Genomic DNA, 115,343 nt, shown 5'->3' on the forward strand with positions numbered 1-115,343 from the left:
GCTGGGCTGCGTGCAGTTCGGATTCGCCCTGGACCGCGTCACCCTGAACGACGGGCGCGTCATCGAGGGCGAGATCGCCCGCGAGCTGAACGGCTCGGTATGGGTGAAGACGGCCGACGGGCTGACGCAGTTCTATGCCGCGTCGGACGTCCTGAAGATTGAGCGCGACGTGGACGCCGAGGAGGCCGGGGCCCCCTCGTCCCCCACCGTGACCGATCCGGCCCCGGCCGTTGACTCGGCCAAGCCCAAGAAGGAGCGCGAGCGTCGGGCCGTTTCGCCCGGAGCGCCGCGCGCCGCGGTCCTGAGCTACGGCGACGCCGACAAGGGCCAGGGCATGGTGGGCACGTACATCACCGCTCAGTCGCTGCGGGAGATCATCCCGCTGCTCGAGGAAGAGAACATCGACATCGTCGTGTTCCGCATCAACTCCGGCGGCGGCGCCGTCCTCGAGATGGAGCCGCTCAGCGACGTGCTGCACAACGAGTACAAGCCCCGCTTCCGCACGGTGGCATGGATCGACTACGCCATCTCGGCCGCGTCGCTCACGCCGCACACGCTGTCGGAGCACTACTTCATGAAGCGCGGCGCTTACGGCGGCAACACCGCATGGTTCGGCGCGCTGCAGGCCGTTCAGGGCCGCGGGCTCGAAGACATCCTCTACTTCGCCGAGCTCATCAGCGAGCGTGGCGGACATGATCCGCGCATCATCCGTGCGATGCAGATCATGGACCCGCTGTCGGTCGACCTCGATGAGAATGGTCGCGTGACGGCCATGTACCAGAATGAGGACGGCGAGGTCGTCATCAACAAGCCGAACCGCGTGCTGGCGCTCACGAGCGATACGGCCCAGCAGATCGGCTTTGCCGACGGCATCGCCGACACGCTCGAAGAGCTCGGCAAGGCCATGGGCCTCACCGAGGTCGAGTGGGTGGGCGACGACGTCGAAGGCGTGGCCTGGCCCGTGAGCAAGGCCGAGAAGTACCTGCGAAGCTTCCGCGAGCAGACCGCCCGCGACGAGCAGAGCATCAACCAGTACTTCGACGGCTATAACGTGGCGGTCGGCCTCGCACGGGGCGTGCCCGTCGATGACCGCGGCAAGTTCATCGGCTTCGCCCGCCGTAGCCTGAACTCGATCATCCGCATGGTCGACAACAACCCGCGGCTGGCGCTGTTCATCCTGAACATGTCCGAGGAGCAGTTCCGCGAGTGGGCTCGCGAGCAGGAGCAGATGCTCCGCGACCTGTCGAAGTAATCGACAAGCCAGTTTGATATCGCGGGACCACCCTCTGGCGAGGGTGGTCCTTTTCGTTTGCGGGCGTTCGCTCCGATCCAAATCCACACCGGTCTATCATGCACTTCCGCTCTCGGGTCGGATCCCGGGCGAACCTTCGCGACACCGCATTGGAGGCCTCCGCATGACCACCGCCGCCGCACCGACGGGCCTGGTGCCCGAAGACATCGACGCCACCAACTGGGACAACGTCCGGCCGCTCTTCGACGAGCTTGCCGAGCGCCCGGTGCAGAGCAAGGACGAGCTCGAACGCTGGCTGGTCGATCGCAGCGAGCTCGAGGCGGCGTGCAGCGAAACGCAGGCGAACCTCTACATCGCGATGACCTGCGACACCGCAAGTGAAGCCAAGCGGACCGCGTACACGAGCTTCCTTGAGAACGTCGCGCCCAAGCTCAAGCCCGCGGGCTTCAAGCTCGATCAGCGGCAGGTCGAGCTCGCCGACAAGCTCGGTCTTGGTGGCGAGCGGTACGAGGTGCTCGCGCGCGACGTGAAGGCAGACGTGGAGCTCTACCGCGACGAGAACGTGCCGCTGCAGACCGAGATCGACAAGGTCGAGCAGACGTACACCGAGACGGTGGGCGCGATGACGGTCGAATTCGACGGCGAGGAGAAGACGCTGCCGCAGATGGCCGTATACCTGCAGCAGACCGACCGCGGCGTGCGCGAGAAGGCGTGGCGGGGTATCGCCGAGCGCCGGCTGCAAGACGCGACCAAGATCAACGGCATCTACGACCGCCTTCTCGAGCTGCGGCACCAGGTCGCGCGGAACGCGGGCCACGACGACTACGTGGGCTATGCATTCGCGTCGATGCACCGTTTTGACTACACGCCGGCGGATTGCAAGGACTTCCACGATGCGGTGGCGAAGGTGATCGTGCCGTTCAAGCGTTCGCTCGACGCGAAGCGGCGCGAGAAGATGGGCATCGATCCGCTCCGGCCCTGGGACCTGGCCGTAGATCCGCTGGGGCGCGAGCCGCTCAAGCCCTTCAAGGGCGGCGTCGAGCTCGTGAGCAAGTCGAAGGCGGCGTTCGACGCCATCGACCCGCGGCTTGCGACCATGTTCGCGACGCTGGGTGACGGCAGCAACAGCAACGGGCCCGCCGACGGCGCCCAGCTCGACCTGGACAGCCGCAAGGGCAAGGGCCCGGGCGGGTACCAGTACATGCGCGACCGCGTGCGCGAGCCATTCATCTTCATGAACGCGGCCGGCCTGCATCGCGACGTCGAGACCATGGTGCACGAGGCGGGGCACGCCTTCCACAGCATGATGTGCAAGGACGAGCCGCTGCTGCACTACCGGCACAGCCCGATCGAGTTCGCCGAGGTGGCGAGCATGTCGATGGAGCTCCTGAGCATGCCGCACTGGGGCGGGGCCAACGGCTTTTACGGCGACGAGGCCAAGCACGCCCGGGCGATTCGCGAGCAGCTGGAGGGCAGCGTCTCGACGCTGGCGTGGATCGCGACCATCGACGCGTTCCAGCACTTCATCTATAGCAACCCCGAGCACACGCATGAGGAACGGACCGCGGCGTGGCTCGAGCTCGACGAGCGGTTTGGCAACGACGTGTCGTGGGACGGCCTGCAGCGCGAGCGCGAGACGCAGTGGCAGCGGCAGCTCCATCTGTTCAGCCACCCGTTCTATTACATCGAGTATGGCATCGCCCAGCTCGGCGCGCTGCAGCTCTGGATGCGCTCGCTCGACGAGGGCGAGTCGACCGCCATCGACGCGTACCTGCACGCGCTCTCGCTGGGTGGCTCGCGTCCGCTGCCCGAACTGTTCGAGGCGGCGGGCATCAAGCTGGACTTCTCGGTCGGCACGATCTCGCGGCTGGTCGAGCGTGTCGAGGCCGAACTGTCCAAGCTGCCCGAGTAATCACGAACCTTCAGAATTCCTTCGGAGAACACCGCATGTCGAAGTACGCCGAGTTGTGCGCCTACGCGCGTCAGGGGGCCACGCTTCGGTCCATCGCCGCCCTGCTGGGGTGGGACCAGGAAACCTACATGCCCAAGGGCGGCGGCGAGGCCCGGGCCGAGCAGATGGCGTTGCTCGCCGGCATGATGCACGAGCGCGGCACGTCGACGGAGATGGGCGACCTGATCTCGGCGGCCGAGGGCGAGGGCCTGAACGACCAGCAGCGGGCGTGCGTGCGCGAGTTCCGGCGGGACTACGACAAGCGGACGAAGCTGCCCAAGTCGCTCGTCGAAGAGCTTGCGCGCACGGGAAGCAAGGCCCAGGACGTGTGGAAGCACGCGCGCAAGAACAACGACTTCAAGACCTTCGAGCCCTGGCTGAGCAAGATGGTCGACCTGTCTCGGCAGAAGGCCGAAGCCTACGGCTATGCGGGCGAGCTCTACGACGCGCTGCTCGACGAGTACGAGCCCAACGCGACGGCCAAGGAGGTCGAGGACGTCTTCACGCCGCTGGGCGAGCAGCTCTCGGCGCTCGTCAAGGAGCTAACCGAGAGCGGAACCGCGCCAGACGACGCACCGACGAAGGTTCATGCGCCCGAGGAACGCCAGCACGCGCTGGGCATGCACGTGCTCCGGGCCATCGGCTTCGACCTCGACGCCGGCCGGCTGGACATCACCACGCACCCCTTCTGCGAGGGACTTGCGCCCGGCGACACGCGGCTGACGACGCGCTACGACGAGGAGTACTTCCCCGGCGCGCTCTACGGCACGATGCACGAGGCCGGCCACGGCATGTACGAGCAGGGTCTGCCCAAGGGCGGCACGCATGAAGGACCGGGCGGCGCGCAGGTCAACAGCTTCGGCACGCCGCTGGCCGACGACATCTCGCTGGGCATCCACGAGAGCCAGAGCCGGATGTGGGAGAACATGGTCGGCCGCAGCCGACCGTTCTGGACCTGGATCTACAAGGAAGCGTGCGACCAGTTCGCCGAACTTGGCAAGTTCGAGCAGGAAGAGGTCTACCGCGCCGTCAACATCGTGCGGCCGACGTTCATCCGCGTCGAGGCCGACGAGGGCACGTACAACCTGCACGTGATGCTGCGCTTCGGTATCGAGCGGGCGATGCTTTCGGGCGACCTGTCGGTCGCCGATCTGCCAGGCGCCTGGAACGCCCGTTTCAAGGAACTGCTGGGGCTCGACGTGCCCGACGACACCAACGGCTGCCTGCAGGACGTGCACTGGAGCTTCGGGCTGTTCGGCTACTTCCCGACGTACACGCTGGGCAACCTCTATGCCGCCCAGTTCTGGCAGACGATCAACAACGACCTGCCGGGGCTCGAGGACGAGTTCGCCAAGGGCGACTTCGGCCGGCTCAAGCAATGGCTGAACACCAACATCCACTCGCACGGCCGGCGGTACGGCGCGGGCGAGCTGTGCGAGAAGGTCACCGGGCGGCCGCTCGAGAGCCAGCCGCTGATGGACTACCTGGGCGGTAAGCTCCGTGAGGTGTACAAGCTCTGATCGAGCTCAGGCGTCGTCGCTCTTGCGGAGGCGGACCTCGTCGACGGTGGTCGTCGTCCGACGGAGGATGACTTCGTCGTTGTCGCCGATCTCGCGCGGGGGCTTGTCGACCGTGGGATCGGTCTTCACGGCCTTGACGATCTCGCCGACGAAGGCGCCCAGGGAGCGCATCAGGCCCGGCTTGTTCTGGGACTGGTTTTGGTCTTCGCTCATGCCTTGGCCTTGGCGGGAGTGGCACGGTTGATCGTGGGCGTCGGGAGCGTGCCGCGGAGGCGTTCGAAGTCCGGGCGTTTGAGCAGTTCGGTGCCGGGCGTGATGGCGGCGGCGGCGCCGGCGGCGACGCCGTCGCGAAGGATGTCCTCGGGCGAGCAGCCGCGCTCGATGGCCAGCACGGCCGCGGCGACCATGCTGTCGCCCGCGCCGGTGGCGCTCCTGACGTCGATCCTGGGCGCCGGGCAGTGGGCGTAACCGTCCTTGACGGCCAGGACGGCGCCGTCGCCGCCCATGCTGACGAGCACGTACGTGATGTTGTGCTTCTGGGCGAGCTCGATCGCCGCAGCGCCGACGACGGCGTGGTCCGACTCGTCGGGATTCATGCCCCCCACCGCATCGGCGAGTTCGCGCCGGTTGGGCTTGACCATGCATACGCCCATTCCCAGTGCTTCGCGGAGCGCCGGTCCAGAGCTGTCGACGACGACGCGGCCACCAACGGCACGGACGCGCTCGATGATGGTGCGCACGAACGGTGGCTCGACGCCGGGGGGCAGGCTGCCGCTGATGACGGCAAGGCCGCCGCCCTCCATGTTGCCAACGCCGTCGACGAGCGCCTCGAGGCAGGCCTGCGCCTCGTCGTCGTTGAGCTCGGCGCCGGGCATGTTGAAGCGGAACTGGTTGCCGGTGCTGGTCTCGGTGACGATAACGTTCTCTCGGGTGGGCGCATGGACGGGCACGCCGCGCTGGTCGCAGGCCTTGCCCGTGCAGTAGAAGCCGACCAGGAACTTGAGCAGGTCGCCCGTCTTGCCGCCGGCGGGGAAGACCGCGGTCGATTTGCCGCCGATCTCGGCGATGGCCCGGGTGACGTTGAGCCCCCCACCGCCCGGCTCGCGCCGCGGCGTGCCGCAGCGCAGCTTGTGCTCGGGCTCGACCTTCTCGACCTCGACGCCCATGTCGATGCACGGGTTGAGGGTGAGGGTGAAGATGCGTGCGGGGGCGTCGGGGTTGGCGTCGGAGGGTGCCATGATCCATGGTATCGGCGTTTCCTGCGATCAAGAAGAGCGCAGGAAGTCCGCAACAAGGCGATTGAACACCTCCGGCCGCTCCATGTTCAGCATGTGTGCTACGCCGGAGATGATCTCCACGCGGGCGTCAGGAAGTTTGTCGCCGAGCTGTCTCGCCGTCTCGATCTTCTCGGGCAGGTCGAGGTCTCCGCACAGCACGAGAGTCGGCATCGTCAGCTCGGCCAGCCGGGTGATCGCGGGCGGGTCTGGCTCGATCTCGTCGACCTCGGGGCCCTCGGGCTCGGGTACCTCGAAGGCAGCCATTTGCATGGTGCGCACCGACTCGCGGACGGCGGGGTCGACTTCGTTCGGCTGGCGGTGTGGTCCGTCGACCCACAGCCGGAGGTTCAGCTCGGTTGCGGCCTCGAGATCGCGCGCGTCGAGCAGGGACTCTTCTTCGACCCAGGAGGACCGGATGCGCTCGCTGGGCGTCTCGCCGCGGATGCTCGGGGCGCCGAGCACCAGGCGGCCGACGCGATCGGGGTGGGCCAGGGCCAGCTCAATGGCTACGACGCCACCGAACGAGACGCCGACGACGTGCGCACGCTCGATGCCCAGTTCGTCGAGCAGGCCGACGGCATCTTGGTGGTTGCTGAACTCGCCGGGCGGCAGCGACGAATCACCGAAGCCCCGCATGTCGTAGCGGATCGTTCGAAAGTGCTCGGCGATCGTCGCGACGTTGGCATCCCACATGCGGCGATCGGCGACGCCGGCGTGGATGAACAGCACCGGATCGCCGTCGCCCTGGACGTCGTAGGCGATACGGGCGTCGTTGGTGGTTGCGTGCCGCGTGCGCATGCCGGGAGGCTACGGGCAGCCAACGGTGAAGGCATTCTGGAAGGCCAGGAAGTCGAAGATGGTCAGGGCGCGGTCGCAGTCGAAGTCGGCCGCGAGACTGCCAGCATCGAACAGGTTCTGGAACGCGAGGAAGTCGAACACGGTGAGCGCACCATCGGCGTCGAGGTCGGCCTCGCATCCCGGATCGATTCGGATCGAGACGCCGCCGAGGTTGTCGCCGCACGCGGCCGCGGGCCCGTCAGGGATGAAGAAGCGAACCGTGCCCTCTTCGCACAGACGCACCATGACGCGGTGGCGGTTGACCAGCCCGCCGGGCTCGGTGCTGGCGATGACGGCGCCGCCCAGCGAGGTCACGTCGGCACCGCCGCCCGAGGCAGAGAAGAGCGTCCACCACCCGGTCGCGCAAAAGAAGCCGTCTGGATCGCAGCCCGAGACCGCGCCGCCCCACGCGTTCCACGACAGGAAGCTGCCGCCCTCGGCCGGCCCGATGGCCGTGGCGACGTAGGTGCCCGCCGGCAGCACGACGAACTGACCTCCGCCCGCGCCGCTGCAATCGTCTACCCCGTCGAGGTTCACGATGGTCTGGCCGAAGGCGGACTGATTGCACGTGAACGCGGCCGTCCCCAGGACGGCCACCACGATCGAGATGCAACGCTGCATGGGACGTCTCCTGTGTGCATCCCCGCTCCTGGCAGTCTACCCGATCCTGATGTGATGCCAGTCAGGGAATGTGCCCATCGTCAGGGGTGGATCGGCCCGTAGAGCCGCCCTGAGGCCGTCTGGCACGAACCTACCATGACGTATGCACGCCTACGACAGCATCCTCGACGCCATCGGCAACACCCCGCTCGTCCGCCTGAACAAGGTCGTCCCGCCCGGGGCGGCCACGGTCTACGCCAAGTGCGAGTTCATGAATCCGGCCGGGTCCATCAAGGATCGCATGGCCTGGCACATCATCCGCCGGGCCGAGGAGGAGGGCCTGCTGAAGCCCGGCGGGACCATCGTCGAGAACACCAGCGGCAACACCGGGGCGGGGGCGGCGATGGCGGCGGCGGCGCTCGGATATCGGGCGGTCTTCACCATGCCCGACAAGATGAGCCAGGAGAAGATCGACGCGCTTCGGGCCTTCGGGTCCGAGGTCATCATCACGCCTACGGATGTGCCCGGCGATAGCCCCGAGCACTACGTGAACCGGGCCAAGGCCGTTGCGGCCGAGACGCCCAACGCCTTCTACATGGACCAGTACCACAACCAGTGGAACATCGAGGCCCACGAGCAATCGACAGGCCCCGAGTTGTTCGAGCAGACCGATGGGGGCAAGGTCGACGCGATCGTCGTGGGCACGGGCACCGGCGGCACGATCTCGGGCATCGGACGATACTTCAAGAGGATGCAGAAGGACTCGGACCACACCACGCTCATCGTCGGCGTCGACCCGCTGGGCAGCGTGCACTACAGCATCTTCAACACCGGCGAGCCCAGCACGCCCTACGTCTACAAGGTGGAGGGGCTCGGCGAAGACATCGTGTGCCAGGCTTTCGACCCGAGCGTGGTCGACGAGATGCACCAGGTCAGCGACTACGAGTGCTTCAGCATGGCGCGTCGGCTGATCAGAGAAGAAGGCCTGTACTGCGGCGGCTCCTCGGGCGGCATGGCGTACGTCGCCATCGAGGTGGCCAAGCGGCTCGGTGAAGGCAAGAGCGTCATCGCCATCTGCCCAGACTCGGCCGGCCGCTACATCACCAAGTACCTCAGGGACGACTGGATGAAGATGCACGGCTTCCTCGAGAAGCCGCGCGGGCTCGGCGTCGTCGGCGACCTCATCCAGAACGAAGCCGCCGTCGTCACCGTGCACGAGGACAAGCCCCTGCGCGACGTCATCGACCTCATGCGCCGCCACGGCATCAGCCAGGTGCCCGTCACCGACGACCAGGGCAAGCCGCTGGGCATGGTGCACGAGATCGACATCCTCCGCGGCCTGCAGAAGGACGCCGTGACGACCGACTCGCCCGTGCGCGACATCGAGACGCAGATCGGCGGCATCCTGAGCCCGTCGGCGCGCGTCGAGGAGCTCTACGGCGTGTTCGGCGAGCAGCAGGCCGCCATCGTCGTCAACGAAGGACGCATCATCGGCGTGTTGAGCGAGATCGACCTGATCGAGCACCTGGCAAGGGTCGGCGGCGCGGGCAGCAACGGCGTGGCCAGCGGGATGCAGCAGGCGGGCGTCTGACGCGCTCGCCGACGCCACGTCCGCGTCGATACCATCCCCGCGATGACGACCGGCTACACCAAGATGCGGCTCAGCCCGCAGCAGATCCAGCGGCGCCGCAAGGTCGTCGATCCCGTGCAGCACGCGTTCGAGGCCGGTCGGCTGGCCGAGGCGCACGAGCTCGCGATGGCCGGGCTCAAGAAGCTGCCCGGCGATGCCCAATTGCACCTGTTCCTGGCCGCTATCGCCGAGCGGACGGGCGACGTGGAGATGGTGCGCCACCACGGCCGCAAGGCGCTCGGCCAGGGGCCCAACGCCGGGGCGTTCGCCGTGCTCAGCCGGCTCGAACGCCGGGCGGCCAACACCGAGCTTGCCCTCGAGCTCTGCGACAAGGCGCTCGAGCTCATCCCCGGCGACGTGCCGCTGCGGATCCACCGGGCCGGCTGCCTGGAAGAGGCGGGCCGCACGGACGAGGCACGGGCCGTCGTCGACGCCATGGTCGAAGAGCTGACCGCACGCAACCAGCCGCTGCCCCCGCACCTGCGCTACGAGCAGGCCAAGCTGCGCATGCAGGACAAGGACTACGACGGCGCCATCGAGATCATCGACGCCCTGAGCGGCGCGGTCGACACCCCCCACGAGCTTCGCAGCGCCGCCTGGCACCTGCGGGCCAAGACGCTCGATCGGGCGGGCCGGTACGCCGAGGCCTTCGACGCGGCGACCACCGGCAACGAGCTGGACGCCAAGCCGTTCGACCCCGAGCAGTACGAGCGCGAGACGACGGCCATCATCGAGACGTGGTCCAAGGACAACATGGCGTCGTTCCCCGAGAGCTCGTGCACCAGCGAGGTTCCGGTCTTCGTCGCCGGCATGCCGCGCTCGGGCACCAGCCTGCTCGACCAGATCATCCACGCCCACCCCAAGGGCGCGGGCGTGGGCGAGCTCGACACGCTGGAACGCTTCTATGCGCAGGCGATGGCGGCCTACAAGCCCGATGCGCCCGAGGGCAAGCGGTTCGGCAGCCTGAACAAGTTCAAGTGGACGCGGGCCGCCGAAGACTACGTGCGCGAGGTCTCCAAGGCGTCGCCCGGCGCCGAGCGCATCGTCAACAAGGCCATCGGCAACACGCGCATCGCCGGCTTGCTCGCTCGGCTGTTCCCCAACACCCGCATCATCCACATCCGGCGGGACCCGCGCGACGTCGCCATCTCGTGCTACATGGGCGCCTTCAACAACCTGGCCATGCCGTGGACCACGCGGCTGGAGTGGGTCGCGCGGGCCTACGAGCAGAGCGAGCGACTGATGGACCACTGGAAGGCGACGCTCGACGTCCCCATCCTCGACGTGCGCTACGAGGACCTCGTGGCCGATCCGGGGACGCAATTGCCGCGGGTCATCGAGTTCTTAGGGCTCGAATGGGACGAGGCCTGCCGCGACTTCTACAAGACCAAGCGGACCCTGCGGACGCTCAGCTACGACCAGGTCAACCGGCCGCTCTATACGTCGTCGGCCGGCCGGCACGCGAACTACGCCGAGCAGGTCCGGGGCGTCGACTTCCCGGCCTATCCCTGAGGACGCGGTTTCCCGGCCAAAAAGCCCTTGCAATCCCTCGTCGTTTCGGCGACAATGGGGCCGGATTGCGGCCCGGCTCGTCTCCTGCGAGAAGCCCGCCCGGGAAGGGGCCGCCACGAGGAGACCACGATGCATCCCGCGACCCCGATTTCCGTCCTCGCCTGCGCCATGTTCACCGCCTCGGCCGTGGCCCTCGAGCCGATCGACCCCATCTCGGTGCCGGTCGGCCTCTCGAGCGGGCCGGTGGCCCCCGACGACCCGAGCGCACCGATCGCCGACGAGCTCGGCCGCGTCTCCGTGTTCGAGACGACGGTCAGGGTCGGGGGCGCGGGCTGGATGCGGATCGACTTCGGCCCGGTCGAGCTGGCCGAGGCCCCCGCCGGCGCGGCGCCGACGATCATCCGCCTGACGTCGCTCAAGGACGATGCCGAGCAGCGGCTCGGGTCGGTCCACGTCGATCAGTGGCAGCACATGTCGGCCTTCTTCAACGGCAGCGCGGTCCGGGTCGAGGTCCTGAGCGATCCCACGAGCGGGGCGAGCGAGATCACGATCGACAGCACGCTCGTGCAGCTCGACTTCACGCAGTCGTTTGCCCCCCCTGCAGATCCGCTCGACAGCATCTGCGGCCCCACCGACGACCGCGAACTCTCCGATGATCCCAGGGTGGCGCGCGGCTGGTCGAGCGGCGGCAGCGCCAACTGCACGGCGTGGCTCATCAGCGACTGCATGAAGTGCGTGCTCTCGGCCGGCCACTGCGGCTTCGTGCAGGTGCACTTCAACAACCCGCTGTCGACCCCCGGCGGCACGCCCGTGATGCCCCACCCCGACGACCAGTACGCCATCGACTCGAGCAGCCGGCAGCGCGACGCCAGCGGCGTGGGACGCGACTGGTACTACGCGGGCGCGTTCGCCAACCCCAACACGGGCCTGCGGCCGCACGAGGCCCAGGGCGACGCGTTCGACCTGGCAACCAGCATCCCGGCGGTCACCGGCCAGCCCATCCGCGTCACCGGCCACGGCACGACGAGCGCCCCGGTCGACCCGACCTACCACCGGGCCCAGAAGACGCACACCGGCCCCTTCGTCGAGTTCACCGGCTCGCGGCTGCGCTACGCCATGGACACGACCGGCGGCAACAGCGGCTCGCCGGTCATCGACGACACCACCGGCCTGGCCATCGGCGTGCACACCCACGGCGGCTGCTCGAGCTCGGGCGGCGCCAACAGCGGCACGGCGATCACCTACGGCGACCTGCAGGACGCGCTGAGCAATCCCCGCGGCATCTGCGTCAACCCGTGCCCGGCCGACCTCGACTGCGACGGCTCGCTCGACCTGTTCGACTTCCTCGAGTTCAGCAACCGCTTCGACCTTGGCGACCCGCGTGCCGATCTCGACGGCGACGGCCGCCTGACGATCCTGGACTTCCTGGAGTACCAGAACCAGTTCGCCGTCGGCTGCCCGTAAGCGGCACGTTCGACGGGCGCGGCGTCGCAATGATCGTCCATGCCGCCCGCCGACTCGGACAGACAGGGACCGCTCGCGCCCGGCGAGGCACTCGTGGACCACCGAGCGAAGAAGTGCGGCACGATCCGGGAGCTCCGGTCGCCGCCGCACTTCCTCTGGTTCATGCGGCCCGACGTGCCGCTGGCCCGCGAGACGCTCGTGCGCGTGCGGATCACCTTCGCGCTCTGGTGCGGCTCCTTCGCGATCCTCGTGTTCCTGCTGGCCTCGGCCACGCGGCCCTTCACGTCGTGGATCGGCCGAACGCCGCACTGGCTGGACGTCGCGCTGCTCATCGCGGTGGGCGTGAGCGTCATCGGCTTCTTCATCGCCCGCGGCGTCGCGAGCCGGCACTGGAGGACGCACGGACGGCACGGCGCCGCGATGCTGCTGGCCGCCCGCGGCCAGTGCCCCGCGTGCGCCGCGTGGCTCTTGACGACCCGGCCGGACGACGACGGCCGGACGACGTGCCCATCGTGCAGCGCCGGGTGGAAGGTCGGCAACGAGGGCGGCTGCCCCGGCTGCGGCTACGACATGCGCCGCGTGCCCGCGACGGCGGGTCCGCTGGCCATCTGCCCCGAGTGCGCGACGCTGAGCGCCGCCCGGCTCGTCGGAGCGTCCGGGGCATCGCGCGTCGAGGCGTCTCCGCAAGCCGAGGCGTCGCCATAGCCGACGATCGGCCGCTCGTTCGCCCGCGGCCGCTGCGGTCCGGACGATGCGCGGATCTTCCTCGGGGCCATGATCAACACGCCCACGCCCGCGTACGGCCCCGATAACGGCCGGATCGACGCCTCGGGGCCCGTGGCGAGCACGCTTTTGGTGGGACCGCGGGCGGCGTCTTCGGGTACCATGGGGCGTCCCGCCGCCTTCGCTCTCACGGATCCGCAGCGTGCGCGATCGGCGCCGGCCGATGGGATGAGGAGACACGACATGAGACTGATGATGTGTGCAACGGGCGTTGCCGCCGTGGCGGCTTCAGCAAGCGCCCAGCAGTATTACCAGGCCTCGGACGGGACGATCAGCTTCGCGAAGGCCGCGTTCGCCGACCCGACCGACCCGGCCAACCAGGACATGATCACCGACACCGTCGCGATCACCCGCGGCGACCGCCAGGGCATCTTCAACATCCTGGTGGAGGACGACTACGAGGACTTCTTCTCGCCGGCGGGCACGCTGTGGTTCTTCGGCGGCACGGTCCAGGACGTCATCGACGGGGCCATCGGGTTCGACGATTTCGACAACTGGGAGGATGCGCACGGCAGCTCGCCGCCGAGCACGGTGGGCATCGAGGCGGTGCTCTACCTCGAGGACGACGACGCCTACGTGGACATCACGTTCACCGACTGGGGCCAGGGCGGCACCGGCGGCGCCTTCGCCTACGACCGCGCGATCATCCCCGCCCCCGCCACGCTGGCGCTCCTCGGCCTTGGCGGCCTGGCCGCCACGCGCCGCCGCCGCTAGGGCGTCGAAGACGCGATCTTCTGAAGACTCGCCGCCCCGTCTGTTCTGCAGGCGGGGCGGTGCTTCTTCGTGGCCACGATGGAACGCACGGCCACCATGCCGGGAACAGCCATGGCCACGACGGGATCCATGGCCACCACGGTGGAACGAATGGCCGTCATGATGGACACGATAGCAATCATGACGGACTCCATGGCCACCATGATGGAAAGGACGGCCACCATGATGGAACGAATAGCCATCATGATGGAATGAATGGCCATCATGACGGCATGCACGGTCACCATGATGGACACGATCGCGACCATGATGGCACGCGCGGCCCCCGCGACGCCCGCCGCCGCGTCCGGATATCGGGCGGAGCACGCGGCATGACGCCGCACGGGGCCGATCGAGCTCGCCACGAGGCCGCGACACCCGAATGAGGGGGGCCGGCCCGACGCCGCCTCAACGAGCCCCCGCCGTGAGGCGGGGGGCAAGGGATGGCAACCGACAGACAGGCAACATGCAGGCATAACCGACAGGCGTCTGTGCACGAGCATGGTAGAGTTTGTCCTGATGGCTGAACACAAGCAGAACGGCGAGAACGGCGATGTGTTCGCTGATTCGTCCGGGGGCACCGGGCTGCCTCAGCCCAGGATGGACGATCGCGAGTTGGCGGTCTGCTCGTGGCTTGGCAGATCAGCCGAGGCCCTCGCGGGAAACTACCAGACGGTGCTGGCACTCCTGCACTTTCCAGCATTTCCCGGTTGGACCAATGCCGTGTGCTACCTCGCACGAGACGTGTTGGACCAGACGTACGACATCGCCACCCACGACCCCGACCCCGGCGTGAAGCGCACGAAGCGAAAGGAAGCGCTCGAAAGGTACAAGCAACTGGTGGGCGCACTGGCGAGCGTGTGGCCCAAGGAACAAGAGCTGCACGTGATCGATCTGGACAATCGCGACGCGATACTGGTTCCCAAGGACGCAAAGACTGCACTCAACGCATTGCTGGAGTTTCAACGCGAACTTGACGCCGCGGAAGGCAGGTCGCTTTCCTTTGCGAAGTGGATCTACACGGACTTCGGCGGCGCAGACGAAGCGCGGGCGGCCGTGCTCGCCAAGGAGTTGAACGGCCTGCGGCAGTGGTTCGCCAGCAAGGGCCACGGCTACGAACCGAAAACCAAGACGCCATCCCGACAAGACGTCCGTGCCAAGGTGGATGCCATGACGGAGTTGCTGCACCCCTTCGCGGCACGCCGGGCTGAAGTGGTGCGCCGATTGCGCACCGATCTGGACGACGCCAATGCCAAGCCGTTTTCACCGCCAGATGCCTCTCATGTCGCGGAGATCGCTTCCCTCTGCCTAGCGCCGGACTTCGAAGCCGAGTTATTCGCGGCGCTCGAGAACCCACTGTGGTTGGAACCGCTCGATGATCGAGGTGTGTTCGCCATCCCCAACTGGGTCACCGGCCAATACCTCGTCCGAGTCGCACGCGATGAACCGCGACGCGTCACCGCCATCTTGAAACGATGGACGACGAACCACCAAGGCGTGGTCGGCCAGATGTTCGAAGCTGCCCTTGCCATGCCCGCAGACGACGCCGCATCGATTGCAGATCACCTGGCCAATCTACTCATGAGCAATCAATTTGATTGGTTGCTCGAAGACGCGGGCAAGCTCGTGAAGCACCTGTTGTCAGGTGGCCGGGACAAACGGGCACGCACGATGCTGCGCTGCGTGTGGTCGAGGGCGTGGGTCGCCAAAAGCGCGAATCGTGCGCATGAGACGATGTACTACTACACCACGTCTATGCGTGAGCACGTCATTCCGGTATTTCTGGAACACGATCCACGCTTTCTCCTGTACCGGCTGTGCGAGTTCGTCGATCAGGAAAGAGACGCCCACGGCCTGAGGGATCGGGACGACCCCTCATTGATTGACATCGTGCGCGAACGCATCTGGGAACGACCCGAGTATCACGCGTACGAGGCCTTCCAGGATGTTGTAGACCTATTGGTAGAGGCCGCGAACCTCGCTATCCGGCAAGAGTTGATCACCTTGGCCGATGTGGTCGGCCTGCTCCGCACCTACGCACGGGGGTTGCATGGTAAAGGCGCTGTCTTGTACGAACGCCTGTGTCTCTGGCTTGCGGCCTTCGATGGAGCCGCCGACTCGGACCTCGCCGCGGGCTTCCTAAAGCACCCCAGATATCTGATCCGTGCCGCGTACCTCCCCGAGTACGGCCAACTCGTCGAGATGCGATTCCATCTCTTGACCGAGGCCGAGCAAACTCGATGGATCCGACGGGTCGTATCAGGCCCGAAGCGATTACCGCCGCATCTGGACACCACTGAACGGCGTGAGCGAGCCCGAGCGCGTTGGACCCTAGAACGCCTCTACTTCGCTCGCCAGTACCTCGATGACGGGGCAAGTGCGCACTATGAGCGCCTCCAACGCGAACACGACATCGACCCTGCCCCTCGGCCGCTCCACTTCGAAGGCCACGACCTTCACGTGCGTGGCCCATACACAACAGTACAACTCATCGAGATGGGCTGGCCCGCCGCCGTGCACGCGACGCGCCACTGGGAGCCCGCCGAATCTGCGGATATCTTCCACGAACCCTCCTACGACGGGCTTGATGAGGCTTTCCGGGAGTTTGTCCAGGCCGATCCACAAGAAGCCGCCGCGCATGCGGAGGACCTCGTCGGCGCGCCGCCATGGATGCTGGCGGCGTACTTCTCCGCGCTCCAGGATGCCCGCCGTCGCGGTGCTTCGATCGACCTAGAAGGTCCGCTCACACTCGCTAGCCACGCGGCCGCGCAGGCGGCAGAGCGCGTCTCACTCGAGTCTGTGCGAATCAGCCGCGAACTCAACAGCTGGGAGTGGGCCGCGCGGGCAACGGCGTGGTTCGTCGAGCGGGCGCCGCGAAGCAAGGTGGGCGATCGCATCGAAGAACTGGGCTTCGAGCTCCGCAAGGTCTTGTGGCGTGCCATCGAGGCGCTCGCGGGCGTACGGGCCGTCTCGAGTTTGTCCGAGGATCCGAAGCGTTCGGACCGACGTCGGAGCGACTACCTGACGCTCATGTTCAACGACACGGCGGGAATCACGCTGCGGTCGGCCAGGGCGTACGCCGAGTGGGCCTTGACCGGCATCGGGGTCGATCTCTCCAAGGGACCGGCCCCATCCGAAGGGCTCGATGCACTGCCTGAAGTCCGATCACTCCTTGCCGCATGCCTCAGCACCGAACCGCGCGTAGCGGCGAGCCACGCCGCGATCGGTGAGGCGGTACGGCTGCTCGCATGGCTCGACGCAAACTGGACAAAAGCCAACGTGCCAGCAATCTTCCCGATAGCTTCCACGATTGAAAGCGACTCGGACGCCGCCGGCTGGGCGGCATGGAGCGTCTTCGTCTTCATGAATCGTGGCGATCCGGTATTCTGGTCGCTCTTTGAGGGCACGTACCGCGCGGCGATGAAGGTCGCCGTAACCTTCGAGGAACCCGCTCGTGGGCGCGAGGATTGGGCACCGCGCCTTGGCCTCCACCTGATCGACCTCGTGGGCAGCGGCACGATCGGGTTGGACGCCGACTCGCCAGCACTGGCGTTTCTTCGAAACGCCAGGCCTTGGCTACGCATTGCCGTCATGAGCCATCTCGCTGAGATCATGGGCAATACGAAGGAGCGGATCAGACCGGCGTACCTTGCTCGATACCAGGGGCTCTGGGAAGCGTATTGGTCGGAGCATGGCAAGGCCGACGCGCAGAAAGCGGACGCTTCATCACTTTTCGGCCCGTGGTTCGTGTCGGATCAGGGCGATCCGGACTGGGCACTCGCACAGCTTCGATCACTGGTTGAAGCGAGCGTCTATCCGCGTCTGGATCGACGCATCGCTGAAAAGCTTGCCCGACTTGCCGACGAACGTTGCGAGGCCGTTGCGCAGATTGCGATCGCGATGGTGCGCAACACCAGCCACGCGTACGAGATTCTTGGATGGCGCGAGCACGCCGAACACATCGTCGAGAAGGGGCTCGTGGGCAATGACGCCGCGAAAGCTGCCGCAAGCGATCTACGTGAGTTGCTGATTAGGCGCGGATTCGGTGGCTGGTTTGATCTTGGGTCTGTTGACTCTCCCCCGGCGTAGCCGGACCAGCCCCCCTCCGCCTCGGCGGACCTCGGCACCTCCCTCGCTGGGAGCAGGGGAGGGGGTGAAGGCAGCGTCTCTCCCTATACGAACGACGCCGCGATCGTCATGGACGCGTGCGTGCCCGCCGCGGACACCTGCGCCAGCGGAATCAACCCGAGAACTTTCGCGCCCTCGCCGATAAGAACCGCCCCCACGACGCCACACGCCCGATCGATCACAAAAACTTCGAAGTTGCCATGCTCCGACGAAAGTCGGAAACGCTGCCCGTCGATGACGGAACCAGCGGCACGCGGGGCAGCGTTGCACCGGGCCGCACGCCAGCCCGCCGAACGGCGAGCGCACCGATTGGAGTCCGTCATGTCAGTGATCCCTCCCTCCAAAGAGGACATGATCGCGTTCTTCGCCAGCCACGTGCCCGTGTGGACCGCCAAGGCGGCCGAGATCGGGGTGTCTCCGGAATCCATGGCGGAACTGAGTGCGCTTCTCTCAGCAGCCCAGGACGCCGCCGCGACCCAGGCCGCCAAGGACGACGAGAAGAAGGCCGCGACCCAGGCCGCCAACCAGGCGGCCGCCGCCCTGCGAGAGGCCGGCGCCGGCGACCTGGCGACCATCAAGGCCTTCGCCAAGAGCACGAACGACCCGAGCGTCTATACCAAGGCCCAGATCCCCGCGCCGGCCGACCGCACGCCCGCGCCCCCGCCCAGCATGCCCTACGACCTCGACGCCGACCTGGACAACAACGGCAACGTCGTCCTGACCTTCAAGAGCGACAACGCCCAGAGCCACACCGGCGTCTTCTTCGAGGTACGCCGCAAGCTGAGCGGCGAGTCGAGCTTCGCGCTCGTCGGCTCGACGGGCACCAAGAGCTTCACCGACACGGGCATCCAGGCGGGCACCGCCAGCGCCGTCTACAACGTGACGGCCAAGCGGGGCGAGCTGAGCAGCCCGACCAGCGAGAACATCTACGTGCCCTTCGCCGGCGGCGGCAACGGGCCGGTCTCGATCGAGTCGGCCAGCACCAAGGCCGCGACGAGCACCACCAAGACGGAGTCGGACGCCGCCTGAGCCGGCATCGCGTCTGCGCGAATGGTTGGTTTCGATCGGCCCGCCCACGCTGGATTCCGGCGTGGGCGGGTTTTCAATCGGATCGTCGGCGTCGAGGGCGTGAGCCCGAGCTGGGTGTCCGCACCCACTCAGACAACATCGTCCCGCCACCGCGTCCGGTCCGTCGCCACGTGGTAGTGCGGGTCCTCGCTGATGTTGACCTCGACCAGGTCCCCGGCCTTGTCCAGCAGCCGGCGGCAGTCCTCGCTCAGGTGCCGCAGGTGCAGCCGCTTGCCGAGCGCCGTGTACCGCTCGGCCAGCGTGTTGATGGCCTCCAGGCCCGACTGGTCGTAGACGCGGCTGAAGTAGAAGTCGATGACCACGTCCTCGGGGTCGGCCTCGGGCGTGAAGAGCTCGCGGAAGCGGGCCACGCTCCCGAAGAAGACGCCCCCGTGCAGCTGGTAGATCTTGCTGCCGTGCTCGTTGAACTGAACGTCGGCGTAGAGGTGCTTGCTCTTGTTCCACGCGAAGATGAGGGCCGACATGATCACGCCGATGAGGACGGCCGTCGCCAGGTCGTGCATCAGCACCGTGTAGCCCGCGACGACGAGCATGACCAGGACCTCGGCCTTGGGGATCTTGCGCCAGGTCTGCAGGGTGGTCCACTCGAACGTCCCGATGACGACCATCAGCATGACGCCCACCAGCGCGGCGATGGGGATCGACTCGATCAGCGGGGCCAGGAAGAGGATGAAGAGCAGCAGCGAGGCCGCGGCGGTGATGCCCGAGAGCCGGCCGCGGCCGCCGGACTTCACGTTGATCAGGCTCTGGCCGATCATCGCGCAGCCGCCCATGCCGCCGAAGAAGCCGCAGGTGATGTTCGCCGCGCCCTGGCCCAGGCACTCGCGGTTGCCGTTGCCGCGGGTCTGGGTCAGCTCGTCGACGAGCGTCATGGTCATCAGGCTCTCGATCAATCCCACGCCGGCTAAGACTACGGAAAAGGGCAAGATGATCAGCAGCGTCTCGAGCGTGAAGGGCGGGAGGTCGAAGTCGAGCCATGCCGGCCTGGGCAGGCCGCCCGAGATGCCGACCTGCGATTCGTCGACCGAGGCGATCGCGGCGTCGATCTCGGCGGCCGTCAAGGGCGCCACGGGCGTGGACGCGTGCGGGTCGAGCTCGACCGCGCCGCGCACGGCCTCCGGGATGGACGAAGCGGCGGCGGCGAGCACGGCCTGGTCCTTGGCGCGCTGGGCATCGGTCACGGCGGCGGCCCTGGTGTTGTCGACCAGCAGATCGCCCACGGTGCGGACCGGGGCGTCGCTTTCCGTTCCCGGCATCGCCGCGTTGATGGCGATGGCCGCGAGGCTGATGGCGATGATGGCCACCAGCGACGAGGGCACCGCGCGGGTCAGCCTGGGGAGCAGCGCGATGATGGCCACCGTGCCGCCCACCAGGGCGAGCATGATCCACAGGCGCGTGCCCGAGAGGAACGCCATGGCGCCCGACTCGGTCAGCGACTTGAAGCTGTCGGCCTGGGCCAGCAGGATCACGATGGCCAGGCCGTTGACGAAGCCAAGCATGACCGGGTGCGGCACGATGCGGATGAACTTGCCGAGCCGCAGGAGCCCCGCGGCGACCTGGATCAAGCCGCACAGGACGACGGCCGGGAAGAGGTAGCCGATGCCGTAGTTGGCCACCAGCGCGACGACGACGACCGCCATGGCGCCGGTGGCGCCCGAGATCATGCCCGGCCGCCCGCCGAAGATGGACGTGAGCAGGCACACGATGAACGCGGCGTACAGGCCGACCAGCGGCGGAACACCGGCGACGAACGCGAAGGCGACCGACTCTGGAACCAAAGCCAGGGCGACGGTGAGGCCCGCCAGCACGTCGGCCTTGGGAGACCCGCTCATGGCGGTGCGGAGATCGAACACGCGGGGCTTGGCCTTGACGAACGCGGGCAGGCGGATGGTGACGTCGGGCATGAATCCTCGGGGCAAGAAGCGATACCCGCCCGGCGGCGACGTCGCAGCCGGCAGAACACATCGGAGCGTGGCGGTTGGATCCCGCGGGCGAGCGGCCCGGAGGGAAGCGGCAATGATAGGCGGCGCCGCCTTGGGGCCCCGGCCCCTACCCTGCGGCTCGCTCCCTCCGACTCCTCAAAAGCAAGCAAAGCACAGGGCCACGCGCATGAAGATCGACGAGAACGCACGCTTCGGGACCCGGGCCATCCACGCCGGCCAGAGCCCCGACCCCTCCACCGGGGCCATCTGCACGCCCATCTACCAGACCTCGACGTACGTCCAGAAGTCGCCCGGCGAGATCATCGGCGAGTACGACTACAGCCGGGCGGCCAACCCGACGCGCACGGCCCTGGAGGCCAACCTCGCCTCGCTCGAGGGCGGAAAGCACGGGCTGGCGTTCTCCAGCGGCGTGGCGGCGACGGGCGCGGTCATTCACTTGCTCAAGGCCGGCGACCACGTCGTGCTCTGCGACGACGTGTACGGCGGAACCAACCGCATCTTCCACAAGGTCTTCCAGCAGCTGGGCATCGAGATCAGCCTGGTCGACATGACCGACCACGACGCGGTCAAGGGCGCCATCAAGGGCAACACGAAGCTGCTGTGGATCGAGACGCCGACGAACCCAACGCTGAAGATCATCGACATCGCCGTGATGGCCGAGATGGGCAAGAAGGCGGGCGCGATGGTCGCCGTCGACAACACGTTCTCCAGCCCCTACCTCCAGAACCCCCTCAAGCTCGGCGCCGACATCGTGTGCCACTCGCTCACGAAGTACCTCGGCGGGCACAGCGACGCGATCGGCGGGGCGCTGATCGTCAACGACGATGAGATCCACAGGGGCCTCAAGTTCCTGCAGCTGAGCGAGGGCGCGGTGCCGGGCATCCAGGAGTGCTTCCTGTTCCTGCGGTCGACCAAGACCCTGCACGTGCGCATGGACCGCCATTGCGAGAACGCGGCCAAGGTCGCGCGGTATCTCGAGGCGCACGCGAAGGTCGACAAGGTCGTGTACCCGGGCCTGGAGAGCCACCCGCAGCACGCCATCGCCGCCAAGCAGATGCGCGGCTTCGGCGGCATGGTGACGATCTACCTGAAGGGCGGATTGGACGAGAGCCGCAAGATGCTCGAGACCGTCAAGATCTTCGCGCTCGCCGAGAGCCTGGGCGGGGTCGAGAGCCTCATCGAGCACCCGGCCATCATGACGCACGCCAGCGTGCCGGCCGACCAACGCAAGAAGCTGGGCATCGCCGACAATCTCGTTCGGCTCAGCGTGGGCATCGAGGACGTGGACGACCTGATCGCAGACCTGGAGCGAGCGATCGGCTAGCCGTCGTTCTGCTCGCCGGCCTCGCCGCGGGCCTTCCACATCGCCAGCAGCTCGGCCTCTTGCTCACGCGTGATGCCCGGGCGGTTGCCGCCGAAGCCGAACGTGGCGTCGGTCTCACCGCGGTCGGCCATCGCCTGGGTCCACATGGGCATGTACTCCTCGTCGAACCACGTGAGCGTGTCGGCGATGGTCGCCTCCAGCGGCCGCGTCGTCAGCCCGGCGGCCGCCGCCTTCGACAGGTCGCGCGTGTGGAAGCCGATCATCTCTGGGCCCGGCGGGATCCACACGGGCATCTGCGCCCACGGGTTCACGCCCTGGCCCGCGAGCCAGTCACCCTCGGCATAGGTGTACGTCGCGTCACTGCCGGTGGCCTTCTTGCAGGTGTCGAGCAGCTTGCCGATCGTCATGCCGCCGCCGACCGGGCCGTTGACGTTGAAGGTGCCCGTCGTTCCCTGCTCGATGCCCAGCACCATGAACGCGGCGAGGTCTCGCACGTCGATGAACTGCAGGCCGTGATCGGGCTCGCCGGGCGCCAGCACCTCGCCGCCCTCGCGCACGCGGTAGGGCCAGTACGTGAAGCGATGCGTGAAGTCTCGCGGGCCGACCAAGAGGCCGGGGCGATGGACGAGCGCCTTGCCGGGGAAGTGGCGTCGAGCCGCGTCCTCGCTGCGCGCCTTGACAGCGCCGTAGTACGTCATGTCGTAGGGCAGGGCGGTGATGCCGTCGGCGACGTCATCGGGCATGGTCGCCACGGCGTCTTCTTCATCGAGGCCGACCCGGCTGTTGTCGGCGTAGACGCTCAGCGACGAGATGTAGGTGTAGTGGTCGGCGCTGTCCTTCAGAAGCTTCGCGCTGTTCTCGACCCACGCGTGCACGCTGGCGGTATCGATGACCGCGTCCCACCGGCGTCCCTTGTCAACCTCGTCTTGCAGGGGCTTGAGCCCGGGCTCGACGTCGACGATGCGGTTGCCCTGGATGAACTCGAGGTCGGGGAACATCTCGTCGCGGTTGCCGCGGTTGAAGAGCGTGACCTCGTGTCCGCGGTCGAGCAGGATCTTGATCACGTGCGGCCCGAGCATGCCCGTGCCGCCGAGGAACAGAATCTTGAGCTGCTTGGCGACCTTGCCGGTGGCGAACGCGTGCTGCGTCCACGGGCCGAGCCCGAGCAGGGCGGCGGCGCTGGCGGCCGAGGCGGTCACGAGAAACTCTCGACGGGTCTGGTGCATGGCGTGATCCTCATCCGGGGGTTATACGTGGGTGTTCGCGGGGCTGGCGAGCGATGCGGGCGCGGTACCCGGCACGTCGGGCACCGGCAACTCGACTGGCTCGGCGTCGTGCGAGCGCCGGCCGAGCCAGACGCCCACAAAGAGTGAACCGATGCCCAGCGGCACCGCCAGCCACGCGGCCGCGAGGCCAACAGCAGCAAGCGCCGCGTCGGCGACGGTGCCCGCCGTGTCGCCGCCGCGATAGACGAAGGTGTCGATGATGCCCTTGGCCTTGTACTTGTCGGCCCTGGGCACGGTCGTAAAGAGCGCCTCGCGCGCCGGCTTGCTCAAGGCATAGTGACTCGCGCGGCGGGCGACCTCGAAGATCGCCAGCACCAGCAGCACCGGCGCCGCGGCGAGGCCGACGAACCCGATGATCGTGACCATCGGAACAACGGCCAGCAGCGCCCCCACGCCCAGGCGCCGCATGAGCCGCCCGGTGATGAACAGCTGCAGGAGCACCGTCAGCGTCTGGCCACCAAGCTCGATCCACGCGAGCACCTGAGCGCGAGACTCGGTCGTCTCGGCGAAGCCTTCGATGATCCGCATCTTCTCGAAGTACAGCAGCGTCGAGCCGATGGTGAAGGCCGCGACGTAGCACGCGATGCCAAGCAGGTACGGAGAGCGCAGCACGTCGACCACGCCCTGCCAGCTCGTGCCGCCGAGGGCGCCGCCAGCATCGAGCGTGTGGTCGGCCGAGCCCATGCGCCGGCGTTCGGCGACGCGGTCCAAGACGATCGCCAACGCACCCGCGCACAAGATCAGGAACGACGCGCCGGCAAACAGACCGACCGCGCCGATTACCTCCGACAACAGGCCAGTCCACGCCGAGCCGCAGATGGCTCCGGCCGTCCCCCCCACCGCGATGAATCCGAAGAGCCTGGCGGCCTGTGGCTTCCGGAAGATGTCGGCCATGAAGCCCCAGAAGACCGCCGTCGCCATGAGGTTGAAGACGCTCAGCCAGACGTAGAACACCTTTCCGACGGCTTCGGACCGCTGATCTCCCAGCATAAGGAACGCGAGCAGGAAGCCCACGAGGCACGCGACGCCGAAGCCGTAGACGAGCGGCACGAACACCCGCCGCGGCACGCGTGAGGCAACCGCGGCGAAGACCAGGTTCGCGACCACCATGACGCCCAGCGTGCCCAGGAACAGCAGCCGCAGCGAGTCGACCCCGCCGGCGAGGCCCATGGCATCTCGCAGCGGCCGCAGCATGAAGTAGCCAAACAGCAGGCAGAAGAAGTACGCTGCCGACAGCACCGCCGGCGCGAGCTCGCCCTCCTCAAACGCGACCACACGCTCGACCAGCCGTCGGACCATCGTGGCTCCCGAAGATGCGCCGCTGGCCTCGAACCGTCAGGGAATTCGATCGGAACGCGCGGGGCCTCAGCAACCAGCCTGGAAGGCGTTCTGGAACGCCACGAAGTCGTAGACGGTCAGCGAACCATCACCATCGAAGTCTCCGCGGACGTCGCCCGCCGAGAAGAGTCGCTGGAACTCGAGGAAGTCGAAGAGGTCGAGCACGCCGCTGCGGTCGATGTCGGGCAGGCAGGGGAGGCATCCAGCATAGTCGATGACGTATACGTCTCGCTGAGTAGCGACGAATGCCACCCCTTTTCGAATCGCGACTTCAACGGGCTCGGTCGGCAGACCAAGACTGCCGACGAGCCTCAGTGCACGAGGATTGCTTACGTCGACGACCGAGACTTCCGAACCGGCGAGAACAGCCACACCGTCGGCAACGTCGAGATCTACGGCGGCGAGATCCATTTGGTCCAGGATCTGTGGGCCTGCCAACACTCGAACGTCCACGGTCGCGAATGGCCCATCCGCGGTCGCGACGTGGAGCACCGAGCCCTCGGGATGGCTTGCGCCGCGCCAATCGCCGAGTACAATCGGGTCATACCGCCGAGGCCCCGCAGGATCGGCAAAATCGATCGGCACCACGCCTTCGAGGGTCGTCGCGTACATCATCAAGTCCTGAGCCGAGATTCGGTAAGCCGATTCTCGGAGGCGAGGACCGGACTCACCGATGTCGAATGCTCCCGAACCGATCTCGTAGTAACCGGTCGACCGGCCGTAGGTCACGAACAAACGATCGCCCGCGACCCCGATCTCGCAACAGAAGTGGGTGAGGTGATCAACGTACGAGATTGACCGCGGATTCTCGACATCGAGCATCGAGAGCTGGGCCCACTGGAATCCGTCATCGTGAAAAGCGAATAGGTATCGACCGGCCAGTTCGAGCTGGTAGTAGGGTTGATACAACCACCCAAAACCCCCCACGGCGACAGGATCGCTGGGGTCTCGAATGTCGAAGGCCACGAGCCCCCGGCCCTCATCGAGCACGAACAAGTAGCCGCGTTCATCGAGAGCGATGCCGCCGACATCGCCGATGGTCTGGACCTCCGCCACAATCTCGGGTGCGCACTGTCCCAGCGCGGCACTAGCGATACTGACCGATAGCCCCACAGCCGTCGCACGCATGTCAACATCCTCCGGGTGACGCAGGCTTCGCCTTCACCCAGAGTTTAGACGGGGCACAGACTTTGGATTCGCAGCCCCTACGCCGTCACTTTCCCCACCTTCGCCGCGACCTCGGCCACCGCCTTGCCCACGCCCTCGGCCATCTCGCGCTGCTTGTCGTCCTTCAGGTTGCCGGCGTCGTCGAAGGCCTCGTGAGCCTGCGAGAGCGCATATTGGTCGGGCAGCACGATGGCCTTGATGTGGCCAAAGAGCATCCGCTCGATGGGCAACCCACGGATGCCGCCAAGCCCACCGGGCGAGGCCGCGGTCAGCCCGATGACCTTGCGGTCGAAGCACTCGAGCGGCGCTTCGCCGTCGCGCGGGCGGCTGACCCAGTCGACGGTGTTCTTCAGCACGCCGCTGATCGAGCTGTTGTACTCCGGGCAGCCGACCAGGAAGCCGTGGTGTGCCTTGAAGAGCTCCTTCAGCTTCAGGCAGTTCTCTGGCAGCCCGCTGGCATCCTCGATCTCCTGGTCGTACAGCGGCATCTGGAAGTCGCGCAGGCGGATCACCGTCACGTGCGCCCCGGCCTTCTCGGCCCCCTTCGACGCGGCCACGACGAGCTTGTGGTTGAGCGATTCGCTGCGCAGGCTGCCGGCAAAGACGAGGATCTTGGGGTTGGTGTCGGCCATGGGTTGACTCCTGGAGCGTCGATCGGGTAAACGAACCGAGGATAGCCGGCACGATTTCTGGGCATCCATGATCCGTTGTCGATCAGGGGCACCCCGAATCCGGCGTGCACGTGGGTCACGCTCGGTTTGCGTCAAAGTCGCATCCGACGAAAAACCATCGAATCTGCGTGAGTAATTGCTCCCAGCTGCGCTTCACGCGGTAGCCCCCTCAGGGCAGAGGAAACAAGGAGATACCAAGATGCACCTCGGATCGACCTCGTCGTTCGTCGCTACCGCCGCCATCATGCTCGCCGCCGGGCACGCGATCGCCGTTCCGCTTTCACCGGGCGGCTCGGTCACGCTGCCCGGAGGCTCGGGCCCTCCCGGCACGGTCATTCGCGACAGCATCATCCCGTTCGAGGTGCGCAACTCCTTTGGCATCGTGACGCTCCGCGGCGAGGTGCAGGATCGCGTCATCCGAACATCAACGGGCGCGCTGAGCTTCCAGCCGCGCATCCGCAACGTCAGCGGGGCCAGCGCCTTCGGAATCAGCCGTGTGATCCGCGAGGGCATGGACGACTTTACGACCGACGTCGACTGGCACACGCCGGGCCTTGGAACGTCGGCGCCGACGTCTTGCACTCGCAGCGGCGACGGCGACATCCTCGACTACAGCTTCTCGTTCGCGCCCATCTTCCCGGGCGGCGATTCGAGGTTCTTCAGGTCCCTCACCAATGCCGACCAATTCAACCTGAGCGGGCAAATGACGATCCAACTCGAGAATGGGCTGAGCACGACCATCACCGTCTCCGCTCCCATCATCGATACCACGCCCCCGCAGGTTCGCATCACCAGCCCCAGCCCCGAGTCTTGCGTATGCCCCTCGACCATCGGCCTGGTCAGCATCGACGGCATCGCCTGCGACCCCGACAGCGACATGAGCTACCAGGTGCGCGTCCGCCGCTCGAGCGGCGCCGACGGCACGGGCTGGACCGAGTTGATCCCCACCACCGACGAGGTTTGCTCGACCGGCCGGCTGGCGCTGTGGAACGCGGCGGGCCAGCCCGACGGCGAGTACATCGTCGAGGTGGAAGCGACCAACGAGGTCGGGCTCGTCTCGACCGCCGCCCTCGAGTTCCGTCTGAACACCGTCGCGAGTCCGGCGAGCATCCGCACGCCCGTCGACGGGGAGATCATCGGCGGCAACGCCTGCCTCGACGGCACCGTGGGTGAAGACTGCTTCGCCAACTACCGCGTCGACTACCGACCCGCCGGTGGCGGCTCCTACCTGCCCGTCGATGGATCGTCACCGATCTACACCGGCCGCGTGATCAACGACCCGATCGCGTTCTGGAACACACGCACCGTGCTGGACGGCAACTACCAGGTCCGCGTGCGCGTCAGCGACATCTGCGACAACACCGCCGACGTCGTGCGCACGTACGAAGTGGACAACACCGCTCCGATCGGTCGCATCACCTCGCTCGTGCCCTGCGAGTGGGTGAACGGCAAGGTCGAGATCAAGGGCGAGGTCTTCGACAAGAACATCGCCTCCTGGGTCCTCGAGTACACCGGCGGAGACAGCCGCGGCTGGACCCGCATCGACAGCGGCAACGACAACATCCCCGCCGGCGGCGTCATCGCCGAGTGGGATACCAAGGACCTGCAGCGTTGCGCCTACACCGTCCGCCTCCGCGTCGCCGACAAGGCCCGCGTCGGCTGCTTCGCCCCCAGCGGGAACAGCGGCGGCGACCAGGTCTCGATCAACGTCGGTTGCGAAGCCGACCTCGACGGCAACGGCGTTCTGGACATCTTCGACTTCCTGGCATTCTCCAACCTCTTCTCGGCCGGCTGCCCGTAAGCACGCCGCTCAGAGCCCAAACCCATACCCACGCCCGGGTCGATCGCTCCGACGATCGTCCCGGGCGTGTCTTTGCGCCCGAAACCGGGCATGCCCGCGTACGAACACTACAGTCCCGGACGCGGAGGTCCCTCCTCACCACCCTCCGCCCGAGCAGGAGAAGCCGATGAACCGCACGCTCGCCACGATCCTCGTCGCCGCCGCGATCGCCCCCGCCAGCCTGGCCGACACCATCTTCGAGACCACCGACCCGTTCGGCAGCCCCTTCGGCCTGATCGGCTTCGACGTGTTTACGAACCAATCGGTCGCCGTCCGCTTCGTGCCCGACCAGGACTACCGGCTCACGAGCGTCTCGGCCTACTTCATGAGCAACGCCGCCGTGCCGCTCGACCGCCCCGTGCGGCTGAGCGTGCAGACCGACCTGGCCGTCGGCGACGCGTTCATTCCCTCGGGCGACGAGCTCGAGGTCATGGACCTCTTCGTCACCGCGATCGGCTGGGACCCGCAGCTCGACACCGCCGTCGCCAGCGGCGACACGCTGCTCGAGGCCGGGCAGGCGTACTGGATCGTCGCCGAGAGCGACTACCCGGGCGCCGAGAACCCGGTGTGGAACTGGGCCACCGGCGTCACGGGCTACACCTCGACCACGCGCTTCGACACGGGCGAGTGGCAGCCCGGCGGCACCGGCGCCACGGTCAGCGTGTTCGTCGAGGGCGAGCCCGACGCGGGCTGCCGGGCCGACCTCGACGGCGACGGCGAGCTCACGATCTTCGACTTCCTCGCCTTCCAGAACCTGTTCGACGCGGGCGACCCGCTGGCCGACTTCGATGGCGACGGCGAATTGACGCTGTTCGACTTCCTGGCCTTCCAGAACGAGTTCGACGCCGGCTGCAGCTGAGCGGGCCGCCGAAGCCGTCGACGAAGTTCACCCATCTTGACGCCCGAGAACCCACGCAGAATCCGGGCGATTTCACGAACTTCTAGCGCAGCCGACAGCCGGCGGCTCGCTTCTCATATCTACCATGGCGGACAGCAATCCGACACCGAGCGTGGCCGCGACGACCCGGGGGCGCCGGGGCGCGTGCTCGGATCACATTACCGGCACGATTCAGGGAGAACACCGCCATGACCAAGACGATCATCGCACTCTGCGGCATCGCCATTGCCTCGACCGCCACGGCCCAGGAGACCCTCTCCGCCGTGGCCAACCCCACCGGCACCATCCGCGTCGACGGCCCCCGCGGCGGGAGCGGCGGTGACCGCTTCTTCAACGTGCAGGGCACCGTCAGCGGCGGCGGCACCTTCGACTCCTACGGCGTGGCCCGATGGGACCTTTCGGGCGTCCGCGCCGAATTCGATACCTTGTTCCCGGGTGGATGGGAGGTCACCGGCCTCGCCCTCGAGCTCACCCAGGACAACGCCGCGTTCAGCAACGACGGCTTCCTGGCCGTCTATTACTCGGTCGACGACACCGCAGACATCAAGACGGCCCTGAGCGACCTGTTCTTCCCGTTCTTCGACATGGGCGATCCGCAGCTCGAACTCGGCGATCCTGACCCCATCCTGAGCTTCCTGTACTTCGAGACCGCGACCGGCGACATCGACCGCTACGACCAGGCCGGCGGCCCGGGCGGCGCGAGCGAGGCACTCGAGCTCATCGACGCGCTCAAGGCCGACATCGAGTCCGACGACTTCCTGACCCTCGTCTTCGTCGACGACATGGACGACAACGTCTCGGCCACCTATCGCGGCCAGGACGCCTTCGAGGGCCGCGAGGGTCCCAAGCTCTTCATCACGGCCGAGGGTGATGGCGGCACCGGCTGCCGGGCCGACCTGGACGGCGACGGCGACCTGACCATCTTCGACTTCCTGCAGTTCCAGAACCTGTTCGACGCCGGCGACCTGACGGCCGACTTCGACGGCGACGGCGAACTGACGATCTTCGACTTCCTGGCCTTCCAGAACGAATTCGACGCCGGCTGCTGAAGTCAGGTTCTTGCTCAATCGATCGAGGTGCTCGTTTTCTCAGGGGAGAACGAGTGCCTTGTTGTCAATAACCCGCGAGCAAGAACACCCAATCTCGATGAACACGCGATGATTTTGTGTTATCGGCCGTCGTTTTCTCAGGAAACTCTCCACATTCCCTTTCATTCTGCCTAGTTTTGGAGTACATTGTGTAGAGCGCTCGCATTCCGCGGGCCGTTTTGCAGAGGCACCGCGCCTCAGTTCTGTCAGGACTTTGCTAGTGTTATCCCTGGGGAGGAATACCATGCAGAAGAAGTTTGCTTTCGCTTCGATCGCCGTCGCTGGTCTCGCTACCGCCGCGAGCGCCCAAGACGTCCGCCTGGACCACAACACCGAGGACTTCCTCGTGACGGCCGGCTCGGGCATCGCGTGCGCCACCGACGGCTCGACCGGCCCGCAGACCACCACGGACAACTTCTGGTCGCGTAGCTTCGACCTGGCCGCCTTCGGCGGCGTGGACGGCTTCACGGCCGAGACCGTCGAGTTCGGCATCGAGAGCCTCCGTCTTCCGACGCTGATCGAGACCGAGATCACCGTCAACCTGTACCAGATCCCGGAGGGCAGCCCGCCCATCGCCGGTGGTACGCTCATCGGTAGCGCCAGCATGACCAGCGGCGATCGCGCCCTCGAGGTCATCACCATGGACATCTCCGGCAGCGCCGACGCCGGCACGGCCGTGATGGTCGAGGTCGAGTCCGAGGATCTGCTGACCCTCGCCGGCGCCGCCCTCGGCGACGTGTTCTTCATCGGTGGCAACAGCTTCGGCCAGACCGCGCCGAGCTACGTGGCGTCGCCCATCGGTTGCGGCCTGCCCGACCCGGCCGACGTTGCCGGCTTCGGCTTCCCGGACGCCCACTTCATCATCATCGCCAACGGCCAGAACGGCGGCGGCACCGGCTGCCGCGTCGACCTCGACGGCGATGGCGAGCTGACGCTGTTCGACTTCCTCACCTTCTCGAACCTGTTCGACGCCGGCGATCTGACCGCCGACTTCGACGGCGACGGCGTCCTGACGCTGTTCGACTTCCTGACCTTCTCGAACGAGTTCGACGCCGGCTGCTAAGAGCCTGTCCGAAGACTCGTCAAGGTTGAAAGACCATCAAGCCCCCGCGACGCGAGTCGCGGGGGCTTGTCTTTTCGTCGCCCGGCCATCCAATTGTCGAGACACGCGACGGTCAGCGGATCGTCAGAGACGGCGTGCCCTTCGCGTGACGGACCGAGGCCAGGGCGAGCTGGCTCTCGAGGTTGTTCAGTAGCTCGTTGAACCGCTTCTGCCACTGCCGCTGTGCGTCGCCCTCGCCCTCGAAGTTGGAGGTCGGATCGCCCGCATCGCTGTTGGCGCGAAGGTCCATCGTGATGGGAAGGGCCCCGAGGAAGGGCAAGCCGAGACGCTGGGCCATCTGCTGAGCGCCCCCACGTCCGAAGATGTCGTACTCCTTCCCATCAGGCGCCACGAAGACGCTCATGTTCTCGACGACACCCAGCACGTCGACGCCGAGCTGCTCGAACATCTTGACGGCTCGCACGGCGTCGTCCTGCGCAACGCGTTGCGGCGTACAGACGATGACGGCGCCCGTGAGCTCGAGGTTCTGGGCCATCGTCAGCGGCACGTCGCCCGTGCCCGGCGGCAGGTCGATGATGAGGTGGTCGAGCTCGCCCCACTGCGTCTTCTCGGTGAGCTGCTTGAACGCACCGTGGGCCATCGGGCCGCGCCAGATCAGGGGCTTGTCCGCCTCGACGAGCTTGCCGACCGTCATCGACTTCACGCCGTGCGTCAGGAACGGCTGGAACCGGCCGTCGAGCACGTTGGGCTCCATGCCGCCCAGGCCCATGAGCGTGGGCAGGCTCGGGCCGTAGATGTCGCCGTCGAGCAGGCCCGTGGCATGCCCTCGGCGCGCGAGGCCGACCGCGATGTTGGCTGCGATCGTGCTCTTGCCCACGCCGCCCTTGCCCGCGCCGACGGCGATCGTGTGTGCGACGCCCGGGATCGCGGGCCCCGCCTCGGCTTTCGCCGTCGGAGGCGACTTGGCTTCGGCGGGAGCGCCGCCTGCGGGTCGAAGAGCGCCCTTGGGCGACGCCTCGAACGAGCTCTCGCGCACCACGCCCCCGTCGCGATCGACGAACCGCACCCGAAGCGATCGAACGCGCTCTCCTGCACGCACGGCTCCTTGGCGGGTGGCCTCGAGGCACGCCGCGGCGATAGCCTCCATGGCGCGCGCATCGTCGGCTATCTCGGGGATGTGCAGCTTCACCGCCACCGCATCCTCGAGCACGGAGACCCACTCGAGCCGATTGGCCGCCACGAGATCTGCCTGGTCGTTCGAAGCCTTGACGGCCTTGAGCCACCGTCGTATTTGTTCCTCGGATATCGCCATCGTGCCTCGCGGTTCCTGGACCCTGGGCCGGGTGAGATTCGATTCTGGATCGTATGACCGAGGCGATGCAATGGACCGCACGGGGGCGGCGTTCTGCCGGAGTTCCGCATGCCAATGGAGGTACAACGATGCTCGATCAATCTCGCAAGACGCTCCTGGGACTGACCGCGTGCGTGGGGCTGGCGATCGCCGCCGGCACGACGCAAGCGCAGCAGGCCGACCGCCGCGCACCCGAGGCGCGGCCGGACCGTCCGATCCTGACCGGCCCCGAGGTCCGCGAACGCCGGATGCCGGGGGTCGAGACCGGCTTCTCGGACGGAGCTCAGCAGGGCCGCCAGGCGATGGGGTCGATGCTCCCGCCGCAGGTGTTCCGCCGGGTCATGGGCGAGTTGATGTCGGAGGAAGCCCCGGTCGAGATCCGCGTGTCGGCCGAGCAACGCGAGCGGATCTCCGCCCACGTGCGCGCTTTCGAGCAGGCCGTCCGACGTGGCGACCGATCGAACGACCGCGCGGGCCAGCGCAGCGGCAAGGAACAAGATCGACGGCGCCCGAGCGACCGTGCAGACCGCGCTGCCCGCGACGAACGCCGGGCCACCCCGCAGCGGCGCGTTCGCGACCAGGATGCTCCCATGACCGACCGAGCGCGGCCGGATCAACGCGAGGGCGCAGCTTCCGACCGACGGCCCAGCCGCAACAACCGCACGATGCGTGCGATGGCCCAGTTGCAGAATCGCGTGTGGGCCGAGTTGAGCGTCGCCCAGCAGCAACACGTCCACAAGGCCATGGAGGCGTGGCGTGCCACCCAATCCAAGGAGCAACTCGATCGCATGCGCGAGCGTTATCGCAAGGACATCGGCGCGCGGTTCGATGAGATGGAAGGCCAGCGGCGCCCGACCGATGCACGCGGTCCTGCCCGCGATGGAGCCGTCGATGCACCGGGCCTCGAGCAATGGATCGCGACGCTCCCGGATGGCGCGCAACGGCGAGTCCGCGAGCGGTTGTCGAACGTTCCACAGGAGCGGCTCGACGCTCTCAAGGAGCGCTGGGCCGGCATGAGCCCGGAATCGCGCCAACGCCTTCGCGATCGGCTGCTGCAGGCGCCGCAGCAGGATGCGCCCCGACAGCCACGCTGAGAGGCGAAAAAAAATTCTGCTTTCTAGGTAGAAGGCCCTCCCCGAAACGGGTGGGCCTTCTTCGTGCGCCGGGGGCTGGTATCCCGGTCAAAAAACGTCGGTAAACGCTATGGAATCTGAATGCGTCGGGCGGACGCCAGCAACATCGAGCCATTGAAACGGATCCGGAACACCCAGATGGTCAGTGCCTGTTTACCCTATCAAACCGACAAGAACCAACGATCAAACGACGAATCTGGCCGATGAAAGGGTTATTATCCCAGATCTCTCTCTCTCCTCCAGCGGGGCGCCGTTCAACGATGGTGCCCCGCTTTTGCGTTCTCCGGGCAATCGTCGCGGCCCATCACGCAGCCGCCATCAGGATCGGGGGCTGCCACCTGAGCTGCCGTTGATCGCTCGATCGGCATTGACGCCCGCCGGCTTCAACTGGTTCTCCCAGATGTCGCGCCAGAGGTCGAGCCTGGCCTGATCTTGGACGGCGTGCCAGACGATGACGCCGGACGCTCCGTTCTCGGCAAGCACGCGATAGACCTCTTCGTGCTGGTACTGGCTCACAGGCTCGTTGTCGAACGGTTGGGTCGTGTAGAAGATGGGCGAGTGATACGGATACACGGGCTTGCCGTTAGCCAGGCGGACGCTCTCACGCACCATCGAACTCAGCCACGCCTCGTGGACCGACTTGCTGATCTCGCCCGGCTGGCGTTCGGCAGGATTCCAAACCTCGGGAACTCTTCGCGACGGATAGACGCGAGGTGTCACGAAGTCGACGACTTCGTAGAACCAAGCCATCTCGTCGTTCAATTGGCTGGCTCGGTGCGTCAGGTCGCCGTAGCCCTGAACGCCGTATGGCGTCAGGTCGCTGTGGATGAGGACCTGCGGGTAGTTGTAGAAGCTCCACTGGGCGCGCGGACGGAGCGACTTGCACTTGTAGTAGGTCGCCAGCAGGAAGGTGCGAACGAAGGACTCGTAGGTGAGCTGAAAGATGTCCTCCTGCTCATCCGGGCTGAGACCATCGAGCAGGTACGTGCGATGCTCCCGGATGTAATCGCGCCAGTCGTCCTTGTAGTCGCCGTCACGAACGTCCAAGGCGGCGCTGGATGGCGAGTTGGGCGTGCGCTCCCATAGCGCCCACCAGGGTTCGTAGTCGATCACGACCAGGCCCGTAAAATCGACCGGAACGTACTTCGGCACATGCTGGCTGAGCTCCTGCATGTGCTTGGACAGATTGCTGTTCTGCAACGCGATCAGGTGCGGCCCCTGCCGTCGGTACCGTCCGAGCTTCCAGCCAGCGATGTCGATGATGTCCTTGCGATAGGGACTGCCGCGCAGATCGGTGGTTCGTACCGGATCGATGCCCCCGTACTGATCGATGAGCGGGTCGTTGGCGGTCGCGGTCAGGTAGAACTCGAAGTTTCGTTCGCCGGCGGGCTTGGGCTCGAGGCGTGGAGCCCGGCCCTTCCAGGTCGAGACCGGGTCGGCAGCTCCGGCAATCAAGAGCACCGATAACACGCAGCCGACCGCCGAAGTTCTCAGAGCCAGCTTCGGGCCGGCAAGTGCCTTCCGTATCCCAAACAACATAGAGATGGGCCCTCCAATGGGCGAGGTTTCGGCGTCCGCCCACGCGCACGTGCACCGGCACGATACGATGGACGCACGTCGAGGATCGGTCCGTTGACCCGGCGTCGAAAGACCGGGCAAGTCTTCGGGCCTTCGAGCCGAATGATGGTACGGGCTAGACCATTCGTGACGCCGCCGAACCCCCGGTCGCTCCGCGTCGTTTGGGGATTGCCGGGGCCCTATCCAAGCCCCCCGGGAGCGCCCGCCGTTGTTCAGCTTCGACCAATACACCGACGTCGTGCCACTGCCGGTGCTGATGCTGGCGCCGCTCGTGGCTGGGTTGGTGTTTCTCCTCTGCCCGACGCGTCTGAGGCTGCCGATCGCGTTGATCGTGCTCCCGCCCTTCCTCATCGTGGGCCGGCTTCCGCTGCTCGGACCCATCGCCCTGGGCGCCAAGGCCCTGGGATTCGCGATGATCCTCGCCGTTGGCGTTGCGGCCTTTCTGGCGCCGGGCGACAAGCGCCGGCTCCACCCGATCTGCTACGCGTACGTGCCGCTTGCGCTGGTCGGGCCGATCTTCGTGGTGACGACGGAGGAGCCGCTCTTCCCGATCATCTACGCGGTGCAGTGGTTCTGCATGGTGTTCTCTGCGATCATGCTCGTCCGGACGATCACGAGCGCCGAGGACCTCGTACGGATCATCAAGTTCCTTGCGTGGGGCTTCCTCATCGCCACGCCCATCCTGCTCAGCGCACTCGTCACGGGCAACTGGTCGTTCACGGGTCACTCCCGGTTCGAGCCCTACGGCGCCTCGGCCGTGCAGACCGGCGTCGTGTTCACCGTATCCGGTGGCCTCGGGCTCTACATGGCCTTCCGCGATCGGAACATCGTCATGCGCCCGGTGTGGCTGGGCATGGTCGCCGCAGCGGCGGGCATGGGCCTGCTTTCGGGCACGCGATCGGTCATGATCACGCTCGTGGGCGTGTGCGCGCCGGTCGCGTTCTACGCGATTCGCCGCCCGGCGCTCGCCGTCCCGATGGTTGGCATCATGCTGATCGGAATCGCCGTGGTGCTCAGCCGCGTGGATTCGAACCCATTCGCTCGGTACCGCTCGCTCGAGACCGCCCGCGGCCAGCAGGCCATCGAGTACATCCGTGAATCGATCGCGCAGCGGCCGATGACGGGCCTGCTCGGCACGCGTGGGCTCAATGCCGCCGTCGATGAGACGCTGGGCTTCCATGCCCATAACGCCTATCTCAAGCTTGCCTATACCGGCGGGCTCTTGCTGCTGACACCCTACCTGATCCTCGCGGCAATCAGCCTGGTATCGGCCTTGTATGTCTGGTGGAACCGGCGATTGCTGGACGTGGATCCGCTGCTGACGTCGGTTCTTGCGGCGTTCATGGTGATGATCTACGCGCACGGCATGGTCAACCACATGATCTACCAGGCAACGCATACGTGGGCCTTCCTCCACCTCGTGCTCTCGATGCTGTTCATCACGATGGCGGCGGAAGTCGTGAAGTTCAAGCAGCGCGATCCTGCCGGCGCCTGGATGCTGCGAAATCGCCGGCTGGCCGTCTGAAGCCCCGAGCAATCCTCAGGCAGATGCGGCGGCGGATCGCAGTCGCTCGTACTTCTCCCGGACCGACTTGGGATCCCAGATCGGGTATGGGCGGCCCAGTAGTGTGGCCATCTCGCGCTGGTCGGCCTCCAGCGATTCCAGGATGGCGTCGACCGTCTCTGCAGAGGGCGGCGGAGGGGGCGGCGGCGACTTTGGCGCAAACCAACGTCGCAGCGTGTCTCGGGTGGCTGGCGTCATGAGCGGCCGGAGTCGGCCGTAGAGCTTCGATCGCTGGACGCGCATCACCAGGCCGCGATCGCTCGACCGATCGGCGGCGGCGTTGAATTTCGACTCTGGATTGACCAGGTCGGGCGTCGGCGTGAAGCCGAGGAAGGGCGCGAGTTCTTCGATGACCTCGCGACGCCGCTTGGTGTACTCCTCGAAGATCAAGACGCGCACGCTGCTCATTGGGTAGTGGTCCAGCCACAGCCCGAGTTGCATCGCGTAGCGGGTGAACTCGACGCAGTGGTGCTCGTTGAGGCGGAAGAACTCGTCGACCGTCGCGGAACACTCGACGTTCGTCGCGAAGTGGTGGTGCTGGCTGACGATGCGGCTCACGGGTTCGCGGATGATGTAGACGAGCTTGATGTCCGGGCCGAGCACACGCATGGCGCGGTCGGGCACGCCTTGGAACCTGGGATGCCGCGCATAGCCGGTCGAAGCATCGCCGCGAACATCGGACTCGTTCGATGGCTTGTACAGATCGGCGTACTCGGCCAGGCCCTCGGGCGTCAGGACGCGATCGTCGCCGAGGCACGTTGGTTCCTTGATGTACGGGAAGAACACGCCGGGCTGGGTCAACAGGTCGCGGTACAGGGTGGTCGTGCCCGACTTCTGCGCGCCGATGATGAGAAAGGAAGGCAGCTTCACGGGGCCACTCGCATGAGGCCGTCTTTGTAGGCCTCGAGCGTCTGGCGGGCCACTTCGGGCCACGTAAAGCGCTCGCGCACCAGCGTTGCACCGGCATCGCCCATCTCGCTGGCCCGGCCGGAGTCGCCCAGCACGCGACGGAGTGCGTCGGCTACGTCGTCCGCGTCGAGCTCGGTCTCGATGCCCGCGCCCACCTCGGAGACTTCTGGGAAGTGGCACGCGCGCGTCACGACGACCGGCACGCCCAGCGCGAGCGCCTCGGTAATGGCGATCGAGAAGCCCTCCTGGCGGCTGGGCAGACAGAACACCGCCGCGTCGCGCATGGCCGCGTACTTGCTCGCGCCGTAGATGGGACCGACGACGTGCACCCTGTCGGCGATGCCGGCGGCCCGGACTTCGGCCTCGAACGGAGCACGCATCCCGTCGTCGGGGCCGGCGACCACGAGCCGCACGTCGGCCATGCTCGCGGCGACCTTGGCGAACGCCGGGGCCAGGATGTCCAGCCCCTTTTTGTGCGTGAGCCGCCCCAGGAACAAGACGTAGGGCGACTGGCCCAGCTCGGGACGCTCCTTGCGGAACTCGCCCACGGGCGGCGCGGCGTCGACCTCGTCGAGGAAGATGCCGTTGGGAATCACTCGAACGTCTTGCTCGCCGATGATCGGGCGGGCGAGCTCGGCCTCGTCGGCGTTGAGCATGTGGTAGAGCATGGGCTTGCGGACGTAGGCGCGGTGCGTCGTCGCCATGGCCAGCTGCTTCTTGCGCTTGCTGATCGAGAGCGTATAGGGATCGAGCATGCCGTGCGGCATCACGACGAACGGGATGCCGCGCTGCATGGCTTGGGCGGCGGTCGCGGGCAAGACCGGCTCCCACATCCCGTGGCAGTGCAGGACGTCGGTGCCGGCGTCGAACTCCGCGCCAAGCTGCTTCGCCGCGGCCCGCCCAGTCAGACGCTCGACGCGCGAGGGCTCGGGCATCCACACGACGTCGACCAGGTGGCCGTTGGGCGTTTCCTTGAGCAGGCCCTCGGCCCGCTCCATGCCGGCCGCGTCCCCGCGGTATGCGGCGATCTTGACGGTGTTGCCCAGGCTGGCCTGGGCCGCCGCAAGCCGCGCCGCGACCACGGGCGGGCCACCGGCCGCGGGGTCGAGCGTACCGGCCAGATGCATGATCCGCAGGGCACTCAAGGCCGAGCCCTTTCCTTCACCTTCTCCGCCGGGTTTCCGGCGTAGATGGTCCAGGGCTTCAGGTCCTTCATCGCGCAACCCCGGGCCCCGAGGATCGCGCCCTCACCCACACGGACGGCCGGACCGACGAAGGCGTCGGCAGCGATCCATGCGTCGTCCTCGATGTCGATCGGCGGCCGGAGCAGGGGCATGCCCGGCTTCGTGTAGTCGTGCGACCCGGCGCACAGGTGGGCATGCTGGCTGATAGCAACCGACCGGCCGATCGTGACCGGCCCGAGGCAATAGAGGATCGCATGGTCGCCCACGGAGCTCTCGGCCCCGATCGACAGGTTCCAGGGGATCTCGATGCGCACGGTGCGGCGGACGCGGGCGGTCGGATGCACGTCGGCGCCGAAGAGCCTCAGGATGGACCGGCGGAGCCCGTACCAGTTGTGGAAGGTCAGGCGGAAGACCAGGGCCTGCACCACCGCCCAGAGCACGCGCCCGATCTTCTCCCTGGTGCTGTAGGGACTCTGGTGGCGGTGCAGCTCGTCGGCGCCTTCGGCCACGAAGTCGTGGGCGCGCGCCGGGGCCCGCCGGTCCGCGTTGGTCTCGGTCGACTCGAGCTCAGCCACCGCCGTCCACCTCTCGGCGTCGAGCGTCGATGCGTTCCTGGATCTGCATCTCCCGGCTCTTGGCGTTGGACATGAATTCGTACCACGCCATGTTGATCGCCATGACGAAGCCGGGATATCCGTCGAGCGCGCCGCGGCGGATGACGTAGTCGAAGAGGAATCGTATGACAGACCTGAACGGCAGCTTCCGTCCGTGCTTCTTCAGCCAACGGCGACGCTCGATGGAGCCGCCGAACAGCCGCGGCTTGACGCCGCCCTCGTCCTTGGCCCGCAGGGCGTGGGCCTCCCACGTCGTGTAGCGGTTGTGCTTCTCGATCCAGACCGAGAGATCGGGATAGGCGTAGTGCTCCATGTCGTGCTCCAGGTAGCCGGCTTCGCCGGTGAGGAGCACGGGGTGCTCGTGCACCTCGTTGTCTCCCGAGCCAGTATCGCCCAGGTTGCCGATCCGCTCGTAGCGACCGACCGGGTGGCGGAAGAGACGGAGGTTCCAGCTCGGGTACCAGCCGCCGTACTTGAGCCACCGGCCGAGGAACATGAACCGGCGATTGATCCAGTACCCATCCCCGCAGCCCGGTCGATCGGGCGTGCGATCGCCGCGCACGACGGCGGCGATCTCTTGTGCGAGTTCGGGCGTGATGTGCTCGTCGGCATCGACGATGAGGATCCACTCGTGCTTCCACGGGACGTTCTCGAGGGCCCAGTTCTTCTTCTTGGGCCAGCCCGTGGTGCGGTCGTAGTGGAACTGGTAGACCTCGGCGTCCATCGCCTGGGAGAGCGCGATGGTGTCGTCGGTCGACTGGCTATCGATGACCGTGACCTGCTCGCACCATTGCAGGCGACGCAGGCACTCGACGACGTTGGCCTGCTCGTTCTTGACGGGCACGAGCGCGCAGACGGGCGCCGAGCCCCGGGCGGGGTAGCCGGGCAGCGCAGCGAGACCTTCGACCTTTGCGCGTGCCGCGTCGACGTCGGGATGGGGCGCATCGACGATCGCCGCTCCCGACCAGGCATGGGTCTTGCCCGGCGCCGTTTCGCTCTTGACGGCCGGCGGAGCACTGGTCATAGGGTTGCCTCCTGCGCTCCGCGCGAATTGCTGGGCTGAGACGGATCCGGTCGTTCGAAGAAGTCCGCGAGCGCGTCGACGCAAGGCATCCACTCATACCGGTCGAGCAATCGCTCGAGCTTCGTCGTGGTGGAAGACAGCCCGACGTAGCACTTGAACTTCCTGGCCGGAGGCATCGACACGCGAGGACAGTCTGGTGCGAAGTCGCGCGGATGCAGGTACACGACCGTGCCACGGCCCTGCGCGGCCTCGTGCTCGATGCCTTGATGGATCATCGAGGAAGGGAGAAGCCGGAGGTACCCCCCACCGCTGTAACACATGCGGTGGCGGAGGGGACCGAGGCCGACCGGCGCGACGCTCATCGGCAGCTCGACGAGCCGAGCGCCCTTGGGCGTCTCGACAACGTGCGGGCCGCGTGGGCAGTCGTACCCCCCGTGGCCTCGCGGCCCGGGGAAGAGCGAGGCGTCGTACGCAAGGCCTGCCCGGAGGATCGTATCGAACGCCCACTCGGAGCCCGGCGTGATCGAGAACGACGGAGCGCGGAAGCCCCGAACGCTCGCGCCCGGCGCCGCCGCGGTGATGGCGTCGATCGACCTGCGGAGGTCCTCGAGAAATTCTTGGGCGGTGAGCGTGTACACGCGTCGGTGCCAGAACGAGTGGGTCGCCAGCTCGTGCCCTTCTGCCGCGACCCGCGCGACGAGTTCCGGATGGCGATCGGCGATCCACCCCAGCACGAAGAAGGTGGCGCGCGTTTGGTGCTTGCGGCAGAGGTCCAGGATCAGGTCGGTGTATCGCTCGACGATCGACGAACGTCGGCTGAGCTCGAGCCACTGGGCCGGATCATCGACGGCTGGGACGTCGACGATGTGGAACCAGTCCTCGATGTCGAAGGACAGCACGTGCCGTACGCCGCTCGGGCGAGCGCTGCCTGGAAGGCCGGATTGTTCGCTGGTCGTGACCATCGGATCTAGGACAACCGGTGCCCGTGGGCCTTCAGCCGCTTCACGTCGGCGCGGGTGGGCATCGAGAAGTGCGACATCTCGGACTCCGGATTCGGCAGGAGCTCTCGCGGCCCGAATTCCACCGCGCGGACGGCCTCGAGGATCGCCTCGGCGGCCAGGTCCTTGCCACGGGCCATGATGTCCTCGAGCGTGTCGTGCGGGTGGATCGTGTACCGCTTCTGGGTGATGATGGGTCCGTTGTCGAGCTTGGCATCGACGTAGTGCACGCTGACGCCGCCCTGCTTCTCGCCGTTGGCGAGCGTCCAGAAGCTGGGCATCAGGCCGCGATACTTGGGCAGGAGTGCGCCGTGGCAGTTCACGATGCCGTAGGTTGTCTGCGTGCGGAGCGCCTTGCGGTAGAGCTGGGTCCCGCTGATGGACACGATGAACTCGACGCCCTCGTCGCGGAGCATTGCTCGGAATTGCTCGCTGTTGACATCGCCCGAGCCACGGACCGCAACGCCGTACTTGCGCGCGACCGAGGCCACGCTGAGCTGGCCCGAGCCCCCGGGCAGCTTGGCCCTCAGCTTGCGCCACGCGTAGTTGCGGAGCTTCCACTGGAAGTAACGGAAGCCATAGAGCTTGTAGAGATCGAGGGCCGTCTGGAACACCGTGCGCTTGCCCTGCTGGACGCTCTGGACGTTGACGCCGGCGGTGGTGTCGGCGTGCTCTCGGAGGTACTTGTCGAGCACCTTGGGCAGGTAGAACGGATCGTCCTGGATGAAGACGTACTTGCGCAGGGGGCGGCCGGGAACGGGCAGTTCCCAGGGCTCGGCCTGCGAGGACTGCGGCTTGGCCGCGGGCGTCGTCTGGGCTGGGGCACTCACGGGCTGGTCTCCTCGACGGCGCGGGCGGGCACCGGCTGCGGGGTCGGCGAATTCAGGCCGCCCATGACCACGTCGCAGAAGTCGCCGCACAGCCGCTCCTTGCCGTAGCGGCTCTCGACGAGCGACATCGCTCGTCGCCCCATCTCTTGAAGCGTGTCGCGGGGAACGGCGGCCATCTGGTTGATGGTCTCGACGGCGCCATCGACGTCGCCGTGCGAGATCTGCCACCCGATCTCGTGCTCGCGCAAGAGCTCGGATACGTGGCACGGATCGGGACCCAGCAAGAGGATGGGCCGTCCGACCGCCATGGCGCCGTAAACCTTGCACGGGTGCACGACGCCGACGACGGCGTCACCGACGCTGACCAGGTGGACGTCGGCGGCCGAGAGCGAGTACCGCAGCCGCTCCATCGGCTGATAGGGAAGGGAAACGACGTTGGGCGGCTGGTGCTCGGCGATGGCCGCATCAACCTCGCGCTTGCCGACGCCCCCGCCGATGAACATGAACACGACGTCGTCGCGATCCTGCATCCGCAGCGCGGCCTGGAGCACCGTCGAGATGGGCGTCGAGAACCCGTGATTGCCCGAGTACATGACGACGAACTTGCCCTGCAGGCCGTGCTCGTCGCGGAACGGATTGTCCGCGTGCTCGACCGACTCGAGCGAATCCTCGTGGGGCCACGGCGGCATCACGTGGAGCTTGTGCGAGACGTCGACCTTCTTCTGGAGGCGTTCGGCCATGAACCGGTCGAGCGCCACGACGCCCTTGGCCCTCTTCAAGATCCGCCGATTGAACGCGTCGTACATCCGCACGGGCACACTACCCGGTCGCAGCTTCCCGAGTTCGATCATCTGGTCGGGGTTGAGATCCATCACCCAATACGTGATCGGCACCCGACGGAGGGAGGCAATGACGAGCGCGGCCATGGCGGCCATGGGCGGAGACGTGCTCACCAAGATGCCGCTGAGACGCCGGACCGTGAGCCCGTGCCATACGCACTGGAGCATGAAGAGCGCCGCGGCCAGCAGCCGGATGGGGATCGATGCCTTGCCGAAGCTCGACAGCGGCAGCCGCCGGATGTTGACGCCATCGCGGACTTCTCGGACGTCATACTTCTTCGACGGATCGTCGTAGCCACGGCTGGAGGCCAGCACGCGGACGTCGAGCCCCCTCGAGGCCAGCTCCGCAGCCGCATCGTGCATGTGCTGGCCCACGCTTGCCGGGTCTGGCACGTAGACCTGGCTGAGGACCAATAACGTCGGCTTTTCGTGCTGGTCGGGCCCTGCCATCGCGGATCGTATATCGGTCAGCGGACGGCCCGGATATAGGTCGACGCCGGAAAGTGCCCCTCGCCGGCGCGCAAGCCATCGTTCATGGGCATGGGCTCATAGCCGGTCAGCGACTTGCTCAGGGCGTCCTGCCCGCCGTGGTGGAGCATGGACATGCTGGCCTCGAGGCGCCACTTGGCGTTGTCGACGAGGTAGCCGTACAGCAGCGTGTTCTCGCGGAATTGGAAGACGCCCTCGTCGATCAACGCGGGGCCGTAGTCGTAGGGAAAGTAGATGTCGTGGAAGTGTGCCCACGTGCCGCCGGCCAGGCGCGTGAGGATCTCGCTGATGAGCACGATGACCTCGCTGCCCGGGCGGAGCGTGTGCGACGAATCGACGAACAGGAATCCGCCGTTGGCCATCGCGGCGAGCTCATCGTGCGGGACGTCCTGAGCCTTTGCGCTGTGCAGCGTCAGCCTGCCTTGCGATGCAAAGCCCTGCAACATGGGCGTCGGGTAGGGCTCGACGCACGTGAGCTGGGGCTGGTAGCCGGCGTCTCGGGCTGCTTCGAGGATGATCGCCGTCGACACGCCGCAGCCGACCTGGGCGATCTTGGCAGGCTTTTCGTGCGCAATGAACGCGTAGAGGGCCTGGGCCTCCATCGGGCCGAAGCCGCCCTCGCCGTTGGCCTCGCATGCCCGGTCGTGGACCCCGGCGACGTCGCCTGCCGCCGCACCCGACCGCATCCAGCCATCGAGGGTCGCGGCCTGGTCTTCCAGCGACGCGGCGTTGATCCCCGACATGGACATCGGCCGACGCCAGCCGGTCGCCCGTCGCAGCTCGTTGAAGTCGGGAATTTCCGAGTAGAAATGGTTCGGCAGCACCGTCGCGCCGAACCGCTGAGACACCCGATTGGTCTTGACAAGAAGGGCGGGCAAGGCCGCCTTGATGCGTCCGATCATGCCCGTCCCCTCTTCCGCGACCGATCACGCCCGGAGCTTACTTGACCTTCTTGAGTTCCTGGATGATGTACTGCATCGTCAGCTTGTCGTCGCCCTCGGGGAAGCTCGACAGCATCTGCTCCATGCCGGGGAGCCTGCGATCGATGGCTTCCTTGCCCCGCGCCTTCAGGTCGTCGATCATCAGCCGCGCCCGCTCCTGGTAGACCGCCGGGAGGTCTTCGAGCTTGATCTCGCCGCCCGCATTGCCCGAGTCACCCTCGGTGTTGCCGGCCTCGCCCTCGCTTGCGGCGAGCTGCTTCACGGGCTCGGGCAGCTCGAAGGCATCCTCGCCCAGGGCGTTGACCTCGAGCTTCGTCACGTTCATCTCGACCGAACCGCCGGGGATGCTGGGCGACTCGATCGTCATCTTGTGGAAGAACTGCACGCCCTCGATGGTCTTCCAGTCGCCCAGCGTGATGGTCGTGGTCTGGCTGCCCATCGGCGACTCGCTCGTCTGGGTCATGCCCAGCGGGCGCCCATCGCGGACGTCGAAGTACATGAAGCCGCCGTCCTCGCCGTCCTTGGGCTCGAACAGGACCTTGTAGGCCTCGGTCTCGCCGAAGCGCTCGCGGGCGACGACCTCGAGCTTCTCCATCTCCGGGCGCATGCGCTTCGGATCGAGTAGGTTGATGTGCCTGGAGGCCTGCTCATCGAGCTCCCGGGCCTGGCCTTCTTCGAGGATCACGTAGCGATCCTCGTCCATCTTCATCCACGCGACCTTGCCGTCCGTGCCCATCTCGGAGTTGCCGAAGGGGCTCTCGTTCGAGTTGAAGCGGCCGCCCTCGTGCGACCACTTGCTGACGGCGGTGATGGTCGTGCCCATGACCGACATGCTGATGACGGTGTGAAGGCTCTTGATCTGGTCGATCTTGTCGCGGCCGCCGACCGACTCGACGGCGTCGGCAAACACCTTGTCGATGCTCGGAAGGTCACCGTCCTGCTGGGCAGCCGCCGTGGCCCGCCCCTCGGCGTTGCCGCTGTTCTGGGCGAGGGTCGGAGCGCCGGCAACGAGGAGTACGCAGAGGGCGAGGGACGTGGGGTTGTGGCGTTTCATGGGATTCTCCCTTTCAGATCGTATTGGTCGCGGGCCGGGCTTGAAACGGTGCACGCAGCACAGGCTGGCTCGCGCAAGCGGGGTGCCGTCAGCGCGGCCCGTCGCCGGCCTCCAGCATGGCCTTCAGTTCCTGGATGGCGTAGCGGATCATCAAGCGTTCCTCGGCATCGTCGACCTGCCCGAGCATCGATTCGCCCTCTCGGAGGGCTCCACGCTTGGCGTCCGCATCGAGCGAACGGAATTGTTCGAGCAACGCCTCGGCCTGCTCGCGTGACGAAGCGCTCAGGTCATCGAGGGCGATGGGATCATCGCTTTCTGAATCGGCCGCCTCGGCGATGCGGCGGGCCTGCTCCTTCAGGGCGGCGGGCGGTTCGAACTCGGCGGCCGTTAGCTCATTGACCTCCAGCGTCTCGACCACCGTCACCGGCGACTCCATGCCGAACATGTCCGATTGGGTCGTCCACTTGCGTAGGAACTGCACGCCCTCGGTCGGCTCCCAGTCGTGAAAGATCTCGAGCATCGTGTGGCGGCCGCCGCCCTGCTTCGGCCAGAAGCGCTGCCACCCCTCGGGCATCATCGTTTCGGCATTGACGTAGATGACGCCAGAGTTCGTACCGCTCTTCTCTTGGTACTGCAGCACAACAACGCGGGCGTTGTTGAAGTCCGTCGGCTCGCCCACGGTGAACTCAGAAAAGTGCTCGCGGGCGTAAGCCGGCAGCGTTGCCAGCCGCATGTGGAAGTCGACGGAGCGACGCGACGGCACGGCCTGTTCTTCGCTAATGAGGAACGGCTCGTCGTCGAATGCGTTCTGACGCCACGCCAGGCCGCCCGATGTCGCCGTGACCTGCGGCGGATACTCCTCTTGGTGTACCTTTAGGATCCGGCCGCCGTCGCGAGACCAGTGATGCTCGTACTTCATGCCTGATCGGCCTCGTGCGTCACGACCCGAAGCGTCTGGATCGCAGCAATGCGTTCGCGTCCGCCCAATGCGTCGACGATTCGTTCGGCGATGGCGATTGCGTCGGGATGGAGTTCCTGGGCCTGGGTCGCGGTCGACTGCTCGACGGCGGTCTGTGCAATGACGGTCGGCACGCCACCGACCGTGGCGGCCGTCAATGCCGCGAGTATGGACATGGTTCGCTTGCTCACGCCGATCCCCCTCGACCCTGCCCGCACTCAGCCGGCCGCGCCGGCCTTCTGCTTGTCTACGTGGGCGCCCTTCGGAGCGGCCTCTCGCTGGGGCACCTTGCCTTGGTACTTCTTCATGTGCTCGTCGTAGATCCACTTGTACGTGCGCTCCATGCCGTCTCGCAGGCGGATGGAGGGCGACCAGCCGATCTCACGTTCGATCAGGTCGTTATCGCTATTGCGTCCGTTGACGCCCTTGGGCGCATCGAGATTGTACTTTCTGTCGAGCTTGATGCCGGCGATGTCCTCGACGATGTCGACCAGGCCGTTGATCGTCACCAGCTCGTTGCTGCCGAGGTTCAGCGGCTCGATGCTGTCGCTATGCATGATCTTCTGGCTGCCCTGGACGCAGTCATCGATGTACATGAACGAGCGGGTCTGCTTGCCGTCGCCCCAGATCTCGATCGAGTGGTCGCCGCTGAGCTTGGCCTCGATGACCTTGCGACACATGGCAGCGGGCGCCTTTTCGCGGCCGCCCTCCCACGTACCGAACGGACCGTACACGTTGTGGTAGCGGGCCACGCGGGTGTACATATCGAAGTCTTCGCGGAAGTGGCGGCACATGCGCTCGCTGAACAGCTTCTCCCAGCCGTAGCCGTCTTCGGGCATGGCGGGGTAGGCGTCCTCTTCCTTGAGCGCCACGACGTCTTCGTTGGTCTGCTTGTCGGCGTTGTACACGCAGGCCGAAGAGCTGTAGAAGAACTTCTGGACGCCGGCGTCCCGGGCGGCCATGAGCATGTGCGTGTTGATGAGCACGCTGAGCATGCACTCGGCCTTGTGGGTCTCGATGAAGCCCATGCCGCCCATGTCGGCGGCGAGCTGGTAGACCTGGGCCGCACCCTGGCAGGCCTTCCGGCACGCGTCGATGCCGTTGAGGTCGGCGACGAGGTTCTCGGCGTCGTTGTGGACCTGGTACCACTCGTCGAGCGGCTTGCGGTCCACCGAACGCACGCGGAAGCCCTGACGCATGAGGTCGGCCGCCAGGTGACCGCCGATGAATCCTCCACCGCCCGCAACAACAACCAGATCACCCGCCATGTCCGCTCCTCGATGGGCCTGGAGTCCGTTCCAAAGTCAAGAAACCCGCGGTCTCAGGCCTGCCCGCGGGTGAACGAGATGCTAGAACGCCCGCCGCGCCGAACACAGCCCGGCGTCGCGGCCGCCGGTCCGTCATTCGTCGCCGGGAGCGCTCGTGTTCAGCGTTTCGGCGTGCTCCAGTCATCGCCCGAGATGTACCCGAGCCGGCGCATGGTGTCGCCGGCGTGGGCCTCCAAGAACCCGAGGTCGGCATCGGTGTATGCCGTCCGCCAGTCCTCGATGGCGATGGTGAATTTGCGTCCTATAACATTCGTACTGTTCGGAATCCCAGTGAGCCGCGCGAGCCAGAGCTGCTGGCGGTGCTTGAGCTTGGGCGGCAGGAAGGGCTGACGTCGCCGAGGTTCGTGCCCCAGCAACTCGGCGAGCTCGTCCAGCATCGACGACGGGTCGCCGACCATCTGCTCGTAGTGCACGACGTGGGCGGCGGGCTGCAAGTCCAGCCAGGCCCGGACGTGGTCGGCCCAAAGCCGCACCCGGTTGCCCCCTGCGTTCTCCTCGCGGACGAAGTCCGATAAACTACCGGCCTTCGTGGCGCCGGTCGTTCGCTCGAACGCGTGCAAGCTCGCCAACACGGCCCGGACGTCTCGCACGCAGTACAGCACCACGCCCTCGCGGAGCGCCGCTTCGCTGAACGCTCGGCCGGCCTCGATAAAGCCAGAAAAGTCGGGCGTGCTGTGGGTCTTCAGCGGGGGCACGTCCATGCTCCGCACGACCCGCGCGCATGTGTCGACGCCCACGTGGAATCTGTGGTCGGTGCTGAAGCGGTCGAGCACGAAGTAGAGGTAGCGGTGCGGGTTGACGCCGAAGCGGAACGCGGGCCGGCACGCGTCGAACTGACGCCGGAGGAAGTCGAGCATCAGGTGCGTGCCCGAGCGCCGGTGCGACGCGACCACGACCGGCCGCACGCCCGGCGGCAGCGGCGAGCGTGGTGCGTCTGCGGTGTCTCCGGCGTCGGCCATCGCCGCAGGCTAGCGCCGGGCGGGGCTCAGAACGGAAACAGGAGCGGAGTGAGGATGACCGTCGTGATGCCGATAATGACGTTCATCGGAATGCCGATGCGCAGGAAGTCGCTGAAGCGATACCCGCCGGGGCCATACACCATCAGGTTGGTCTGGTAGCCCAGCGGCGTCGCGAAGCTGGCCGAACCGCCGACCATGATCGCGATGACGTACGGCATGAGGCTGACGTCGAGGCGCGAGGCTGCGTCGACGGCGATCGGAAAGACGAGCACGACGGCCGCATTGTTGGTGATGGCCTCGGTCGCGAGGCTGGTGATGACGTAGATCGCCAGCAGCACCATCCAGGGGTGCTGGCCGACGAGTCCGAGGATGCCGTTGGCGATGCCCGAGGAGGCGCCCGAAACGCGCAACGCCTCGCCGATGCCCAGAGCCGCGCCGATGACGATGAGCAGCGACCAGTCGATGCTGCGCCGCGCCTCGGTCACCGTGCAGCAGCGTGTCAGGACCATGAGCCCGGCGGCCAGGAGCGCGGCGCTGAGCATCTCGAGCACGCCGATCGCCGCGAGCATGACCATGCCCGCGAGGAAGACGACCGCGAGCGGCGCGCGGGCATGGCGGCGCGGCGCCGAGTCTTCGAGCGCGCTGACGAGCAGGAAGTCGCGAGAGTTGCGGTGCCGCTCGGCGAAGCCGGGGTCGGCCTCGAGCAGGAGCGTGTCGCCCGGCTTGAGCTCGATGTCGCCCAGCTTGCCCTTGAGCCGCTCACCCTCTCGGGCGACGGCGATGACGACCGCGTCGTAGGTGTTGCGGAACCGACCCTCCCGGATGGTGCGTCCCGCGGCCGGGCTGGTGCGAGAAACGACCGCCTCGAAGAGTCGGCGCCGGAACCGGGGAGAATCGAGCTTGAAGACCTGGTCGGTCGCGGGCGTCAGGCCTCGCAGGGTCTGCAGGTCCTTGATGGCTTCCACGACGCCCGCGAAGACCAGGCGGTCCCCCTCGCGGAGCACCGTGTGCGGCCCCATACCGGCCATCACACCGCCCTCGCGCTCGACCTCGACCAGGAAGCAGCCGGGAAGGTTCCGCAGGCCCGCGTCCTCGACCGTCTTGCCCGCCAGCGTGCTGCCCTCGGGCACGATCATCTCGAGCGTGTACTCGCGTGGGTCGGACATCACGCTCGCGGGTGAGCCCCGGTTGGGCAGCAGCTTCGGCCCGACCAAGAACAGGAACGCGAGGCCGACCAGCACGCACGGCACGCCGATCCAGGTAATATCGAAGATGCCGAGCGGTTCGAGCTTGGTATTCTGATCGATCACCATGCCGGCGACGACGAGGTTCGTGCTCGTGCCGATGAGCGAGCAGGTGCCGCCCAGGATGGCCGCGTAGCTCAGGGGCAGCATGACCTTCGACGGCGCCAGCCCGGTGCGCTTGCACCAGTCGGCGACGGCGGGGATCATCAGCGCCACCACCGGCGTGTTATTGAGGAACGCGCTCATGCCGGCGACCGGGAAGGTCATGCGCACCATGCCCGCACGAAGTGTTTTCGGTCTGCCGAGGACGCGGGTCGAGATCCAGTCGATGCCGCCCGTCTCGCGCAGGCCCGAGACCACGACGAACAGCACCGCGACGGTGGCCAGCCCCGTGCTGGCGAAGCCGCCGATGGCCTGCCCCGGATCGAGCACGCCCAGCTTCCAGCCCGGGTTGGCGGGCACGGGCACGACCAGCAGCAGCGTCAGCGCGGCCACGAGGATCGCATCGGCGGCGATGCGCGTGAGCATGAGGGCAAGCAGCACGGCCGCCACGACGCCCAGCACGATGACGGCTTCGATTCCCATGAACCCGCGGCGCTCCCCTGCACGCTCCCCTCGGACGGCCCGGCCCTGGGGCTACATCGGCTATCGACGGGCGGGAGGATATATCGCCGTGCAGGCGTCTGGGTTCACTGGCACTGGTCGATGGCGGTCAGCAGCACCAGGAAGTCGAAGATCAGGAATTGTCCGTCGCCGTCGAGGTCGGCCCGCGGGTCGCCCGCCTCCCAGTCGGACTGGAACACGAGCAGGTCGAAGACGTCGACGACGGCATCCTGGTTGTAGTCGGCCACGTCGCACGGGCCGCCCGTCAGGTCGCGGAGCTGGTCGAGCCACACCTCGGCGATGACCCGGCTGCCATAACTGGAATAGTGCGCGTCATCGGTACGCATGCCGCTGGCCGCCTGCTCGAAGTACGTCCCGGTGCGAGGATGCCCGGCGGCAAACACGGCGGATACGCCGGCATCCTCGGCGTTTTCATGGAGGAACCGGTGCCACGTCTCGTGGTCCTCGTGGGCGTGAACGGCGTCGCCCGCCCAGACCACTTCGGCATCGGCGCCGAGCCCGGCCCGGAGCTCGTCGAGATACCGCAGCATGACGGATGGCTGGGACCGCTGCTGGGCGAGCCCCTGGATCCAGACGTCGGCTTCGGACGCTACCGCCCAGGCCGCGAGCGAGCCGGGGAACGACGAATCGAGCTGCGGGGTGTAGCCCTGTCCGCTCTGGCCCGCCGATCCGAAGACGAATCCGTCGACGTCCGGACGCCACGCGCTGGTGGCATACAGCATCACGCCGAGCTCGTCATCGTCGGCCGCGCGAAGGACCTGGCCGCGCCAGGCACGGTCGTCGCCGGCTGGCACTGGATCGAACCGGTGGTCCACCGACACGAACCGCCACGGGCCGATGCGCAGTTCGCTGTCTGATTCTGGGCGCTCTCCGAAGGGATGCGAGAGCGTGACGACGGTAGTGCCACCCGCGATTTCGACGTCTGTCACGACCGACACGGCGCCACGCGCCGAACCGCTCGCCACCACGATGGCGTCGGCGACACGAACGTCAACGATGCGGTCGAGGACGAGGCGCGTGTCGTCGACGAACGTGTCGCCGTCAACGAGCGTGATCGACGTGCGCGTGGTATCGAGGGGTAGGTCGACGTCCGGGCCCGTAGGCTCGCCCGTGCCGTGCTGCATGACGCCACGCTCGGGCGACCACCGCAGCGTGCTCGCCCCCGGGAAGGCCAGCACGGTCGATCGCACGACGAGTGGCGCGTCGGCACGCAGCAGGCTGCCGGCGACCGGACCGCACCGGAGCCGATACACGCCTCCCGGCGAAATGCTCGTCGCCGGACCGGGGCCGCGGCTCCCAGCCGGGAGCGTGCCGCTGCCGAATCGAGTCCAGTCGGCCCACTGGTCCGCCCGCGTGTGCAGGGGCCGAACGAGCGTGACGTCGGGCGTCGACTCGGACGTATCCAGTCCAAACCACCCGCCGCGTGCATCGAGCAGCGTGGCCGGACGCATCATGACGCCAGCGACCCGCGGCAACAACGCTTGGACGAATCCGTGCGCAAAGCCCTCGGGCCAGGGCTGGGGCGCAAGCCTGCCGCGCACGCCCCGGCTGTTGGCACTGACCATGACGCGGATCAGACCCGTGGGCTGCGTGGCCAGCATGCGGGCCTTGTCGCCAAGGGGGCCGATGGCCCCGGTGGGCGCCTCGAACGACACGAGCTCGGGCGCGAAGAATCCATCCATGCCCTGTTCGAGGCGGCTCGCATGCACGAATCCGTGCGCCTGCTCGATCGGAACGACCCGAAGAAAGGCGTGGCTCAGCCCGGCCGTGCGCTCGCGTGCGCGGTCGAGGATGATGACGTTGGACGTCCGCACGGGCCCGCCGACCCACGATGCCTTGTCATCGATCGTGCCCGGACCGTTCGCGCCCGGGCTAACGGCATGGAACGCGAGGAACGAGCACCCGAGCCAGCCGTTCATCCAGCCGCCGGCGTCGCCCGTGTCGAGACCGTGCGGGGCGTAGTAGTCCCGGCTTTGCCAAATAGCGCCAACATCGACGTCCTTCAGTGCGTGGTCGCGGATCGCGAGCGCGTCATACGTAAGCATGGCTGCTGGGAGGCCGAGGGGCGACGAACCGATGGTCAGCCCGCTGACGTCTGGCAAGAGCATGGCTCGCGGCCCGGGCGTCTTCGCATGTGACAACGCCAGCGACTGCAGCCCCGCACGGGGGCCGAGTACGGGGTCGCCGGTCTGCTGGCGGTCGGCGGCGAACCGCGAGGCACCGGCATCCCTCCGAAGGCGGGCCGTCGCGCTGGCGATGTCGGTCTCGCTGGCCGAGCCCTGATCGATCGCAAGCCACGCGCGGGCGCGCCGGGCCTGGTGCTCCATCGAGACGGCAAGCAGGTGCCAGCGGCCCGATTGCAAGGGCGTGTCGAGCCGGACGGTGGCGGCATAGGCGTCGTGGGCAAGCGTGGCGTCAAGGCCGTCCGGCCGAGCGACGACCGTGAGCCGGCCGCCGATCGAGAGCACCGAGCTGGTTTCCGTCACGCCCTGCTCGGCATAGATCCACACCAAGAGCGACCACTGGCCCGACTCGAGCGAATCGGGGAGGATCTGCGTAGGAATGACCATGCGGGCGTCGGGCGAAGCAACGCGGACGCCGGCGGCGGCCTGGGGCACCAACCCGAATACGAACACCATGCCCAGCATGGCGAGCAAACAACGCCCGATTCGCATCTCGTGCACCCCTCCGGACCCCTCCAGGCCGCGCCCCTCGAACCCAGGAACATTTTCTTTCAAGAATGGCTGGCGTGCCAGAAAAACGGGCGCATATTTCAAATGTCTTGTCTCTCTCCTCCTAAACACGGCGCCCGGTTGCTGTCGGACGTCGTGTTTTCTTTTGCGCACGCAGAACTCATGGCCCACGCTGGAAGGCGTGGGTTTGTTTTTTGTTTGGATCTGTCCGATTCAGCGCGCGTGCTTGGGATCAAAGGCGTCCTGCAGGGCGTCGCTGAAGACGTTGAACGCCAGGACGAGCCCGAACATGAACGCCGTGGCGGTGCCGATCTGCCAGAAGAACTGGTTGAGCACCTCGCTGCGCGACTCGCTGATCATCACGCCCCAGCTCGGCTGGCCCTGCACGCCGATGCCCAGGAAGCTGAGGATGACCTCGCTCTTGATGGCGCCGATGAAGATGAGCGAGAAGTTGATGAAGACCAGGAACAGCACGTTCGGGATGATGTGCTTGCGGAGGATGTAGAAGCGCCCGGCCCCGAGCGCGGTGGCGCTCTGCACGTAGTCGAGCGAGCGGATCTTGAGCGCCTCGCCGCGGATCTGACGGCACGGCGCAATCCAGAACGTCACGCCGAAGGCGACGTACATCGGGATGAGCGTCTGATGAACCTTCACGCCGTCGGTGAACGGCACGGTCAGCTCCATCGAGCCAAACACGAACGCCACGACGGTGAGCAGCACGATGTAGGGCACGCTCGAGAGCGTCGAGTACAGCCAGACGATCGAATGGTCCACCCAGCCGCCGAAGAAACCCGCCGTTGCGCCAAGGAACGCGCCGACGATGACGGCGATGATCGCCGACACCAGTCCCACTTGCGTCGCCACGCGGATCGAGTACACCGCCCGCCACAAGATCGATCGCCCCTGGCTGTCGGTGCCGAGCACCAGGCGCATGTCGTACATCAACCCGGCAAAGCCCGTCGGATCGGGGAACACGGCATCGACGCGTTCGTCGAGCGTCGCGATCTCGGCGAGCAGCGCGTCGTAGGCCGCGTCGGCGTCGGCCCGGAGGGCCTCGGCCCGCTGACGGGCGGCCTCGCGGTCGGCCTCGGTCGTGGCCTCGCGCGCATCGGCCCGTGCATCGGCAAGGTCGTCGAGTAGGAGCTCGTAGTCTTCGTAGACGACGTCGACCTCGTCGAGCTGGACGTACGCCACATCCAGTCGCTCCTCGATCTCCTCGATCGGGGCGTCAACCACGCCGAGCTCGGCAAACTGCACGGCCTCGAGCGCCGCCACCGGATCGTCGCGTTCGAGCTCGCGCTCGACCTGGGCAAGCATGTAATCCGCGTGCTCGAGCCGCTTGTCGGGGTCGGCGCGCTCGAAGAAGCCCGGCAGGCTGTCGGGCCCCACGCGCTCGGTCGCCCGCTCGAGCGAGAACTCCTTGACGATGAACGTGTCCGACAGCCGCCCGCCCGAGACCTTGTTGGCGATGTGGGCGCCGACGATGATCAGCGCTATCGAGATATAGATGGCGATGACGCACAGCGCCACCACCGCCGCCTTGTCTCGCATGAAGGTGCGGTACGACCGCGAGCGGCGCAGCGACTTGAACCAGCCGACCTTGCCCTCGGCCAGTTCTCCCTCGATCTTGCGATCCAGCAGCGATCCGCTCAACGCCCGGCCCCTCTCACTTCAGCGTGACCCGCGGGTCGACCACGGCGTAGAGCACGTCGGTCAGGATGTTGGTGATGATGAACAGCGCCGCCAGCAGCGCGGTGATCGCCTCGACCACCGGGAAGTCCTTGTTCGTAATGGCGGTAAAGAGCTGCTGGCCCATGCCGGGGATGCCGAAGTAGATCTCTACGAGCAAGGAACCCATGATGATGAACGGCAGCGAGATCATCACGCGGGTGATGATCGGGATCAGCGCGTTGCGCAGCATGTGGCGATACATCACGCGGCGGTTGCTGGCGCCCTTGGCCCGGGCCGTGCGGATGTAGTCCTTGTTGCACTCCTCGACCATCACGGCGCGATAGAACCGCGTGTCGTAGCCCATCGCGACGATGACGCCGATCAAGACGGGCAGCAGGCAGTAGTAGGGCCATCGGCTGAGCGAGCCCGGAACCGACGCGAACCACGACATCAGTATGCGAAGCCCGCCGGGCTCCTCGACGCCCTTGTCGATCAGCTCCTGCTCGACCTGCGACCAGATCGGCAGCACCGGTTCGTACCCGAACGTCGAGAAGATCTCGATGTCGAAGGCAAGTCGAGGCCACTGCGCCCCGAAGTACTGCCCCACGATGACGTACACCAGGTAACTGATGCTCATGCCCAGCACGGCCAGGAACATCACGCCGCGATCCAGCGGCTTGCCGCGATTGAACGACGCGAGTAGTCCGAGGCTCGTGGAGATGAGCGTCGTCAAGATGAGCACGGGCAGCGTGACCGACAGGCTCGGCACGATCGAGGTCGCGATGATCTGGCCCACGCTCTGGCTCTCGACCGACCAACTCCGCTGGTCGAACCGCAGCGTCACGATCCGGCCGAGAGCCGCGAGGTACTGATTGTCCCACAGGCTGCGGCCCCAGCCGCCGACGGTCCAGGGGTCATCGACGATTTCAACGTTCGCGGCGTCGGTATCGGCAACGAGCGGCTCGGGTAACTCGCCCTCGGCCACACGCACGGGCTCGATGCGCACGGCGTCGATTACCACGCCCGTGCTCGAGTCATCGAGCACGCGGACGACGAGCGGCTCGCCCGTCGACAGGTCGACGTTGCCCAGGTCGGCCCAGCCCATGCCGTCGATCTCGATGGATCTCGGCGGACGCGTCTGGTCCATCGAGACGGTCCGCAGCGCGATGTCGTCCTCGATGAGCCGCACCCAGACCAGGCCCGACTCGCCGACGGAACGAGCGATCTCACCGTCCTGCACGGTGGGCCAGGTCGCCTGCACCTTGTAGGTGCCGGCGGGGAGGTCGAAAGTCCATTGCACGTAGGCCTTGCCCGTGCCGCGACCCTTGGCGAGGTACTCGCCACCAAGGCCACCCTCGCGCGATTCCCACGTGCGGCCGCCGATCTGCCAGTCTCCCAGCAGCGGCCGGTCGAGGCCGAAGTCCGACCGTTTGGTGTTGTACTGGTCGTAGGTTGGGAACTTGCCCAGGTACGCCGTCACCGGGTCGGTGAGGCGCAGCAGGATCATGAGAAAGAGGATCACCCCCATGTACACGGGGATGTTGTACAGGATGCGTCGAAGGACGTACGCCCACATGCCGGCCTTGCCGCCTTTCGTGCTCGACCGGTCTTAGCGGGTCTGCTCGGTATCGAGGTACTTGAACCACGACCAGAAGCGCTGCGTGGGCTTGGCGTTGTCCACGTGGTCGTTGACCAGGAAGTATCGGTTGCGCGCGAGCGAGCCGACGTAGGGCGAGTCGCTGAGGATCATGTCACGCATCTGCTCGTACAAGGCCGTCCGCTCGGGGCTGGGCTCCATCAGCCGGGCACGCTCGTACATGGCGTCGTACTCGGGCCGGTTGTAGTTGGAGTGGTTGCTGCCCGGCGAGGCGTTGGGCGAGTAGAACAGCGCGAGGTTGTTCTCGCCGTCGGGATAGTCGCTGGCCCATGCGAAGCCGAAGAACGGGACTTCGCGGCGGTTGACCTGCGAGATGAGGTCGGGGAAGTCGAGCAACACCTCTTCGATGCGGATGCCGACCTCGGCGAGCTGACGCTTGAGCATCGCGGTCTGCCGGGCGTTCGTCCCGCTCCGGCTCGTCGCAAAGCGGATGGGCGGAAGTCCCTCGCCGTTGGGATAGCCGGCCTTGACGAGATACTCGCGGGCGAGCTCGAGGTTGGGGCCGCGATAGGCTCCCTCGACGCGGCTTCCCTCGGGGTGGCCGTCCAGCCCGGGAGGAATGGGACCGTCGTACACGGTGCACAAGCCGGCGTAGAACGACTCGTTGATCTCGTTCAGGTCGACGGCAAGGCTGATCGCGCGGCGGAGGGCGACCTTCTCAGGGGTGTACCCGCCGACGAGCTCGTCTTCCATGTTGAACGAGCGGAAGATGAAGTCGAGCTGCGGCTCGACGACGTAGGTCACGCCCTTGCGGCGGAGGCCGCGGTCCATGCGCTTCGTACGCGGGTTGAAGGCGTTCTGGAAGAAGTCATACGGGAGCTCGATGTAGCCCAGCTTCTCGTTCTCGAAGTCGAGCCACAGCGGGTTGTCCTCGACGTACATCGAGAACTCGAGGCGATCGACCATCGGGATGCGCTGCCCGCCGGCGTCGGCCAGGCCGCGCTCGACGTCGTCGGACGACCAGCCCTCGCTGGGGTAGTAGGCCTCGCGGTACTCGGGGTTCCGCACGACCACGAACGACTGCTTGGGGCGCCACTCGCGGAACACGAACGGGCCCGTGCCGACGGGGTTGGCCGAGAACCCGTTGCGACCCTCGGCGTTGTAGTACTCCACGGCCTCGCGCGGCACGATGGAGGTCTGGAACATCTGCAGCACCCAGATGAAGCGGTAGACGGGCTGCTGGAGCACGACCTCGAACTCGGTATCGCTCAGCTTGCGCAGGCCCTCGACGGGCGCGTCGTAGTCGAACTCGGCGGCCTGGTCCTGCCGGGCCTTGTACTCGTTGAAGCCGACGATGGTGTCCTTCAGCAGCCACCAGTTCTTGCCCTCGCTGGCGCGCTGGTCGGCCAGCCGCTTCCACGAGTAGAACACGTCGTCGGTGGTGACCTGCCGTCCCTCGCCTCCCGGGAAGCACTCGCTGTCGTGGAACTTGGCGTCTTCCCGCAGCTTGAACTGCCAGACCTTGCGGCCCTGCTCGTCGGTGTAGCTGGTGGGCATCTCGGCCAGCAGCAGCGGCTCGAGTTCGTTGGGGTTGGTGTACTTGGGCTGGAGCAGCGTCTCGTAGACCTGCGAGCAGGCCATGTTCTCGTACGTGGTCGAGCCCTGGGCAGGGTCCAGCGTGTTGGGTCCGGCCGTCCGCATCGGCAGGCGGAGGATGGTGTCCTGGGCCATCGCCAGCGGCGTCGCCATCAGCACGGCAAGCAAGACGAGGAGCGCTTGGATTCTGTTTGTACTCACCGCTGGCCTCCAGTCCGGAAGGGGAGTCGGTCGGACCCACGCGGGCGTGGTCCAGTTCTCTGGGATGCAGGGTACGGGCCAGGCCCGTCTGCGCCAACTTCATGCTCACGCACGGGCTTGTGCTTCCACCCGACCAACAATACCACCGAGACGCCGCCGCGTTGGCTGGGGATGTCCCCCGAAAACCGGACGCGAGTCGCCGAGGTCGATGGTCGATAACGACTCGGAGTGAGCCGCAGGAGGTGGGCAGTGAAGGGCGTGATCTTGGCGGGCGGGCTCGGGACGAGGCTTCGGCCGCTAACGCTTGTGACGAACAAGCACCTGCTGCCGGTCTACGACCGGCCGATGATCTACTACCCGATCCAGTGCCTGCTCAACGCTGGCATCAGCGAGATCCTCATCGTCACCGGCGGAGAGCACGCCGGCGACTTCCTGAAGCTGCTCAAGAACGGCCACGACCTGGGCGTGAAGCGCCTTGCCTACGCCTACCAGGAGGGTGAGGGCGGCATCGCCGACGCGTTGCGCCTGGCCAAGGACTTCGCCGATGGCGAGAAGATCTGCGTCGTGCTTGGCGACAACATCATCGAGGGCAACATCAAAAAGGCCGCCGGCGACTTCTTCACCCAGAAGAGCGGGGCCAAGCTGCTGCTCAAGACCGTCGACGACCCCGAGCGCTTCGGCGTGGTCCGCTTCGAGGGCGAGGGCGACGACCAGAAGGTCGCCGAGATCATCGAGAAGCCCACCGACCCGCCGAGCAACAGCGCCGTGACCGGCATCTACTTCTACGACGCCGACGTCTTCGAGATGTGCGAGAGCCTCGAGCCCAGTGCCCGCGGCGAGCTCGAGATCACCGACGTGAATAACTTCTACCTCAAGCGCGGCGACCTGACCTACGAGACCCTCGACGGCTGGTGGACCGACGCCGGCACGTTCGAGAGCCTCCACCGCGCGTCGACCATGGTGCGCGAAGGCGGCGCCAACCACGTGCGATTGCCCGCGGGAGCGAACGCATGAGCACGGCCACCACCACGAAAAACACGGACATGCCCACCGCCGCCGAAGCGCGCAAGCCCGAGCCCATCCGCAGCGTCCAGCTCTCACCAGCCGAGGCCTTCGAGATGGCAAGGGAAGAGCTCGAGCCCCTGCTCATCCCCGCATCGATCTTCGCCGACGACCGCGGCTGGTCGGTGATGAACCTGATGCAGGGCGTGCTCGGGCCGGCCGGCCAGATCAACTACTCGGTGATGTACCCCAGCGTCATCAAGGCCTGGCACCGGCACACCAAGCAGACCGACTTCTGGCTGTGCATCAACGGGCACGTCAAGACCGGCGTGTTCCGGGAGAGTGACGGCCGCCGCTGGATAGCCGTCGTCGGCGAGCGTCGGCCGGGCGTGGTGATCATCCCTCCACCGCTCTGGCACGGCTGCGCAACGGTCGGCCACGAACCCGCAGGCCTCTTGTACTACGTCACGCACCAGTACGACCCGGGCACGCCTGACGAGTTCCGCATGGGCCACGACGCGGTCGAGGCGTTTCCATGGGGCGTCCAGCACGGATGAGCGAGCTCGACGGCAGGTCGATTGGCGTGCTCGGAGGCACCGGCATGCTCGGGCGCGCCGTGCTGGCCCGCCTCGCCGGCCGCGGCCTTCGGGTGACGTCGCTGTCGCGTGCAGACGTCGACCTGTCGCTGCCAGAGACCATCGCGAACATGCCGCCGTGCGAGGTGCTGTTCAATTGCGCTGCGTGGACCGACGTCGACGGCGCCGAGGCCCACGAAGCGGAAGCGACGCAGGCCAACGGCCACGCGATCGGTCAGATGCTGAATAGCGGCAAGATCGGCTTGCTCGTCACCTTTGGCACCGACTATGTCTTCGATGGCCAAGGCCAGTCGCCCTACACGATCGACCACGAACGCGCGCCGTTGAACGCGTACGGTCGCTCGAAGGCGGTCGGCGAAGAGTCGATGGAAGATTGCGACGTCGGCCGTTGGCTGCACCTTCGGACGAGCTGGCTGTACGCGCCGTGGGGCAAGAACTTCGTGCTCACGATGCGCAAGCTGTTGGCCGAGAAGCCCTCGCTCTCGGTCGTCGACGATCAGCGTGGGCGTCCGACCTCCGCGGATCATCTGGCAGGGTGTGCCATCGAACTCGCCAGCCGCGGAAAGCGCGGCCACTGGCAAGCCACCGACGGTGGCGAGTGCACCTGGTACGAATTCGCCCAAGAGATCAAGCGCTTCACCGGCGCCCCTGCCGTCATCGAGCCCTGCACGAACGACCAGTTCCCACGACCCGCCAAACGGCCAGCCTATAGCGTGCTCGATATCGGCCAGACCGAGGCCGAACTGGGCCCCATGCCCCACTGGAAGGACAACCTGGCCGACGTGCTGCGTCGCGTGCCGGAAGGGATCACCAATGCCTGACAAGCGTGCGTTCCAGCATCTTCTCGTCACCGGCGGCTGCGGCTTCATCGGCTCGAACTTCGTGCGCTCGGTGCTCGAATGGCGCCCCGGCGTGCGCATCACGAACCTCGACGCGCTGACGTACTCGGGCAACCTCGAGAATCTCGCCGACATCGAGGGGCACGAGCGCTATACGTTCGTCAAGGGTGACATCACCGACGGACCGCTCGTGCAGTCGCTCCTCGCCGAGTGCGACGCGGTGGTGAACTTCGCCGCCGAGAGCCACGTCGATCGGTCGATCCAGGACGCCTCGCCGTTCATCACGAGCAACGTGCTCGGCACGCAGGTGCTCTTGCAGGCCTGCCGCAACACCTGGGGCGACGACGGCAAGGCCGGACGCTTCCTGCAAGTGGGCACCGACGAGGTCTACGGCTCGCTCCCGATCGACGAGCCCGACGAGCTCTTCACCGAAACGACGCCGCTCGATCCTTCGAGCCCCTACTCGGCTTCCAAGGCCGCCGCCGACATGCTGGCGATGGCATTCCACCGGACCTTCGGCATGGACGTGCTCGTCACGCGGTGCAGCAACAACTACGGGCCCTACCAGTTCCCCGAGAAGGTCATCCCACTCTTCGTCACCAATCTGATGCAGGGCGAGCAAGTGCCGCTGTACGGCGACGGCAAGAACGTGCGAGACTGGCTGCACGTCGTCGATCACTGCGAGGCCATCCTGGCCGTCCTCGAGGGCGGGCGTGCGGGCGAGGTCTACAACATCGGCGGCAACAACGAGCGCAGCAACCTCGAACTAACGCATGCCATCCTTGGAGTCATGGGCAAGGGCAAGGACATGATCCGGCCCGTGGCCGACCGGCTCGGGCATGACCGTCGCTATGCCATCGATGCCACCAAGATGAAGGCCGAGCTCGGCTGGCAGCCCACGCGCAGCGCCTGGCCCGAGGGCCTCGAAGACACGATCCGCTGGTACCAGGACAACACCGAGTGGTGGCAGCACGTCCGCAGCGGCGCGTACCGCGACTACTACGAGAAGATGTACGGCGCTGCCAGCAGCTAGGTCTTAGCCCTTCTCCGAACGCCGTCGCTTCAGCTCGGCATCGATGAACTTCTCGATCTTGCCGTTGAGAACGTCGGTGGGATTGCCCTCGACGTTCGTGCGATGGTCCTTCACACGGTTGTCGTAGAGCACGTAGCTTCGGATCTGCGTGCCCCAGCCGCGGTTGAGGTCGCCGCCGGCGGCTTCCTTGATCTCGGCGCTGCGCTTCTCTTCCTCGATCTGCTCGAGCTTGGCCTGCAGCAGCGTCAATGCCTGCGCCTTGTTCTGTGGCTGGTCGCGGTGGGTGCTGGCGACGAACATGAGCCCGGTAGGCTTGTGCACCACGCGGCACGCGCTGGCGACCTTGTTGACGTTCTGCCCGCCCGGACCGCTGGAGCGCGCGAAGAACGTGATCTCCAGGTCCTTTTCTGGGATCTGCACGTCCATGTCCTCGAACTCGGGCGTGACGTCGACCGTGGCGAAGCTGGTCTGCCGCTTGCCCTGGGCGTTGAACGGACTCACTCGCGCCAGCCGGTGCGTGCCGCGCTCGCAGTTGAGGTAGCCGAAGGCGAACGGCCCCTTGACGTGCAGGGTGATGTGGTCGATCCCGGTCTCGACGCCGTGGCCCTTGGAGACCTCTTCGACCTTGAAGCCCATGTTCTCGAGGTAGTAGAGGTACATCCGGAACAGCATCTCGGCCCAATCGTTGGCCTCGGTGCCGCCGTCGCCGGCGTGGATGGTGAAGTAGCAGTTGCGGTGGTCGTGCTTGCCGCTCAGGAGGCTCTGCATCTCGACCTTGTCCATCGACTCCTGGAGCTGGTGCAGCGCCTCGTCGGCCTCGACCAGCAGGTCCTTGTCGTCGCCCTCCCGGGCCATCTCGTAGGCCACCTGGGCCTCTTCGAAGGCCTCGACGACCTTGTCGAGCGGGCCGAGCTGGGCCTTGATGACCTTGAGCTCGGCCACGGTCTTCTGGGCGGCATCGGGGTCGTCCCAGAACGTCGCCTCGCCCATCCTGTTCTCGAGCTCTGAGAGCTTCTCGTGCTTGCTGTCGTAGTTAAAGAGAGTCGCGGATGGTCAAGATCCGCGCCTCGAGGTCATCGATGACCGGCTGGTGGGCGTCAAAGTGCATGGAGAAGGGGTCCTGGAATAATTCGGGGTCGGATTCGTGAGGGAGATGGTAGCGTGCCGGGTGAAAAAATCTGTCCCCCCGCGCCGCGCTGCCCCGTCGGCTCCGTTTCATGCGTACGGGCCGTGGGGCCCGCGTTCCCGAACCCGCCGAACCCGACCGCAGGAGGCACCCATGCACGTCCGCACGCTCGCAGCCGCACTCATCGCCGCCACCACGATGTCCGTTGCCTCGCCCCAGGCCTTCGGCCAGTCGGGCGGTCGCGCTGGAGTCAGCGGCTCGGTGAGCGACGATCGGCGGTTCATTACCCTCGAGTTCACGGGCGGCTCGCTCGATGCGTTCATCCGCCAGATCCGCAAGTCGGCCGGCGAGAGCCCCGTCAACATCCTGTACCCTCAGGAATTCGCGGAACTGCAGCTGCCCGCGATGCAGTTCGAGCAGGTCGACGTCGCCACGGCCCTGCGAGTGGCGGCAGGCCTCAGCGAGTCTCGTCCCATGCTCATGCCCGACGGCCGCGAGGCAATGTGGGAGGTCGCGGGCGTCGGCGGCGGAGGCGGCGCCCCGGTGTTCTTGATCTCGGTCTACGCCGAAGAGCTCGACGAGGAACACGGCGAGTCTGAACCCGAGCACGAGGAATACTTCGAGCGGTTCACGATGGTCCAGTCGCTCGCGGGCCTCATCGCCGGCGAGCACGCCCTGGGCGCCGATGCGGTGCTCTCGAGCATCGAGATTGCCCTGGACATGGTCGAGCAGGGCGATGCTGATCTGCGATTCCACGAAGATACCGGCCTGCTGTTCGCTCGCGTCACCATGGACCAGCAGCACGCCATCGAGGAGACGGTCGGGCGTCTGACCGAATCGGCGTCCTTCATGCGCCGCGCGCAGTCGCAGTCCCAGTTCTCGGAGTTTCTGGACGCGCTGCAGGTCGATTCCCAGAAGGAGGCGATCCAGATCGTGAGAGAAGCTCGCCAGACGGCCGAGCAGATCGGCGTGCAGCAGGCACAGATGGAGGACATGCGTCGCGCCATCGAATCCGAGCACCTCACCCGAGAGCGACAGGCCCAGCGTCTAGAGCAGGAGATCGCCGCGCTCCAACTCGAACTCCGCCAGGTACGTACGGTCGCCGAGGACTTGGAGCGACAGAACCAACGGCTCAAGGACGAGCGTGAGACGCTCCGGAGCGAATTGGAGGCGATGCGAGCCGAGCGACGCCCACGACAGTGAGGATCCTTGCCCGAGCACGGCCGATCAGACCAATGCGATGGCCCGGGCGCTTCACTCCCCGATGCCCGGGCCATCACTATGCGCTTTGCTCGGGGAGACCAGGACGCCTTCGCCGTGTTCTATGAAGCCACCTTCGACAACGCCCTCGCCGATGCACGACGGCTGACCGGCCGGGACGAGGCGTTCTGCCTCGACGCCGTGCAGGACGCGTACCTCCGCGCAGCGAGGAAGCTGCCGGCGATGGACTCGTGGCCCGCCTGCCGGGCGTGGCTGAAGACCGCCATCGCGAGCTGCGCCATCGACCGAATCCGCAGCGACGCCGCCCGGACACGGCGAGAATCCCAGCCTCGCAGCCGTTCGGTTACCGCCGCGTCGAATGAGCAACTCGAGCACATGCTCGGTCGCTTCGAAACCCAGCTCGACGATCGCCAGTGGCAGGCCGTCCGGCTGCACGTGGGTCACGGCTTACCGCTCTCGGCCGTTGGGCGAGCCATGGACCTCAGCCGCCACGCCGTGCATGGCCTGGTCCGCCGGGGCATCGCCACGCTGAGCGCCCAAGCGAAGGGAGACGTCGATGACTGATCAACCCACGCAAGACCTGATGGATCGCAAGGCCGAGATCCTCCAACTCGGCCAGCAGGCGGTCGCTCGGCGCGGCGAGCAGCGTCGCACACGCAACCACGCGGTAGCAATGGTGCTACTGACCGCCAGCGCCACCGTGCTTGCGTACGCCATGATCCCGATGCGCATCGGCCAGGAACCGACCACCTTCGCCGACGGCGGCGCACCGGCGCCCAAGCGGTTGGTTGCATACGTGTCGACCACCAGCGGGCTCGCCGAATCCCTCGCCACGCCCGCGTTGCCGACGATCGAACGCATCGTGACATCGTCCTCGCGCATCGCACGTGTCCAGACCAGGCCCGTTGACATGGCCGACCACCTGACCGACCAGCAGGCACTGGCGCTGCTGCGGGAGGCCGGCAAGCCCGCGGGCCTGGTCAAGGTCGGCGGCCGCGTGACGCTGGTGTACCACGACCGGCCCGAGTCCGATCTCGGCCCCAGCGGCCACGGAGCCGTCAACGACCACGCAACCCTCGCGGCACTGCGGCCATATCGTCCCATGTGATCGCCGCGCTCTCCTACCTGGTCGCCCAGACCAGCCAGCCCGCCAGCCCGATGGCGCGAGGCTGGTTCATGCTGTTGGGCCTGATCCTCGCGTCGATCGTGCTGGTCGTGGGGTTGCTCGTGCTCGCCAGCCTCCGCCGGACACGCCGAGGCCAGCCGCCGACCAAGACGCCGCACGTCGACGCGTGGGCCGAATCGGGCAAGCGTGCCACCCCAGATCCGAGCGCAAGCGACGTGCTGGGCGAGGACGATCATGAGCGCTGAACGCCCGGTGGCGCTCGTTACCGGCGGGGCAAAGCGCGTCGGGGCGGCCATCGCCACCGAGTTCGCTACGCGCGGCCTCGACCTCATCATCACCTACAACACGAGCGGTGAAGAAGCCAGCCAGCTTGCGGACCAATTGCGAAGCAGCCACGGCGTTCGAGTGAGCACAGCCGCTTGTGACATGACGAATCCCGACGCCGCGGCGCGCGTGTGCTCGGAGGTTGCGCAGGGAGCCGGCCGCCTCGACGTGCTCGTACACAATGCGTCGGCCTACTTCCCTACGTCGCTCGACGGCAATCTCGACTGGGAAGCGACGAAGCGGCTCTACGCCGTCAATGCTGCCAGCCCGCTCCTCATCACCGCGGCGCTCGCGTCGATGCTGCGATCCTCCACGCTCGAAGGCGGCGGCGCCGTGGTTGCAATGGCCGACATCCACGCCATGGGCCGGCCGCGCCGCGACTTTGCCGCCTATGGCATGAGCAAGGCCGCTCTGATCGAACTCGTCCGAACCCTCGCCCGCGACCTGGCGCCGCAGGCACGAGCCAACGCCGTCGCACCGGGTGTCGTTGCCTGGCCCGAATCCGGCTACGAGAGCGATCAAGAGTCCCAGCAGGCCTATCTGCGGCGTGTGCCCCTGCAACGCACCGGAACGCCGGAAGATGCCGCACGGCTCGTAGCCGCCCTCGCGCTCGACCACGCATACGTCAATGGCGAAATTATCCGTCTCGACGGTGGACGGTGGCTGGCTTGATCAGGCCTTCCACGCCTTGATCGCATTCCGCGCCTCTGCCTCTCCATCGACAACACCGATCGTCTGCCGGATCGCCGCATCCTCGTCCAGGCAGGTCACCATGACCGCGGCCGTATTCGCCCGGCTCGTTCGTGGCTTGCTCAGCCCCTTGCCATCGGGCGACACGAGCTCGACGCCCGTGGGCTCCTCATCGTCGTCGTGCAGCGCGCCTGGGCACACGATCGTGTACTCCAGTCCCTCGCCGTCGAGCGTCTCGTGCATGGTGCGCAGGAAGTCGTCGGCTCGTCCCTTGGCCCGCCGCCAGTGCGGAATCGGATCATCCTTTGCGTCGCGATCCGTGTTCAGGCCGCTCAGCAGCACGAAGCGTTTCGCTCCGGCGTTGAGGGCCGCGACGGCCGTGCGAATCGCGCCGAGCTGGTCGATCAGCACCGTCATGTCCTTGCCGGTCTTCGCTCCTGAGCCCGCAGCGAAGACCACCGCGTCGCAGCCCTCGACGACGTCGTCGATGGGATGGAGCAAGTCGCCCTTGACGGTCTCGACGCCCGCCCCGGCGAACCTGGGCTGCTGCTCGTCGCTGCGGATCATGGCGATGGGTTCGTGCTTCCCACCCGCCTTGAGCTGCTGGACGACCTTGAACCCGGTGCTCCCGTTGGCCCCGATGATGAGGGTGCGCATGGCCTGCCTTCCTTTCTCTAGAACACTCCTAGGACTCCAAGAGGCCGAGATCGCCCGGAGGAAGAAAGTTTCATGGAAGCCCTCGCTCTCAGACGCGCCTTGGATTGCCCCAGGAGCACACCATCGCCAACGAACCCCCCGCAAGCCGAGACACCACGAACGGAACCGAGCGCGACGGTGAACACCGTGCCTACCAGCCGGTCGTCCTGAAACGCACGGATATCGCGCTGCGTCACCCCAACGACACGCTGCAGCTTGCAATCGAAGAGGGCGTCGAGCAAGCCGATCGGCGATTCCTTTCCTTGCTGCTCAGCTCCGTTGGTGCCGGCGGCACGATGGCGTTCACCGCGCTGGCCGTCGGCGTCATGGCAAGCGCGACCGAGGGCGTCGAGCCCTCGATCCTGCACCGGGTGCTGGTTGCCCTCGTGTATCCCCTCGGCTTCGTCGTGTGCCTCATCAGCGGCACGCAGCTCTTCACGGAGCACACGGCCCTCGCGGTCTATCCCGTGCTCGATCGCCGCGTGGCCGCGCCTTCGCTCGGCCGTATCTGGGGCACCGTGTTGCTCGGCAACATGATCGGCTGCGTGCTCGGGGCGCTGCTGCTGGCCGGTGCCGATGGTGTGGTCGGCGCGAGCGAGGGATACGCGTGGGCCGCCGGCCACTTCGTCGAGTCGGGAGCAATTGCAACGCTGCTGAGTGCCGTGCTGGCGGGCTGGCTCATGGCCCTGGCCGGCTGGCTCGTGCTCTCGACGCCGCCGGGCGTCGCGTCGGTGATGCTGATCTACTTCGTCACGCTGCTCATCGGCCTGGGCGGTCTGCACCACTCGATCGCAGGCACGGCCGAGATGCTCACCGCGGCGTTCACGGGCGCCGACCTTTCGCCGGGCGACGCCGCGGCTGCGTGGGTGCTCGCGGTCATCGGCAACCTCTTCGGCGGCTCGATCTTCGTTGCGCTGCTCAACTACGGGTCGATCCGCCACACGCGAGAGGGCGAAGACGCGGATTCCTCCAAGTCCTAGCGTCGTCCGTACCCCTATCTCGTGGAGGACACCATGCGCATCAAGCTCGAGAGCGTCCCAGTCAGCGACCAGGAGCACGCCCTGCGCTTCTACACCGAGAAGCTCGGCTTCGTGAAGAAGCAGGACATGGCGATGACCGATCCACCCGACCCGAATCATCGGTTCCTCACGGTCGTGAGCCCCGACGACGCCGATGGCACCGAACTCATGCTCGAACCAGCCGGCGAGCACCCGGCCACCAAGACGTACAAGGCGGCCCTCATGGCCGAGGGCATTCCCATTACGGCGTTCGAGGTGGACGACTGCCGTGCTGAGTACGAGCGGCTGCAAGGACTTGGCGTCGAATTCAAGGGCGAGCCTTCCGAGATGGCCGGTACGGTGATGGCAACGCTGAACGACACCTGCGGGAACCTGATCATGATCTACCAGAAGCCCGCGGAGTAGGCGGGCGTTCGCACCTTGCGATTGGCTACGCTCGGGCTCGATCGAACCCAGGAGCCGCCATGCACGCCTTGATCGTTCACGCCCACCACGAACCCGAGAGCTTCAACGGCGCCATGACGGCCCGGGCGACCAGCGAACTCGAGGCCGCGGGCCATGCGGTCACGGTCAGTGATCTCTACGCCTTGGGCTTCGACCCGGTCAGCGACCGCCGCAACTTCTCGACGACCGCCGACGCTGGCTATCTCAAGCAGCAGCGCGAGGAGCAGCACGCGTCGGAGCACGACGGCTTTGCGCCCGACGTGTCCGCCGAGATGGACAAGCTCGAGGCCTGCGACCTCGTGATCTTTCAATTCCCACTCTGGTGGTTCGGAATGCCGGCCATCCTCAAGGGCTGGGTCGACCGCGTCCTTGCGATGGGCCGCATGTACGGTGGCGGTCGTTGGTATGACACGGGCAAGCTGCTGGGCAAGCGCGCGATGGTCGCGATGACCACGGGCGGACCCGGGTCGATGTACGCACCGCCCGAGGGATACGAAAGCCTGAACCCAACGCTCGATACCATCCTGGCACCCGTCCACCACGGTATCTTCTGGTTTACCGGCATGCGCGTGCTCGAGCCGTTCGTGGCGTGGGCCCCGGCCCACCTGAACGACGACCAGCGAGCCGCCGCGCTCGATGCCTATGCCGCGCACCTTCGGGAGCAACTCGCTCAAGAGGGTGCACCGCCGCCGGTCGCCGCGGAGTTCCCGCCGCCGAAGTTCATACGCCAGCGGGAGTCGACCCCCTAAGCGATCGGGATCGAGTTCCTACGCGCAGCCCGCGTCGAAAGCGTTCTGGAACGCCAGGAAGTCGAAGATCGTCAGGTCGCCGTCGCCATCAAAGTCGGCGATGAAATCCCCGGCGTCGAAGCGATTCTGGAACTCGAGGAAGTCGAAGATCGTCAGCTCGCCGTCGCCGTCGAGGTCGGCCGTGCACACCAGCCCGCTGATGATCAACGCCCGGTTGCCGAGGGCCGCGCCAACGAGGAAGTCGATCCGTCCGTCTCCCGTGACGTCGCCGATGCCCACGGCGTCGAAGCCGAACTGCGAGGCCGGCCTCGTGTAGCTGATGAACCGGATGACCTCGCCCGTGCGCCCGGAGAACACCGTCGCCTGGTTGCCCAGGTACGAGCCGCTGATGACGTCGTCGTGGCCGTCGCCGTCGACGTCGCCCGCGCCCCGGCCGCAGCCCAGGCCGAAGCCCACGCCGGGCGTCGCTGCCGACACGTCCAGCAGCACCGAGCCATCGACGCCACTATACACATAGAAGTGCCCGCCCGTGCCGCCGCTGAAGTCGCCCACATAGACGTCGGGCGTGCCGTCGGCGTTGGTATCTCCCGCCGGCCCGGTGAAGAACGTGCCGAACGACGCGGCGCGCTCGGTCGGCTCCAGCGGACCGAGGATCGGCATGCCGGTCGCGCCCGAGAACACGTCGGCCCGGGACGCACCGCTCGAGCCGACGGCAACGTCGCGCACGCCGTCACCGTCGATGTCGTTCAGTCCGCCAAGGCCCGCACCCATCGTCGCCCCGGGAGCGGAGCCATCGATCGTGTGGAGCGGCGAGCCATCGAGCCCGCGGAGCACGTAGGCGCGGCCGTCGTTCGACATCGGGTCCGTCGGATCGCTCACGTCGCTCGTCGGCGCGCCAACGACCACCTCGCCCAGCCCCTCCCCATCGACGTCTCCGAGCCACGAGACGGCCGAGCCGAAGCGTTCGATCCCATTGATGCTGTCGACGCGACGGATGAGATCACCCCGCGTCGCCGCGGCACCCGAGAACACGTAGACGGCTCCGGCGTTGGCACCACGGCCCGGCGCACCGACGATCACGTCGTGCACGCCATCGCCATCAACGTCGCCCGCGTCGGCCGCCGCCCAGCCGAACGCCTCGCCCGGCCCATCGGGAGCCAGGTCCATCAGCACGTCGCCGGTGCGACCGCTGTAGACCACGACGCGCCCGCCGCCGGGGGCGGTCGGGGCGCACACGACCGCCTCCATCGCGCCATCACCGTCGATGTCGGTGAGCTCGGAGACCGCCCAGCCGAACTGGCCGGCCCCGGTGAACTCCTGGTGCACGATCACGCCCGGCTCGGCGAACTGGGCGAACGCGGTCGCATGACCCGAGAGAGCGGCGAGCAAGACGGCGAGGGGGAAGCGGCGCATGGCGGATCTCCTTGGAAGCGGACCATGACATTGTGCCACGAACGCAACCACCTCCGCCCCCCCGGGGTATGGACTGAGCAGGGTTGTTGCACGCCCGCATGCCGCGGACGCAACTGGAGAGGGCAGCCATGACGTTCTCGGACACGCCTCCGGCGGACGGCAGCCAGCACAACTGCCTCATGGTCGGCTCGGCCCGCTGGCAGCACGGGCGGTTCCGCCTCCCCATCGAGTCGCCCGACTTTCGCGACACCGGCCCGATCGTGTGGCCGACGGTGGTGTTCGCACGCGAGCCCGTCACGATCGCGCAGGCCGATGCCGACCCGGTCATCGCCGACGCCAACACCGTCATGGTCTACAACGCACACGCGATCTACACGCGGGAGGCCATCTCGGTGCGCGGCGACCGCTGCGAGTGGTTCAGCGTGAGTCCAGCCACCGCGATCGAGGTGGCGCGAGGCCTCGGACTCGACGGCGATGATCCGACGTCGCTGTTTGCGTTCACCCACACGCCGTGCGATGCGACGCTCTTCCGCGATCAGCGCAAACTGGCCAACGACCTCACCAGCGAAGCCGCCAGCAGCGATCCGATCGCCGTGGACGAGACCGTGCTCCGTCTCTTCGAGCGAGCCATCGAGCCCGGACGCTCCGCCACGCAGCGCCGATCGTCGGCGGCCCGCGAGCCCACGCGTCGCGCCCACCGGTGCCTCGCCGAGGACGCCAAGTACGTCCTCGCGCTGCGATTCGCCGAACGCCTGACGCTCGATACGCTTGCGGACGAGCTGGACTGCTCGCCCTTCCACCTCGCCCGCACGTTCCGCCGCTGGACGGGCCAGACGATCCACCAGTACCTCACGCGGCTGCGCCTGGCGGCGGCAATGGACCTGATGGAGCAAGGCCTCCCACTCCGCGAGATCGCCCTGCGCACCGGCTTCTGCCGCCACAGCCACTTTACCAAGGCCTTCCACGACCACGTCGGCATGACGCCCAGCAATTGGCGGCAGGCAGCCACCCAACATTCGCTTCACGACCACCGCGATCGGTCTTGACAGCGCCGTCACTTTCTGGTAACTTGTTTGCATTGGTGGGCTTGACCATGGGAGATGGAGGAACGCGATGACGCTTCGGGGACGATTCCGGCCATACTTGGTCGTGCTAGCGGCCGGCTTGCCAGTAGCCTACCCGTCGATGTCGTGGGGCCAGAGCGAACCCGTCCGCGAGCCGTTCCCAGCGATACTCGACCTGCGCGAGCTCGACGGTCACACCGGGTTCGTCGTAAACGGGGAGTTCAGTCGCGATGGTTTCGGACGATCTGCCACGGGCGCGGGCGATGTGAACGGCGACGGCCTCGATGATCTGCTCTTCGGCAGCCCGTTCGCCAGCCCTCAAGGCCGGTATCGCGCCGGCCAGGCATTTGTGCTCTTCGGACGCGACTCGACCGCAGGCGCGTTGTTCCCGCCAAGCATTGATGGCGCCATGCTTGCTGGTGAAGACGGCTTCCGTCTGTTCGGAATTACACGCTTCGCAGGAAGCAACGCGCGAGGTGTCGGCGACATCAATGGCGACGGGCTCGATGACTTCGCCTTGTCCGAAGGTGTCTCCGTGTACGTGGTATTCGGTCGCGACACGGGCTTCCCGGACACGCTCGACCTCGCTTCGTTCTCGAGCGAGGACGGATTCCGCGTGGAAACCCAAGCCTCTCGTCTGGCCGGTCTCGGTGACATCAACGGTGATGGCATACCCGACGTTGCCGTCGGCTCCCTTTATGCCGATCCCGATGGCCGCATCGACGCCGGGAGTTGCTACATCATTTTTGGCCGCAACACAGCAACGCAGGGCCCGTTCCCCGATGTGCTCGACGTCCAGTCCCTGGACGGCGAGATCGGTTTCCGCATCGACGGCGCCGAAGCGGGCGACCAACTGGGGTTGGGGTTGGCCTTCGGCGGCGACTTGAACGACGACGGCATCGACGACCTCTTGCTAGGGGCGTTTCGTGCATCACCAGATGGTCGCGATAGGGCGGGCGAAGCATACATCGTGTTTGGTCGCGACAGCTCCGCCAGCGGGGCGTTCCCTGCGGCTCTTTCGCTTGCCGAACTCGCGGCTGGCGATGGGGTGCGCATGCCCGGTGCATTGGCAAACGACGGCGCCGGTCTAAGCGTGGGTCTTGCGGGAGATCTCAATGGTGATCGCATCGACGATGCGATCATCGGAGCCAGCAACGCCCTGATCGACGGCCGCGGCCGCCCCGGTGTCGCCTACGTGGTGTACGGTCGAGCCGAATCTGCGGGCGGCTTGCCACCGCAGATCGAGCTGGCAGACCTCGACGGTACGCAAGGCTTTGTGATGCTTGGCGTCGCCGATCGCGATAGGACGGGCTTTGCAGCTGTCGCCGTGGGCGACATCAATGGCGATGGCGTGGGCGACGTGGGCATTGGCGCGTTCTATGCCAATCTAACGGACCCCTATTCGCCAGCCGCCGGGAAGGCCTTCGTGGTCTTTGGTCGTGGATCGGATGCCCCCCGTCCGTTTCCCGCCCGCCTCGATCTCGGAGATCTGGATGGGCGCGATGGCTTCACCGCCCAATCATGGGAGTCGCTGGACACGTGCGGCATCGACATTGGCGCCGCAGGCGATGTCAATGGCGATGGCTTCGATGACCTTGTGATCGGGGCCGATCGAACCAACCTTGGTGGCGCTTCCTTACCGGGGCGCGCCTTTGTAGTCTTCGGCCGCGACACCTGCCTTGCGGATCTCGACCTGGATGGCCAGGCAACGATCTTCGACTTCCTCGCGTTCCAAAACCTGTTCGACGCCGGTGACCCCAAGGCCGACTTTGACGGAGACGGCAACTTTACCGTCTTCGACTTCCTGCTTTTCCAGAACGCCTTCGACGCCGGTTGTCGTTAAGCCGCGTTCCGCAAGCGCGACGGGTATCCTCCCAATACACAAGCTAAGGAGGAACCCGCCATGCCCACCAGCCCCGACATCATCGACTACACCATCATCGGCGACGACATGCAGGCCGTCATCGTCACGCTCGATCCGGGCGAGGCCATGGTCGCCGAGGCCGGCGCCATGATGTATCTTGAGCCCGACATCGAGATGGCCACCCAGCTCTCGATGAAGGAGGGCGGCGGGTTGCTTGGTAAGCTCTTCGAGGCCGGCAAGCGGACGGTCACCGGCGAGAGCTTCTTCATCACGTTCTTCCACAACCACGGCTCGCAGCGGCGCGACTGCGCGTTCGCCGCGCCCTATCCTGGCCACGTCGTGCCCATCGAATTGGGCGAGCACGGCGGCACGCTCATCTGCCAGAAGGACGCCTTCCTCTGCGCCGCCCGCGGCGTCAACGTCGACATCGCCTTCCAGAAGCGCATCGGCGTGGGCTTCTTCGGCGGCGAGGGCTTCATCATGCAGAAGCTCAGCAGCGACACCGGCCAGGGCCAGGCCTTCCTGCACGCCGGCGGTACGACGCTCGTCAAGGAGCTCGCCCCGGGCGAGAAGCTGCGCGTCGACACAGGCTGCCTCGTAGCGCTCGACACCAGCGTCGACTACACGATCGAGTTCGTCAAGGGCATCAAGAACAAGATCTTCGGCGGCGAGGGCCTCTTCTACGCGTCGCTCACCGGCCCGGGCACGGTGTGGCTCCAGACCCTGCCCTTCAGCCGCCTGGCCGACCGCGTCATCGCCGCTGCGCCATCACAGGGCGGCAACCGCAAGGGCGAGGGCAGCGTGCTGGGGGGCATCGGCGACCTCATCGGGGGCAATTGACCGCACCCGCTCTCGGGCGCACAATTCCGGACACGCCCGGGCCGGCGGGCGTTGCCGCGAACGTTCGGATGGATCCGACCGCCGCGACGGTGCCGGCACCGGGGCCCACCCGTGGTCACCGCCAAGAACCCCTTGACCGAGCCAGGCAATGGCAACGCCGGGCACACGCTCAACGTGCTGGGCGTGCCGACCCAAGTGTTGTTGACCGCCCACCAGACGCATGGCGCCTGCAGCGCATTCAAGATCACCGTCCCCCCGGGCTTCGTGAATCCGCCGCACGTGCACTGGTTCGAGGACGAAACCTTCTTCGTCCTCTCGGGCGAACTGGAAGTGACCGTGGGCTCGATGCCTTCGACCGTCCACGCCGGCCAGGCCGCGTTCGGCCCGCGTCGCGTCATCCACGGCTTCGCAAACCGATCCGATTCGCCGGCCGTCGCCATCGTCCACGCCGCGCCGGGAGGGCTCGAGCGGTTCGTCGAGGCCTGCCACGCGGCCTTTCCCGAGGGCGTGCAGGTCGACCCCGTCGCGCTGGTGTCGCTCATCGAGCGTCACGGCATGAGCGTGGCCTAGCGGGCAACCTACGAGCCGCCGCCCTCCGCCCGCTCGGCGGTCCACACCGACAAGAAGTCGCGCCCCGTCGAGTTGGTCGTGCCCTCGAGCCGGCCATCGCGCAGGACGCCGGCGTGCAGGTAGGCGCCCGAGCCGTCCATCGTGAGGAACGAGAAGTGCACCGCGCCCCAGTCGGTGTTCAGCCGCCCCTCCGAGATCGCTGAGCCGTAGAACGTGCCCTCGAACGTCTTCTCGCCGACCGACTCGACCACGAACGGCTGGTAATACGGCTCCGAGGTCGGCAGCGGCCGCAGATCGACCCGCCACGTGCCCACCAGCGACTCGGCTGAGGGCGAGGCCGATTCGGACTGCGTCAGATCCGCGTCGGCCCGGTTCGGGCCCGCTCCCGAGCATCCGATGGCCACCAACAGGCAAGAAGCGGCCCCGAGGGCCCCGCACGCGGTCCGAATCTGGCTCATGACGGATGCTACCCGTCTGGCACGCTCGGCCCATGCAAGCCGTACAGTGTGCAACGCCCGGACCCGCAAAGCGGTACTGTCCGGGAGAGGCCGCACAGGGAGTCGCCCGCATGATCCGATCGAAGACCTTGACGTTCCGCACCGGCCTGCGAGCCAGCCTCGCCGCCGTCGTGCTGGCCGGCTCGCTCACGCTGGCGGTGCCCCAGTCCGCCCACGCCCAAGCCGCACAAGGCCAGGGCCAGGCCCTAAGTCCACCGCGACCGACCCAGCCGGCCAAGCCTCCGGTGATCACCAACTTCCTGATCGCCGGCGTAGTCGTCATCGGCATCGTCGCCGCCACGGTCATCCCAGCCAAGCGCGGCCACCAGGACTGAGCCGCCCCATCCGTCCCGACAACGTCCAGGGAGCCCCATCATGAACGCCCCGAACACCGCCACGCCGCGGCGGGCACGCATGGCCGATCCGCGGATGGCGCTCGTCGCCGTCAACGCCGGCCTGCTGCTCGCGCTCGGCTACGTCACCCTCGCACCCGCCGCCACCGCCCAGCAGGCCCAGCGGCCCCGCGGCGAGTACCTGCTCCTCGGCGGGCAGATGACCGGCTCGCCCAGCAGCGGCGTCCACGTCATCGACACCTCCAACCAGGAGATGGTCACGCTCAAGTGGGAGCAGTCGCGCCAGGCATTCGAGGGCGTCGGCTTCCGCAACCTCCGCGAAGACGCCCAGGCCGGCGGCAACGAAGGGGGTCGGCGATGAAGACCAATACCACCAACACGAACACCAGCAACACGCCCGCCAACATGCCCATCAGCTCGCGCAAGGTCACCATCCCGCTGCTTGCCAGCGCCCTCGTGCTGGCCGGGCTCGTGCTCGTGCAGGCCGGGCGCACGGGTGAGAGCTCGCCCGTCTCGCCCGCCGCGGCGCTCGCCGAGATGGCCGTCGTCGGCGGCGGCTACGCAGCGATGACCACCCAGGGCCAGAGCTCGAGCGAGGAACTGCTCTACGTGCTCGACCAGCGGGCCGAGCGCCTCATGGTCTACCGCGTCGAGAACGGCCGCACGCTCGTCTTCCAGCGCAGCGAAGACCTCGCCCAGGTGTTCGCCCAGGCCCGCGCCGCGGCCGCCGGCGGCCGGAGGTAGGCGTCGTTCTTGGGCGCTCCGTAGCGGCATCCGGCCGCACGATCGCTCTCGCGTGATCGGAGCGTCATTCTCGTTATGCCCATCGTTCCGCTGCCACAGTTCGAGCAGGACCTCGCCGAGTACACCGAGGAACAGGACCGCCTGGCGCGTGAGAAGCTCACGCCGCCCAAGACGGTCGTCTGCCGCTTCGGCGCGATGAAGCTCATCGGCGAGTTCCGCTACACGCTCGAGGCCACCCCCGGCTGCGGCAGCAAGCTCATCGCCCGAACTTTTCGAGGCACCGAGATGGGCGAGATGCTCACCAGCACCTGCCCCAACAGCGGCTGCGGCAAGAGCATCTCCCGAAAAGAGATGCTCCAGTACATCGAGCAGTCGGGCGGCCGCGACTTCCCGTTCTACGACAAGGGCCGCATCCTCCGCGTCGCCACGCACGAGGACCTGGACGCCCAGGCCGCGCTGGAGCAATCCGCCCACGAGCTCAAGCTCCGCGCCCGCACGGTGGCCGACGAGATCGGCGTCAGCATCCGCATCGTGCAGGCCGAGCCCATCCTCGGCGGCGAGACGCTCACGTACTACTACCTTGCCGAACAGCAGGGCGACAACCTGCCCGGCCAGCAGAAGGGCGCCGGCAATCACGGCAGTCACGGCCACCGCGGCCGCGACCCACGCCTGCAGGCCGGCGACCTGCGCGACGCGCTGCAGAAAGAGGCGAACTCGTCGGGCACGGGCGGCCCCCGCGTCGAGGTCCGCCCCGTCGGCGCCCGCGACGAGGCGAGGCTCACCGCCGACTACGAGCGCTGCGGCCAGCACTGCTGCTGCAAGAACTTCCTGAAGGTCTTGAAGCCCGTCCCCATGCGCGCCGCCAAGCAGCAGAAGGCAACATTGGACCCCCTCAAGATCTCCGGCCGCTGCGGCCGGCTCATGTGCTGCCTGCGCTACGAGGACGAGAGTTATCGCGAGCTCGCGGCACGCCTGCCCCACCGCAAGACGCTCGTCGGCACCAGCGAGGGCGCCGGGCTCGTGCTGGACACCCAGATCCTGACGCAGCTCGTCCTGGTCAAGCTCGACTTCGACGGCCGCGAGATCGCCGTGCCGCTCGAGGAGCTCATCGACCCCGCCGACGCCCCCGATCCCGCGGCCAAGGTCGTCGCGCCCCCACCGCCGCCCGCACGCCAACGCCGCGAACGCGGCGACAAGGACGAGTCGGCACGCACCGACGCCCCCGCCCGCAAGAAGAAGCGCCGCCGCAAGAAGAAGCCGACCGGCGACGCCGGCGCCCCCACGCCGGAGACACCACGCCGCGATGCGCCCGCCGCCGACGGTGAGTCTTCCCCCGGCCGCAAGAAGAAGCGCCGCAAGCGCCGGCGGAAGAAGCCAGGCGGTGAAGGCGGCCCGGGTAGTCATCCCAGCGACCCTGCCGCTCCCGGCGGCGACTGAGCCGCTAGCGAACCCTCCCCCTACCCTCCTGCCATGGCAGCCACCCCAGCCAAGCACCCAACCACGCCGAGTCGCGAGTCGGGCCGATTCTCCATCCGCGAGACCTTCAGCTCCATCATCATCGCCTTCGCGATGGCGTTCGTCTTCCGCGCGTTCGTCATCGAGGCCTTCGTCATCCCCACCGGCTCGATGGCCCCCACCCTGCTGGGCGAGCACGTCGAGATCGTCAGCGACCAGACGGGCACGCGCTGGCAGGTCGGGCCGTGGACGCAAGGGGGCCCGGACGGGACTGAACGCGTCAGCCGCTACACCGTGCACGACCCCATGACCGCCAGCAACCCGCCGGCGCTCGTCGAGAGCGTCAGCGCCGCCCGCAGCCCGGCCTACCAGATCGACGCCGAGGTCGAGCGGCTCCGCGCGGGCGACCGCATCCTCGTGCTCAAGTACCTGCCCATCCTCTTCGAGCCGCAGCGCTTCGACGTCGTCGTCTTCAAGAACCCGACCGAGCCGACCGTCAACTACATCAAGCGGCTGACCGGCCTGCCCGGCGAGCAGCTCGCCATCGTCGACGGCGACGTCTTCACGCGGTCGCTGCCGAGCACGCCCGGCGAGTCGAGTTTTTCCCCTCCCTCGGACGCCGACCGCGACCAGGAGGGCGGCACCTGGGCCATGGACGGCTGGGCCATCGCACGCAAGCCCGAGCATGCGCAACGAGCCGTGTGGATGCCGGTGCACGACACCGTCCGAGCGCCCGTCGACCCGGTCCGCGATGGCTTCACCTGGTACCGCCCGCCGTGGGTCGCCCGCTCGGCCGACGGCCAGTCGCTGCGGGGCTGGGATGGGCTCGACTCCATGACGCCCGAGCACACGCAGGCCGGCAGCACGCGGCTCGAGTGGGACGCAGAAGCCTGGCCCATCGTCGATTACTACCCCTACAACGAGCGATACCGCCGCGCGGGCGAGTCGCTGCGAGCGCTCGTGCCGCCAACCTTCGGCGTGGGCGACGTCCGCGTACGCATGGGCGTCGAGCCGGTCGGCCAGGGCCTCGAGAGCATGGACATCCGCATCGATGCGCGCGAGCACGCGTTCCGCGCGCAGATCGCCGGCGGCGTGGCCCGCATCGAGATGCGACCGATCGAGTCCGACGCCTCCGCATGGACGGTGCTCGACGAGGCCGAGGTCAGCCAGCCCGCCGCCGACACGGTCACCGACGTCGAGTTCTGGCACGCCGACCAGGCCCTGTGGCTCTTCGTCGGCGGCGAGCGCGTGGCCTACGCCACCTACGACTGGGGTCCCATCGAACGCTTCGAGCTGGCAACCAGCCAGCCGCTCGACGCGCAGGGCCCCATCGTGCCCTCGCCCGATGCCTACCGCTCGGCTCGCCCTTCCATCTCGCTGGTCGGCCCCGTGAAGCTGCACCGGCTCGGCGTCGATCGGGACCTCTACTACCAGACGACGCGCGGCGGCAGCCAGCTCCCCGTCCGCGGCAGCCACCCCTCCCTCGACCTGGCCGTCTTGGACAAAAACCAGTTCTTCGTCTGCGGAGACAACTCCGCCAGCAGCCAGGACAGCCGCCTGCTGGGCGACGCCAGCCCCTGGGTTTCCCCGCTGGGTGCACCGGCCGGCATCGTTCCGGGTGAGCTCATGCTCGGGCGGGCGTTCTTCGTCTACTTCCCGGCGGTCGAGCGTGTCGGCCCCGTCCCCGTGCCCGGCTTCGGGCGGCTCCGATTTATCTGGTAGCCTTCGTCGCGGCACCGACACCGACCCGCGATCAGCCCCGATTGGCCTGCAGGCCATCCCCTGTGAATATTTGACCAAAACTGCCGTTCGACCGCTATTCTCGCGGCCTGCGCCGGCTACCGTTTTGAACTCTGAGAGAGAGCCAACCCGTGGCCTCGGCCAAAACGGGATGGGATGGACCCCCGACGGGCGGAGGAGCCTGCCGGGGGTCTTTCGTCACTTGCTCCACATCGACATCCACGACTAACTGGTGGTTCCTGGTCGCTTCCGATCGCTTGCCGTCGGTTGCTGTCGTCGACGGCATGTTCGCTCGAAACGGGCTCTAGTCGCCCCCCGCGCTGTTCCGATAGGCTTGGTGTGAGCACCCACGCCCTCGCACCAAGCCCAAAGATCGGCAAGCGCATGCGCGACGAGCCAACCACCAACGATCAGTCCCACTCCGAACTCTCGGCCGAGAAGTCGGCGCTGCGGACCAAGATGCGCCACGCGATGGAGACCATGCCCGCCGCCGAGGCGCAGCTGAAGGCCGAGGCGCTGGCCGAGCGTGCCCTGGCGTGGGCGCCCATGGCCCGGGCCCGCCGCGTGATGATCTATCTCTCGATGTCCGGAGAGGCAAGCACCGGCGCGCTCATCGACCGCCTGCTCGAAGCGGGCGTCGAGGTCGCCGGCCCACGCATCGACTGGGACAGCCGCACGATCACGCCCGCCCTCATCGCAGACCCGATGTCCGACGTGGTCGAGGGCAACCTGGGCGTGCCCGAGCCGGCGCCCAGCGCCGCCGGCGTGCCGCTTAACACCATCGACGTCGTGCTCGTGCCCGCGTTGGCCTACGACCTGCGCGGCTTCCGCCTCGGCCGCGGCGCGGGGTTCTACGATCGGCTCCTGGCCGATCCGCGGCGCACCGGCCTTTCGCTCGGATTCGGGCTCGAGGCCCAGCTCGCCCCGAGGGTGCCAACCGAGCCGCACGACGCCAGGCTCGACGCCCTCGCCACCGAGCGGCGCTTGCTCGAGTTCAATGGCCCGCGGATCGCCGCGGTGCTGGAGTCGGAAGCCGGGCCCGGACCGCGATAGGCTGATTTGTTTCGATTCGGAGTTGCATGGAGTCGGTGGCGGGCACGAAGCCCCCACGCAGCACGCAGGGAGGTCGCATGTCGCTGCCATCACAGGGCGGGATCGGATTCGGCGGGGCCACGCGCGGACGCTCGCGGCGCGGGCGTGGCGGCGGCGGCCGCAAGCTCATCGCCGCGATTGTCGTCGTCGCCCTCGGCGGCGGGCTCGTGTGGGCCCTCACCTCGGGCCCCAGCGAGGGCGAGGCCGGCGACCCCGCGACGACCGAGGTCGCTCGCGAGCCTGCAAGCCCCGCCAGTCGCACCCCGGCCAGCACCACCCCCGCCGCCCAGCGACGGCAGCCCGACACACGCCTCGTCAGCGCTCCGCCACAGGCCGAAGAGCAAGCGACGACCGAGCCCCGCGGCCGGAGCGTGCAGACGCCCGCACGCGACACCACGCTCGCCGATCGCTCGACGCCCGAGCCTCGCGGCGTGCTGGCAACGCCCGGCCAGGACGGATCCGTCGTTGTCGGCCCAGCGTCCGCTGCGAATCCCAGCGCCGCCGTGTCGACGCTGATCCAGCGGGCCGAAAAGGCGATACGAGAGAACAACCCCATCGCCGCGCGCGAGCACTACAACGCCGCCCTGATGCACGATCGGGCTTCGGCCAGCGATCGCGCCATGATCCGCGAGCAGATGCAGGCCCTCAACGAAGACCTCATCTTCTCCCCGCGCGTGTACCCGGGCGATCCGTTCTCGACGACCTACACGGTCCAGAGCGGCGACGTGCTGTCGCGCATCGCCCACGACCAGGGCGTGGCCACCGAGTGGCTGCTCATCAAGCGTGTCAACCGGTTGAGCAAGGCCGGCAGCATCTTCGAGGGCCAGAAGCTCAAGCTCGTTCGCGGCCCGTTCCACGCCGTGGTCAGCAAGACCGCCTTCCGCATGGACGTCTACATCGGCCCGCCCGAAGACACCGACCAGTGGGTCTACGTCCGCTCGTTCCCGGTCGGCCTGGGCGAGTTCGACGGCACGCCCGTGGGCGCCTTCACCGTGCGTCGCCACAGCAAGCTCATCGACCCCTTCTGGCGCAACCCGCGCACGGGCGAGGAGTTCGCCGCCAGCAACCCCGACAACCCCATCGGCGAGCACTGGATCGGCCTCGAGGGCCTGGGCCAAGCCGAGACCTACAGCGGCTACGGCATCCACGGCACCATCGATCCCGACAGCATCGGCAAGGAGATGTCGATGGGCTGCGTCCGCATGTTGCCCGACGACGTGGCGCTCGTCTACGAGTTGCTCAGCGAACAGCTCAGCCAGATCCACATCGTGGAATGATCAGCCGGATATTGCCGCACACGGCCCGGGCATCAACCCGGGCTTTTTCGTGCCCTCAGGAGGCCTAAATCGGACCCGAAAACTCGGCCGCGAACGCGCTTTGATCCTACAATACCGGTCACCAATTCCGGGGTGATTCCGGGCCCTCCGGACCCCCAGTTACGCCGCCAGCCACGCCGCGAGAACCCATGGCCAAAGACGACGCCACCACGCCCGCCACGACCAGCGCCGACGCACCCAAGAAGGGCAACTACGGAGCCGAGCAGATCAGCGTGCTCGAAGGCCTCGAGGCCGTGCGCAAGCGCCCGGGCATGTACATCGGCGGCACGGGCGTGGGCGCGCTGCACCACCTCGTCTACGAGGTCGTCGACAACTCCATCGACGAGGCCATGGCCGGCCACGCCACCATCGTCCAGGTCACCATCCAGGCCGACGGCTCCATCCGCGTCGTCGACGACGGCCGCGGCATCCCCGTCGACCCCGTAAAGAACGACGACCCCGCCCTCAACGGCAAGAGCGCCGTCGAGGTCGTCATGACCAAGCTGCACGCCGGCGGCAAGTTCGGCCAGGAGGGCAGCGCGTACAAGGTCTCCGGCGGCCTGCACGGCGTGGGCGTGAGCTGCGTCAACGCCCTCTCGAGCATGCTCGAGGTCGAGGTCTATCGCGACGGCCAGGTCCACAGCATGACCTTCTCTCGCGGCCACGTCTCCGAGCCGCTCCGGGTCGTCGGCAAGGTGCCCGAGAGCAGCACCCGAACCACGGGTACGAGCGTCACCTTCGTGCCCGACGCCGAGATCTTCCCGGTCACCGAGTTCAACTACGACACGCTGGCCAACCGCCTCCGCGAGCTCTCGTTCCTCAACCCCGGCGTTGTCATCCGCCTGCGCGACGAGCGCGTCGACGCCGACGGCAAGCCGCGCGACGAGACCTTCAAGGCCGAAGAGGGCCTGCTCGCCTACGTCAATCACCTCATGAGCGGCAAGACCGCCGTGTGCGTGCCCGTGCACATCCGCAAGGACGACGAAGAGCGGTCGATGGTCTGCGAGGTCGCGCTGCAGTACCACGATGGGTACAACGAGACGCTGCTGACCTTCGCCAACAACATCAACAACGTCGACGGCGGCACGCACGGCCAGGGCTTCAAGGTTGCCCTGACCCGGACGATGAACAACTACGCCCGCAAGGTCGGCATCATCCGCGAGAAGGACCCCACCCCCAGCGGCGACGACCTTCGCGAGGGCCTCATCGCCATCGTCTCGGTGAAGCTGCCCGACCCGGCCTTCAACAACCAGCCCAAGGAGAAGCTGCTCAACCCCGAGATCGAGCCCTTCGTCGCCCAGGCCGTCACCGACGCCCTGGGCACCTGGCTCGAGGAGCACCCCACCGAGGCTAAGCGCGTGTGCATGAAGGGCATCATGGCCGCCCAAGCGCGCGAGGCCGCCCGCAAGGCCCGCGAGCTCACCCGCCGCAAGAGCGCTCTCGACTCGGGATCCATGCCCCACAAGCTCAGCGACTGCAAGACCAAGGACGTCGAGCGGAGCGAGCTGTACCTCGTCGAGGGCGACTCGGCCGGCGGCAGCGCCAAGCAGTGCCGAGACGTCGAGACCCAGGCCGTGCTGCCGCTGAAGGGCAAGATCCTCAACGTCGAGAAGGCCCGCATCGACAAGGTGCTGGGGTTCGAAGAAATCCGCACGATGGTTGCCGCCCTCAAATGCGGCATCGGGCCCGACTTCGACCACAGCAAGCTGCGCTACGGCCGCATCGTCATCATGACCGACGCCGACGTCGATGGCAGCCACATCCGCACGCTGCTGCTCACGTTCTTCTTCCGCCAGATGCCCGAGCTCATCCGCCGCGGCCGGATCTTCGTCGCCCAGCCCCCGCTGTACCAGGTCTCGCGCGGCAAGCAGCATCGCTACGTCATCAACGAGCGTGAGCTGAGCAACATGCTCACCGAAGAGGCCATCCAGCACGCCAGCCTGCTCGTGCGTCAGCCGTTCGAGGAAGGCGAGCTCCCGCCCTCGGGCGAGGCGCCGCTGGAGCGTCGAATCGAGGGCGACGACGTGGCAAAGGCCGTCAAGCTGCTCGAGCGCCTCACCGAGCTGAGCATCGTGGCCGAACGCCGCGGCGTCAAGTTCGTCGACCTCATCGCCTCGCGCCACCGCGCCGCCCCGGGCGAGGGCGGCCTGCCGACACATCGGGTCGCCTGGCGCGGCGGGGCCGAGTGGGCCTGGAGCGAGGAAGAAGCCCTCGGCATCGTCGAGAAGAACGACCTGCGTCTGGAAGAGACCGACGAGCCCGAAGCCAGCGAGCCGGCGGAGCAGCCCGAAGGAACGGCTTCGGACAACGGTCATGCGGTCTCGGCCAACGGGAAGGCCGCCGAGCCCGAGAGCCCCATGACGGCCCGGCCGATCGCCACCATCCGCGAACTGCACGAGAACCGCGAGCTCGACGCCATCTTCAACCAACTCGCCGACCTGGGCCTCGACGTCGCCGACTGGGACCTGCGGCAGGAAGAGGCCGTCACGGGAGAGAAGCTGCCCGCCCGCTTCGCTTGGGAGGTCGCCCAGCCCGGCAAGAGCAAGACCGACCAGGACGGCGACGACGCGGGCAAGGACGCCGGCAAGGTCCGCATCGCCGAGGCGGCCAACCTCGCCTCGATCGTGCCGGCGCTGCACGATATCGGACGCAAGGGCATCGAGGTCAAGCGCTTCAAGGGCCTGGGCGAGATGGACGCCGACCAGCTGTGGGAGACCACGATGGACCCCGAGGTCCGCACGCTCATGCGCGTCACGATGGAGCAGGCCGCCAAGGCCGAGACGCTCTTCACCACGCTCATGGGCGAGCAGGTCGAGCCCCGCCGCAAGTTCATCGAGGAACACGCCTTGGAGGCCAAGAACCTCGACGTCTGACGCCCGGGTCCGATAGACGGCTACCAGCCGCGATGCATCAGATCGGACGCAAGCCCCACGACGGATGATCCGATACCTCCCCAGGGCCCTTCCGAGGGCCCGTGGGAGATGCGAATGGGCAGCCGAACGTCTGGGCCGAGTGGCCTTCACAACACGCTCAATCTCTCGGCCGAACAGCTCGGCATGATCATGGACGATCTGGACGCTGCCGGCGAGGGCGGACGCGTGCGTCGCAACCACGCACGCCTGAGTTTCCGCATCCCCGCGATCGAGGTCGAGGTCTACCAGCCCAGCGGCGGCAGCGTGAACTTCTGCGTTGCGTGCCGAAACCTCTCGCGCGGCGGCCTCAGCGTTGTCCACAGCTCGTATATGCACGTTGGCACCCGATGCCGCATCAAGATGACGCACAACACCGATGGCCCCGTCTGGATCAAGGCCACCGTCGTCCAGTGCCGCCACGTCACGGGCCGCGTCCACGACGTGGGACTGAAGTTCGACAAGGAGATCGACGTCAACGACTTCATGGAACTCGACCCGCTGAGCGACAACTTCTCGCTCGAGACGGTCGAGGCGAAGAAGCTCGAAGGACGCGTGTTGCTCGTGACTGCTAGCGACATCGATCGCAAGCTCATCGAGGCGTATCTCTCCGACACGTCGCTGCGCATGATCCACGTCGAGGGCTACGAGGAGATCCTCGGTCAATTCTCCGAGCCCTTCGACGCGGTGCTCTGCGATTTCGACAAGGACGTCGGTGCCGCCAGCGAGGCCGTGCGTGGCCTCCGCTCGGCCGGTCACGGCGTGCCAGTCATCGCGTTTGCCGGAGATATCTCCGACGGAGACAAGGCCTTGATCCGCGAGTCACGCGCGAGTGCGCTGCTGCGGAAGCCCATCGACAAGTCGCTCATCCTCAAGGCCCTGGCCGAGTTCATCCTGCTCGGCCGCGGCGCCGGCGAGAATCTTCCAGCCCCGGCCGCCAAGCAAGAAACCGATCCGTCCCTCAAGGCGCTGGCCGACCTCTTCGCCAAGGACCTGGTGAAGTTCGCCGACGAGATCACCCAAGCGACCCAGTCCGGCGACGAAAAGAACCTTCGCTATATCTGCGCCCGCATCCGCGGCACCGGCCCGCTCCTGGGCCACGGAGCCGTCGCCGACGCGGCCGGCCGCGTGCTGGCGTCGCTCGATGCCGAGGAAGGCTCGATCGAGACCTCGACGGAAGCCATCAATGCGCTGACGAGCATGTGCCGCCTCGTCCGCGCGGCGTGAGACGCGCACCACGCCGCCAGCGCGCCCACAATGATCCGTGACCGCGCTCGCCGACACGCTGTCCAGCGTCCTCAACGCACGAGTCTCCGGCTTGGCCGACCTCCACGGCGGGTGCATCGCGCGCGTCGTCGGCGGCATGGCCGAGGGTCGCGGACCCTTCGTCGCCAAGATCGGTGACGGCTCGAGCGATCTCAGCATCGAAGCGCAGATGCTCGCAGACCTTGGACGTCTCACGACACTCCCCGTTCCCGCGGTCTGGCACGACGAGCCCGGCCTGCTCGTGATGGAGCGGCTCCCGGGAACGACCGGCCCAGGCGAGCACGCCCAGCGCCACCTCGCCGAACTACTCGCCGACCTGCACGGCATCGAGGGCCCGAGCTTCGGCTACGAGCGCCCGACGCTCATCGGTCCGCTCGACCAGCCCAACGAGTCCGACGCGTCGTGGGCACGCTTCTTCGCGCGACACCGCATCCTCGCGTTCGCCGAACTTGCCCGGTCGCGCGGCTCGCTCTCGGCGGCGGGCTTCGACATCGCACGCCGGCTCGCCGATGCGATCGAGGCCAAGCCCCATCGATTCATCGCCTCGAACGAGCCGCCCGTGCTGATCCACGGCGACCTCTGGTCGGGCAACATCCTCAGCGCGTCCGGCCGAGTCACCGGGCTCATCGATCCGGCGATCTACTACGCCGACCGAGAGATCGAATTGGCGTTCATGGGCCTATTCGGCTGCGTCGGGCGGGCGTTCTTCGAGCGATACCACGAGCTGCGGCCCATCGCACCGGGTTTCTTCGAGCGGCGGCAGGGAATGTACCGCATCTATCCTCTGCTCGTACACGCGGCGCTCTTCGGCGCCGGGTACGGCCGGCAGGCGGTCGATGCGATGAACCGCGTCCTGTCGGCATGATCCGACGGACGGCACGCGGACGGCGCGAGGGGCGGCTTCTGGACGGGAAAGGGTGACTGACGGGATTCGAACCCGCGACCCCCAGGACCACAACCTGGTGCTCTAACCAACTGAGCTACAGCCACCATCAAACGGCGGGCGTTCGGGCGTGCCCGGACCGCCGAGCGGTAACGCTAGCACGTTCTGGGCCGGTGGCAAGTGTCTCCGGCGTATGGCCGCGTGGGACGCGGCGACCTACCCTCGCTCTTACCCCGAAAACAGGGCTCGGTTGCGGGGCGCAGGCGAGCCGGAGATGCACTGCCGATGCCAAGCCAGACGCTCGCCACGCTCGACCTTTCCGCCGCTCGCACCCTCCGCAATCTGCCGCCAGCGCGGCTCGTCGAAATGGCCTTGGCCGCCGGCGAGGGACGCCTGGCCGCCGAGGGCGCCCTGGTGTGCCTGACGGGCGATCGCACGGGCCGCAGCCCGACCGACAAGTACCTCGAAGACACCCCCGCCATCCACGACAAGATCGACTGGGGCAAGGTCAACCAGCCCCTCACCCCCGAGCGTTTCGAGCTGGCCGAACGCATCGCCATCGACCACCTCAACGCTCAGGATCGGATCTACTGCTTCGAGGGCTTCGCCGGTGCAGACCCCGCCTACCGGCTGGGCGTCCGCGTCGTCACCGAGCAGGCCTGGCACAACCTCTTCGCCAGCACGCTGTTCATCCGCCAAGGCACGCGGGCGGCCAGCAACTCGACCGACTGGAACCACGACTGGACCATCCTCAACGCCGGCCGGCACAAGCTGACCGCCGAAGAGGCCGAGCAACTCGGCGTCTCGGGACCGATCATCATCGCCCAGTCGCTCGAGCGCAAGACGGTGGTCATCCTGGGCACCGAGTACGCCGGCGAGATCAAGAAGAGCATCTTCTACGCCATGAACTTCGACATGCCCGAGGTGGGCGTGTTCCCGATGCACTGCTCGGCCAACGTCGCCAAGGACGACGCCAGCAACGTTGCGCTCTTCTTCGGCCTGAGCGGCACCGGCAAGACCACGCTGAGCGCCGACCCGGACCGTGCCCTCATCGGCGACGACGAGCACGGCTGGAGCGACAAGGGCGTCTTCAACTTCGAGGGTGGCTGCTACGCCAAGTGCATCAAGCTCAGCCGCGAGAGCGAGCCGCAGATCTGGGACGCCATCAAGTTTGGCAGCGTGCTGGAGAACGTCGTCATCGACGATGACAGCCGCGAGCCCGACTACGACGACGGCTCCATCACCGAGAACACCCGTGTCACCTACCCCGTCGAGTACATCCCCGGCGCCGTCATCCCCTCCATCGGACAACACCCGCGGAACGTCGTGTTCCTCACCGCCGACGCCTTCGGCGTCATGCCGCCCGTCAGCAAGTTGACGCCCGAGCAGGCGATGTACTACTTCATCAACGGCTACACCAGCAAGCTCGCGGGCACCGAGGCCGGCGTGACCGAGCCCATGCCAAACTTCAGCGCGTGCTTCGGAGCTCCCTTCATGCCCCGCCCGCCCGCCGAGTACGCACAGATGCTCGTCGATCGCATCAAGAAGCACGACGCGAACGTCTGGCTGCTCAACACCGGCTGGACCGGCGGCCCCTACGGCGTCGGCAGCAGGTTCAAGCTGGGCTACACCCGAGCGATGGTCTCGGCAATCCTCAACGGCGACCTGGCCAAGGCCAACTACGTCGAGCACGAAATCTTCGGGCTGCACATGCCCACCGTTGTCGAGGGCGTGCCCCAGGAGGTGCTGCACCCCCGCAACACGTGGAAGGACGGCAAGGCCTACGACGAGAAGGCCCGCGACCTCGCGCGCCGCTTCCGCGACAACGATGCGAAGTACGACATGGAGCAGGCCGTCCGCGACAGCGGTCCCAAGGGCTGAGCCTCAGGACACGTCACCATACGAAAAGCCCGGGCGGAAACCCGGGCTTTTCGCTTGCAAGGCTTCAGCGAGCGCCTAGTTGCTCGTCGCCCGAGACGCCTGGTACGCCTCTTCGCCCTCGGCCGTCGTGCGGAGCTGGCGGTTCTTGCCCAGCGACCACTTGGGCTGCGCGCGGTTTGGGTCGTTCTCGCAGATCACCCAGCCGTCGACGACCATCACCTCCATCGCCTGCACGAGCTGACGCATGAGCGATGCGGCCCGATCCCTTGGCTGCGACGATTGGATCTGCTGCTGGAGGTACCCGAAGATCTGGTTCGGGTCGTTGCTCTTGAGCAGCATGCTGACGAGCACGGGGTAGGGCCCGATCTTCGGCAGGGTCTTGCCATTGCGCACGACGCACTGCACCGGTACGACGCGACCGTCGCGATACTCGGCGACTTGCTCGTCCTTGGCCTCACGCAGGTCGAGCGTGAGCTTGTTGTACTTCATGAAGCTCAGCGTTTCCTTCTCGAGGTCGATGTCCTCGTCGCCGAACTTGCCCACGATCTGCTTAGCGGTCGCCAGGTCGAATGAGCCGAGGTTGGCCGAGTCGAGCGTCTGGTTGCTGAAGCCGCCCTGGGCCAGCCAACGCCATGCCTCGGCGGGCGTCAGGTTCAGCCCGGCCTCCTCGGCGATGTTCTGGCAGTGCTCTTGCAGGTCCTTGAAGCATCCATTGGACGCATACCAGAACTGCGCGAAGCGGATGTGCTGGCGGATGTTCTTCCGCGTCTTGTCGTTGTAGCTCTGCCGAACCCAGTCGGCGTCGAGCTCGCCGCGCTCGAGCTCCAGGATCGTATACGCGAGCTCGCGGGCCGAGCCATGGGCCAACGTCATGCCGGCCGCCAGGATCGGGTCGGCAAAGCCGCTCGCCTCGCCGCAGACGTACCAGTTCTCGCCCGTCACGCGGTCGGCCACTTGCGACCAGTCCTTGGTGGCGTGCACCTCGTCGGTCTGCTTGGACTCGCTCATCAGCCCCGCGATTTCGTCCTGTTCTTCCAGCGCCTTCTTGTAGATCTCTTCGGGCGAGAGACCGGTGCTCTTGTAGTACTCGGCCGGGCACACCAGCCCCACGCTCGCGCGGGTCGGGCTCAGCGGGATGAACCAGATCCAGCCGTACGGCAGGCTGCGGACCTGGACGCGCGTACCGCCGACGCCGATCTCGACGGCCCACTGCACGTTGTCCCAGTAGCTCCAGAACGCAACGTTCCGCAGGCTCTTGGGCGCATCGCTCTCCACGCCCATCGCGCGGCGGAGCAGCGCGTGCGTGCCGCTCGCATCGACGTAGTGCTTGGCTCGCACCATCGTGCCGTCGTCGAGCTTCAAGCCCTCGACGCGGTCACCGTCCTTCACGACCTCGCGCACCTGCGTGCCCTGGCGGACCTCGGTCCCGTGCTCCTCCGCATGGTCGAGCAGGATCTTGTCGTAGATCGATCGCTCGACCTGGAACGCCGTACGCTGGCGCTGCCCCTCGAACTTCGCCGGCCGGGGCTCGTCCTTGAACTCTTCGACGGGGTAGAAGTCGAAGTCCCATCGCTCGCCGTCGCGGCCCCAGGTCAGGCTCGCGCCGAGCTTGACGGGGAAGTTGGCCGCCTCGACCTTGTCCCACACGCCCATCTCGTGCAGGATGGGGCTGATGGCCGGAAGCTGGCTCTCGCCCACGTGCTCGCGGGGGAACACTTCCTTCTCGAGCACCAGTACCTTCAGTTCGGGGTTGTACTTGCGCAGCAGCGTCGCCAGCGTGCTGCCCGACGGGCCGCCGCCGATGATGGCAACGTCGCACTCGACCTCTTGCGCACCCGTTCCGTTCGCGTTCGCAACCACCGCCGCCCCCTCTCCCAGGATGATGTCCTTGCCGTCATCATCGACGGCTGGCCATCCTATGTCCGGTCCGTCCTATCGCCAGACGCAACATCGTCCGGATATCTCTCGATTCGATCACTGGGGCGACCCCTCATGCGGGCGGTATGGGCCGGCCGTGCGGGTCCGAGCCGTCCGCGTCGGGCGGCATCGCGCTCGGCAGGTGCTCGAGCTGCTCGGCCGTCACGTGCACGTGGTCGGCGGCCAGCCCCGCACGCTCCACGAGGTACGACTCCCACAGCCGGTGGCGACGCACCAGCGCGGCCGCCTCGGCCCGGCCGTCGTCGGTGAGGGCGAGCTCGTCGCGGCGAACGAATCCACGGCCGCGTGCTCGCCGCACGACGCGCTCGTCGATCGTCCGCGGCAGCACGCCCCGCTCTTCCTGCCGATACAAGCTCCCCAGCAGGTCCTCGAGCGCAACGGTGCGCCGCAGCCGCGCCCGCCGGACCGCCGTCGCCAGCACGCCGTACCGCGGCCCGAGCAGTGCCGCCAGCACGAGCAGGCCCGCCAGCGCCAGGGTGATCGATCCCGCCGCATTCACCTCGCGCTTGCCCGCCAGCAATGGCACGCCGATCGACCCCGCGTACCCTACCACCGCCGCCCCGATCGCCACCACCACGCTCACCAGGATCTGCGGCAGCAGCCGATCGGTGAGCAATCGGGCCGTAGCCGCCGGCACGATGAGCATCGCGATCACCAGGATCGAGCCCACCGCCTCGAACGACGCCACGGTCGCACCCGCGACGAACACCATCAGGACGTAGTGCAGCACCGACGCGTTGAAGCCCTGGGCCGTCGCCATCGCCGGATCGAACGCCGCCAGCCTCAGCTCCTTGTACAGAAACACGACGAGCACAATGGTCAACCCCACCGTCAGCGCCAGCGTCCACACCTGCGGCGGCGTGGCGGCCAGCGTCGCAACATCGAACACGCCCACCCACGACGCCGGTGCGTCGGTCGTCCACGCCAGCGACTCGAGCTGGCCGTGCAGCACGCACGAGGCATCGAGATCCGTATTCCGCGCCGCCCGCTCGATGAGCAGCACCCCGAACGCGAACATCACGCTGAAGACCACGCCCATCGCCGCGCCGGGCTCGACGCGGCCCAGCCGCTTGATGAGCTCGACCAGCACCACCGTGGCCACGCCCGCCAGCGTCGCGCCGATGAACATGACCGGGGCCGTGCGCACGCCGGTGATCATGAACGCGATGACGAGCCCCGGCAGCACGCTGTGGCTCATCGCGTCGCCCATCAGGCTCAGTCGGCGCAGCACCAGGAAGTTGCCCAGCAGGCCGCAGCTGAGCGCCGCCAGCACGGCGGCCGCGAGCGGGAACAGGTCGAGCGCGGGCGACAGCGTCATGCCGGCGTTCCCGCCGCCCGGGCGATCGCCGCCTCGAGTTCGGCTACGAGTTCCGGGCTTAGCACGTGCTCGACCATGTCGGCCGACCAGTCGACGTGCCCCGGCGCGACGTCGGCGTAGGCCTGCAGGTACTGCTCCCACAGGCGGTGGTTCCGGGCGATACGGGCGCCGCGCTCCACGCCGCTGGGCGTGAGCTCGTACCCGCCCTCGACCCGGCTCACGAAGCCGCGACGCCGCAGACCCGCCAGCACCATCGGCCCCAGCCATACCGGCCAGCCCCACAGCCTCTCCATCGCCCGCACCGTGCGCGCCGGCACGACCGTCTCGTGGCGGCGGGTCACCACGTGCTCGTACGCCGCCTCCAGCATGTGCTCGCCGGCGATGCGGAGCCGCTGGAGCGCCCGCCGCCCGCCCACCGCGACGACCCCGTGGCGTGGTGCCGCCAGCAGGCTGACGACGAAAACGGCCCCGCCGCACAGCACGATGACCGAACCCGCCGGCGTGCGCGGCAGCAGGGCGCTCGCCGCCGCGCCGACAAACCCGCTGAGGGCGCCGAGCCCGCCAGCGAAGACGACGAGCAGCGGCAGCCGGTCCGTCCACAGCCGCGCCGCCACGGGCGGGATGATCAAGAGCGCGATCACGAGTATCAGCCCGACCGCCTGCAGCCCCGCGACCGTCACCAGCACCACCAGCGCCAGCATCACGCCATCGAGCACGCCGACCGGATAGCCCGCGACGCGCGCAAACTCGTCGTTGAAGCTCGTGAGCGCCAGCTCCTTGAACAAGATGAGCATGGCGAGGATCGCGCCGAGCGCGATGCCGCCCATCAGCATCGCGTCTCCTGCGCGCATGGCGGCGGTTTGGCCGTAGATGAAGTGGTGCAGCCCCGCCGGCGACGCACCCACGTTCTCGGGCCGCTGCACGTAGCTGAGCAGCACCACGCCCAACCCGAAGAACACGCCCAGCACGATGCCGATGGCCGCATCCTCGCGCAATCGCGTGAACCTCAGGATCGCGAAGATGCACAGCACCGAGAGCGCGCCCGACGCCGCCGCCCCGAGCAGCAGCACCGGCAGCGATCGCCCCGATCCCCCCAGAGCCACGGCGACCAGGAAGGCGATCACGATGCCCGGCAGCGTCGCGTGCCCGATGGCGTCGGCCACCAGCGACCGCTTGCGCAGCAGCGCAAACACCCCGACGACGCCCGCCGAGAGCCCCAGCATCGCCGACCCCGCCAGCACGGCGTTCGTGTTGTACCCCGCCTGGAAGGTCAGGACCTCCACGACCTGACCCACCGAGAGCGACTCGGGACGCGCCAGGGCCACCTACCGCACCCTCATGCCCGAGCGGGCCACGGCCTCGGCCGCCTCGCTCAGCAGCGTGAGCTTGCCGCCGTAGGTCTTCTGGAGGTTGTCCTCGGTGAAAACCTCGTCAACCGGCCCGGACGCCACGACGCGCATGTTCAGCAGCATGGCGTGGTCGAAGTACTGCGGCACGGTCTGCAGGTCGTGGTGCACGACGATCGCCGTCTTGCCCGCGTCGCGCAGCTCGCGCAGCAGGGCCACGATCGCCCGCTCCGTCGCGGCATCGACGCCCGCGAACGGCTCGTCCATGACGTACAGGTCGCCCTCCTGCGCCAGCGCCCGGGCCAGGAATACCCGCTGCTGTTGACCGCCCGAGAGCTGGCTGATCTGCCGGTGGGCCAGGTCCGCCAGGCCGACGCGATCGAGGCACTCGAGCGCCGCGCGTTTGTGCGCCCTGCCGACCGGGCGCAACCAGCCGACCCGCCGGTACCGCCCCATGCATACGACGTCGAGCGCGCTGACCGGGAACGACCAGTCGACGCTCTCGCGCTGGGGCACGTAGGCCACGCGGTCGCGCACGCGCTTGTAGGGCTCGCCCCAGAACTCGACCAGCCCGCTGGCCCGCGGCACCAGGCCCAGCGCCGCCTTGATGAGCGTGCTCTTGCCCGCACCGTTCGGACCGACGATGGCGACGAGCGCGTTGGCCGGCGCGTCGTAGTCCACGTCCCACAGCACGGGCTTACGCTGGTAGGCCACCGTCATCGCGTGGATCGAGAGCGGGCTATCGGCCGAGTGCTCGGGCAGCGCCGCCAGGGTCTGCTCCCGGCGCGTGTGAACCACGCTGTGGCTGCCCTGGGCGGTCACGGCGTGAGCTTTCCCTGCATGCCGTCCTCGGGCGCCTCGCCGCCCAGCGCGCGGGCGATGGTCGTCGCGTTGTGGTCGATCATGCCCACGTACGTGCCCTCGTAGGTGCCGCCGGGTCCCATGGCATCGCTGAAGAGCTCGCCGCCGATGGTCACCGTGTGCCCGCGGGCTTCCGCCCCGGCGATGAGCGCCTTGACATTGCGCTCCGAGACGGTCGACTCGACGAACACCGCCGCGATCCGGCGATCGACCAGCAGGTCCACCAGCCGCTCGATGTCGCGCACGCCCGCCTCGCTCTCGGTGCTCAGCCCCTGGATGCCCAGCACCTCGTAGCCGTACCGCCGACCGAAATAGCCGAAGGCATCGTGGGCCGACACGAGCACGCGCTGGCCCTCGGGCACGCTCTGCAGCACCCGCTGGCAGTACGCGTCGAGCTGGGCGATCTCCTCGAGCAGCGCCTCGGCGTTGCCGGCGTACGCCGATTCACCGTCCGGGTCGCGCTCGATGAGCCGATCGCGCACGACCTCAACGGCCTTCGCCCAGGCCGTCGGGTCCATCCAGACGTGCGGGTCGTCCTTGCCCTCCATGTCCTCGGGCTGGACGAGGTACTGCGGATCGATCAGCTCGGTCACGGCGAACACGCCGCGGTCGGCCGACGCCGCGCGCACCAGCGCATCGGTCATGCGGCCCTCGAGCAGCAGCCCGTTGTAGAAGACCACGTCGGCGGCCATGAGGGCGGCCATGTCGTCGCGCGTGGGCTGGTACAGGTGTGGATCGATGCCCGCGCCCATGAGCACGTCGACCTCGCCCCGCTCGCCGGCGACCCGGGCAACGACGTCGCCGATCATGCCGGTCGTCGCGACGATGGCGAACGGCCCCTCGTCCGCTCGCGTGCCGGGCGCGGGGGCTTCCCGGCCGCAGGACGCGAACAGGCCAAGGACGATCACGACGAATACCAAGACGAAGCCGGAGCCGGAGCCGAATCCACGGGTCATTGGCGCCTCCAGGGACGGGCGTGCGAGGCCCAGAGTGTAGCCATGGCTACGGATCGCCGCCACCCGGCCCGGCCCGGCCCCCGTCGGAGCCCTCGGCGATCGCCTTAAACCTGGCCAGCGTCGCCTTGCTGACGTGGTGCTCGAGCCCCTCGCTGTCCACGGCGGCGACCTTCTCGGGCACGCCGATGGCAAGCAGGAAGCGGTAGACCACCTCGTGCCGCTCGCGGCAGGCCCGGGCGAGCCGCTTGCCCTTCGCCGTCAGCTCGATGGGCCTGTAGGGCTCGGTGCTCACCAGGCCGCCCTCTTCGAGGCGTCCGATCGTTCGCACGACCGTCACGTGGCTCACGCCGAACCGAGCGGCCAGGTGCTTCACGCGGCACGTGCCGTCCCGCTCGATCACCTCGGCGATGGCCTCGACGTAGTCCTCGGCGGTCTCGCTGGCGTGGTCGTCGCGCGTGCGCTGGTGTCCGCGGCGGGGCTGGACGGGGCTGGCTCGCTGCTTCTTGGGGTTGGCCACGGGGCAACGTAGGCCCGCGGGTCCGCGCCCGGGCGTTGCCGCTACGCTTGCCGCGATGCCAGAGCCACGCCGCGTCGGCCTCGTGCACAACCGCTTCTCGGGCAAGGGCCGGGGCCCGGACTTCGTCTCGCGGCTGCGATCGCGGGCCGAGCCGCTGGCGTGGCTCGACCTCGTCGATCTGCCGCTCGACCTCGCGCTCTCCGAGGGCGCCCTGGATGCCCTGGACGCGGTCGTCATCGTCGGCGGCGACGGCACCGTGCACCACGCCCTGGCATCGATGACGGCGGCCAAGGCCGGCCACGGCGTGCCCACGCTCATCGCGCCGCTGGGCACCGAGAACGTCGTGGCGAAGGAACTGGGCCTGACGTCCCGTGTGCCGAGCGTGCTCGCGTCGCTCCGGGCGTTCGGCGACGGGGCCGCACCCGTCCGCAGCGACCTGGGCCTGGTGCACCATCCGGACGGACGGCCCGGCACGCCCTTCGCGCTCATGCTCACCACCGGCCCGGACGCGGCCGTGCTCCACCGCGTCGCCCGCCAGCGCGAGGGCACGACGAGCAAGCTCGACTACGTCGTGCCCACGATCACGCGCGCGCTCCGGCCCAGGGTCGGCCGGCTGAGCGTCACGGTCGATGGGCAGCAGCTCGCCAGCGATCGCCGGGGCTGCCTCATCGTCGCCGTCGGCCCGCGATACCCGCTCAAGCTCGACCTCGCCCGCAACGCCAGCCGCACCGACGGCCTGCTCGACGCGATGTTCCTGCCCGCCAGCACGACGGCGAGCCTCGTCGGCTGGGCCGCCATGGCTCGCCTCGGCCTGCACGTCCGCCACCCGCAGGCCCGCTACGCCCAGGGCAGGCGCATCGAGCTCACCATGCACGACCACGATCCCGAGGCCGAGATGATGGAGGCCCTCCAGATCGACGGCGAGATCGAGCGCGTGGCGTGCGACGCGGAAGGCACGATGGTGATCGAGACGATGCCCAGCGCGCTGCCGCTGATCCTGCCGGCGATTCAGGAGCCACGGGCCAGGGCGAAGCCCGCGATGGCGGGCGGGTAGGCGATGACGCTGGCGGGTGTCATCGGGATCGGGATCGCGGCGGTCGGCCTGATGATGGTCGTGTTTGGCCTGCTGCTCTTTCGCGGACGCAGGCCCGCCGAGGCGGTACCACGCCAGCGCCGGCCGATCTGGCTCGCGATCGTGCTCGCCGGGGTGCTGGTCATGCTCGAGCCCCTGGCGTTGGGCAACGCGCGGCTGGTCTACGGCGCTCTGCCCGATTCGACCATCGCCCACCTGCACGCGCGGTGGAGCGACCCCCACGCCCGCGACATCGTGAATCGCCGCATCGGCGTCGTCGTGCCGCGCGACGACCCATTCCACGACGCCCTCCTTCCCGTGCTGGCCCGGGGCGCCATCGCCCGGATCGAGCGGGCGAACGATCGGCATCCCGGCGACGCCGATCGCATCGACAACCTCGACCTCATCATCTTGCGGCACTACGACAACGCCCCACCGCCGCCGGACTTCACCGCGCGCGTCGCCGCGGCGATGCCGCCGCTCTTTGGCATCGACGGGCCGGCAATGCGCGATCGCGTCGCGTGGCTGGCCTTCGACCGCCACGACCCCGCCTCGACGCTGCCCCCTGTGCTGGCCCTCACACTGGCCGCCAGCGACGACCCCGATACGAACGTGCGCCTCACGGCGACGGGCGCCCTGTGGTGGCACGTGCTGATGGGCCAGGAGGCGGCCGCCGAGCCCTTCGTGGCCATGCTGGCCGACGACAACGAGGCCGTCCGGGCCGAGGCCGCGCAGCTGCTGCTCGACCGGGCAATACGCCGACCCGTGCCTCCCAGCATGACCATGCCGCTTGGCGCCCTGCGACCCGGGGACGAGCTGGTCGAGCGGGCCCGGGCCATGGGCCTGCTCGCGACGCTGGGGTCGACGCCGCAGAGCGAGGCCTTCGTGGACGCCCTCGTCCGATTGCTGCGCGAGGGCGCCGACCCCATCCGATGGGACGCGCTGACGCTGGTGGGCAACGTGCCCGAGCTCGCCGGCACCCTCCGGCTGGACACGGACGCAACCGACGGCCGGCCGCTGGCCGAGTGGCTCGACGACCAGCGCGGCCGACCGATCGAGAGCGTGCTCGAGGAGCTGGGGTTCGACTGATCGACCCCCGAACAAAGCCCTCGACACCCAAACAAACGCCACGATGGCCTAAACATTGTCTGTGACGCGACTTACGCGTCCAACGCGTCCGTATAATCCTTGTTCGAAATCATTTCGAAGGCCTCCGAAATGATTTCGGAGGCCTTCTGATCGATCTCGCGGGCGTTCGAAACTCCCCGGAAGCCGATCGAATCCGTCTGGGGAGCCTCCGAAGTTCCTTCGCGGGCCTTCGATGCCGTGTGGCAGGCACCCGGAACTCAATGGATGGCCTCCGGGGGGCACCGTTGTTCGTTCCCTACAGTTGCCGCCCGCCGGCCGATCGAGATCGGATCGCCGGGGGCATCCAACGAGGGAGTCAGACAATGCTTCAGCGCACCGCCGCCTGCGGCGAGCTTCGGATCGACCACGCCGGCACCGCCGCCACCCTGGCAGGCTGGGTCAACAACTACCGTGACCACGGCACGGGCCTGGTGTTCATCGACCTGCGCGACCATACCGGCCTGACCCAGCTCGTCTTCGACAAGGAAGACGCCCCGGCCGGCATCGTCGAGGCCGCGGATAAGCTGCGCGCCGAGGACGTCATCGCCGTCAAGGGCCACGTCCGCAAGCGCGACGGCGGGCCCAATCCCAAGCTGCCCACCGGCGAGATCGAGCTGGTCGTCGAGAAGCTGGAAGTCCTGGCCAAGGCCGACACGCCGCCCTTCCAGCCCGGCGACGAGCAGAACTTGCCCGGCGAAGAGCTCAGGTTGCGGCACCGCTACCTCGACCTGCGCCGGCCCAAGATGCAGCACGTGCTGCGCACGCGCCACCGCGTGACCAAGATCGCGCGCGACTTCTTCGACGCGCTCGGGTTCATCGAGGTCGAGACGCCCAACCTGTGCCGGAGCACGCCCGAGGGCGCCCGCGACTTCCTCGTGCCCAGCCGATTGCAGCCGGGCGAGTTCTACGCGCTGCCGCAGAGCCCGCAGCTCTTCAAGCAGATCCTGATGGTGGCCGGCGCGGATCGCTACATGCAGATCTGCCGCTGCTTCCGCGACGAGGACCCGCGCGCCGACCGGCAGGCCGAGTTCACGCAGATCGATCTCGAGATGGCCTTCGTTTCGCGCGAGGACGTGCTCACCACGATGGAGGCGTTCGCACGCACGCTGTGGAAGGAAGTGCTCGGCGTCGAGGTGCCCAAGTTCCCACGCATGACCTGGCAGGAGGCCATGGACACCTACGGCAGCGACCGGCCCGACCTGCGCTACGACCTCGAGCTCGAGGACATCAGCGACCTGGCGGCCAGGACCGACTTCAAGGTCTTCCAGCAGGCCCTCGCCAAGAACCCCGGCAGCGGCCACCCGTCGACGCGAGACGGCGGCGTCGTCAAGGCGTTCCGCGTGCCCGGCGGGGCCGAGAAGCTGACCCGCAAGCTGACCGATGGTTACGCGGAGTTCGTCAAGCAATTCGGCGCGGGCGGAGCGCCCGTCACCAAAGTCACCGAGAGCGGCTTCGAGACCGGCATCGCGCGATTCATCGAGCCCATCACCAAGGAGCTCAAGGAGCGCCTCAAGCTCCAGCCGGGCGATACCGTCATCTTCGGCGCCGACGGGTACAACACCTGCTCGAAGGCCCTCGGCGAGCTGCGCCAGAAGGTCGCCAGGGACCTCGACCTCATCGACGGCAACAAGTGGGCGTTCCTCTGGGTCGTCGACTTCCCGATGTTCGAGTACGACGACGGAGATGGTCAGTCGAGCGGACGCTACTACGCGCTGCACCACCCCTTCACCGCGCCGCGGGCCGACCAGGCCGAGCGGTTGCTCGGCGCGAGCGCCGAGGACAAGCAGACGCTGCTGGGCGTGCTCAGCGACGGGTACGACATGGTCGTCAACGGCAGCGAGATCGGCGGCGGCTCCATCCGCATCCACCGCCGCGACGTGCAGCAGAAGGTCTTCGGCCTGCTCGGGCTCGACGACGAGGAGGCCAAGGCCAAGTTCGGCTTCCTGCTCGATGCGTTGCGGTATGGCGCCCCGCCCCACGGCGGCATCGCCTTCGGCCTCGATCGCCTGGTCATGCACCTGGCCGGCACCGAGAACATCCGCGACGTCATCGCCTTCCCCAAGACGCAGACGGGCGCCGACCTGATGACCGAGGCCCCCTCGGCGGTCGACGAGGCGCAGCTCAAGGACCTGCACGTCCGCGTGGTGGAAGCAGCGCCGGCCGCCGCGAGCCCTGCCTAGGGCAGCGCCGCCGAGTCACCGGTCTCGATCGCCGTCGCCGCCGGCTCGAACCGCAGCACCTCGATCCGGTCGAAGCGCAGCAGGTCCTCGTGGTTGCCCACGTGCGGGATCGTGAGCAGGCCGCTGTGCGCCAGCCGCAGGCCGTGGCTTCGCTCGAAGGTCCTGATCCACTCCCGTCGCAGCGCTTGGTCGACGTAGCCGTCGACGTAGAAGGTCACGACCTCGACCGGCTCGCCTGGATCGACGTCGCGCTGCTGGGCGTCTTCGGCCTCTCGCTGCACGCGCATGTGGTAGTTGGCCAGGAAGCGCGTGACCTCGCTCTGCATGCCCTCGGGCTCGGGCACGAACGCCGCGCCGAGGTCTTCTCGGAGCGACAGCGGCCGCGGGCCATCGAAGCGTGCGGCACCCCAGATGACGTCGGTCGCGTCGCGCAGCACGGCATCGGTGGAGGACTTCTGCGGGTTGATCAGGTCGCGGGCCATCGTCGCGATGGCGATGCACGCCAGGCCCGTCGCCGCCACGCGCATCGGGCTCCGCCACGCCGGCGCGCGGACGGCGTCGCCGAGCCTGGCCATCAGCCACGCCAGCCCGCAGCCCGCCAGCACGCAGAAAATCGGCGCCAAATAGAGCTGCAGCCGCGTGGGCGTGCCGAAGGGGTACTTCTGCAGGAAGCCCGCGACCAGCGCAAGCGCGACCGGCCCGAGCAAGAGCACCAGCACGCCCAAGCGTCGATCGCGCAGCAGCAGCGCCACCCCCACCAGCACGCATAGCAACGTGCCCGTGCTGGCAAAGTTCTCGCCGCCCACGGGGTAGGGCACGAGCTCGCCCGTGAGCACGTCGAGGAACCACCACGCGGCCGACGCGAGCGAATCCGTCGGCGGAAACGCCTTCTGCCAGTAGTCGGCCATCCAGCTCGCCGTGTCGCTGCTCGCCGGCACCAGGAAGCGGTACGTGCCGACGAACCCCGCCAGCAGGCAGGCCCCGACGACGCCCGGCTGCGTCAGCCGCGTCAGCCAGCCGTGCCGCACGCCCGCGAGCGTCATGAACGCCACCGCGCCGCCACCCACGAAGACCGAGGGAAACGAAACGCCGAAGCCGACCAATGCCAGCGGGCACATCGCCACCAGCCAGACCCAGGGCCGCTCGCTGTCCCGCCATCGCAGCGCCAGCAGCATCCACAGCACGGTCACCAGCATGTCGACGCCGTAGGGCTTCACCTCGGCGCTGTAGCGGATGGGCCAGTACGACACGCTGAACACCGCGACGGCGAGCGTGAAGGCCCAGCCCTCGAGCAGCCGCCGCGCGACCAGCGGGAACAGCAAGATTGCGCCGACCGCGCCGAGGAACGGGAACGCCCGTAGCGACCACTCGTTGAAGCCGAACGCACGCGTGGCGAACTCTTCGACCATCAGGAACAGCGGCGGAGCCATCTGCCCGAAGTCGAGCTCGGTCAGCAGCCCCTCGTACCCGCGGCGGGCGATGTTCACCGCCAAGGCCGCCTCGTCGGGGATCAGCGGAAAGCCCAGGACGTACCGCACCGTGCACGCCAGGCACCCGAGCACGACGAAGCCCCACGCGAGCCGCTCGTGCGTGATGCGGATCGTGCCGCCGGGCTCGGCATGGATCGGGCCCAGGTCGCTGGCGTGTTGCGGGTCGTCGGGCAAGCCCGAGGATAGGTCGGGGTGAGATCGCCGGAAGGCCGACGTCTCGCGGAACGAACGTTCTTACGAGCGTCGCTGTCGCCGCGTGTCGTGCTCCCGTTCGATTACCGCGTACGTCATGGTGGCCGACCAGGCGATGAGCATCAGCCCCGAGATCGACTCAACCGTCACGAGCAACCTCAGCGGGCCCATGGGCACGATATCGCCGAAGCCGAGCGTCGAGAAGACCACACCCGAGAAGTAGATCCGCTCCGTGAGCGAGCCGTCGGCTGCCATGCTGAGGATGCCGACGCGTTCGCCGTATAGACGCTCGATCACGAAGTGTGCCATCGCAAAGATGAGCACCTGCACGACGTGCGTCGCTAGGAGCGTAAGGACGCAGCTCGGCAGCACCAGGCGCACCGACCGCTTCGTTGAATGGGCCCACGACGTGAGGCGACACACGACCTCGGCGTGCAGCCCAACGCACGCGGCCGCCGCGACGGCCGTTGCGACGACGACCGGCAGGACGGCGGCGTCGGTCTCCCATAATGGCGCGGCGGCTTCGGGCGTCATGGCTCCACTCGGCAGACGACGCCCTGATATCGACCCGGCTGCTCGCCGCACGCCAGTACTACAGAGTTCAGGAAACTACTGATTCGCCCTCGCAGGCGGTGAGTTTGCCGAACAGGTCGGACAGGCGGGCGGTCATCGGGCCCATCGCACCATTCCCGATTCGACGACCGTCGACTTCCACGACCGGCGCGATCTCGCCCATCGTGCCCGTGCAGAACACTTCGTCGGCCCGATACGCCTCAGACAGCGTGAGATCGGCCTCGTCGCACTGGATGTCGTTGGCCCTACAGATCTCCAGGATGACCGATCGCGTGATGCCCTCGGGGCACGCGGCCGTCGTCGGCGTCCGGATCACGCCGCCCTCGACGAAGAACAGGTGCGTCGCGTTGGTCTCGGCGATGAAGCCCCGCGTATCGAGCATCAGGGCATCGTCCGCGCCCGCGGCGTTGGCCTCGAGCTTCGCCAGGATCGAAGTGAGCTGGTTGCACGAGTGGATCTTCTGGTCGAGCACGTCCGACGGCGGACGCCGGTGCGCGGCCGTCTTGAGCGTGATGCCGGACTTGTCGTACACGGGCGGCTTGTGCTCGGCCAGCACGATCAGCGTGTGCCCGGCCGTGTTGATCCGCGGATCGAGCCCCGACGTGTACTTCTCGCCGCGCGTGAGCGTGAGCCGGACATGCACGCCGTCGCGCATGCCGTTGGCCTCGAGGGTGCGCCGAACTTCCGCAATCATCTCTTCATCGCTGGGTATGCTCGCGTAGGCAAGCGCTGTTGCCGAGCGGCGCAGCCTGGCGAGGTGCTCGCGCAGCCGGAAGATCCGCCCGTCGTAGACGCGGAGCCCCTCCCACACAGCGTCGCCGTTCTGCACGGACGAGTCGAACGGACTCACGCGGGCCTCGCCTCGTGGCGAGAGCGTGCCGTTGATGTTGACGATGATGTCTTGGTTCTTCGGGTTCTGCTGCTGAAGCACGTGCCTACTCCTCGTCCGAGGCGGAAAGGGCATGGATGACGAGCCGCTCATAGAGCGCCTCGCACGAACGGAGCAACGGCAGGTGCCGACTGGGCACCTCGGCGTCCTTGCGCTTGTAGGAAGCAAAGCCCGTCGACGCCTCCACGCTGGCGTACCAGTATCGAGCCCACACGCCGTCCGTGGGCCGAGGGCCCGCCTCCCACGCCAGCATGCGTTCGGTAAACGGCACGCCCAGAGCGCCGCACATCGCACGCAGCATGCCGCGCGGCTGCATGAGCACGGCCTTCGAGTCGATCACCGGCAGCGACGCTCCGAAGCGCTCGTGCAGCGCCATCTGCACCGGCAGCCCCGTCGCATCCAGGTCGGGGTTGGGCAAGACCTGGAGCAGCGACGTGAGCATCTCCCGCGGCTCGCGCACGAGCAGCGCGTTCGTCAGGCCGTCCACCCAATCCAGAGCCATGCCCGGCAGCAGGTGGTGTGCCATGTGCTTCTGATACACGAAATGGAACGGCGGGGGCGGCGGCGCCGTCAATCGCTCGATGACCACGCCCAGATCCGCCACGCCCGCTTCGATGACTTCATCGGCGCCCGGGTGATCGATGCCGGTGGTGGCCAGGTAGTGCGCATACAACGGTTCGTCGACGACCAGCGTGTCGCCGCGTGCTTCCCACGACCGCATCATCGCCGTCGAGATGTTGCGCGGTCCCGACCACATCGCGATGATCCGTCGCTGGTGCGGTCGCTCATCCATCGTTCAGTTCACCATCGTCCAGACGAGATATCCCGTTCCAGCGGTCGCGAGCAACGCCAGCACCACCGCCAGACCATCGCGCGCCGAGATGGCCAGGCCGAACAAAAGGATGGCTCCCGCCGGCGCCGCCACCGCGAACGGGATGAATCCCAGCGGGAACATCGAGACCGCCAGCGCGATCACGACCGCGGCGATGATTCGCTGCACGATCGACCCCGTGAGCCACTCCAGCCGGGGCTGGATCAGCGCATCCACCCGCGTGAGCCACGGACGAACCCGGTCGCGGGCCTTGTCCCACTTCGCCTTCGGCACCGACCGCTCGGTCAGCTTCTTGGGCAGCCACGGATGATCGAGCCCCACCGCGTGCTGGACGGCGACCAGAAGAATGAAGACCGCGATGACCGCCGGCGCCCCGGGCACCGCGCCCACCGGGCTCAGCCCGACCAGACCGGGCAATGCCAGCAGCGGACCGAACGATCGGCTGCCGAACGCATCGAGAATGTCCTGCACCGAGAGCGAATCATCGCCCTCGACCTCGTCATCGAGGTCGTCCAGCAGGTCGCCGAGCTTCTTGGGTCGATCGGGCATGGCGCGTTCGCAAGCGTACTTCCGAACCAGGCCAGTATCCGATGAGCGCAAACGAAAAGCCCCCGCAACAAGGCAGGGGCTTACGAAGCGAGGCGGACGGGACTCGAACCCGCAACCACCGGATCGACAGTCCGGTACTCTAACCAATTGAGCTACCGCCCCGGGATGTCGCAGCGATGGGCTGCTCTCGGGCGTGACAAGAATAGCCGCCACGCCTACACGGTCAAGACCTCGGGCCGGCCCGAACGCCGGTCCGCTCCGAATCTGCCGGTTACTCGGGCAGCACGATCGGCCCGTCGCCGTGCGTCTCCCAGACCTTGCCACCGGGGCTCACCTGCTCGGCGGCCTGGTACATGAAGAAGATGGCAAAGCCCATGGCGATGATCGAGAGGGCCAGCAGCCCATCGATGAGGCCCAGGCTCGGGCCGCGAGACGAACGCCCGCCGGGCATCTGCATTCCGTATTGACTCATGCGAGTGCTCCCTGAAGCGTTCGTTGGTTAGCGGCGGATGTCCGACACGACGATGTCGCCGCGACGCGGGGTCAGCCCGAGGCCGAGCGTGTCGACGACGCCCTCGGCGAACTGCAAGTCGGCGTTCTGGACGTTAAAGTGGCCCACGAGGCGGCGGTTGCCACCCTCGTTGCGGATGATGAAGAGCCGCTTGCCGCGGGCCAGGCCGTCCTGCGAGCCGAGGTCGACGCGGGCCAGCGTGGCGCCCGACGAGTCCCGCTCGGTCTCCATGATCTGCCCGGTGACGAACGTGGTCACGTCCGAGCCGCCGGCGAGGGCCTCGCCCTGGCCGCCCTCGTCGTTCTCCATGCGGGCGATCTGCTCGCGCAGGCCGCGGACGGTGGCCGTCAGCGACTCGCTGTTGCTCTGCAGGTCGGCGATGCGGTCGAGCAGGTCGATCTCGTTCTGGCGGAGGGCCAGCTCGGTGCTGCGCAGCTCGTTGACCTCGCCGGCGAAGCGGTCGCTCAGCTCGGTCAGCATGCGCGTCGTCTCGTTGAGCTGCGAGATCTGGTTCTGCAGCGTGGTGACCTGCTGGTTGGCGGTCAGCTTGTCGCGACGCAGTTCGCCCACCTCGCCACGCAGGCGGAGGAGCTCAGACTCGCCCGCGCTGATCTGCTGGCGGAGCGCATCCTGCTCGCGACGCAGGCGATCGGCCTCTGCCTGGGCGCTGGCAGCCGCCTCTTGCTCGCGGGCCTGCAGCGCTTCGTTGGCCGCCTGCAGCCGGTCGTAGTCGACCAGCACGCCGCGGTTGTTGATCGCAAACGAGATCGTCAGCGAGGACAGCGCGATGCCCGCAACCGCGGCCGCGAGTACGAGGATCTTGGTAATGGTGTGCATCGTGTGAAAACCCGTGTTTTGGCCGTTCGGAGGCCCGTGTGATGGCCGATCGTGCTCGCCCGCTACGTTCGTTCTCTGGCGACCGTTTCCCTCGGTCCGAAACCCTCGGCAACGCGCCGCGTCGGATGTCTCCAGACCAACCCTCGATTCCGATCGGGTCGAAGACCAGTCCCCTCGTCGCCGCGATCCCCCGGGCGGTCCGCTCGAGCGAGCGGACGCCAACGCCCCCGGGCAGCGGCCCGAGGGTGAGCGTCGATACGCCGGCGGGGCCCGCCTGGTTGCCTTGGCAACGCCCTCAAGGCCCCGCGACGCCGCTACGACGCCGCCGCGACCCCCGGCGCCAACCCCATGGTTCGCCCGGAGAGGGCACAGGTTATCACGGTCGTGTCAGCCGGACAACAGCCGCCGCCGCATGAACCCGGACCGACGGATCCGGGTCGGCCAGCAGCGGCCTGATCGTGTCGAGGTGCTGGGTCTTGCCGATCTCGCCCAGGACCAATGCTGACAAAGCCCGAATAGTCGCGCGTGGATCGTCGAGGTACGCCAGCGCGATGGTGTCGCCCTGGGTCTTACCGAGTTGCGCCAGCGCGTAGACGGCCGACAGGCGGACCTCGGGCGGCAGCATGTTGCCGCGATCATCCAGACGGGCCGTCAGGAACGCAAGCTGCGTCTCGGACGCGCGATCACCCACCTCGCCCAGGATGCGAGCCGCCAACGCCGTGGCTTCCAAGTCCTGCGCGCTCGCGGGATACAGGGCCGCCCGGATGGGTTGGATCTGCTCGCTATCTCCCAGCTTTACCATCGCCTCGCTCAGCTGGAGGTTCATCAGGCGAACGCCGCCTTGGGGCGCCAGCGGCATCGGACGGGCCGCGGCATCTCGAAGCAGCGGTACGGCCGACCGATTGTCGAGCTCGCCCAGCACGTACGCCGCCTGGGCCCGCAGCCTCGGGTCGTCGGACTGCATCAGCGCACGGACGATCTCCTGCGTGCCGCGGTCGTCGCCGTTGGCCGCCAACGCGTACGCGGCGTTCAGCCGCACGAACGGGGAGCGATCCCGCAGCAGCGGCGCGGCTTGTGCGGCCAGGTCGGCGCGGCCTGCCTCGGCGATGCCCCCGAGCGCGACCGCCCGCACGCCGGGGCTCTGATCAGTCAGCCCTCGCTCGAGCCAGATCGTCGCGCGGCCCGGCGCCTCGAGCAGGGCCTCGAGCGCATTGCCGCGAATCACCGGATCGGCGTGCCGCGCCAGTCCCTCGAGCTGCTCAATGGCGCCCTCTCGGGCCTGCGAGAGCTGGATGGCCCCCGGCTCGGATCCCGAAGCCGCTCGGCTTGAGTGCCCACCGCCCGAGCAGCCCGCCAATGCCAACGCCGAGCAGATCACCGCGCACGCCACCAGCGTCCTCGTCCGCACCATCGTCCGCACCGTCCCTTCCTGAACGCCCGTCGACTTGCCGAGAGACTCCAAACCACGAATCCGAACGTACGACCGCTGGGGTCGGATGTTCATCGCACGATCATCGGCTCAGCCCGGCCGCCGGCCCGACGCGAGCCCCCGCAGCAGCACCAGCAGCCCAGCCGCAAACAGCAGCCAGGGCGTCAAGAACCCGACGGCCGAATACGGCGTCGAGCGGACCGTCCGGCCCGGCACCTCGCCCATCACCACCTGCGGCGTGCGCGTCGCAAAGGTCGTACCCGCGGTCGAGACGGCATGGTTGCCCGGACCCTCGGGCATGGTCGCCTCAGTGGGTGCGATGCCGCCCCGCGCGTCGATGATCGTCGAGATGCCGGTGTTCGCCGCCCGGACGATGGGCACGCCGTTCTCGAGCGCCCGCCAGCGGGCGAGCTTGAGGTGCATGGCGCGTCCCGCGTCGCTCGTCGAGAACCAGCCGTCGTTGGTCAGGTTCACGAGCGCGTCGACGCGATCGCCGTTGCCGCGCGCCAGCCGGCGCGACACGCCAGCGTACGCGACCTCGAAGCAGATGGGCGTGCCCACCCGCAGCGGTCCGCGTCCTTCGATCGGCACGTCGAACCACACGGGCTTCTCGCCGGCATCGAGATCGAAACGCATGCCGCCGGCCCCGATCAGAAGCAGCTTCTCCTCAAGCCAGTCCCACCGCGAGACGAGCGGGAGTACCTCGCCGAAGATGGTCAGCTTGAGCTTGTCGTACCGGGCCGCCTCGAGCCCGCCGTTCACAAAAAGGTGCGCGCTGTTGTAGAGCGCGTCGTACTCCTGCACGATGGAGCCGTCCGGGCCCGTCGACAGCCTCAGCCCATCCATGCCCGTGGCGCCGACGATCATCGGGACGCCCAGGGCCCCGTGCAACTCCAGCGCCTCGTCGGCGAAGTACGTCGCCTCGATCTGGTCGCGATCGGGCAGGTCGACGACGAAGACGAGCCCGAAACGCCGCATCTCGATGAGCGCCTGCGGGCTGATGGCCGGGCCGGGCAGCATCGTCTCGGGCCAGACGACCACGTCCGCGTTGCCGCGCGCCGAGAGCGTCATGGCCGCAAACTCGTCGAACAGCGCGACCTGGTCTTCCATCGACCACGCCATCCGGTTGTCTTGCGGCACGTTCGTCTGCACGATGGCCACGCGAGCGCCGCTGGGCTGGCCGGGCTTCGGCGCGACGAATCCGAGCCCGAGCAGGATCGCCAGCGGCGCAATCGCCAGAGTCGCCATGCGTGTGAGGTCGTCGCGGGAGCCGAGCAGCAGGGTCAGCGCCGCCGCCACCAGCGCAACCGCGAAGCTCACGCCGTACGCCCCCACCCACGCACCGCTCGCGGAGATGATGGGCGCATCGATGAGCGGGTGGCCCGCCAGCAGCCATGCATACCCGCCGAAGAGCACGCTGCCGCGGAAGACCTCGACGAACGACCACGCGATCGCGAGCAGGCAAGCCGTCAAGACCGGCCCGCCGCGCCCGCGGACGGCGATCGCCGCCAGCAGCACGAATACGCCCGCCCACGCGCCCTGCAGCAGCATGCCCGGGAAGAAGCCGACGGGCGAGACCTTGAACATCCACGCGTGGGTGATGATCCACAGCGGCAGCGAGCCGACCCATGCGCCCGCGGCGGTCCGCCAGATGACTCGGCGGCCGGCCTTTGCGGCGAACAGGACGATGGCCATCAGCGGCACGGGCGCCAGCAGCGCGAAGGGCCACCACGCCAGCGGTTCGCTCGCTAGCAGGCCCAGGACGGCGTACGCGAACCCTGCGGCGGCGCCGAAGAGCGACCAGTGCAGCCCCTTGGTCGGGCGCACGAGGGCGGCGCTGCGGGCCTGGGCGGTCACAGGCCGGCGTAGTCGATCAGGCGTGCGAGCTCGTTACGCAGCTCGGCCCGGTGCACGATCTTGTCGATCAAGCCGTGCTCGAGGCAGAACTCCGAACGCTGGAAGCCCTCGGGCAGCTCCTGGCGGATCGTCTGGCGGATGACGCGCGGGCCGGCAAAGCCGATGAGCGCGCCCGGCTCGGCGATGATGACGTCGCCCAGCATCGCGAACGAGGCCGTGACGCCGCCGGTGGTCGGATCGGCCAGCACGCTGATGAAGAGCCCGCCGGCCTTGTCGTGGCGCGCCAGGGCGGCGCTGCTCTTGGCCATCTGCATGAGGCTCAGCGTGCTCTCCTGCATGCGCGCGCCGCCCGAGCAGCTCACGACGATGACCGGGAGCGAGCGCTCGGTCGCCAGCTCGATCGACCGCGTGACCGTCTCGCCCACGACGCTGCCCATCGAGCCCATCATGAACCCGAGGTCGAGCGAGCACAGCACCGCCTGGCGGCCCTTGATGAAGCCGACGCCCGCGACGACCGCGTCGTGGCGGCCCGTTCGCTTCTGCTCGGCCTCCAGCCGTCCCGCGTAGGGCTTGAGGTCCTCGAACTTGAGCGGGTCCTTCGGGCGGAGGTCCTCGAACATGGCCTCGAAGCTGCCCTGGTCGGCGAGCTGGCTGATGCGCTCGCCGGCCTGGATGCGGTAGTGGTGGCCGCACTCGGGGCAGACGTGGAGGTTGGCCTCCATCTGCTTGCGGTAGATGAGCTGCTCGCAGCCCGGGCAGCGCAGCCACAGGCCCTCGGGCACCTGGCTTCGTCGCTCGGGTCGCAGTTCCGACCAGGTGCGCGGCTTGGCGGTCGTGGCAGTCGTTGAGGCCATGGACCGATTGTTGGCCATCGGAGCTCCGGGAATTCAGTTTTTGTTCTCGGACGTGTCGGGCCGCGGCGGCGGCTCACTCGGGGCTTCGTCGCCCTACACGGCCTTGGCGGGCACGATCTCGTCTCGCCGCACCCGCAGGCTCGCCAGCTTCGGGCCGGCGGCGGTGGCGTCCCACCCCTCGGCCATCTCGCGGCCCTCGAACCGGTTGAGCAGCACGTGGAAGGCCATCGGCCGCACGACCACGGCAACGTGCTTGCCCTTGCCATTGAGCTTGTCGAGCCCCTTGGCCAGGGCGTTGAGCAGCCGGGCCTCGGCGTCGGCAAACGATTCGCCTTGTGGCGCAACGACCGACGTGGGGTCTTCTCGCCACTGCTTGAAGGCGCCCGGGAAGCGATCCTGGAGCTGCTCCATGCGCTGGCCTTCCCACAGGCCCAAGTCGATCTCGCGGAGGTCGTCGAACGTGCGGACCTTCTTGTCGGTCAGCTTGCCGATGTGGTGGGCCGTCTGGCTCGACGCCTCGTCGGGGCCGGTCAGGATGCCCGTGATGGCGGACAGGTCCTCGTCGCGCAGGGCAGCGGTCAGTTCCTCGCCCCAGGCCTTGCAGGCCGGCAGGTCGCAGTCTCCGCCCAGGCGGCCGGTCTCGTCCCACTCGGTCCGAGAGCACCGCACGAGCAGCAGGTTCACTTCCGAAGGGGTAGCCATGCATTCCTCGCAGGGCCGGCGAAAGAGGTGGGCACGAGCCCGATCATCCCGCCGGCGGGTCCCGGTCGCAACCCCGGGAACCCAAACTGTACCGGGTCGATACGCCCGGTCCGATCTCAAAGCATCGCATTCCTGACGAATCCTGATCGCCGAATGCGATGCCTACGACCGGATAACCCCGACCGTCGCCCTTTTGATCGCTACTGCTTGCCCGATTCGCCACGCATCTGGGAGATCACCGATGCTCGATCTTCCGGGGAAACCCTGAATACCGCCGAGGCCGCCGCAAGCACGTCGGCTCCGGATTCGAGCAGTCCCGGGGCCTGCATGGGCCCCGCGCCGCCGTCGACCTCGATGCGCACGTCCGGGGCGAGGCGACGGACGTGGCGGATCTTGTCCAGCGCGGCCGGATCGAAGGCCTGGCCCGCGAACCCGGCCCGGATGGCCATGATGAGCACGAGGTCGCAGTGCGGCAGCAGGTCGTCGGCCTTCTCGACGGGCGTCGGGCCGTCGATGGCGATGCCGACGGACATGCCCAGCGAGCGGACCTTCTCGAACAGGTCTCGGGCGACGCTGCCCGCGAGCGCCTCGACGTGGAACGTCAGGTGGCCCGCGCCTGCCTTGGCGAAGGGCTCGGCGAAGAGGTCGGGGCGCTCGATCATGAGGTGGACGTCGAAGAACGCGTCGGGCAGGTCGGCCTTGAGCGAGGCGAGCATGTCGACGCCCAGGGCCAGGTTGGGCACGAGGTGGCCGTCCATGACGTCGTAGTGGAGCATGTCGCCGCCGGCGTCGAGGGCGCTGCGGCACTCTTCTCCCAGTCGGGCGTAGTCGGCAGCGAGGATCGAGGGCGCGATGAGCGGCAGTTGCGGGGGCTGGGTGATGGGATTGGCGACGGCGCTGGAGGACCGGGCGTGGGTGGGCATGGCGGGATCGTAAACCGCCCGCGGGGCTCTACCATCGCCCGGCCGCCGCAAAGTGACGGCGATGGCCGGCCCAGTTGAGAGAGGAAGACTCGCGCGATGACCACCTCACCGCCCGCTCACACCACGCTCGAAGACGTCGCCCCGGCCGTTGAGGCGGCCGGCCAGGGGCACCTGCTGGCGTACGTGGACGAACTCGATGATGCGGCGAAGGCGGCGTTTGCGCGCCAGCTCGCGGCGGTCGACTGGGACGCGCTGCCGGGCGTGATCGAGCGGTACCGGCATGCCGGCGCTGCCGAGTCGTTCGGCAGCATGGAGCCGCCGGTGGTGTGCGGCGTGGATGGCGCCGCGGGCGATCGGGCGATCGACGGTGAGGCAGCACGGGCGGCGGGGCTCGAGATGATCAGGGCCGGCAAGATCGCGGCGCTCACGGTCGCCGGCGGCCAGGGCACGCGGCTTGGCTTCGACGGGCCCAAGGGCACGCTGCCCATCGGGCCGGCGAGCGGGCGGACGCTGTTCGAGGTGTTCGCCGCTCAGATCCGGTCGGCGGGCGCCTGGGCGGGGCGGCCGATCCCGTGGCTGATCATGACCAGCCCGCAAAACCACGGGCAGACGCTGGCGTTCTTCGAGGCGCGGGACTGGCTGGGGCTCGATCGCGGGCAGCTCCGCTTCTTCGAGCAGGGGGTGATGCCGAGCTTCTGCCCCAGGACCGGGCGGCTGCTGCTGGCGAGAAAGGGCACGCTGGCGACGAATCCCGATGGGCACGGGGGCGTCGTGCGGGCGCTCACGCGCTCGGGCGAGCTGGATCGGCTGGAGCGCGAGGGCGTGGAGCAGCTCAGCTACTTTCAGGTCGACAACCCGCTGGTGACGCCGGTGGATCCGGTGTTCCTCGGCGCGCATGCGGGCGCGGGCGGTGCGCCGAGCTCGGGCGAGTTCTCGAGCAAGATGGTGGCCAAGGCGGACGCCTCGGAGAAGGTCGGCGTGTTCGCGGTGTGCGACGGAAAGACGCGGGTGGTCGAGTATTCGGATCTTCCTGAGGAGCTAGCGGGCGCGACCGATGCATCCGGGAAGCTGCGGTTCGAGGCGGGATCGGTTGCGATCCATGCGGCGTCGGTCGCGTTCCTGCGGGCCGTGGAAGACGCGGGCGAGGCGGCGCTGCCGTTCCACCGGGCGTTCAAGAAGGTGCCGCACGTGGATGCGGATACGGGCTCGTTCGTCGAGCCGGGCGAGCCCAACGCGGTGAAGCTCGAGCGGTTCGTGTTCGACGCGATCCCGGTCGCGCGGCAGTCGATGGTGATGCGGGTCGAGCGCGCGCACGAGTTCGCGCCCACGAAGAACCCCACGGGCGTCGACAGCGTGGAGAGTGCGCGGCACTTGCAGAGCGCACGGGCCGAGGCGTGGCTGCGGGCGCGCGGGCACGATGTGCCGGCGGGCTGCACGCTCGAGCTCTCGGGGGCGGCGGCGTGGGCCGAGGCGGCGGGGCTCGACTACGCCCCCACCGCCGAGCCCGAGCCGAGCCGGGCCGCGGTGCTCTGATGGGCTCGTACCCGGGGTCGATGCTGAAGCTGGCCCGTGCGCTCGAGGAGCGGACGCGGTTCGAGACGCTTGCGGGCGGCGTGCCGGCGCTGATCGCTCACCCGGATTGGGAGGCCCGCGCCCCGCTGGTGCTGTGGATGCACGGGCGGACGAGCCGCAAGGAGATCGACTCGGGTCGCTACCTGCGGCTGATCCGGGCGGGCATCGCCGTGTGTGCGATCGACCTGCCGGGGCACGGCGATCGGAGCGAGGCGCGGCTGCAGGACGCCGAGGGAACGGTCGAGATGCTCGCGGCGGCGCTGCCGGAGGTCGACCGGGTGCTCGAGTCGCTGCTGGGTGGACCGCACGGGGCGATGTTCGATGGCGGAAGACTCGGCATCGGCGGCATCTCGGCGGGCGGCATGGTGACGCTACGTCGGCTGTGCGAGCCGCACGGCTTCGCGTGCGCCGCGGTCGAGGCGACGACGGGGTGGCTCGAGGGGCTGTACTTCCCCGAGGGCGGCGGCGAGGGCCGCTGGCCCGTGGACCATGCGCGCGAGGCGGTCGAGGCCGTCGACCCGATGGCGCACCTGGACGGATTCGAGCCGCTGCCGCTTCTTGCGCTGCACAGCCAAGCGGATGAATTGGTGCCGTTCTCGGTACAGGATCGATTCATCGGGCGGTTGCGCGATCATTACGAGGCGAAGGGCGCCGATCCCGAGCTCGTGGAGTTGACCACCTGGGCCGAAACGGGCGCGCCGCAGGAGCACCTGGGCTTCGGGCGATTCTCGAATGAAGCGAAGAACCTGCAGGTCGAGTTCTTTCAGAAACGCCTGCTGGGCAGCGCATCGTGAAGCTCAACCCGTTCCATGGCCTGCCCAACCGCAAGGAGGTGTGGGCGTGGGGCATGTTCGACTTTGCCAATCAGAGCTTCACGCTGCTGATCATCACCCTGTTGTTCAGCGTGTACGTGACGCGGGTGGTCGTGCCGCAGCCGGTGCTCGATGGGGCGGTGGCCGAGCAGGTCGAGCGGATCCTGAGTAATGAGCTCGAGAAGGAAGCCGCGCCGGCCGAGGTTCAAGATGCCTACGACCGCGTGCAGGAGGCCGAGGCGAGCGGGAAGCTCGCCTGGTCGCTGATGCAGGGAACGTCGCTGCTGATCGTGGTGCTCGTCAGCCCGTTCGTTGGAGCGTGGGGCGATATCCGCGGCCGGCGCAAGCTCGTCTTGATGAGTACGGGTGTGGCGTGCGGCGTGCTGACGTGCATGCTGGGGTTCGTGGGGCCGGGCATGGTCATCCTGGCGGCGGCGCTCTACATACCCGCAAACATCTG

General features: G+C 67.7%; 101 protein-coding genes, 2 tRNA genes and 1 pseudogene (2 of these 104 running past the window's edge). 50 read left to right on the forward strand and 54 right to left on the reverse strand.

The genetic code is table 11. The features are described 5' to 3' along the window. The 3 genes from RIA68_04970 to RIA68_04980 all read left to right on the forward strand — a co-directional run. Positions 1-1,252, forward strand: partial view of a hypothetical protein gene (locus tag RIA68_04970; GenBank protein MEQ8316788.1) — the 3' portion only. The gene continues 65 nt to the left of window position 1, outside the view; only the last 1,252 of its 1,317 coding nucleotides appear in the window; the start codon falls outside the window, past its left edge; its stop codon occupies positions 1,250-1,252. A 163-nt stretch (positions 1,253-1,415) separates the two neighbouring features. Then, positions 1,416-3,164: a M3 family oligoendopeptidase gene (locus RIA68_04975; GenBank protein ID MEQ8316789.1), complete on the forward strand. Its 1,749-nt coding sequence runs from the start codon at positions 1,416-1,418 to the stop codon at positions 3,162-3,164. Between the two features lie 35 nt (positions 3,165-3,199). After that, positions 3,200-4,723 carry a carboxypeptidase M32 gene (locus RIA68_04980; GenBank protein ID MEQ8316790.1) on the forward strand — a complete coding sequence of 508 codons (1,524 nt, stop codon included), beginning with the start codon at positions 3,200-3,202 and terminating at the stop codon, positions 4,721-4,723. A 6-nt stretch (positions 4,724-4,729) separates the two neighbouring features. Here the strand turns inward: RIA68_04980 and RIA68_04985 are convergent, their stop codons facing one another. Genes RIA68_04985 through RIA68_05000 form a run of 4 tightly spaced genes read right to left on the reverse strand, consistent with a single transcriptional unit; the run spans position 4,730 to position 7,458 of the window. After that, positions 4,730-4,936, reverse strand: coding sequence for a hypothetical protein (locus RIA68_04985; protein MEQ8316791.1), 207 nt, complete (start codon positions 4,934-4,936; stop codon positions 4,730-4,732). After that, entirely contained in the window at positions 4,933-5,961 is a 1,029-nt protein-coding gene (locus RIA68_04990; GenBank protein MEQ8316792.1) for a hexose kinase, read from the reverse strand. Before RIA68_04990 ends, RIA68_04985 begins: the two co-directional genes overlap by 4 nt. A gap of 27 nt (positions 5,962-5,988) precedes the next feature. Beyond that, a complete protein-coding gene (locus RIA68_04995) occupies positions 5,989-6,798 on the reverse strand; it encodes an alpha/beta fold hydrolase (protein MEQ8316793.1) in 810 nt (269 codons plus the stop codon). 9 nt (positions 6,799-6,807) lie between these two features. After that, positions 6,808-7,458 carry a GC-type dockerin domain-anchored protein gene (locus tag RIA68_05000; GenBank protein ID MEQ8316794.1) on the reverse strand — a complete coding sequence of 217 codons (651 nt, stop codon included), beginning with the start codon at positions 7,456-7,458 and terminating at the stop codon, positions 6,808-6,810. A 142-nt stretch (positions 7,459-7,600) separates the two neighbouring features. Here RIA68_05000 and RIA68_05005 point away from each other — a divergent pair, with 142 nt between their 5' ends. From RIA68_05005 to RIA68_05025, 5 genes are all read left to right on the forward strand, one after another. Then, positions 7,601-9,028 carry a pyridoxal-phosphate dependent enzyme gene (locus tag RIA68_05005; protein ID MEQ8316795.1) on the forward strand — a complete coding sequence of 476 codons (1,428 nt, stop codon included), beginning with the start codon at positions 7,601-7,603 and terminating at the stop codon, positions 9,026-9,028. A gap of 42 nt (positions 9,029-9,070) precedes the next feature. Beyond that, complete coding sequence (locus RIA68_05010; GenBank protein MEQ8316796.1) at positions 9,071-10,579, forward strand: sulfotransferase; 1,509 nt, start codon at positions 9,071-9,073, stop codon at positions 10,577-10,579. A 129-nt stretch (positions 10,580-10,708) separates the two neighbouring features. After that, positions 10,709-12,043, forward strand: a complete 1,335-nt coding sequence (locus RIA68_05015) for a GC-type dockerin domain-anchored protein (GenBank protein ID MEQ8316797.1) — start codon at positions 10,709-10,711, stop codon at positions 12,041-12,043. Between the two features lie 39 nt (positions 12,044-12,082). Continuing rightward, entirely contained in the window at positions 12,083-12,748 is a 666-nt protein-coding gene (locus RIA68_05020) for a hypothetical protein (protein ID MEQ8316798.1), read from the forward strand. Positions 12,749-13,009: 261 nt separating this feature from the next. Next, positions 13,010-13,540 carry a PEP-CTERM sorting domain-containing protein gene (locus RIA68_05025; GenBank protein MEQ8316799.1) on the forward strand — a complete coding sequence of 177 codons (531 nt, stop codon included), beginning with the start codon at positions 13,010-13,012 and terminating at the stop codon, positions 13,538-13,540. Here the strand turns inward: RIA68_05025 and RIA68_05030 are convergent. Continuing rightward, the gene (locus RIA68_05030; protein ID MEQ8316800.1) at positions 13,537-13,944 is read right to left on the reverse strand and encodes a hypothetical protein; all 408 of its coding nucleotides are present in this window, start codon (positions 13,942-13,944) and stop codon (positions 13,537-13,539) included. The two genes, RIA68_05025 and RIA68_05030, sit on opposite strands and share 4 nt — an antisense overlap. 154 nt (positions 13,945-14,098) lie before the next feature. Here RIA68_05030 and RIA68_05035 point away from each other — a divergent pair, with 154 nt between their 5' ends. Both RIA68_05035 and RIA68_05040 read left to right on the forward strand, forming a co-directional pair. Then, positions 14,099-17,668, forward strand: a complete 3,570-nt coding sequence (locus tag RIA68_05035; protein ID MEQ8316801.1) for a hypothetical protein — start codon at positions 14,099-14,101, stop codon at positions 17,666-17,668. 360 nt (positions 17,669-18,028) lie between these two features. After that, positions 18,029-18,736, forward strand: a complete 708-nt coding sequence (locus RIA68_05040) for a hypothetical protein (protein ID MEQ8316802.1) — start codon at positions 18,029-18,031, stop codon at positions 18,734-18,736. Between the two features lie 128 nt (positions 18,737-18,864). On the opposite strand, the gene RIA68_05045 is transcribed toward RIA68_05040, so the two are convergent. Then, a complete protein-coding gene (locus tag RIA68_05045; protein MEQ8316803.1) occupies positions 18,865-20,700 on the reverse strand; it encodes a SulP family inorganic anion transporter in 1,836 nt (611 codons plus the stop codon). Positions 20,701-20,905: 205 nt separating this feature from the next. Here RIA68_05045 and RIA68_05050 point away from each other — a divergent pair, with 205 nt between their 5' ends. Beyond that, positions 20,906-22,063 carry a cystathionine gamma-synthase gene (locus RIA68_05050; GenBank protein ID MEQ8316804.1) on the forward strand — a complete coding sequence of 386 codons (1,158 nt, stop codon included), beginning with the start codon at positions 20,906-20,908 and terminating at the stop codon, positions 22,061-22,063. Here RIA68_05050 and RIA68_05055 read toward each other — a convergent pair. From RIA68_05055 to RIA68_05070, 4 genes are all read right to left on the reverse strand, one after another. Then, positions 22,060-23,289, reverse strand: coding sequence for an NAD-dependent epimerase/dehydratase family protein (locus tag RIA68_05055; protein ID MEQ8316805.1), 1,230 nt, complete (start codon positions 23,287-23,289; stop codon positions 22,060-22,062). The genes RIA68_05050 and RIA68_05055 overlap by 4 nt on opposite strands. 21 nt (positions 23,290-23,310) lie before the next feature. Then, positions 23,311-24,648, reverse strand: coding sequence for a hypothetical protein (locus RIA68_05060; GenBank protein MEQ8316806.1), 1,338 nt, complete (start codon positions 24,646-24,648; stop codon positions 23,311-23,313). Between the two features lie 66 nt (positions 24,649-24,714). Next, positions 24,715-25,815, reverse strand: a complete 1,101-nt coding sequence (locus RIA68_05065) for a GC-type dockerin domain-anchored protein (protein ID MEQ8316807.1) — start codon at positions 25,813-25,815, stop codon at positions 24,715-24,717. Between the two features lie 77 nt (positions 25,816-25,892). Further along, complete coding sequence (locus tag RIA68_05070; GenBank protein MEQ8316808.1) at positions 25,893-26,486, reverse strand: NAD(P)H-dependent oxidoreductase; 594 nt, start codon at positions 26,484-26,486, stop codon at positions 25,893-25,895. Between the two features lie 238 nt (positions 26,487-26,724). Between RIA68_05070 and RIA68_05075 the strand changes: the two genes are divergently transcribed. The 4 genes from RIA68_05075 (at position 26,725) to RIA68_05090 (ending at position 31,414) form a co-directional block, all read left to right on the forward strand. Next, complete coding sequence (locus RIA68_05075; protein ID MEQ8316809.1) at positions 26,725-28,326, forward strand: hypothetical protein; 1,602 nt, start codon at positions 26,725-26,727, stop codon at positions 28,324-28,326. A gap of 166 nt (positions 28,327-28,492) precedes the next feature. Next, positions 28,493-29,224 carry a GC-type dockerin domain-anchored protein gene (locus RIA68_05080; protein ID MEQ8316810.1) on the forward strand — a complete coding sequence of 244 codons (732 nt, stop codon included), beginning with the start codon at positions 28,493-28,495 and terminating at the stop codon, positions 29,222-29,224. 227 nt (positions 29,225-29,451) lie between these two features. Beyond that, positions 29,452-30,312: a GC-type dockerin domain-anchored protein gene (locus RIA68_05085; protein MEQ8316811.1), complete on the forward strand. Its 861-nt coding sequence runs from the start codon at positions 29,452-29,454 to the stop codon at positions 30,310-30,312. A 283-nt stretch (positions 30,313-30,595) separates the two neighbouring features. Beyond that, positions 30,596-31,414 (forward strand): GC-type dockerin domain-anchored protein, encoded by an 819-nt coding sequence (locus RIA68_05090; protein MEQ8316812.1) that lies wholly within the window; start codon positions 30,596-30,598, stop codon positions 31,412-31,414. Between the two features lie 112 nt (positions 31,415-31,526). On the opposite strand, the gene RIA68_05095 is transcribed toward RIA68_05090, so the two are convergent. After that, complete coding sequence (locus RIA68_05095; GenBank protein MEQ8316813.1) at positions 31,527-32,726, reverse strand: Mrp/NBP35 family ATP-binding protein; 1,200 nt, start codon at positions 32,724-32,726, stop codon at positions 31,527-31,529. A 128-nt stretch (positions 32,727-32,854) separates the two neighbouring features. Here RIA68_05095 and RIA68_05100 point away from each other — a divergent pair, with 128 nt between their 5' ends. Then, the gene (locus RIA68_05100) at positions 32,855-33,859 is read left to right on the forward strand and encodes a hypothetical protein (protein ID MEQ8316814.1); all 1,005 of its coding nucleotides are present in this window, start codon (positions 32,855-32,857) and stop codon (positions 33,857-33,859) included. A 357-nt stretch (positions 33,860-34,216) separates the two neighbouring features. On the opposite strand, the gene RIA68_05105 is transcribed toward RIA68_05100, so the two are convergent. Continuing rightward, complete coding sequence (locus tag RIA68_05105; protein MEQ8316815.1) at positions 34,217-35,353, reverse strand: hypothetical protein; 1,137 nt, start codon at positions 35,351-35,353, stop codon at positions 34,217-34,219. Between the two features lie 331 nt (positions 35,354-35,684). Here RIA68_05105 and RIA68_05110 point away from each other — a divergent pair, with 331 nt between their 5' ends. Continuing rightward, complete coding sequence (locus RIA68_05110; GenBank protein ID MEQ8316816.1) at positions 35,685-37,001, forward strand: hypothetical protein; 1,317 nt, start codon at positions 35,685-35,687, stop codon at positions 36,999-37,001. 15 nt (positions 37,002-37,016) lie between these two features. Here the strand turns inward: RIA68_05110 and RIA68_05115 are convergent, their stop codons facing one another. From RIA68_05115 to RIA68_05200, 18 genes are all read right to left on the reverse strand, one after another. Beyond that, positions 37,017-37,910 (reverse strand): sulfotransferase domain-containing protein, encoded by an 894-nt coding sequence (locus tag RIA68_05115; protein MEQ8316817.1) that lies wholly within the window; start codon positions 37,908-37,910, stop codon positions 37,017-37,019. Then, positions 37,907-39,076 (reverse strand): glycosyltransferase, encoded by a 1,170-nt coding sequence (locus RIA68_05120; GenBank protein MEQ8316818.1) that lies wholly within the window; start codon positions 39,074-39,076, stop codon positions 37,907-37,909. The genes RIA68_05115 and RIA68_05120 overlap by 4 nt, the downstream gene beginning before the upstream one ends. 14 nt (positions 39,077-39,090) lie before the next feature. Next, positions 39,091-39,708, reverse strand: a complete 618-nt coding sequence (locus RIA68_05125; protein MEQ8316819.1) for a hypothetical protein — start codon at positions 39,706-39,708, stop codon at positions 39,091-39,093. Next, positions 39,701-40,771 carry a glycosyltransferase family 2 protein gene (locus tag RIA68_05130; GenBank protein MEQ8316820.1) on the reverse strand — a complete coding sequence of 357 codons (1,071 nt, stop codon included), beginning with the start codon at positions 40,769-40,771 and terminating at the stop codon, positions 39,701-39,703. Before RIA68_05130 ends, RIA68_05125 begins: the two co-directional genes overlap by 8 nt. Next, complete coding sequence (locus RIA68_05135) at positions 40,768-41,733, reverse strand: polysaccharide deacetylase family protein (GenBank protein ID MEQ8316821.1); 966 nt, start codon at positions 41,731-41,733, stop codon at positions 40,768-40,770. The genes RIA68_05130 and RIA68_05135 overlap by 4 nt, the downstream gene beginning before the upstream one ends. A 5-nt stretch (positions 41,734-41,738) precedes the next feature. Continuing rightward, a complete protein-coding gene (locus tag RIA68_05140) occupies positions 41,739-42,599 on the reverse strand; it encodes a formyltransferase family protein (GenBank protein ID MEQ8316822.1) in 861 nt (286 codons plus the stop codon). After that, positions 42,596-43,888 (reverse strand): glycosyltransferase family 4 protein, encoded by a 1,293-nt coding sequence (locus tag RIA68_05145; GenBank protein ID MEQ8316823.1) that lies wholly within the window; start codon positions 43,886-43,888, stop codon positions 42,596-42,598. Before RIA68_05145 ends, RIA68_05140 begins: the two co-directional genes overlap by 4 nt. A gap of 17 nt (positions 43,889-43,905) precedes the next feature. Next, positions 43,906-44,829 carry a class I SAM-dependent methyltransferase gene (locus RIA68_05150; protein MEQ8316824.1) on the reverse strand — a complete coding sequence of 308 codons (924 nt, stop codon included), beginning with the start codon at positions 44,827-44,829 and terminating at the stop codon, positions 43,906-43,908. Between the two features lie 37 nt (positions 44,830-44,866). Further along, positions 44,867-45,922, reverse strand: coding sequence for a hypothetical protein (locus RIA68_05155; GenBank protein MEQ8316825.1), 1,056 nt, complete (start codon positions 45,920-45,922; stop codon positions 44,867-44,869). Positions 45,923-46,010: 88 nt separating this feature from the next. After that, positions 46,011-46,841 (reverse strand): hypothetical protein, encoded by an 831-nt coding sequence (locus tag RIA68_05160; GenBank protein ID MEQ8316826.1) that lies wholly within the window; start codon positions 46,839-46,841, stop codon positions 46,011-46,013. Next, positions 46,838-47,071, reverse strand: coding sequence for a hypothetical protein (locus RIA68_05165; protein MEQ8316827.1), 234 nt, complete (start codon positions 47,069-47,071; stop codon positions 46,838-46,840). Before RIA68_05165 ends, RIA68_05160 begins: the two co-directional genes overlap by 4 nt. A 27-nt stretch (positions 47,072-47,098) precedes the next feature. Next, positions 47,099-48,148 carry an NAD-dependent epimerase/dehydratase family protein gene (locus RIA68_05170; protein ID MEQ8316828.1) on the reverse strand — a complete coding sequence of 350 codons (1,050 nt, stop codon included), beginning with the start codon at positions 48,146-48,148 and terminating at the stop codon, positions 47,099-47,101. 158 nt (positions 48,149-48,306) lie between these two features. Further along, on the reverse strand, positions 48,307-49,167 hold the full coding sequence (locus RIA68_05175) for a sulfotransferase domain-containing protein (GenBank protein MEQ8316829.1): 861 nt from the start codon (positions 49,165-49,167) through the stop codon (positions 48,307-48,309). A 26-nt stretch (positions 49,168-49,193) separates the two neighbouring features. Continuing rightward, on the reverse strand, positions 49,194-50,996 hold the full coding sequence (locus tag RIA68_05180; GenBank protein MEQ8316830.1) for an SLC13 family permease: 1,803 nt from the start codon (positions 50,994-50,996) through the stop codon (positions 49,194-49,196). 104 nt (positions 50,997-51,100) lie between these two features. Beyond that, positions 51,101-53,710, reverse strand: coding sequence for a hypothetical protein (locus RIA68_05185; protein ID MEQ8316831.1), 2,610 nt, complete (start codon positions 53,708-53,710; stop codon positions 51,101-51,103). Between the two features lie 231 nt (positions 53,711-53,941). Then, entirely contained in the window at positions 53,942-55,381 is a 1,440-nt protein-coding gene (locus tag RIA68_05190) for an ABC transporter permease (GenBank protein MEQ8316832.1), read from the reverse strand. Positions 55,382-55,394: 13 nt separating this feature from the next. Then, positions 55,395-56,975: an ABC transporter permease subunit gene (locus RIA68_05195; GenBank protein ID MEQ8316833.1), complete on the reverse strand. Its 1,581-nt coding sequence runs from the start codon at positions 56,973-56,975 to the stop codon at positions 55,395-55,397. Between the two features lie 33 nt (positions 56,976-57,008). Next, complete coding sequence (locus RIA68_05200) at positions 57,009-58,793, reverse strand: ABC transporter substrate-binding protein (protein ID MEQ8316834.1); 1,785 nt, start codon at positions 58,791-58,793, stop codon at positions 57,009-57,011. Positions 58,794-59,042: 249 nt separating this feature from the next. Between RIA68_05200 and RIA68_05205 the strand changes: the two genes are divergently transcribed. The 4 genes from RIA68_05205 to rfbB are packed head-to-tail and all read left to right on the forward strand — an operon-like array spanning position 59,043 to position 62,263. After that, positions 59,043-59,807, forward strand: a complete 765-nt coding sequence (locus RIA68_05205; protein ID MEQ8316835.1) for a sugar phosphate nucleotidyltransferase — start codon at positions 59,043-59,045, stop codon at positions 59,805-59,807. Beyond that, the gene (locus tag RIA68_05210; GenBank protein ID MEQ8316836.1) at positions 59,804-60,352 is read left to right on the forward strand and encodes a hypothetical protein; all 549 of its coding nucleotides are present in this window, start codon (positions 59,804-59,806) and stop codon (positions 60,350-60,352) included. The genes RIA68_05205 and RIA68_05210 overlap by 4 nt, the downstream gene beginning before the upstream one ends. Then, positions 60,349-61,212 (forward strand): sugar nucleotide-binding protein, encoded by an 864-nt coding sequence (locus RIA68_05215; GenBank protein ID MEQ8316837.1) that lies wholly within the window; start codon positions 60,349-60,351, stop codon positions 61,210-61,212. Before RIA68_05210 ends, RIA68_05215 begins: the two co-directional genes overlap by 4 nt. Continuing rightward, positions 61,205-62,263, forward strand: a complete 1,059-nt coding sequence (gene rfbB / locus RIA68_05220; GenBank protein MEQ8316838.1) for a dTDP-glucose 4,6-dehydratase — start codon at positions 61,205-61,207, stop codon at positions 62,261-62,263. The genes RIA68_05215 and rfbB overlap by 8 nt, the downstream gene beginning before the upstream one ends. Positions 62,264-62,266: 3 nt before the next feature. On the opposite strand, the pseudogene prfB reads toward rfbB, so the two are convergent. Next, positions 62,267-63,292: pseudogene (prfB, locus tag RIA68_05225) on the reverse strand (peptide chain release factor 2). A 250-nt stretch (positions 63,293-63,542) separates the two neighbouring features. On the opposite strand from prfB, the gene RIA68_05230 reads away from it, so the two are divergent. The 5 genes from RIA68_05230 to RIA68_05250 all read left to right on the forward strand — a co-directional run bounded on the left by RIA68_05230 (position 63,543) and on the right by RIA68_05250 (position 66,732). After that, positions 63,543-64,592: a hypothetical protein gene (locus tag RIA68_05230; protein MEQ8316839.1), complete on the forward strand. Its 1,050-nt coding sequence runs from the start codon at positions 63,543-63,545 to the stop codon at positions 64,590-64,592. A gap of 114 nt (positions 64,593-64,706) precedes the next feature. Beyond that, positions 64,707-65,174 carry a sigma-70 family RNA polymerase sigma factor gene (locus RIA68_05235; GenBank protein ID MEQ8316840.1) on the forward strand — a complete coding sequence of 156 codons (468 nt, stop codon included), beginning with the start codon at positions 64,707-64,709 and terminating at the stop codon, positions 65,172-65,174. After that, on the forward strand, positions 65,167-65,718 hold the full coding sequence (locus RIA68_05240) for a hypothetical protein (protein MEQ8316841.1): 552 nt from the start codon (positions 65,167-65,169) through the stop codon (positions 65,716-65,718). The genes RIA68_05235 and RIA68_05240 overlap by 8 nt, the downstream gene beginning before the upstream one ends. Then, positions 65,715-65,981, forward strand: coding sequence for a hypothetical protein (locus tag RIA68_05245; GenBank protein MEQ8316842.1), 267 nt, complete (start codon positions 65,715-65,717; stop codon positions 65,979-65,981). Before RIA68_05240 ends, RIA68_05245 begins: the two co-directional genes overlap by 4 nt. Further along, positions 65,971-66,732 (forward strand): SDR family oxidoreductase, encoded by a 762-nt coding sequence (locus tag RIA68_05250; protein ID MEQ8316843.1) that lies wholly within the window; start codon positions 65,971-65,973, stop codon positions 66,730-66,732. The genes RIA68_05245 and RIA68_05250 overlap by 11 nt, the downstream gene beginning before the upstream one ends. Here RIA68_05250 and RIA68_05255 read toward each other — a convergent pair whose 3' ends face one another. Beyond that, the gene (locus tag RIA68_05255; GenBank protein ID MEQ8316844.1) at positions 66,733-67,407 is read right to left on the reverse strand and encodes an SDR family oxidoreductase; all 675 of its coding nucleotides are present in this window, start codon (positions 67,405-67,407) and stop codon (positions 66,733-66,735) included. Positions 67,408-67,511: 104 nt separating this feature from the next. Here RIA68_05255 and RIA68_05260 point away from each other — a divergent pair, with 104 nt between their 5' ends. Genes RIA68_05260 through RIA68_05270 form a run of 3 tightly spaced genes read left to right on the forward strand, consistent with a single transcriptional unit; the run spans position 67,512 to position 69,658 of the window. After that, positions 67,512-68,426 (forward strand): formate/nitrite transporter family protein, encoded by a 915-nt coding sequence (locus tag RIA68_05260; protein MEQ8316845.1) that lies wholly within the window; start codon positions 67,512-67,514, stop codon positions 68,424-68,426. Between the two features lie 33 nt (positions 68,427-68,459). Then, positions 68,460-68,870: a VOC family protein gene (locus tag RIA68_05265; protein MEQ8316846.1), complete on the forward strand. Its 411-nt coding sequence runs from the start codon at positions 68,460-68,462 to the stop codon at positions 68,868-68,870. 59 nt (positions 68,871-68,929) lie between these two features. Beyond that, positions 68,930-69,658 (forward strand): NAD(P)H-dependent oxidoreductase, encoded by a 729-nt coding sequence (locus RIA68_05270; GenBank protein MEQ8316847.1) that lies wholly within the window; start codon positions 68,930-68,932, stop codon positions 69,656-69,658. Positions 69,659-69,676: 18 nt separating this feature from the next. Here RIA68_05270 and RIA68_05275 read toward each other — a convergent pair whose 3' ends face one another. Then, on the reverse strand, positions 69,677-71,071 hold the full coding sequence (locus tag RIA68_05275; GenBank protein MEQ8316848.1) for an FG-GAP-like repeat-containing protein: 1,395 nt from the start codon (positions 71,069-71,071) through the stop codon (positions 69,677-69,679). 128 nt (positions 71,072-71,199) lie between these two features. Between RIA68_05275 and RIA68_05280 the strand changes: the two genes are divergently transcribed. From RIA68_05280 to RIA68_05295, 4 genes are all read left to right on the forward strand, one after another. Continuing rightward, the gene (locus RIA68_05280) at positions 71,200-72,117 is read left to right on the forward strand and encodes an AraC family transcriptional regulator (protein ID MEQ8316849.1); all 918 of its coding nucleotides are present in this window, start codon (positions 71,200-71,202) and stop codon (positions 72,115-72,117) included. Between the two features lie 139 nt (positions 72,118-72,256). Then, positions 72,257-73,978, forward strand: a complete 1,722-nt coding sequence (locus tag RIA68_05285; GenBank protein ID MEQ8316850.1) for an integrin alpha — start codon at positions 72,257-72,259, stop codon at positions 73,976-73,978. Between the two features lie 60 nt (positions 73,979-74,038). Next, entirely contained in the window at positions 74,039-74,839 is an 801-nt protein-coding gene (locus RIA68_05290) for a TIGR00266 family protein (protein MEQ8316851.1), read from the forward strand. Between the two features lie 111 nt (positions 74,840-74,950). Then, a complete protein-coding gene (locus tag RIA68_05295; GenBank protein MEQ8316852.1) occupies positions 74,951-75,409 on the forward strand; it encodes a cupin domain-containing protein in 459 nt (152 codons plus the stop codon). An 8-nt stretch (positions 75,410-75,417) separates the two neighbouring features. Here the strand turns inward: RIA68_05295 and RIA68_05300 are convergent, their stop codons facing one another. Further along, the gene (locus RIA68_05300; protein MEQ8316853.1) at positions 75,418-75,867 is read right to left on the reverse strand and encodes a hypothetical protein; all 450 of its coding nucleotides are present in this window, start codon (positions 75,865-75,867) and stop codon (positions 75,418-75,420) included. A 110-nt stretch (positions 75,868-75,977) separates the two neighbouring features. Here RIA68_05300 and RIA68_05305 point away from each other — a divergent pair, with 110 nt between their 5' ends. The 10 genes from RIA68_05305 (at position 75,978) to RIA68_05350 (ending at position 87,646) form a co-directional block, all read left to right on the forward strand. Then, a complete protein-coding gene (locus RIA68_05305; GenBank protein MEQ8316854.1) occupies positions 75,978-76,241 on the forward strand; it encodes a hypothetical protein in 264 nt (87 codons plus the stop codon). A gap of 40 nt (positions 76,242-76,281) precedes the next feature. Further along, the gene (locus RIA68_05310) at positions 76,282-76,620 is read left to right on the forward strand and encodes a hypothetical protein (protein ID MEQ8316855.1); all 339 of its coding nucleotides are present in this window, start codon (positions 76,282-76,284) and stop codon (positions 76,618-76,620) included. Beyond that, a complete protein-coding gene (locus RIA68_05315; protein ID MEQ8316856.1) occupies positions 76,617-77,003 on the forward strand; it encodes a hypothetical protein in 387 nt (128 codons plus the stop codon). Before RIA68_05310 ends, RIA68_05315 begins: the two co-directional genes overlap by 4 nt. Before the next feature lie 75 nt (positions 77,004-77,078). After that, the gene (ricT, locus tag RIA68_05320) at positions 77,079-78,440 is read left to right on the forward strand and encodes a regulatory iron-sulfur-containing complex subunit RicT (protein ID MEQ8316857.1); all 1,362 of its coding nucleotides are present in this window, start codon (positions 77,079-77,081) and stop codon (positions 78,438-78,440) included. A 33-nt stretch (positions 78,441-78,473) separates the two neighbouring features. Next, positions 78,474-80,180: a S26 family signal peptidase gene (locus tag RIA68_05325; protein ID MEQ8316858.1), complete on the forward strand. Its 1,707-nt coding sequence runs from the start codon at positions 78,474-78,476 to the stop codon at positions 80,178-80,180. A gap of 357 nt (positions 80,181-80,537) precedes the next feature. Next, positions 80,538-81,251 carry a 5-formyltetrahydrofolate cyclo-ligase gene (locus tag RIA68_05330; GenBank protein ID MEQ8316859.1) on the forward strand — a complete coding sequence of 238 codons (714 nt, stop codon included), beginning with the start codon at positions 80,538-80,540 and terminating at the stop codon, positions 81,249-81,251. 77 nt (positions 81,252-81,328) lie between these two features. Then, positions 81,329-82,567: a L,D-transpeptidase family protein gene (locus RIA68_05335; protein MEQ8316860.1), complete on the forward strand. Its 1,239-nt coding sequence runs from the start codon at positions 81,329-81,331 to the stop codon at positions 82,565-82,567. 188 nt (positions 82,568-82,755) lie between these two features. Beyond that, the gene (locus tag RIA68_05340) at positions 82,756-85,479 is read left to right on the forward strand and encodes a DNA gyrase subunit B (protein MEQ8316861.1); all 2,724 of its coding nucleotides are present in this window, start codon (positions 82,756-82,758) and stop codon (positions 85,477-85,479) included. 114 nt (positions 85,480-85,593) lie between these two features. Further along, positions 85,594-86,742 (forward strand): PilZ domain-containing protein, encoded by a 1,149-nt coding sequence (locus RIA68_05345; protein ID MEQ8316862.1) that lies wholly within the window; start codon positions 85,594-85,596, stop codon positions 86,740-86,742. Positions 86,743-86,779: 37 nt separating this feature from the next. Beyond that, positions 86,780-87,646: a fructosamine kinase family protein gene (locus RIA68_05350; GenBank protein ID MEQ8316863.1), complete on the forward strand. Its 867-nt coding sequence runs from the start codon at positions 86,780-86,782 to the stop codon at positions 87,644-87,646. 51 nt (positions 87,647-87,697) lie between these two features. Here the strand turns inward: RIA68_05350 and RIA68_05355 are convergent. After that, positions 87,698-87,771: transfer RNA gene (locus RIA68_05355), tRNA-His, on the reverse strand. 178 nt (positions 87,772-87,949) lie between these two features. Between RIA68_05355 and pckA the strand changes: the two genes are divergently transcribed. Continuing rightward, complete coding sequence (pckA, locus tag RIA68_05360; GenBank protein ID MEQ8316864.1) at positions 87,950-89,545, forward strand: phosphoenolpyruvate carboxykinase (ATP); 1,596 nt, start codon at positions 87,950-87,952, stop codon at positions 89,543-89,545. A gap of 75 nt (positions 89,546-89,620) precedes the next feature. Here the strand turns inward: pckA and RIA68_05365 are convergent, their stop codons facing one another. The 6 genes from RIA68_05365 to mntR all read right to left on the reverse strand — a co-directional run bounded on the left by RIA68_05365 (position 89,621) and on the right by mntR (position 96,481). Further along, the gene (locus RIA68_05365; protein MEQ8316865.1) at positions 89,621-91,405 is read right to left on the reverse strand and encodes an NAD(P)/FAD-dependent oxidoreductase; all 1,785 of its coding nucleotides are present in this window, start codon (positions 91,403-91,405) and stop codon (positions 89,621-89,623) included. Positions 91,406-91,535: 130 nt separating this feature from the next. Further along, the gene (locus tag RIA68_05370; protein ID MEQ8316866.1) at positions 91,536-92,801 is read right to left on the reverse strand and encodes a metal ABC transporter permease; all 1,266 of its coding nucleotides are present in this window, start codon (positions 92,799-92,801) and stop codon (positions 91,536-91,538) included. Continuing rightward, on the reverse strand, positions 92,798-94,126 hold the full coding sequence (locus RIA68_05375) for a metal ABC transporter permease (protein ID MEQ8316867.1): 1,329 nt from the start codon (positions 94,124-94,126) through the stop codon (positions 92,798-92,800). Before RIA68_05375 ends, RIA68_05370 begins: the two co-directional genes overlap by 4 nt. Next, on the reverse strand, positions 94,127-94,969 hold the full coding sequence (locus RIA68_05380; GenBank protein ID MEQ8316868.1) for a metal ABC transporter ATP-binding protein: 843 nt from the start codon (positions 94,967-94,969) through the stop codon (positions 94,127-94,129). Beyond that, positions 94,966-95,964 carry a zinc ABC transporter substrate-binding protein gene (locus RIA68_05385; GenBank protein MEQ8316869.1) on the reverse strand — a complete coding sequence of 333 codons (999 nt, stop codon included), beginning with the start codon at positions 95,962-95,964 and terminating at the stop codon, positions 94,966-94,968. The genes RIA68_05380 and RIA68_05385 overlap by 4 nt, the downstream gene beginning before the upstream one ends. Before the next feature lie 46 nt (positions 95,965-96,010). Continuing rightward, entirely contained in the window at positions 96,011-96,481 is a 471-nt protein-coding gene (gene mntR / locus RIA68_05390; GenBank protein MEQ8316870.1) for a manganese-binding transcriptional regulator MntR, read from the reverse strand. Positions 96,482-96,536: 55 nt separating this feature from the next. On the opposite strand from mntR, the gene RIA68_05395 reads away from it, so the two are divergent. The 3 genes from RIA68_05395 to aspS all read left to right on the forward strand — a co-directional run bounded on the left by RIA68_05395 (position 96,537) and on the right by aspS (position 100,861). After that, positions 96,537-97,535, forward strand: a complete 999-nt coding sequence (locus tag RIA68_05395; protein MEQ8316871.1) for a diacylglycerol kinase family protein — start codon at positions 96,537-96,539, stop codon at positions 97,533-97,535. A gap of 3 nt (positions 97,536-97,538) precedes the next feature. Next, complete coding sequence (locus RIA68_05400) at positions 97,539-98,642, forward strand: hypothetical protein (GenBank protein MEQ8316872.1); 1,104 nt, start codon at positions 97,539-97,541, stop codon at positions 98,640-98,642. A 362-nt stretch (positions 98,643-99,004) separates the two neighbouring features. Then, positions 99,005-100,861, forward strand: coding sequence for an aspartate--tRNA ligase (aspS, locus tag RIA68_05405; protein ID MEQ8316873.1), 1,857 nt, complete (start codon positions 99,005-99,007; stop codon positions 100,859-100,861). Here the strand turns inward: aspS and RIA68_05410 are convergent. The 13 genes from RIA68_05410 to RIA68_05470 all read right to left on the reverse strand — a co-directional run bounded on the left by RIA68_05410 (position 100,858) and on the right by RIA68_05470 (position 112,499). After that, a complete protein-coding gene (locus RIA68_05410; GenBank protein MEQ8316874.1) occupies positions 100,858-102,525 on the reverse strand; it encodes a glycosyltransferase family 39 protein in 1,668 nt (555 codons plus the stop codon). The two genes, aspS and RIA68_05410, sit on opposite strands and share 4 nt — an antisense overlap. A 60-nt stretch (positions 102,526-102,585) precedes the next feature. Continuing rightward, positions 102,586-103,077: a potassium channel family protein gene (locus RIA68_05415; protein ID MEQ8316875.1), complete on the reverse strand. Its 492-nt coding sequence runs from the start codon at positions 103,075-103,077 to the stop codon at positions 102,586-102,588. Positions 103,078-103,144: 67 nt separating this feature from the next. Further along, positions 103,145-104,047, reverse strand: coding sequence for an aminotransferase class IV (locus tag RIA68_05420; protein ID MEQ8316876.1), 903 nt, complete (start codon positions 104,045-104,047; stop codon positions 103,145-103,147). Between the two features lie 4 nt (positions 104,048-104,051). Beyond that, on the reverse strand, positions 104,052-104,798 hold the full coding sequence (locus RIA68_05425; GenBank protein ID MEQ8316877.1) for a hypothetical protein: 747 nt from the start codon (positions 104,796-104,798) through the stop codon (positions 104,052-104,054). A gap of 3 nt (positions 104,799-104,801) precedes the next feature. After that, on the reverse strand, positions 104,802-105,386 hold the full coding sequence (locus tag RIA68_05430; protein MEQ8316878.1) for an exopolysaccharide biosynthesis protein: 585 nt from the start codon (positions 105,384-105,386) through the stop codon (positions 104,802-104,804). 88 nt (positions 105,387-105,474) lie between these two features. Then, positions 105,475-105,548 (reverse strand) — tRNA-Asp (locus RIA68_05435). A 109-nt stretch (positions 105,549-105,657) separates the two neighbouring features. Next, positions 105,658-105,858: a hypothetical protein gene (locus tag RIA68_05440; GenBank protein MEQ8316879.1), complete on the reverse strand. Its 201-nt coding sequence runs from the start codon at positions 105,856-105,858 to the stop codon at positions 105,658-105,660. A 27-nt stretch (positions 105,859-105,885) separates the two neighbouring features. Further along, positions 105,886-106,734, reverse strand: a complete 849-nt coding sequence (locus RIA68_05445) for a hypothetical protein (protein ID MEQ8316880.1) — start codon at positions 106,732-106,734, stop codon at positions 105,886-105,888. A 376-nt stretch (positions 106,735-107,110) separates the two neighbouring features. Next, positions 107,111-108,238 (reverse strand): HEAT repeat domain-containing protein, encoded by a 1,128-nt coding sequence (locus tag RIA68_05450; protein ID MEQ8316881.1) that lies wholly within the window; start codon positions 108,236-108,238, stop codon positions 107,111-107,113. A 15-nt stretch (positions 108,239-108,253) separates the two neighbouring features. Beyond that, positions 108,254-110,020, reverse strand: coding sequence for an apolipoprotein N-acyltransferase (gene lnt / locus RIA68_05455; GenBank protein ID MEQ8316882.1), 1,767 nt, complete (start codon positions 110,018-110,020; stop codon positions 108,254-108,256). After that, positions 110,017-110,874, reverse strand: coding sequence for an acetyl-CoA carboxylase, carboxyltransferase subunit beta (gene accD / locus RIA68_05460; GenBank protein ID MEQ8316883.1), 858 nt, complete (start codon positions 110,872-110,874; stop codon positions 110,017-110,019). The genes lnt and accD overlap by 4 nt, the downstream gene beginning before the upstream one ends. A gap of 93 nt (positions 110,875-110,967) precedes the next feature. Beyond that, a complete protein-coding gene (locus tag RIA68_05465) occupies positions 110,968-111,576 on the reverse strand; it encodes a histidine phosphatase family protein (protein MEQ8316884.1) in 609 nt (202 codons plus the stop codon). Between the two features lie 200 nt (positions 111,577-111,776). Then, the gene (locus RIA68_05470; protein ID MEQ8316885.1) at positions 111,777-112,499 is read right to left on the reverse strand and encodes a ribulose-phosphate 3-epimerase; all 723 of its coding nucleotides are present in this window, start codon (positions 112,497-112,499) and stop codon (positions 111,777-111,779) included. A gap of 96 nt (positions 112,500-112,595) precedes the next feature. Here RIA68_05470 and RIA68_05475 point away from each other — a divergent pair, with 96 nt between their 5' ends. The 3 genes in view from RIA68_05475 to RIA68_05485 are tightly spaced (at most 20 nt apart) and all read left to right on the forward strand, a layout consistent with a single transcriptional unit that may run on beyond the window. Beyond that, positions 112,596-114,032, forward strand: coding sequence for a UTP--glucose-1-phosphate uridylyltransferase (locus tag RIA68_05475; GenBank protein ID MEQ8316886.1), 1,437 nt, complete (start codon positions 112,596-112,598; stop codon positions 114,030-114,032). A 20-nt stretch (positions 114,033-114,052) separates the two neighbouring features. Further along, complete coding sequence (locus tag RIA68_05480; protein ID MEQ8316887.1) at positions 114,053-114,865, forward strand: alpha/beta fold hydrolase; 813 nt, start codon at positions 114,053-114,055, stop codon at positions 114,863-114,865. Then, a protein-coding gene (locus RIA68_05485; GenBank protein ID MEQ8316888.1) for an MFS transporter crosses the window boundary here: on the forward strand, positions 114,862-115,343 show its 5' portion. It continues 985 nt past the right edge of the window; the window shows 482 of its 1,467 coding nt (coding positions 1-482); it begins with the start codon at positions 114,862-114,864; its stop codon lies beyond the right edge, outside the window. The genes RIA68_05480 and RIA68_05485 overlap by 4 nt, the downstream gene beginning before the upstream one ends.

The sequence above is a fragment of the Phycisphaerales bacterium genome, from assembly GCA_040217175.1.
Classification (GTDB): domain Bacteria; phylum Planctomycetota; class Phycisphaerae; order Phycisphaerales; family UBA1924; genus JAHCJI01.

Bases quoted from the DNA above. Each gene is read 5' to 3' on its own strand.
- RIA68_04975 (MEQ8316789.1), top strand. From the start codon at position 1,416: ATGACCACCGCCGCCGCACCGACGGGCCTGGTGCCCGAAGACATCGAC.
- RIA68_04980 (MEQ8316790.1), top strand. From the start codon at position 3,200: ATGTCGAAGTACGCCGAGTTGTGCGCCTACGCGCGTCAGGGGGCCACG.
- RIA68_04985 (MEQ8316791.1), bottom strand. From the start codon at position 4,936: ATGAGCGAAGACCAAAACCAGTCCCAGAACAAGCCGGGCCTGATGCGC.
- RIA68_04990 (MEQ8316792.1), bottom strand. From the start codon at position 5,961: ATGGCACCCTCCGACGCCAACCCCGACGCCCCCGCACGCATCTTCACC.
- RIA68_04995 (MEQ8316793.1), bottom strand. From the start codon at position 6,798: ATGCGCACGCGGCACGCAACCACCAACGACGCCCGTATCGCCTACGAC.
- RIA68_05000 (MEQ8316794.1), bottom strand. From the start codon at position 7,458: ATGCAGCGTTGCATCTCGATCGTGGTGGCCGTCCTGGGGACGGCCGCG.
- RIA68_05005 (MEQ8316795.1), top strand. From the start codon at position 7,601: ATGCACGCCTACGACAGCATCCTCGACGCCATCGGCAACACCCCGCTC.
- RIA68_05010 (MEQ8316796.1), top strand. From the start codon at position 9,071: ATGACGACCGGCTACACCAAGATGCGGCTCAGCCCGCAGCAGATCCAG.
- RIA68_05015 (MEQ8316797.1), top strand. From the start codon at position 10,709: ATGCATCCCGCGACCCCGATTTCCGTCCTCGCCTGCGCCATGTTCACC.
- RIA68_05020 (MEQ8316798.1), top strand. From the start codon at position 12,083: ATGCCGCCCGCCGACTCGGACAGACAGGGACCGCTCGCGCCCGGCGAG.
- RIA68_05025 (MEQ8316799.1), top strand. From the start codon at position 13,010: ATGAGACTGATGATGTGTGCAACGGGCGTTGCCGCCGTGGCGGCTTCA.
- RIA68_05035 (MEQ8316801.1), top strand. From the start codon at position 14,099: ATGGCTGAACACAAGCAGAACGGCGAGAACGGCGATGTGTTCGCTGAT.
- RIA68_05040 (MEQ8316802.1), top strand. From the start codon at position 18,029: ATGTCAGTGATCCCTCCCTCCAAAGAGGACATGATCGCGTTCTTCGCC.
- RIA68_05045 (MEQ8316803.1), bottom strand. From the start codon at position 20,700: ATGCCCGACGTCACCATCCGCCTGCCCGCGTTCGTCAAGGCCAAGCCC.
- RIA68_05050 (MEQ8316804.1), top strand. From the start codon at position 20,906: ATGAAGATCGACGAGAACGCACGCTTCGGGACCCGGGCCATCCACGCC.
- RIA68_05055 (MEQ8316805.1), bottom strand. From the start codon at position 23,289: ATGCACCAGACCCGTCGAGAGTTTCTCGTGACCGCCTCGGCCGCCAGC.
- RIA68_05060 (MEQ8316806.1), bottom strand. From the start codon at position 24,648: ATGGTCCGACGGCTGGTCGAGCGTGTGGTCGCGTTTGAGGAGGGCGAG.
- RIA68_05065 (MEQ8316807.1), bottom strand. From the start codon at position 25,815: ATGCGTGCGACGGCTGTGGGGCTATCGGTCAGTATCGCTAGTGCCGCG.
- RIA68_05070 (MEQ8316808.1), bottom strand. From the start codon at position 26,486: ATGGCCGACACCAACCCCAAGATCCTCGTCTTTGCCGGCAGCCTGCGC.
- RIA68_05075 (MEQ8316809.1), top strand. From the start codon at position 26,725: ATGCACCTCGGATCGACCTCGTCGTTCGTCGCTACCGCCGCCATCATG.
- RIA68_05080 (MEQ8316810.1), top strand. From the start codon at position 28,493: ATGAACCGCACGCTCGCCACGATCCTCGTCGCCGCCGCGATCGCCCCC.
- RIA68_05085 (MEQ8316811.1), top strand. From the start codon at position 29,452: ATGACCAAGACGATCATCGCACTCTGCGGCATCGCCATTGCCTCGACC.
- RIA68_05090 (MEQ8316812.1), top strand. From the start codon at position 30,596: ATGCAGAAGAAGTTTGCTTTCGCTTCGATCGCCGTCGCTGGTCTCGCT.
- RIA68_05095 (MEQ8316813.1), bottom strand. From the start codon at position 32,726: ATGGCGATATCCGAGGAACAAATACGACGGTGGCTCAAGGCCGTCAAG.
- RIA68_05100 (MEQ8316814.1), top strand. From the start codon at position 32,855: ATGCTCGATCAATCTCGCAAGACGCTCCTGGGACTGACCGCGTGCGTG.
- RIA68_05120 (MEQ8316818.1), bottom strand. From the start codon at position 39,076: ATGCATCTGGCCGGTACGCTCGACCCCGCGGCCGGTGGCCCGCCCGTG.
- RIA68_05130 (MEQ8316820.1), bottom strand. From the start codon at position 40,771: ATGACCAGTGCTCCGCCGGCCGTCAAGAGCGAAACGGCGCCGGGCAAG.
- RIA68_05135 (MEQ8316821.1), bottom strand. From the start codon at position 41,733: ATGGTCACGACCAGCGAACAATCCGGCCTTCCAGGCAGCGCTCGCCCG.
- RIA68_05145 (MEQ8316823.1), bottom strand. From the start codon at position 43,888: ATGGCAGGGCCCGACCAGCACGAAAAGCCGACGTTATTGGTCCTCAGC.
- RIA68_05150 (MEQ8316824.1), bottom strand. From the start codon at position 44,829: ATGATCGGACGCATCAAGGCGGCCTTGCCCGCCCTTCTTGTCAAGACC.
- RIA68_05155 (MEQ8316825.1), bottom strand. From the start codon at position 45,922: ATGAAACGCCACAACCCCACGTCCCTCGCCCTCTGCGTACTCCTCGTT.
- RIA68_05160 (MEQ8316826.1), bottom strand. From the start codon at position 46,841: ATGAAGTACGAGCATCACTGGTCTCGCGACGGCGGCCGGATCCTAAAG.
- RIA68_05170 (MEQ8316828.1), bottom strand. From the start codon at position 48,148: ATGGCGGGTGATCTGGTTGTTGTTGCGGGCGGTGGAGGATTCATCGGC.
- RIA68_05175 (MEQ8316829.1), bottom strand. From the start codon at position 49,167: ATGGCCGACGCCGGAGACACCGCAGACGCACCACGCTCGCCGCTGCCG.
- RIA68_05180 (MEQ8316830.1), bottom strand. From the start codon at position 50,996: ATGGGAATCGAAGCCGTCATCGTGCTGGGCGTCGTGGCGGCCGTGCTG.
- RIA68_05185 (MEQ8316831.1), bottom strand. From the start codon at position 53,710: ATGCGAATCGGGCGTTGTTTGCTCGCCATGCTGGGCATGGTGTTCGTA.
- RIA68_05195 (MEQ8316833.1), bottom strand. From the start codon at position 56,975: ATGTGGGCGTACGTCCTTCGACGCATCCTGTACAACATCCCCGTGTAC.
- RIA68_05210 (MEQ8316836.1), top strand. From the start codon at position 59,804: ATGAGCACGGCCACCACCACGAAAAACACGGACATGCCCACCGCCGCC.
- RIA68_05215 (MEQ8316837.1), top strand. From the start codon at position 60,349: ATGAGCGAGCTCGACGGCAGGTCGATTGGCGTGCTCGGAGGCACCGGC.
- rfbB (MEQ8316838.1), top strand. From the start codon at position 61,205: ATGCCTGACAAGCGTGCGTTCCAGCATCTTCTCGTCACCGGCGGCTGC.
- RIA68_05230 (MEQ8316839.1), top strand. From the start codon at position 63,543: ATGCACGTCCGCACGCTCGCAGCCGCACTCATCGCCGCCACCACGATG.
- RIA68_05240 (MEQ8316841.1), top strand. From the start codon at position 65,167: ATGACTGATCAACCCACGCAAGACCTGATGGATCGCAAGGCCGAGATC.
- RIA68_05250 (MEQ8316843.1), top strand. From the start codon at position 65,971: ATGAGCGCTGAACGCCCGGTGGCGCTCGTTACCGGCGGGGCAAAGCGC.
- RIA68_05255 (MEQ8316844.1), bottom strand. From the start codon at position 67,407: ATGCGCACCCTCATCATCGGGGCCAACGGGAGCACCGGGTTCAAGGTC.
- RIA68_05265 (MEQ8316846.1), top strand. From the start codon at position 68,460: ATGCGCATCAAGCTCGAGAGCGTCCCAGTCAGCGACCAGGAGCACGCC.
- RIA68_05270 (MEQ8316847.1), top strand. From the start codon at position 68,930: ATGCACGCCTTGATCGTTCACGCCCACCACGAACCCGAGAGCTTCAAC.
- RIA68_05275 (MEQ8316848.1), bottom strand. From the start codon at position 71,071: ATGCGCCGCTTCCCCCTCGCCGTCTTGCTCGCCGCTCTCTCGGGTCAT.
- RIA68_05280 (MEQ8316849.1), top strand. From the start codon at position 71,200: ATGACGTTCTCGGACACGCCTCCGGCGGACGGCAGCCAGCACAACTGC.
- RIA68_05285 (MEQ8316850.1), top strand. From the start codon at position 72,257: ATGTCGTGGGGCCAGAGCGAACCCGTCCGCGAGCCGTTCCCAGCGATA.
- RIA68_05290 (MEQ8316851.1), top strand. From the start codon at position 74,039: ATGCCCACCAGCCCCGACATCATCGACTACACCATCATCGGCGACGAC.
- RIA68_05300 (MEQ8316853.1), bottom strand. From the start codon at position 75,867: ATGAGCCAGATTCGGACCGCGTGCGGGGCCCTCGGGGCCGCTTCTTGC.
- RIA68_05305 (MEQ8316854.1), top strand. From the start codon at position 75,978: ATGATCCGATCGAAGACCTTGACGTTCCGCACCGGCCTGCGAGCCAGC.
- RIA68_05310 (MEQ8316855.1), top strand. From the start codon at position 76,282: ATGAACGCCCCGAACACCGCCACGCCGCGGCGGGCACGCATGGCCGAT.
- RIA68_05315 (MEQ8316856.1), top strand. From the start codon at position 76,617: ATGAAGACCAATACCACCAACACGAACACCAGCAACACGCCCGCCAAC.
- ricT (MEQ8316857.1), top strand. From the start codon at position 77,079: ATGCCCATCGTTCCGCTGCCACAGTTCGAGCAGGACCTCGCCGAGTAC.
- RIA68_05325 (MEQ8316858.1), top strand. From the start codon at position 78,474: ATGGCAGCCACCCCAGCCAAGCACCCAACCACGCCGAGTCGCGAGTCG.
- RIA68_05335 (MEQ8316860.1), top strand. From the start codon at position 81,329: ATGTCGCTGCCATCACAGGGCGGGATCGGATTCGGCGGGGCCACGCGC.
- RIA68_05340 (MEQ8316861.1), top strand. From the start codon at position 82,756: ATGGCCAAAGACGACGCCACCACGCCCGCCACGACCAGCGCCGACGCA.
- RIA68_05345 (MEQ8316862.1), top strand. From the start codon at position 85,594: ATGGGCAGCCGAACGTCTGGGCCGAGTGGCCTTCACAACACGCTCAAT.
- pckA (MEQ8316864.1), top strand. From the start codon at position 87,950: ATGCCAAGCCAGACGCTCGCCACGCTCGACCTTTCCGCCGCTCGCACC.
- RIA68_05370 (MEQ8316866.1), bottom strand. From the start codon at position 92,801: ATGACGCTGTCGCCCGCGCTCGACCTGTTCCCGCTCGCGGCCGCCGTG.
- RIA68_05385 (MEQ8316869.1), bottom strand. From the start codon at position 95,964: ATGACCCGTGGATTCGGCTCCGGCTCCGGCTTCGTCTTGGTATTCGTC.
- RIA68_05395 (MEQ8316871.1), top strand. From the start codon at position 96,537: ATGCCAGAGCCACGCCGCGTCGGCCTCGTGCACAACCGCTTCTCGGGC.
- RIA68_05400 (MEQ8316872.1), top strand. From the start codon at position 97,539: ATGACGCTGGCGGGTGTCATCGGGATCGGGATCGCGGCGGTCGGCCTG.
- aspS (MEQ8316873.1), top strand. From the start codon at position 99,005: ATGCTTCAGCGCACCGCCGCCTGCGGCGAGCTTCGGATCGACCACGCC.
- RIA68_05415 (MEQ8316875.1), bottom strand. From the start codon at position 103,077: ATGACGCCCGAAGCCGCCGCGCCATTATGGGAGACCGACGCCGCCGTC.
- RIA68_05425 (MEQ8316877.1), bottom strand. From the start codon at position 104,798: ATGGATGAGCGACCGCACCAGCGACGGATCATCGCGATGTGGTCGGGA.
- RIA68_05430 (MEQ8316878.1), bottom strand. From the start codon at position 105,386: ATGCCCGATCGACCCAAGAAGCTCGGCGACCTGCTGGACGACCTCGAT.
- RIA68_05440 (MEQ8316879.1), bottom strand. From the start codon at position 105,858: ATGAGTCAATACGGAATGCAGATGCCCGGCGGGCGTTCGTCTCGCGGC.
- RIA68_05445 (MEQ8316880.1), bottom strand. From the start codon at position 106,734: ATGCACACCATTACCAAGATCCTCGTACTCGCGGCCGCGGTTGCGGGC.
- RIA68_05450 (MEQ8316881.1), bottom strand. From the start codon at position 108,238: ATGAACATCCGACCCCAGCGGTCGTACGTTCGGATTCGTGGTTTGGAG.
- accD (MEQ8316883.1), bottom strand. From the start codon at position 110,874: ATGGCCTCAACGACTGCCACGACCGCCAAGCCGCGCACCTGGTCGGAA.
- RIA68_05465 (MEQ8316884.1), bottom strand. From the start codon at position 111,576: ATGGCTACCCCTTCGGAAGTGAACCTGCTGCTCGTGCGGTGCTCTCGG.
- RIA68_05470 (MEQ8316885.1), bottom strand. From the start codon at position 112,499: ATGCCCACCCACGCCCGGTCCTCCAGCGCCGTCGCCAATCCCATCACC.
- RIA68_05475 (MEQ8316886.1), top strand. From the start codon at position 112,596: ATGACCACCTCACCGCCCGCTCACACCACGCTCGAAGACGTCGCCCCG.
- RIA68_05480 (MEQ8316887.1), top strand. From the start codon at position 114,053: ATGCTGAAGCTGGCCCGTGCGCTCGAGGAGCGGACGCGGTTCGAGACG.